This window comes from Exiguobacterium sp. s142, assembly GCF_018618455.1.
In the GTDB taxonomy this organism is placed as follows: domain Bacteria; phylum Bacillota; class Bacilli; order Exiguobacteriales; family Exiguobacteriaceae; genus Exiguobacterium; species Exiguobacterium aurantiacum_A.
The window spans coordinates 1-107,009 of sequence record NZ_JACSMB010000010.1; the positions used below are offsets into that span (position 1 = coordinate 1).

General features: G+C 51.3%; 101 protein-coding genes. 45 read left to right on the forward strand and 56 right to left on the reverse strand.

All coding sequences use genetic code 11. From position 1 onward, the window contains the following. Nucleotides 1-139 precede the first annotated feature (139 nt). The 7 genes from KNP77_RS09995 to guaC all read left to right on the forward strand — a co-directional run bounded on the left by KNP77_RS09995 (nt 140) and on the right by guaC (nt 11,153). Nucleotides 140-790 carry a hypothetical protein gene (locus KNP77_RS09995; protein ID WP_131441279.1) on the forward strand — a complete coding sequence of 217 codons (651 nt, stop codon included), beginning with the start codon at nt 140-142 and terminating at the stop codon, nt 788-790. Between the two features lie 102 nt (nt 791-892). Then, nucleotides 893-2,977, forward strand: a complete 2,085-nt coding sequence (locus KNP77_RS10000; protein WP_214890540.1) for a heparinase II/III family protein — start codon at nt 893-895, stop codon at nt 2,975-2,977. Between the two features lie 112 nt (nt 2,978-3,089). Next, a complete protein-coding gene (locus KNP77_RS10005) occupies nt 3,090-5,099 on the forward strand; it encodes a catalase (RefSeq protein ID WP_214890543.1) in 2,010 nt (669 codons plus the stop codon). A gap of 126 nt (nt 5,100-5,225) precedes the next feature. Further along, nucleotides 5,226-6,482 carry an MFS transporter gene (locus KNP77_RS10010; protein ID WP_214890547.1) on the forward strand — a complete coding sequence of 419 codons (1,257 nt, stop codon included), beginning with the start codon at nt 5,226-5,228 and terminating at the stop codon, nt 6,480-6,482. Nucleotides 6,483-6,622: 140 nt separating this feature from the next. Then, a complete protein-coding gene (locus KNP77_RS10015) occupies nt 6,623-7,807 on the forward strand; it encodes an MFS transporter (protein ID WP_070328032.1) in 1,185 nt (394 codons plus the stop codon). Nucleotides 7,808-7,900: 93 nt separating this feature from the next. Further along, nucleotides 7,901-9,967 carry a PAS domain S-box protein gene (locus KNP77_RS10020; RefSeq protein WP_251139023.1) on the forward strand — a complete coding sequence of 689 codons (2,067 nt, stop codon included), beginning with the start codon at nt 7,901-7,903 and terminating at the stop codon, nt 9,965-9,967. A gap of 202 nt (nt 9,968-10,169) precedes the next feature. Continuing rightward, on the forward strand, nt 10,170-11,153 hold the full coding sequence (guaC, locus tag KNP77_RS10025; protein ID WP_070328030.1) for a GMP reductase: 984 nt from the start codon (nt 10,170-10,172) through the stop codon (nt 11,151-11,153). A 28-nt stretch (nt 11,154-11,181) separates the two neighbouring features. Here the strand turns inward: guaC and KNP77_RS10030 are convergent, their stop codons facing one another. The 3 genes from KNP77_RS10030 to KNP77_RS10040 are packed head-to-tail and all read right to left on the reverse strand — an operon-like array spanning nt 11,182 to nt 15,691. After that, nucleotides 11,182-11,619, reverse strand: coding sequence for a GNAT family N-acetyltransferase (locus tag KNP77_RS10030; protein WP_251139024.1), 438 nt, complete (start codon nt 11,617-11,619; stop codon nt 11,182-11,184). Further along, nucleotides 11,619-12,479 (reverse strand): MBL fold metallo-hydrolase, encoded by an 861-nt coding sequence (locus KNP77_RS10035; RefSeq protein WP_214890551.1) that lies wholly within the window; start codon nt 12,477-12,479, stop codon nt 11,619-11,621. Before KNP77_RS10035 ends, KNP77_RS10030 begins: the two co-directional genes overlap by 1 nt. A gap of 17 nt (nt 12,480-12,496) precedes the next feature. Next, nucleotides 12,497-15,691, reverse strand: a complete 3,195-nt coding sequence (locus KNP77_RS10040) for an EAL domain-containing protein (protein WP_214890553.1) — start codon at nt 15,689-15,691, stop codon at nt 12,497-12,499. Between the two features lie 155 nt (nt 15,692-15,846). On the opposite strand from KNP77_RS10040, the gene KNP77_RS10045 reads away from it, so the two are divergent. After that, nucleotides 15,847-16,158 carry a hypothetical protein gene (locus tag KNP77_RS10045; RefSeq protein ID WP_070328026.1) on the forward strand — a complete coding sequence of 104 codons (312 nt, stop codon included), beginning with the start codon at nt 15,847-15,849 and terminating at the stop codon, nt 16,156-16,158. 39 nt (nt 16,159-16,197) lie between these two features. Here the strand turns inward: KNP77_RS10045 and KNP77_RS10050 are convergent, their stop codons facing one another. Next, complete coding sequence (locus KNP77_RS10050) at nt 16,198-17,190, reverse strand: MsnO8 family LLM class oxidoreductase (protein ID WP_131457876.1); 993 nt, start codon at nt 17,188-17,190, stop codon at nt 16,198-16,200. 275 nt (nt 17,191-17,465) lie between these two features. Between KNP77_RS10050 and KNP77_RS10055 the strand changes: the two genes are divergently transcribed. The 3 genes from KNP77_RS10055 (at nt 17,466) to rluF (ending at nt 20,335) form a co-directional block, all read left to right on the forward strand. Beyond that, a complete protein-coding gene (locus KNP77_RS10055) occupies nt 17,466-18,842 on the forward strand; it encodes a YjiH family protein (protein ID WP_131466085.1) in 1,377 nt (458 codons plus the stop codon). A gap of 75 nt (nt 18,843-18,917) precedes the next feature. Further along, entirely contained in the window at nt 18,918-19,565 is a 648-nt protein-coding gene (locus KNP77_RS10060) for a C39 family peptidase (protein ID WP_214890555.1), read from the forward strand. A 59-nt stretch (nt 19,566-19,624) separates the two neighbouring features. Next, nucleotides 19,625-20,335 carry a 23S rRNA pseudouridine(2604) synthase RluF gene (gene rluF / locus KNP77_RS10065; protein WP_131444006.1) on the forward strand — a complete coding sequence of 237 codons (711 nt, stop codon included), beginning with the start codon at nt 19,625-19,627 and terminating at the stop codon, nt 20,333-20,335. A 30-nt stretch (nt 20,336-20,365) separates the two neighbouring features. Here rluF and KNP77_RS10070 read toward each other — a convergent pair whose 3' ends face one another. Beyond that, nucleotides 20,366-20,800, reverse strand: a complete 435-nt coding sequence (locus KNP77_RS10070; RefSeq protein ID WP_214890557.1) for a hypothetical protein — start codon at nt 20,798-20,800, stop codon at nt 20,366-20,368. Between the two features lie 20 nt (nt 20,801-20,820). Then, nucleotides 20,821-21,234 (reverse strand): hypothetical protein, encoded by a 414-nt coding sequence (locus KNP77_RS10075; RefSeq protein ID WP_131441294.1) that lies wholly within the window; start codon nt 21,232-21,234, stop codon nt 20,821-20,823. 118 nt (nt 21,235-21,352) lie between these two features. Between KNP77_RS10075 and KNP77_RS10080 the strand changes: the two genes are divergently transcribed. After that, a complete protein-coding gene (locus KNP77_RS10080; protein ID WP_131441295.1) occupies nt 21,353-21,679 on the forward strand; it encodes a hypothetical protein in 327 nt (108 codons plus the stop codon). A 33-nt stretch (nt 21,680-21,712) separates the two neighbouring features. On the opposite strand, the gene KNP77_RS10085 is transcribed toward KNP77_RS10080, so the two are convergent. Beyond that, nucleotides 21,713-22,462, reverse strand: a complete 750-nt coding sequence (locus KNP77_RS10085; protein ID WP_214890559.1) for an SDR family NAD(P)-dependent oxidoreductase — start codon at nt 22,460-22,462, stop codon at nt 21,713-21,715. Between the two features lie 122 nt (nt 22,463-22,584). On the opposite strand from KNP77_RS10085, the gene KNP77_RS10090 reads away from it, so the two are divergent. Both KNP77_RS10090 and htpG read left to right on the forward strand, forming a co-directional pair. Further along, nucleotides 22,585-23,211, forward strand: a complete 627-nt coding sequence (locus tag KNP77_RS10090) for a TetR/AcrR family transcriptional regulator (RefSeq protein WP_214890561.1) — start codon at nt 22,585-22,587, stop codon at nt 23,209-23,211. A 301-nt stretch (nt 23,212-23,512) separates the two neighbouring features. After that, the gene (gene htpG / locus KNP77_RS10095; RefSeq protein WP_214890564.1) at nt 23,513-25,381 is read left to right on the forward strand and encodes a molecular chaperone HtpG; all 1,869 of its coding nucleotides are present in this window, start codon (nt 23,513-23,515) and stop codon (nt 25,379-25,381) included. 31 nt (nt 25,382-25,412) lie between these two features. Here htpG and mgtA read toward each other — a convergent pair whose 3' ends face one another. Together mgtA and KNP77_RS10105 are read right to left on the reverse strand one after the other, a co-directional pair. Further along, nucleotides 25,413-27,482: a magnesium-translocating P-type ATPase gene (gene mgtA / locus KNP77_RS10100; protein WP_214890567.1), complete on the reverse strand. Its 2,070-nt coding sequence runs from the start codon at nt 27,480-27,482 to the stop codon at nt 25,413-25,415. Beyond that, a complete protein-coding gene (locus tag KNP77_RS10105; RefSeq protein ID WP_214890570.1) occupies nt 27,472-27,933 on the reverse strand; it encodes a cation-transporting P-type ATPase in 462 nt (153 codons plus the stop codon). Before KNP77_RS10105 ends, mgtA begins: the two co-directional genes overlap by 11 nt. Nucleotides 27,934-28,108: 175 nt before the next feature. Between KNP77_RS10105 and KNP77_RS10110 the strand changes: the two genes are divergently transcribed. From KNP77_RS10110 to ahpF, 3 genes are all read left to right on the forward strand, one after another. Then, complete coding sequence (locus KNP77_RS10110; protein WP_214890573.1) at nt 28,109-28,903, forward strand: SRA domain-containing endonuclease; 795 nt, start codon at nt 28,109-28,111, stop codon at nt 28,901-28,903. Between the two features lie 340 nt (nt 28,904-29,243). Further along, nucleotides 29,244-29,807 carry an alkyl hydroperoxide reductase subunit C gene (gene ahpC / locus KNP77_RS10115; RefSeq protein ID WP_016510347.1) on the forward strand — a complete coding sequence of 188 codons (564 nt, stop codon included), beginning with the start codon at nt 29,244-29,246 and terminating at the stop codon, nt 29,805-29,807. Between the two features lie 12 nt (nt 29,808-29,819). Beyond that, entirely contained in the window at nt 29,820-31,343 is a 1,524-nt protein-coding gene (gene ahpF, locus KNP77_RS10120; protein ID WP_214890576.1) for an alkyl hydroperoxide reductase subunit F, read from the forward strand. Between the two features lie 35 nt (nt 31,344-31,378). Here the strand turns inward: ahpF and KNP77_RS10125 are convergent, their stop codons facing one another. Further along, nucleotides 31,379-31,780, reverse strand: a complete 402-nt coding sequence (locus tag KNP77_RS10125; protein ID WP_214890580.1) for a hypothetical protein — start codon at nt 31,778-31,780, stop codon at nt 31,379-31,381. Nucleotides 31,781-31,923: 143 nt separating this feature from the next. On the opposite strand from KNP77_RS10125, the gene KNP77_RS10130 reads away from it, so the two are divergent. The 3 genes from KNP77_RS10130 to KNP77_RS10140 all read left to right on the forward strand — a co-directional run bounded on the left by KNP77_RS10130 (nt 31,924) and on the right by KNP77_RS10140 (nt 34,147). Next, nucleotides 31,924-32,271 (forward strand): PadR family transcriptional regulator, encoded by a 348-nt coding sequence (locus KNP77_RS10130; RefSeq protein ID WP_035386661.1) that lies wholly within the window; start codon nt 31,924-31,926, stop codon nt 32,269-32,271. Further along, nucleotides 32,258-33,220: an HAAS signaling domain-containing protein gene (locus KNP77_RS10135; protein WP_131441314.1), complete on the forward strand. Its 963-nt coding sequence runs from the start codon at nt 32,258-32,260 to the stop codon at nt 33,218-33,220. Before KNP77_RS10130 ends, KNP77_RS10135 begins: the two co-directional genes overlap by 14 nt. Nucleotides 33,221-33,310: 90 nt before the next feature. Next, nucleotides 33,311-34,147 (forward strand): aldo/keto reductase, encoded by an 837-nt coding sequence (locus KNP77_RS10140; protein WP_214890583.1) that lies wholly within the window; start codon nt 33,311-33,313, stop codon nt 34,145-34,147. A gap of 33 nt (nt 34,148-34,180) precedes the next feature. Here KNP77_RS10140 and KNP77_RS10145 read toward each other — a convergent pair whose 3' ends face one another. From KNP77_RS10145 to KNP77_RS10155, 3 genes are read right to left on the reverse strand one after another with little or no spacing between them, the layout of a single operon-like run. Continuing rightward, nucleotides 34,181-34,996: a MetQ/NlpA family ABC transporter substrate-binding protein gene (locus KNP77_RS10145; protein ID WP_214890586.1), complete on the reverse strand. Its 816-nt coding sequence runs from the start codon at nt 34,994-34,996 to the stop codon at nt 34,181-34,183. A gap of 25 nt (nt 34,997-35,021) precedes the next feature. Beyond that, nucleotides 35,022-35,684 carry a methionine ABC transporter permease gene (locus tag KNP77_RS10150; RefSeq protein WP_214890589.1) on the reverse strand — a complete coding sequence of 221 codons (663 nt, stop codon included), beginning with the start codon at nt 35,682-35,684 and terminating at the stop codon, nt 35,022-35,024. Beyond that, nucleotides 35,677-36,423, reverse strand: coding sequence for a methionine ABC transporter ATP-binding protein (locus KNP77_RS10155; RefSeq protein WP_131490505.1), 747 nt, complete (start codon nt 36,421-36,423; stop codon nt 35,677-35,679). The genes KNP77_RS10150 and KNP77_RS10155 overlap by 8 nt, the downstream gene beginning before the upstream one ends. 190 nt (nt 36,424-36,613) lie before the next feature. On the opposite strand from KNP77_RS10155, the gene KNP77_RS10160 reads away from it, so the two are divergent. Then, nucleotides 36,614-38,398 (forward strand): SLC13 family permease, encoded by a 1,785-nt coding sequence (locus KNP77_RS10160; RefSeq protein WP_214890591.1) that lies wholly within the window; start codon nt 36,614-36,616, stop codon nt 38,396-38,398. Nucleotides 38,399-38,446: 48 nt separating this feature from the next. Here KNP77_RS10160 and KNP77_RS10165 read toward each other — a convergent pair whose 3' ends face one another. Continuing rightward, nucleotides 38,447-39,190: a hypothetical protein gene (locus tag KNP77_RS10165; protein WP_214890593.1), complete on the reverse strand. Its 744-nt coding sequence runs from the start codon at nt 39,188-39,190 to the stop codon at nt 38,447-38,449. A 192-nt stretch (nt 39,191-39,382) separates the two neighbouring features. Between KNP77_RS10165 and adhP the strand changes: the two genes are divergently transcribed. The 3 genes from adhP (at nt 39,383) to KNP77_RS10180 (ending at nt 41,638) form a co-directional block, all read left to right on the forward strand. After that, nucleotides 39,383-40,414: an alcohol dehydrogenase AdhP gene (gene adhP, locus KNP77_RS10170; protein ID WP_070328005.1), complete on the forward strand. Its 1,032-nt coding sequence runs from the start codon at nt 39,383-39,385 to the stop codon at nt 40,412-40,414. Between the two features lie 160 nt (nt 40,415-40,574). Further along, nucleotides 40,575-41,009 (forward strand): MarR family winged helix-turn-helix transcriptional regulator, encoded by a 435-nt coding sequence (locus KNP77_RS10175; protein WP_251139027.1) that lies wholly within the window; start codon nt 40,575-40,577, stop codon nt 41,007-41,009. 104 nt (nt 41,010-41,113) lie between these two features. Further along, nucleotides 41,114-41,638 (forward strand): CarD family transcriptional regulator, encoded by a 525-nt coding sequence (locus KNP77_RS10180; protein WP_016510581.1) that lies wholly within the window; start codon nt 41,114-41,116, stop codon nt 41,636-41,638. 30 nt (nt 41,639-41,668) lie between these two features. On the opposite strand, the gene KNP77_RS10185 is transcribed toward KNP77_RS10180, so the two are convergent. From KNP77_RS10185 to mqo, 3 genes are all read right to left on the reverse strand, one after another. Continuing rightward, the gene (locus KNP77_RS10185) at nt 41,669-42,364 is read right to left on the reverse strand and encodes a uracil-DNA glycosylase family protein (RefSeq protein WP_214890595.1); all 696 of its coding nucleotides are present in this window, start codon (nt 42,362-42,364) and stop codon (nt 41,669-41,671) included. A gap of 14 nt (nt 42,365-42,378) precedes the next feature. Further along, nucleotides 42,379-42,867 (reverse strand): hypothetical protein, encoded by a 489-nt coding sequence (locus KNP77_RS10190; protein WP_131441321.1) that lies wholly within the window; start codon nt 42,865-42,867, stop codon nt 42,379-42,381. A gap of 114 nt (nt 42,868-42,981) precedes the next feature. Further along, entirely contained in the window at nt 42,982-44,481 is a 1,500-nt protein-coding gene (gene mqo, locus KNP77_RS10195) for a malate dehydrogenase (quinone) (protein WP_214890597.1), read from the reverse strand. Between the two features lie 242 nt (nt 44,482-44,723). Here mqo and KNP77_RS10200 point away from each other — a divergent pair, with 242 nt between their 5' ends. Further along, nucleotides 44,724-45,137 carry a (deoxy)nucleoside triphosphate pyrophosphohydrolase gene (locus KNP77_RS10200; protein ID WP_070328000.1) on the forward strand — a complete coding sequence of 138 codons (414 nt, stop codon included), beginning with the start codon at nt 44,724-44,726 and terminating at the stop codon, nt 45,135-45,137. A 20-nt stretch (nt 45,138-45,157) separates the two neighbouring features. On the opposite strand, the gene KNP77_RS10205 is transcribed toward KNP77_RS10200, so the two are convergent. After that, the gene (locus KNP77_RS10205; RefSeq protein ID WP_214890600.1) at nt 45,158-48,037 is read right to left on the reverse strand and encodes a DEAD/DEAH box helicase; all 2,880 of its coding nucleotides are present in this window, start codon (nt 48,035-48,037) and stop codon (nt 45,158-45,160) included. A gap of 112 nt (nt 48,038-48,149) precedes the next feature. Between KNP77_RS10205 and KNP77_RS10210 the strand changes: the two genes are divergently transcribed. Further along, the gene (locus KNP77_RS10210) at nt 48,150-48,692 is read left to right on the forward strand and encodes a histidine phosphatase family protein (RefSeq protein WP_214890603.1); all 543 of its coding nucleotides are present in this window, start codon (nt 48,150-48,152) and stop codon (nt 48,690-48,692) included. Nucleotides 48,693-48,739: 47 nt separating this feature from the next. Here the strand turns inward: KNP77_RS10210 and KNP77_RS10215 are convergent, their stop codons facing one another. Then, nucleotides 48,740-49,603: a DegV family protein gene (locus KNP77_RS10215; protein ID WP_214890605.1), complete on the reverse strand. Its 864-nt coding sequence runs from the start codon at nt 49,601-49,603 to the stop codon at nt 48,740-48,742. 259 nt (nt 49,604-49,862) lie between these two features. Here KNP77_RS10215 and mprF point away from each other — a divergent pair, with 259 nt between their 5' ends. Next, entirely contained in the window at nt 49,863-52,361 is a 2,499-nt protein-coding gene (mprF, locus tag KNP77_RS10220) for a bifunctional lysylphosphatidylglycerol flippase/synthetase MprF (RefSeq protein ID WP_251139028.1), read from the forward strand. Between the two features lie 47 nt (nt 52,362-52,408). Here the strand turns inward: mprF and KNP77_RS10225 are convergent, their stop codons facing one another. The 4 genes from KNP77_RS10225 to KNP77_RS10240 all read right to left on the reverse strand — a co-directional run bounded on the left by KNP77_RS10225 (nt 52,409) and on the right by KNP77_RS10240 (nt 56,592). Then, nucleotides 52,409-54,799 carry a carbohydrate binding domain-containing protein gene (locus tag KNP77_RS10225; RefSeq protein ID WP_214890609.1) on the reverse strand — a complete coding sequence of 797 codons (2,391 nt, stop codon included), beginning with the start codon at nt 54,797-54,799 and terminating at the stop codon, nt 52,409-52,411. Nucleotides 54,800-55,000: 201 nt separating this feature from the next. Beyond that, on the reverse strand, nt 55,001-55,573 hold the full coding sequence (locus KNP77_RS10230; RefSeq protein WP_131466066.1) for a DUF1349 domain-containing protein: 573 nt from the start codon (nt 55,571-55,573) through the stop codon (nt 55,001-55,003). After that, on the reverse strand, nt 55,545-56,087 hold the full coding sequence (locus tag KNP77_RS10235; RefSeq protein ID WP_131508010.1) for an NUDIX hydrolase: 543 nt from the start codon (nt 56,085-56,087) through the stop codon (nt 55,545-55,547). The genes KNP77_RS10230 and KNP77_RS10235 overlap by 29 nt, the downstream gene beginning before the upstream one ends. Before the next feature lie 13 nt (nt 56,088-56,100). Further along, nucleotides 56,101-56,592: an LURP-one-related/scramblase family protein gene (locus KNP77_RS10240; RefSeq protein WP_070327992.1), complete on the reverse strand. Its 492-nt coding sequence runs from the start codon at nt 56,590-56,592 to the stop codon at nt 56,101-56,103. A 129-nt stretch (nt 56,593-56,721) separates the two neighbouring features. Here KNP77_RS10240 and mntA point away from each other — a divergent pair, with 129 nt between their 5' ends. From mntA to KNP77_RS16005, 3 genes are all read left to right on the forward strand, one after another. Beyond that, nucleotides 56,722-57,129, forward strand: a complete 408-nt coding sequence (gene mntA / locus KNP77_RS10245) for a type VII toxin-antitoxin system MntA family adenylyltransferase antitoxin (protein ID WP_070327991.1) — start codon at nt 56,722-56,724, stop codon at nt 57,127-57,129. Beyond that, complete coding sequence (hepT, locus tag KNP77_RS10250) at nt 57,122-57,529, forward strand: type VII toxin-antitoxin system HepT family RNase toxin (RefSeq protein ID WP_070327990.1); 408 nt, start codon at nt 57,122-57,124, stop codon at nt 57,527-57,529. The genes mntA and hepT overlap by 8 nt, the downstream gene beginning before the upstream one ends. Nucleotides 57,530-57,744: 215 nt before the next feature. Continuing rightward, entirely contained in the window at nt 57,745-57,978 is a 234-nt protein-coding gene (locus tag KNP77_RS16005) for a hypothetical protein (RefSeq protein WP_233589705.1), read from the forward strand. Between the two features lie 36 nt (nt 57,979-58,014). On the opposite strand, the gene KNP77_RS10260 is transcribed toward KNP77_RS16005, so the two are convergent. Together KNP77_RS10260 and KNP77_RS10265 are read right to left on the reverse strand one after the other, a co-directional pair. Next, a complete protein-coding gene (locus tag KNP77_RS10260; RefSeq protein ID WP_214890611.1) occupies nt 58,015-60,792 on the reverse strand; it encodes a glycoside hydrolase family 3 C-terminal domain-containing protein in 2,778 nt (925 codons plus the stop codon). Next, on the reverse strand, nt 60,789-61,871 hold the full coding sequence (locus KNP77_RS10265) for an alpha/beta hydrolase (RefSeq protein ID WP_251139029.1): 1,083 nt from the start codon (nt 61,869-61,871) through the stop codon (nt 60,789-60,791). Before KNP77_RS10265 ends, KNP77_RS10260 begins: the two co-directional genes overlap by 4 nt. A 290-nt stretch (nt 61,872-62,161) precedes the next feature. On the opposite strand from KNP77_RS10265, the gene KNP77_RS10270 reads away from it, so the two are divergent. Further along, a complete protein-coding gene (locus tag KNP77_RS10270; RefSeq protein WP_214890613.1) occupies nt 62,162-63,607 on the forward strand; it encodes a DEAD/DEAH box helicase in 1,446 nt (481 codons plus the stop codon). Nucleotides 63,608-64,015: 408 nt separating this feature from the next. Here the strand turns inward: KNP77_RS10270 and KNP77_RS10275 are convergent, their stop codons facing one another. After that, nucleotides 64,016-65,209: a DUF4317 domain-containing protein gene (locus KNP77_RS10275; protein ID WP_131457794.1), complete on the reverse strand. Its 1,194-nt coding sequence runs from the start codon at nt 65,207-65,209 to the stop codon at nt 64,016-64,018. Between the two features lie 255 nt (nt 65,210-65,464). On the opposite strand from KNP77_RS10275, the gene KNP77_RS10280 reads away from it, so the two are divergent. Next, nucleotides 65,465-66,097 carry an HNH endonuclease family protein gene (locus KNP77_RS10280; protein WP_214890616.1) on the forward strand — a complete coding sequence of 211 codons (633 nt, stop codon included), beginning with the start codon at nt 65,465-65,467 and terminating at the stop codon, nt 66,095-66,097. Between the two features lie 18 nt (nt 66,098-66,115). After that, nucleotides 66,116-66,358 carry a hypothetical protein gene (locus KNP77_RS10285; protein ID WP_214890618.1) on the forward strand — a complete coding sequence of 81 codons (243 nt, stop codon included), beginning with the start codon at nt 66,116-66,118 and terminating at the stop codon, nt 66,356-66,358. Between the two features lie 33 nt (nt 66,359-66,391). On the opposite strand, the gene KNP77_RS10290 is transcribed toward KNP77_RS10285, so the two are convergent. After that, complete coding sequence (locus KNP77_RS10290) at nt 66,392-66,862, reverse strand: peptide-methionine (S)-S-oxide reductase (protein WP_070329359.1); 471 nt, start codon at nt 66,860-66,862, stop codon at nt 66,392-66,394. Between the two features lie 117 nt (nt 66,863-66,979). Here KNP77_RS10290 and KNP77_RS10295 point away from each other — a divergent pair, with 117 nt between their 5' ends. Together KNP77_RS10295 and KNP77_RS10300 are read left to right on the forward strand one after the other, a co-directional pair. Next, nucleotides 66,980-67,486, forward strand: a complete 507-nt coding sequence (locus KNP77_RS10295; RefSeq protein ID WP_251139030.1) for a hypothetical protein — start codon at nt 66,980-66,982, stop codon at nt 67,484-67,486. A gap of 1 nt (nt 67,487) precedes the next feature. Next, nucleotides 67,488-67,742, forward strand: a complete 255-nt coding sequence (locus KNP77_RS10300) for a hypothetical protein (RefSeq protein ID WP_070329358.1) — start codon at nt 67,488-67,490, stop codon at nt 67,740-67,742. Between the two features lie 217 nt (nt 67,743-67,959). Here the strand turns inward: KNP77_RS10300 and KNP77_RS10305 are convergent, their stop codons facing one another. The 20 genes from KNP77_RS10305 to KNP77_RS10400 form a co-directional block, all read right to left on the reverse strand. Then, nucleotides 67,960-68,859: a coiled-coil domain-containing protein gene (locus tag KNP77_RS10305; protein ID WP_214890621.1), complete on the reverse strand. Its 900-nt coding sequence runs from the start codon at nt 68,857-68,859 to the stop codon at nt 67,960-67,962. A gap of 296 nt (nt 68,860-69,155) precedes the next feature. Continuing rightward, a complete protein-coding gene (locus KNP77_RS10310; protein WP_070329356.1) occupies nt 69,156-69,494 on the reverse strand; it encodes a hypothetical protein in 339 nt (112 codons plus the stop codon). Between the two features lie 119 nt (nt 69,495-69,613). After that, nucleotides 69,614-70,093: a 23S rRNA (pseudouridine(1915)-N(3))-methyltransferase RlmH gene (gene rlmH / locus KNP77_RS10315; protein ID WP_016509065.1), complete on the reverse strand. Its 480-nt coding sequence runs from the start codon at nt 70,091-70,093 to the stop codon at nt 69,614-69,616. Nucleotides 70,094-70,176: 83 nt separating this feature from the next. Continuing rightward, nucleotides 70,177-70,338 (reverse strand): CxxH/CxxC protein, encoded by a 162-nt coding sequence (locus tag KNP77_RS10320; protein WP_071398695.1) that lies wholly within the window; start codon nt 70,336-70,338, stop codon nt 70,177-70,179. A 37-nt stretch (nt 70,339-70,375) separates the two neighbouring features. Beyond that, complete coding sequence (locus tag KNP77_RS10325; RefSeq protein WP_070329352.1) at nt 70,376-71,644, reverse strand: S1C family serine protease; 1,269 nt, start codon at nt 71,642-71,644, stop codon at nt 70,376-70,378. 49 nt (nt 71,645-71,693) lie between these two features. Beyond that, nucleotides 71,694-72,485 carry an MBL fold metallo-hydrolase gene (locus KNP77_RS10330; RefSeq protein ID WP_070329351.1) on the reverse strand — a complete coding sequence of 264 codons (792 nt, stop codon included), beginning with the start codon at nt 72,483-72,485 and terminating at the stop codon, nt 71,694-71,696. Between the two features lie 13 nt (nt 72,486-72,498). Continuing rightward, nucleotides 72,499-73,323 carry a two-component system regulatory protein YycI gene (locus KNP77_RS10335; protein WP_214890624.1) on the reverse strand — a complete coding sequence of 275 codons (825 nt, stop codon included), beginning with the start codon at nt 73,321-73,323 and terminating at the stop codon, nt 72,499-72,501. Further along, nucleotides 73,310-74,695, reverse strand: a complete 1,386-nt coding sequence (gene yycH / locus KNP77_RS10340; RefSeq protein ID WP_070329349.1) for a two-component system activity regulator YycH — start codon at nt 74,693-74,695, stop codon at nt 73,310-73,312. Before yycH ends, KNP77_RS10335 begins: the two co-directional genes overlap by 14 nt. Beyond that, the gene (gene walK, locus KNP77_RS10345; RefSeq protein ID WP_070329348.1) at nt 74,695-76,536 is read right to left on the reverse strand and encodes a cell wall metabolism sensor histidine kinase WalK; all 1,842 of its coding nucleotides are present in this window, start codon (nt 76,534-76,536) and stop codon (nt 74,695-74,697) included. Before walK ends, yycH begins: the two co-directional genes overlap by 1 nt. Before the next feature lie 3 nt (nt 76,537-76,539). Further along, entirely contained in the window at nt 76,540-77,250 is a 711-nt protein-coding gene (gene yycF / locus KNP77_RS10350) for a response regulator YycF (RefSeq protein WP_070329347.1), read from the reverse strand. A 118-nt stretch (nt 77,251-77,368) separates the two neighbouring features. Next, nucleotides 77,369-78,658: an adenylosuccinate synthase gene (locus KNP77_RS10355; RefSeq protein ID WP_070329346.1), complete on the reverse strand. Its 1,290-nt coding sequence runs from the start codon at nt 78,656-78,658 to the stop codon at nt 77,369-77,371. 173 nt (nt 78,659-78,831) lie between these two features. Further along, nucleotides 78,832-80,184, reverse strand: coding sequence for a replicative DNA helicase (dnaB, locus tag KNP77_RS10360; RefSeq protein ID WP_070329345.1), 1,353 nt, complete (start codon nt 80,182-80,184; stop codon nt 78,832-78,834). A 17-nt stretch (nt 80,185-80,201) separates the two neighbouring features. Next, nucleotides 80,202-80,645, reverse strand: coding sequence for a 50S ribosomal protein L9 (gene rplI / locus KNP77_RS10365; protein ID WP_070329344.1), 444 nt, complete (start codon nt 80,643-80,645; stop codon nt 80,202-80,204). Next, nucleotides 80,642-82,633: a DHH family phosphoesterase gene (locus tag KNP77_RS10370; protein ID WP_070329343.1), complete on the reverse strand. Its 1,992-nt coding sequence runs from the start codon at nt 82,631-82,633 to the stop codon at nt 80,642-80,644. Before KNP77_RS10370 ends, rplI begins: the two co-directional genes overlap by 4 nt. A 150-nt stretch (nt 82,634-82,783) precedes the next feature. After that, nucleotides 82,784-83,014 carry a 30S ribosomal protein S18 gene (gene rpsR / locus KNP77_RS10375; protein WP_015880232.1) on the reverse strand — a complete coding sequence of 77 codons (231 nt, stop codon included), beginning with the start codon at nt 83,012-83,014 and terminating at the stop codon, nt 82,784-82,786. Between the two features lie 41 nt (nt 83,015-83,055). Then, nucleotides 83,056-83,583, reverse strand: a complete 528-nt coding sequence (gene ssb / locus KNP77_RS10380) for a single-stranded DNA-binding protein (RefSeq protein WP_070329342.1) — start codon at nt 83,581-83,583, stop codon at nt 83,056-83,058. A 37-nt stretch (nt 83,584-83,620) separates the two neighbouring features. Next, nucleotides 83,621-83,908 carry a 30S ribosomal protein S6 gene (gene rpsF, locus KNP77_RS10385; RefSeq protein ID WP_016509090.1) on the reverse strand — a complete coding sequence of 96 codons (288 nt, stop codon included), beginning with the start codon at nt 83,906-83,908 and terminating at the stop codon, nt 83,621-83,623. Nucleotides 83,909-84,038: 130 nt separating this feature from the next. Beyond that, nucleotides 84,039-85,139, reverse strand: a complete 1,101-nt coding sequence (ychF, locus tag KNP77_RS10390; RefSeq protein ID WP_131466044.1) for a redox-regulated ATPase YchF — start codon at nt 85,137-85,139, stop codon at nt 84,039-84,041. Nucleotides 85,140-85,292: 153 nt separating this feature from the next. Beyond that, on the reverse strand, nt 85,293-85,496 hold the full coding sequence (locus KNP77_RS10395) for a DUF951 domain-containing protein (protein ID WP_016509068.1): 204 nt from the start codon (nt 85,494-85,496) through the stop codon (nt 85,293-85,295). Beyond that, nucleotides 85,486-86,424, reverse strand: coding sequence for a mechanosensitive ion channel family protein (locus KNP77_RS10400; RefSeq protein WP_131466042.1), 939 nt, complete (start codon nt 86,422-86,424; stop codon nt 85,486-85,488). The genes KNP77_RS10395 and KNP77_RS10400 overlap by 11 nt, the downstream gene beginning before the upstream one ends. Before the next feature lie 170 nt (nt 86,425-86,594). Between KNP77_RS10400 and yyaC the strand changes: the two genes are divergently transcribed. Continuing rightward, nucleotides 86,595-87,221 carry a spore protease YyaC gene (gene yyaC / locus KNP77_RS10405; RefSeq protein ID WP_070329339.1) on the forward strand — a complete coding sequence of 209 codons (627 nt, stop codon included), beginning with the start codon at nt 86,595-86,597 and terminating at the stop codon, nt 87,219-87,221. On the opposite strand, the gene KNP77_RS10410 is transcribed toward yyaC, so the two are convergent. The 5 genes from KNP77_RS10410 to mnmE all read right to left on the reverse strand — a co-directional run bounded on the left by KNP77_RS10410 (nt 87,194) and on the right by mnmE (nt 92,979). Further along, entirely contained in the window at nt 87,194-87,976 is a 783-nt protein-coding gene (locus KNP77_RS10410) for a ParB/RepB/Spo0J family partition protein (RefSeq protein ID WP_131490462.1), read from the reverse strand. The two genes, yyaC and KNP77_RS10410, sit on opposite strands and share 28 nt — an antisense overlap. Before the next feature lie 42 nt (nt 87,977-88,018). Then, the gene (gene noc, locus KNP77_RS10415; RefSeq protein WP_070329337.1) at nt 88,019-88,897 is read right to left on the reverse strand and encodes a nucleoid occlusion protein; all 879 of its coding nucleotides are present in this window, start codon (nt 88,895-88,897) and stop codon (nt 88,019-88,021) included. Between the two features lie 79 nt (nt 88,898-88,976). Next, a complete protein-coding gene (gene rsmG, locus KNP77_RS10420; RefSeq protein ID WP_070329336.1) occupies nt 88,977-89,693 on the reverse strand; it encodes a 16S rRNA (guanine(527)-N(7))-methyltransferase RsmG in 717 nt (238 codons plus the stop codon). 4 nt (nt 89,694-89,697) lie between these two features. Next, a complete protein-coding gene (mnmG, locus tag KNP77_RS10425) occupies nt 89,698-91,584 on the reverse strand; it encodes a tRNA uridine-5-carboxymethylaminomethyl(34) synthesis enzyme MnmG (protein WP_016509084.1) in 1,887 nt (628 codons plus the stop codon). 15 nt (nt 91,585-91,599) lie between these two features. After that, nucleotides 91,600-92,979, reverse strand: a complete 1,380-nt coding sequence (gene mnmE, locus KNP77_RS10430) for a tRNA uridine-5-carboxymethylaminomethyl(34) synthesis GTPase MnmE (RefSeq protein ID WP_214890626.1) — start codon at nt 92,977-92,979, stop codon at nt 91,600-91,602. Nucleotides 92,980-93,149: 170 nt separating this feature from the next. Between mnmE and KNP77_RS10435 the strand changes: the two genes are divergently transcribed. Then, nucleotides 93,150-93,320, forward strand: coding sequence for a nucleotidyltransferase domain-containing protein (locus KNP77_RS10435; RefSeq protein WP_214890628.1), 171 nt, complete (start codon nt 93,150-93,152; stop codon nt 93,318-93,320). A gap of 12 nt (nt 93,321-93,332) precedes the next feature. After that, nucleotides 93,333-93,902, forward strand: coding sequence for a nucleotidyltransferase domain-containing protein (locus KNP77_RS10440; protein WP_214890631.1), 570 nt, complete (start codon nt 93,333-93,335; stop codon nt 93,900-93,902). Between the two features lie 18 nt (nt 93,903-93,920). On the opposite strand, the gene KNP77_RS10445 is transcribed toward KNP77_RS10440, so the two are convergent. The 4 genes from KNP77_RS10445 to rpmH all read right to left on the reverse strand — a co-directional run bounded on the left by KNP77_RS10445 (nt 93,921) and on the right by rpmH (nt 96,193). Next, nucleotides 93,921-94,463, reverse strand: coding sequence for an HdeD family acid-resistance protein (locus tag KNP77_RS10445; RefSeq protein ID WP_214890634.1), 543 nt, complete (start codon nt 94,461-94,463; stop codon nt 93,921-93,923). Between the two features lie 119 nt (nt 94,464-94,582). Continuing rightward, nucleotides 94,583-95,443, reverse strand: a complete 861-nt coding sequence (gene yidC / locus KNP77_RS10450; RefSeq protein ID WP_070329332.1) for a membrane protein insertase YidC — start codon at nt 95,441-95,443, stop codon at nt 94,583-94,585. Between the two features lie 103 nt (nt 95,444-95,546). Further along, a complete protein-coding gene (gene rnpA / locus KNP77_RS10455) occupies nt 95,547-95,900 on the reverse strand; it encodes a ribonuclease P protein component (RefSeq protein WP_070329331.1) in 354 nt (117 codons plus the stop codon). Between the two features lie 158 nt (nt 95,901-96,058). Continuing rightward, nucleotides 96,059-96,193, reverse strand: a complete 135-nt coding sequence (gene rpmH, locus KNP77_RS10460) for a 50S ribosomal protein L34 (RefSeq protein WP_083274156.1) — start codon at nt 96,191-96,193, stop codon at nt 96,059-96,061. A 778-nt stretch (nt 96,194-96,971) separates the two neighbouring features. Here rpmH and dnaA point away from each other — a divergent pair. The 7 genes from dnaA (at nt 96,972) to KNP77_RS10495 (ending at nt 106,794) form a co-directional block, all read left to right on the forward strand. Beyond that, nucleotides 96,972-98,345, forward strand: coding sequence for a chromosomal replication initiator protein DnaA (dnaA, locus tag KNP77_RS10465; protein ID WP_070329330.1), 1,374 nt, complete (start codon nt 96,972-96,974; stop codon nt 98,343-98,345). Nucleotides 98,346-98,542: 197 nt separating this feature from the next. Next, on the forward strand, nt 98,543-99,682 hold the full coding sequence (gene dnaN / locus KNP77_RS10470; protein WP_070329329.1) for a DNA polymerase III subunit beta: 1,140 nt from the start codon (nt 98,543-98,545) through the stop codon (nt 99,680-99,682). A gap of 134 nt (nt 99,683-99,816) precedes the next feature. Next, nucleotides 99,817-100,032: a S4 domain-containing protein YaaA gene (gene yaaA / locus KNP77_RS10475; protein ID WP_070329328.1), complete on the forward strand. Its 216-nt coding sequence runs from the start codon at nt 99,817-99,819 to the stop codon at nt 100,030-100,032. A gap of 1 nt (nt 100,033) precedes the next feature. After that, nucleotides 100,034-101,152 (forward strand): DNA replication/repair protein RecF, encoded by a 1,119-nt coding sequence (recF, locus tag KNP77_RS10480; protein ID WP_214890637.1) that lies wholly within the window; start codon nt 100,034-100,036, stop codon nt 101,150-101,152. A gap of 54 nt (nt 101,153-101,206) precedes the next feature. Beyond that, nucleotides 101,207-103,135, forward strand: coding sequence for a DNA topoisomerase (ATP-hydrolyzing) subunit B (gene gyrB, locus KNP77_RS10485; protein WP_070329326.1), 1,929 nt, complete (start codon nt 101,207-101,209; stop codon nt 103,133-103,135). Nucleotides 103,136-103,157: 22 nt separating this feature from the next. Beyond that, complete coding sequence (gyrA, locus tag KNP77_RS10490; RefSeq protein ID WP_214890640.1) at nt 103,158-105,743, forward strand: DNA gyrase subunit A; 2,586 nt, start codon at nt 103,158-103,160, stop codon at nt 105,741-105,743. A 61-nt stretch (nt 105,744-105,804) separates the two neighbouring features. Beyond that, on the forward strand, nt 105,805-106,794 hold the full coding sequence (locus tag KNP77_RS10495) for an HD-GYP domain-containing protein (RefSeq protein WP_214890643.1): 990 nt from the start codon (nt 105,805-105,807) through the stop codon (nt 106,792-106,794). Nucleotides 106,795-107,009 lie beyond the last annotated feature (215 nt).

The following is a 107,009-nucleotide window of genomic DNA, read 5'->3' on the forward strand; positions in this document are numbered from 1 at the left end:
TGACCCCGGAACAATATCGGGGCCATCTGATCGCCGCATAGAACACGTGGGCTTTTTATTAAACTGTCCATTTTACGGGGCTCAGTTCACCCCTGGCGATCAGGGGATTTTTTCATACATAAGATTGGAAGTGATAACCATGAAATCGAAACGAAAACCGAAGTGGGTATATCGTCTGAGACGAGCACTGCTGCTCGTCCCGGCCATCGCGTTCACCGCTTACGTGTGGCCGAATGACCCGCCGAAACAGAAAGACAAAACCGAGCAGATGTCTCAGCACGAAGCAACTTATACGATTGAAGCGAGCAAACCGATACATGAAGATGACGCGGTCCGCTATGAATACGATGTCGTCGTCCACGGACGTCCTGACGTCGAGACGCTCCAGTCCATCAGCCATGACGTCATGCGTGAGGTGACCGAACGAGACACGTTCCAAGCCGCATTGATCCGTTTTTATGATCACGAGGCGTATATTGGCACGGACTCTCCCCTCGGTCAGGCCGTCTACGCGCCAGGAGGCGACTGGTCGCTCGCCGAGACGGTCGAGGCCGGCGACTACGACGACATGGTGTTCGGTTGGCAACTTCGCGAGAAGGAATGGACCGGCCAACTATCTGAAGGCGAGGTACGTGTCTGGGAAGAGTGGAACAAGATTTACGAGGCGAAACAATCCAACGACCCTGATTTGAAAGCAAAAGTGACCCGGACCATCTCGACGAAATACGATCTCGAGCCTGAAAAAGTGCAGCATATCGTCTTGAAGCAGAGCGTTTGGGCAGCGTTGTGACACCTTTCGTTCACTGAACAAGCAGGACTTCCCTCCCCCAACGGCTAACTGTATGGGGCAGGGATTTTTTGCTGAATCGTGCTCCAGAAAGGACGACACTTTATGAGACGCTCCGTTATCGTCTTGGTTTTATTGCTCCTGATCAACATTAGTATTTCACCCGAAAACGTCGAAGCTGCGACACCAGCCCCATATCAAGTAAGCGTCTCCGCCGGCACCATACTTTATCAATTTTCAGGCAAGACACTCATCCCGAAGACGACGCTAAAAAGCACGAAAATATTTCGAGCCGTCACGACATCGGGTGTCTACTATCGCCTCGTTGACGGAAGAACGACCTGGTACGTAAGGAAGCAAGATGGACGACTGATTTCGACGAACCTATCGTTAACCGCGATTGCGGACTCGGCAAACACACGGCTTATTCACGAATACATGAGGACGCTGACGCGCGGAAACATCCCCTACTATTACGACGAGCTTAAAGACTCGACTGCCATCGCCCGAGCCGACGCCGCCATAAAGGGGAATTGGTATATCCCATCACCACCCTATCAGTTGCGCGTCCCAAATATTGATACATATCGATTCGACAAGTACGTCCCAAACGTCGATTCAAACTCATTCAAGTTTCAAATTCACTATTTCACGACACTTAACCAACTGACGCAAGCTTACTCCGCCACCGGACAAGATGAGTATCTCCGTTACGGGAAGCGAATCATCTCGAGCTGGACGAAGCAATATCCGATTTCAGCCTATATGCGCCACCCATGGCCTTACCATGACCACGGTACCGCGATCCGTACGTTCCATTTGCTCAATTTTTGGAACGTATTCAGGACATCGCGCGTCAATACTGACCCGGTGTTCTCACAACTGTTTGCGAAAACACTTTATGAACACGCGACGCTCTTGGCGAAGACGAGCTTTTATAAACCGAATAACAACCACGGTATCTTTCAAGACATGGCGCTCTCGGCCGTTGCCGAGACGCATCGATCCTTTGACCGCTCTGCGGCTTGGCGAGGGCTCGCCACGACCCGCCTGACGAGACAACTGAACCATAGTTTAAGTGCGGACGGCGTCCATCTCGAACACTCACCCTACTATCAAATCTATCTATATGACACACTCGCCCGCTTCAATGATTGGGCGTCGGCGAACCGCTTTGCGCTGTCGAGTCGAATGCGTGACGTGAAAGACATGCCGGTGGCGCTCACGTATATGCTCAAACCGAACGGCACGTTGCCGATGTTCGGCGACACACCGTCCATCACCCACCGGACGAACGCCATCCCTTACATTGAACGGTATCCCCACCTCCTCCATGCGATGACGGGAGGCAAGGCCGGAGTGCAGCCTACGGTCAAGGCGGGCCGACTGTCCAACCAATACGCATTCTTCAGGCAACATTGGGGAGGACGCTCCGGACCGTTCCAAGACGCCGTCCAAGTGACGATGACGGCTGGTTACCATAGCAACATCCATAAACATGCTGACGACCTGTCCATCGACTTATACGGTTACGGCCGCGATTTCCTAGTCGAGAGCGGACGTTATGCGTACACGAAGCGTCCTGAACGGAACGTCGTGCTCCAAGCCGCTGCTCACAATACGGTTCACGTTGCCGGGCAAAGCTTCCGATTGATCCCGAGCAACTTGCGACGAAGCCAGATCACGTCGGTCGGGACCTCCTCGATTCAGTGGACGGCTTCCGGGACGAGCCAATTGATCGGGAACGGCATGTCGCACACTCGGCGTCTCGCCTATGACCGTGACGGGACGGTGCTCGTCTATGACCGGGTCACGAGTCCGGTGACCGAATCGTTCGTCCAGCGGTTCCATCTCGGTGTCGGATTGCACCGGGTGGCGAGTGGCAGTCGATACGCTTACTTCAAAGACGCGGCTGGCCGCTCGCTCCATCTCCTGCAACTTGAGGTCGGCTCGATTCCAAAACTCGCCGTCGGGTCGAGCCACGTCTCGTACCGCGATTACGATTGGCAACAACGGAATCAAGTCGCGACAACGAAGCGCGGGAAAGGTGTGACGTACTTGACACTCCTTCACATCGGGGAAAAACCGACGAAAATCAGTTCCTACAAGATGGAGACGACCTCCCGCCACTATATCGTCCGATACACCTTATCAGATGGAACGACGAAGACGTTGTCGATGCTGCGCTAACCGACCCCCATTTTAAAATGGGGGTTTCTTCTCGTAGCGTTAGGGAAAAACCGTAAAGTAGGTCAATCACGGCTTACGTCGGGAGAGCATATACTTATGGGGAGGCAACATGATGGGGAATAAAAAAGAAGAACAGTTGAAACAACATACGATCGACAATGAACAAACAGCAGGACTGACGACGAACCAAGGACTGAAGATGGCGGAGGATGAGTTCTCGCTCAAAGCGGGGCTTCGGGGACCGACGCTCATCGAAGATTTCCACTTCCGTGAAAAAATGACGCACTTTGACCATGAACGGATTCCTGAACGAATCGTTCACGCCCGCGGCGTCGGTGCCCACGGAGAATTTCAAGTATACGAGTCACTTGCCGACTATACGAAAGCGGATTTCCTGAACGATTCTGCGAAAGTGACGCCTGTCTTCGTCCGCTTCTCGACGGTTCAAGGTTCGCGTGGGTCCGGGGACACGGTCCGTGACGTCCGTGGATTTGCGACGAAGTTTTATACGGACGAAGGCAACTATGACCTCGTCGGAAACAATATGCCGGTCTTCTTCATCCAAGACGCCATCAAATTCCCGGACCTCGTCCACGCGGTGAAACCTGAACCGCACACGGAAGTGCCGCAAGGCGGGAGTGCCCACGACACGTTCTGGGATTTCGTCGGCCAAAACCATGAGGCGGCTCACCACGTGATGTGGGCGATGAGCGACCGCGGCATCCCGCGCAGCCTGCGCATGATGGAAGGGTTCGGCGTTCACACGTTCCGACTCGTCAACAAGGAAGGGAAAGCCCATTTCGTCAAGTTCCATTGGAAACCGAAGCTCGGTGTCCACTCGCAAGTGTGGGACGAGGCGCAAAAGGCCGTCGGGAAAAACGCCGACTTCCACCGCGTCGACTTGTATGAGGCGATCGATAAAGGCGACTACCCGGAATGGGAACTCGGACTGCAGATGATCCCAGTCGAAGACGAGTTCAAGTTCGACTTCGATATCCTCGATCCGACCAAACTGTGGCCGGAAGAAGAGATCCCGGTCAAACTTGTCGGGAAGATGACGCTCAACCGGAACGTCGATAACTTCTTCGCCGAGACCGAACAGGTCGCATTCCATCCAGGGCACATCGTTCCCGGCATCGACTTCTCGAACGACCCGCTCCTGCAAGGGCGCTTGTTCTCATACACAGATACACAGCTGTCACGTCTCGGCGGACCGAACTTCCATCAGATCCCGATCAACAAACCGGTCTGTCCGTTCCATAACAATCAACGCGACGGCATGCATCAAATGTCGGTCCATAAAGGCCAGACGAGCTACCATAAAAACGCGCTCAACAACAATCAGCCGGCACCTGTGCCGGTCGACCAAGGTGGATTTGAGCATTACCAAGAGAAAGTCGATGGTCACAAAGTCCGTGGCCGCAGCGACAGCTTCCTCGACTTCTACTCACAAGCCAAAATGTTCTACAACAGCATGACCCCGGTCGAACAGAAGCACATTCAAGACGCCTACAGCTTCGAGCTCGGCAAATGCGAGTCGGACATGGTGAAAGAAAATGCCGTCGACTTGTTGAACCGCATCGACCGTCACCTCGCCTCGGTCGTCGCCGACAACTTAGGCGTCGCACTGCCTGCCGAGAACAACGAAGTCGTCTCGGACAAAACATCGCCTGCCCTCAGCATGGCGGACACGATCTCGAAACCGGATACGAAGAGCGTCGCCGTCCTTCTCGCCGGTGATGTCGATGCCGCGCAAGTGAAGGCGTGGGTCCAAGCGCTCGCCGACAAAAAAGTGAACTATAGCCTCGTCGGGAAGAAATCGTACACGCTCGGTGACCTCAAAGTGAAAGAGACGTACGATACGGTCGACTCGAGCCTGTTCGACGCCGCTTTCCTCGTCAGCGCCGCGACTTCGGTCGAAGACGACGTCCTCGAGTTTATCGAGAACACGTATAAACACTTCAAGCCGCTCGCTTTGCACTTACACGATGATTCAGTGCTCGATCAGTGCCGCGTCAAGACGGACCAACCTGGCGTCTACACGTTCAAACAGCACAGTCTCGACGGATTCGACACGTTTATCGACGGGATTGCCAAAGCTCGGTTCTGGGACCGCGCTTGACGATTCACGAGCGGAAGGACTCAACTCGGTATTTTCGAGTCGAGTCCTTTTTTGTCCACCCTTCTTTTCCACGCCTGCAGACGTTATACTAGGTGGGGTATAAGTTGATGGAGGAGGAATCGTGTCATGCGAAATAAGATTGATTCATATGTGACCGACACCGAGCAACAACGCCGTCTGTATAAACGGACGTTGTTCGTCGTCGTGCTGTCTCAAATTTTCGGGGGTGCCGGCCTCGCCGCAGGCATAACCGTCGGGGCGCTCCTCGCCCGCGACCTGCTCGGGACCGATGCGTATGCGGGTGTCCCGACGGCGCTGTTCACGCTCGGCTCTGCCGGCGCCGCGTTTCTGATCGGGATGATATCGCAACGGGTCGGACGCCGGTTCGGACTCGCGACCGGGTTCTTGACGGGATCCCTCGGTGCGTTCGGTGTCATCTTTGCCGCCGCGTTCGAGAGCGTACCGCTCTTGTTCGTGTCGCTCCTTATTTACGGGGCCGGGACGGCGAGTAACCTCCAGGCCCGTTACGCCGGAACGGATTTGGCGAATGCGACCGAACGGGCGACCGCGGTCAGTATCGCCATGGTATCGACGACGTTCGGTGCCGTCGCCGGACCGAACTTGGTCGAACCGATGGGGCGGGTTGCTGACGCCATCGGCATCCCGACGCTTTCTGGTCCGTTTTTACTCGCGGGAGCCGCCTACTTCGTGGCCGGTCTCATCTTGATTGTGTTTTTGAACCCTGACCCGCTCCTCGTAGCCCGAGCCATCGAATCGAAACGGAAGCAATCGGCAGACGCGACGCAACATCAACCCGAAGAAGTCCACTCTCGCCTTGGCGTGTACGTCGGTGCTTTCGTCATGGTGCTCAGCCAAATCGTCATGGTCGCCATCATGACGATGACACCTGTCCACATGCGGCAGCACGGCCATGAACTGAGCGCGGTCGGTCTCGTCATCGGCTTCCATATCGGCGCGATGTATTTACCCTCGCTCGTGACCGGCGTGCTCGTCGACAAAGTCGGCCGTGAAATCATGGCCATCGCTTCCGGGGTGACGTTATTCTTCGCAGGCGTCGTCGCGGCGTTCGCACCGGCCGACTCGCTGTTCTTGTTGATCGTCGGTCTCGTCTTGCTCGGTGTCGGTTGGAACTTTGGGCTCATCAGTGGGACGGCCATCTTGGTCGATGCGACGACACCCGAGACGAGAGCGAAGACGCAAGGATCGGTCGACGTCTGGATCGCCTTGTCCGGCGCCTCGGGCGGCATGCTGTCCGGTATCATCGCCTCCCAGTCGAGCTATTTGACGCTATCACTGCTCGGTGGGATCGTTTCACTCGTTCTCGTACCGATCGTCCTCTGGTACCGCCGCCACTTGATCTAATGAAAAACCGATCCGCTCACGCGAATCGGTTTTTCGTGCACAATGCGTCGTCTCTGACAAGCTCTCATCAATTTGCTATACTCCTTTAGTTATGTTTACTAACTATTTAGGTTCAAACAAATAAGGAGGCATCATCGCCGATGCAATTGACCGCACAAAAATTATGGACGAAAGACTTCCTCATCATCTCGCTCGTCAACTTCTTCTTGACGCTCATCTTTTTCTTGCTCATGGTAACGATCGGTGTCCACGCCGTTGCGACGTACGGCGCGACGACAAGTGAGGCCGGTCTCGTGACCGGGATCTTCATCATCGGTACGCTCGTCGGCCGGCTGTTCATCGGACGCTTGATCGATTCAATCGGACGGCGCAAGACGCTGTTGATCGGGCTGACCTTCTTCACGGCCACGATCCTGCTCTATTTCGTCGACCTCGGCGTCGGCTTCCTACTGTTCACCCGCTTCGTGCACGGTCTCGGCATGGGTTTATCGAGCACAGCGACCGGCACGATCGTCGCACAGATCATTCCCGGAGCGAGGAAAGGTGAAGGTATCGGGTACTACAGCATGAGCTCGACGCTCGCCACCGCCATCGGCCCGTTCGTCGGCTTGCTGATGAGCCAATATACGAGTTTCTCGACCATCTTTATCGCTTGTCTCGTCGTCGGCGTCGTCAGTTTAGTGAGCGCCTTGTTCGTCACCGTTCCCGAGGCCGACAATCCGGAAATCGTTCGCGGATTGTCACTTAAGGCGTTCGTCGAGCCGAAGGCGTTACCGATCGCGCTCATCATCGTGATCGCCGCGCTCAGTTTTTCGAGCGTCTTGTCTTACATCAACTTTTACGCGACTGAACTCGACCTCGTCGAAGCGGCGAGCGTCTTCTTCCTCGTCTATTCGATTTCCGTCCTGTTGTCGCGCCCGATCACGGGACGGCTCATGGACGCGCGTGGCGCCAACGTCGTCATGTATCCGGCCATCTTCATCTTCGCGGTCGGGCTGCTCGTCCTTAGCCAAGCGACGAGCGCTTTGGGCCTTTTACTCGCCGGCGCGTTGATCGGGCTCGGCTTCGGCAATATTCAGTCCGGTACACAGGCCATCGCCGTCAAGGCGGCCTCACCTGGACGGATGGGGATGGCGACGTCGACGTTCTTCATCGCCCTCGACGCCGGGCTCGGCTTCGGTCCCTACTTCATCGGGCTACTCATCCCGCTGACCGGTTTCTCTACCATCTATCTGTTGCTCGCCGGGGTCGTCGCCTTCACGATTTTCTTGTATTACGTGATGAACGGCCGTCAAGAACGGGACCGTCTCAAACAAGCTGCCTGACAGGACTTTCACAGTCCTGTCTTTTTTGGAATGTTCACACATCTTTTTATGAATGTTGTAATATAAGAATGACGTGTCAAAAATTCGACTGAAATGAGGGACATTATGCGCGCCGACCAGACGATCCAACACCATTCTTCCATCCTGCTCCAGACGTTCGACAAAATCTCGGATTTTGTGTTCTTCATGGAAGTGGACGGTTCGACCTATCGCTATGTATTTGTGAACGAGCCGGGGAAGCAGGCCATCGGTTGGACAGACGCTGACGTCGGAAAGTGTGTCGGCGACATGGTTCTGGCCGAGACGGCCGCACTCATCACCCACCATTATGACGAGGCGATTCGCGCACGAAAGAGCATCGTCTATGAAGACTGCCGCCTCGCTGATTCGTTCTACTCAGAAACACTCGAGTACCAAGATGTGATCTTGTTGCCGCTTCATTATTTCGAGTCGGAAGTGACGCCGGTATTTGACGAATCCGGTGCCTGCACCCACGTCATCTCGGTCGTTCGGGAAGTGACGGAGCGGAAACGGCGTGAGCTCGAGCTATCGATTTTACGTGACCAGCATGAGTCGTTGCGCCGCTACTCGCCCCACGGCATTTTCGTGCTCGACCCCGAACTTCGGGTCAAGTCGATCAATCCTGCCGTCACAAACATCACCGGCTATTGCGAGGCCAACTTCATCAACCGTTCGTTCCTCGACTGGCTGCCGGACTCGGAACAACCGCTCGTCCGCGAGGGACTCCAGTTCGCCTTATCCGGAAAGCCCCACAAGTACGGGGTCACGGCGCATGATAAGACGGGTGAAGCGCTCGACCTCGCCGTCTTGAACATCCCGATCGAGATCGGCGGCAACATCACCGGCCTGTTCGCCATCATCATCGATCATACGCCGGAGAAGACCGCCGAACGAGCTTTACAAGAGAGCGAGCGACGCTATCGCCAGCTCATCGAGACGATTCCAGAAGGGATCATCGTCCATAAAGACGGCCTAATTTTATATGCGAACGCCGTGGCGTTAGAGACGATCGGGGAGACGTATATCGAGAGCGAATCCATCTTTACATATATCGCTGCCGAATACCATGAGGTGACGAGGAAACGCCTTTCTGCCTTGCAGCTCGGTGATCCTGTCCAAGACACGGAAATCGTCCTTGTCACGCCGTCCGGTCAGCACTTACACGTAGATATCGGCAGTCTATTGATTGATTATGAAGGGGCGACCGCCGTGATGACCGTCCTGCGTGATGTGACCGAGAAACGAGAGATGGAACGGGCGTTACGCCAAAGTGAGACGCAGTACCGACTGATCACGGAAAACATGAGCGACCTCGTCTGCATCCTCGAGCGCGACGGCCGTGTCCGCTACGCCTCGCCGTCCCACCAGAGCGTCCTCGGCTATGCGCCTGCGGTTTACGAAGGCAAGAATACGCTCGACTTCATCCACCCGGAAGACGTCACGCCGACGAGACAACAGCTCAAAGCGATGACGGCCGGCAGTGAGCCGCTCACGCTCGAGTTTCGTCACCTCCACCACGATGGCAGATGGATTTGGCTCGAGACGAAGATTCAGGCTATCTATGAAGAAGCGACGTTGCTGCACTATTTAACGGTCACCCGTGAGATCATGCAACGTAAAGTACTCGAGAAACAACTGAAACACTTAGCTTACCACGATACGCTGACCGAGCTCCCGAACCGCCGTTACTTCTTGGCTTACTTAGAAGAGGCACTCTCGAGGGTCGAAGAGGACGGCGAGGAGCTGGCCATCCTCTCGCTCGATATCGATCATTTCAAACAGATCAACGACACGTTCGGACATGACGTCGGTGACGAGCTGCTGCGACAGTTCTCACTCCGTCTCACCCAGGCGCTGCGCAAGCAAGACGTGATCGCCCGCTTCGGCGGCGACGAGTTCTCTGTATTGATCCGCTATACCGATTTGTCAGCACCTGACCGGGTCGCAGACAAGCTGATTGCTTCGCTCCAGCACCCGTGGCAGATCGAAGGGCATACGTTCGTCACGACATCGAGTATCGGTGTCGCTCGTTACCAATCAGGCATGACAAAGAAACGATTGCTCAAGCAAGCCGATCTCGCACTTTATGAAGCCAAGTCGAACGGCCGCAACCGATATGTGATGTTTCAAGACCGCTGACTAGCGGTCTTTTTTCACGTGAAACATTAACGTAGTTAGCCTAAACACGAACATTAAGAATATAAATAACGTTATTGTATTGAAAATATACATTTTTTCGATACATCCCTTTGACTTTCATCAAAAAATGCGTTACATTACCGAATGGGCGAAGTATTTCTAGACAACTCAATTAAAATGTTCGTAAATAGGGGTGCAAACGATGGATAAAGTGTTTGATTATGAAGATATTCAATTGATTCCGGCAAAATGTGTCGTCGATAGTCGTTCGGAATGTGACGCGAGCGTCACACTCGGCGGCCTCACGTTCCGCCTTCCGGTCGTTCCGGCGAATATGCAGACGATCATCGATGAGAACGTGGCGCTCTCGCTCGCTGAGAACGGCTATTTCTACATCATGCATCGGTTCAATCCGGAAACGCGGCTACGGTTCATCGAAGACATGCACGGACGTGGCCTGTACGCGTCAATCAGTGTCGGCGTGAAAGAAGACGAGTATCGGTTCGTCGAACAGCTCGCCGAAGCGGGACATACACCAGAATTCATCACAATCGATATCGCACACGGCCATTCGAACGCGGTCATCCGGATGATCCAACACATCAAACAGCATCTTCCGAGCTCGTTCGTCATCGCCGGGAACGTCGGGACACCGGAAGCGGTCCGTGAGCTCGAGCATGCCGGGGCGGACGCGACGAAAGTCGGCATCGGACCGGGCAAAGTGTGCATCACGAAAATCAAGACCGGCTTCGGGACAGGCGGTTGGCAACTCGCCGCGCTCCGCTGGTGTGCCAAGGCGGCGACGAAACCGATCATAGCGGATGGGGGCATCCGCACGCACGGCGACATCGCCAAATCGGTCCGCTTCGGGGCGTCGATGGTCATGATCGGCTCACTGTTCGCCGGTCACGACGAGTCTCCGGGGGAGACGTTCGAGCAGGACGGGAAACTGCTCAAAGAATACTTCGGGTCGGCTTCTGAATTCCAAAAAGGGGAACGGAAAAACGTCGAAGGCAAGAAAGTGTTCGTCGAGCACAAAGGGGCGCTTCAAGACACGTTGACCGAGATGGAGCAAGACCTCCAGTCGGCCATCTCATACTCGGGTGGGAACAATCTCGACGCGTTACGTACCGTCGATTACGTCATGGTGAAAAACTCAATCTTCAACGGGGATAAAGTGTACTGAAAAAGGCGACTCGCGCGAGTCGCCTTTTTCATGCATCGATCAAACGTTTCGTCATCATGTAGTAGTCAGAGCCCGGGGGATAGTCGCGGAGGACGCCGGCCACCTCGTAGCCGAAACGTTCATAAAACGCTTTCGCCTGAAACGAAAATGTCGTCAGCTTTACTTGCGTGGCTCCGAGTGCGCGGGCATGACGCTCACCTTCCTCAAGGAGTCGTGTCCCAATCCGCTCACCGGCATGGTTGGAATCAACCCATAACCGGTCAAGGTCGAACCAGCCCCAGTAGACGCTACCGAACAGTCCGGCTATCACTTGACCGTCACGCTCCACTTTCAACTGAACGACTGGGACGTCGGCATTGCGGATTGCTCGGTGATGCGCTGAATGAACATCGTTGAACGCACGCAACCGACTCGTCAAAAACTGTTGGAACGCCTCGTCGTCTTCACGGATGTGGATGATGTCCATCACGCTTTACCACCTGACCCGTTCACAAAAAACGTGATCAGTTCTTGCTCTTCTTCGTCAACCAGACGACCGGTCAAGCGTTCGTATTGAGCCGTTATCAACTTTTTATTTCCCGGGAAATCGAGACTGATTTGCGCTAGAATCCGTAACGTATCACGGTCTTTCTCATACTCTGCCCGCGTCGCCACTTGACCGTGCGACCAGACGTACGCCTCGGCTTCGAACGTGTCAAGGACGCTCAACAACCGTAGCGTCTCCCCGGCCGTCATCCGCCAAGACGGGGCATACAAGTTCGCATATAAGGCGTCCCCTAAAAACAGCACTTTCTCTTCCGGGATATAGGCGACGACCGCGTCGGCCGTATGATCGCCCCCGACGTGTTTCAACAAGACGTGGACGCCACCGAGGTCGAGCGTCAATGTGTCGTCGAACGTCACGGTCGGTAGGACGACTTGCATCGAGCGGCTGTCCCCGAACTCGAGCCGGATCGCCTCCGCACAAAAAGCGATCTCGATGCCGCTCTCGACGCGTTCATCGAGCGACTCGTCGTCCCAGTTGTATGGCATGAGACGCTCCATCCGCGCTTTCGTCGCCCCGCTTGCGACCGAGACGGTGTCTGGTAACGCCGACAGACCGAAGATGTGGTCCCAGTGCCAGTGTGTCAACGCGACGAGCGACGGACGGCTGATCCCCCGCTCGGCCAAGGCGTCTAAAAATAAGTTCGCGTGGGCCTCGGAATTGCCCGCATCGATCATGAGCGTATGGGTGTCCCCGACGACCGCGCCGATGATCGGCCGGTCCGTCTCACTAACGGGCGTCATATACCAAAAGCGTTCTGAGTAGCGTTTTAACGTCTGCATGAGCCCCCTCCTTTCTTTCACTTGTTTTCTTGATACGAATCATAAATATAGTAGCCGTCCCCGCCACTGTTTTTAGCGATATACATCGCCGCATCCGAGTGATGGATGAGCGTGTCGAGGGAAGACAAACTAGCGTCAGAATATGCGACACCAATACTGGCCGAGAGATGTAGCGCCAATCCGCCCCCGACCGTTATTTCCCGGGAAATCACGGTCGATAGTTGGTCAAAAACGGCTTCTTCAAGCGATTCCGAACCTGTCTCGATGACAATCAAAAACTCATCCCCGGCAAACCGGTACGCTTTCCCTGCATGCATGTGACTGAACGATCCGATCCGTTTCGCCACTTCGACGAGCACTTCATCGCCGACGAGATGACCGTGCGTATCGTTGATTCGCTTGAAATCATCCAAATCGATGAACAGGAGCGCCACCGGCCGTTTCCGATTCATCGTCTGTCTCAAGTCCGTCATGAGCGAGTGACGGTTCGGCAATTTAGTCAGCCCGTCTTTTGTGATGAGCTCGATCACTTCCTGATGTTTACGTTCTCGGCGAATCTCGTTCTCCATCCAACGGGTCACGAGTAAGATCGTGTCCGTCATCTCGTGGATTGCCACCGCATCGGCGACATCGTTTAAACTGCCCTGCTCCGCTAGGAAGACGACCCATCCGAACGTCTTGCCTTCGTTTGATAACGGCAAGCTGATCATCGATGCGAATTCGACCCCTTCGAGGACGAGCTCCGAACGTTTCAATTTTTGATGCCCGACCGTCGCCAGCGCATGAACGTGCTGCAGTCGCTCGTCCGTCCAATCGATCCAGGCATCCCCATCGGCGGACAGGACGCGCTGGCGTGATTCTGTCGAGAAGATGACGGCATGCGAATAACCGATCCACTCCCTGAGCACTTCTTGGATTCGCTTCAGCTTGTCAGCAAACGGGGCTTGGATGGCCGTCACCTCGTACAGCGACTCGAGTGTCTGTTGACGCCGCTCTTGGGCACGTGCCTGTTCGGTCAATTCAATTTCGGCCATCACCCAACGCGCAAAATCTTCAAGCGTCTGCACCGCCTCATGCTCGAACGAGCGGGGCACTCCGTCGGTGACGCAGAGCGTTCCGATGACGTGTCCGCTTCTCGTCATAAGCGGCACACCCGCATAAAAGCCGATCCCTTCGAGCAACGGATTCTCACTCAACGCCTCCGCGGTTTTGACGTCTTCGATCACGAGGGATCCCTGACCGGTCACGACGCGGTCACATAGCGTCCACTTCCGATCGATGTGGGGTGGACTTTCGAAATTAGTACCTTGGCACGATTTGATCCACTGCCGGTCCGTTGTCAGGATCGAGATGAGCGCGATCGGCATCTCGAGCGTCTTCGCGACGAGTCGGCTGATGCGATCGTACCGTTCTTCCCGCGGGGTATCTAAAATTTCGAGCCGAAGGATTGTTTTCAATCGTTCGGCCTCTGTCTCATCGAACCGTGCCGCTAACTTGGACCGGTCCGAGCCGTCTAACCGCAGCGCCTCGTATTGACAGACGATTGTCTCAAGTGCCGGCTCGAGGTTAGAGAGCGAGAGCGGCCGGCTGAAGAAATAGCCTTGCACGTCGTCGCATCCGAGCCGCTGGATTGCACGGTACTGTGCTTCCGTCTCGACACCTTCCGCCGTGACTGCTAAGTTCAGTTTTTTAGCGAGTGCGACAATCAGTTTGACGATCTCATATTCTTTTAATCCGTTGTCTTTATCGAGCTGACTAATGAACGACCGGTCGATCTTGATGCCGTCGATGTCGAACATCTTCAAATAGTTGAGTGACGAATAGCTGACGCCGAAGTCATCAATCAAGATGCGGAATCCCGCCGCCTTCAAGTAGTCGACTGTCTGGATCCCGATGAGCGGTTCCTGCATGAGCGTATGTTCCGTGATCTCGAACTCGAACTGATCAGCTGAGAGGCCATACGTTTTAAGAAGCGGGATCAGGTTGCTTTGGACGTAGTCTTGACGGAACAAGACCGGGGACAAGTTGACCGCGACACGGCGGCCGTTGAACAGCCCGGGTCGTTCGCTCAAGTCGCGGCAGACGCGTTCGAACACGAACTCAGTGATGTCCTCGATCAACAGTGACTGCTCCGCAATTTTGATGAATGTTTCAGGCGAAATGTTTCCGATCACGGTGTTCTTCCAGCGGACGAGCGCCTCGAAATGGACGGCGCCATTCCGACAGTCTACTTTCGGCTGATAGACGACGCCGAGTTCGCCTGCCTTCAATCCTTTATGAAGTTCCATCTCAATCGTCATCTCGTCGATGTAATGCTGCATATAATCGTCTTTCTCATACACTTTAATCATCTGTTTACCGGCTTGCCTTGCTTCTAGCAATGCCGTCGACGCGTTCATGATCACTTGGTCGGCGTCTTCACTGCCAGAACTGATACCGAGACAGCCGGACAGGGTGAACTCGGTCTCGGCAACATGGTACGTGTAATCCGCGATTGTCGCCAGTAAACGTTCCCCGTGCATGTATGCTGTCTCGATCGAGGTATGCGGCAGTACAGCGATGAAATCTTCCCCGTCGACGCGGCCGATAATCGAGCCCTTGGGCAGCAAGTCAGATAAGTGACGGGTCATCTCTTTGATTAAACGTTGCGATCGCTCCACCCCTTGGAGCGACAGGATGATCTTAAAACGGTTGATATGGAAGCGCATGACGCTCGTCGCTTCCTCACGCTCTCGTGTGGCGAACAGTTTTTCAAGCTCGAGCTTCACTTTCATCAAGTTCGGCATGCCCGTCAAATAATCGATGTTCTCGATGCTGCTGAGTAGCTTCATCTCCGCATCTTCCGACAAATCGGTCGTCAAACCGAGAACGTAGCGCACTTCTCCAGTGGCGTCCTCGAGCGGCATGAGCATGGATGAGGCGAAGCGTGCGGTGTTAGTTTCTATATTCATCTTTGACATGAAATAGACCGGCTCACGAGACGAAACGACCACATCATAGTGCAAAATCAACTCGTTCGCGACGTCCGGCGCATACATCTCGTGCAAATAGCGACCGCTCACATCGTCCGGAAGCGACGACGCGCGCTTCCCTTGCTCACTGACACGGACGTAACGATACCCTTTCGGCGTCACTTCCATCAAAAAGACCATTCGATACAAGCGAACGAATACATCAAACAAATAATGTGGATCGGCCTTCATCTGTTGCATACTTTACCTCCATACAATCTCCATTTCTTTTAGTTTAGAACTTTTACGCTGACTTGTTCATAAAACCGTTCAAAAAAAGGAAAAGTATTTTTGGAAATAGCTAAAAAAATCGGGTATAGGTAAATGAGTTTAGATGAAAAGTGAGGTGAACCGTCATGCTCAGTCGGAACGTCTATCCACAGACGCGACCAGGGAAATGGTCCGTTGTCCTGTTGCTCGCCGTCTTTCTGCTCTTAGTCGTCTCTGCTCTCATCGTCCAGTCGGGTCAACCGTTCAACTTCGACACCTTGTTCGATAACACATGGGGTGTCGTCTTCTCGATGTCAGCCATCGCCGCTGCCCTCGGTGCGTTCGTCGTCGGTCTATACACCATCCTCCGCAACCACGAACGCTCGGTCGCCGTCTTCTTTACTGTCTCTCTCGGCGGACTCGTCGCCTTGTTCGTGCTTATGCAACTGTTCCGCTAATCTAAAACGCTCCTTCCCGATATGAGAAGGAGCGTTTCGTTAGAGGAGTTCTTTCGCGAGCAGACGGTAGACGTTCAACCGCTGTGCTTGTGTATGTTGGATACTGCAAATCATCGCCTCGTCAAAGCCATACTGCACGGACTCGTCCTGCAATTGCGCCGCAATCTGTTTTGGCGTCCCGACGAGATGGATGGCCCGGTTGTTGGCGATGTGAATCTTGTCGACTTCGGTGAGCGGGTAATCGTTGGCCGCTTCCGGGCTGAGCAATTGACGCAGCTGCCCTCTCATCAGGAATAGGCGTGACAAGTCGGACGGACGCGCCAAATATTCCGCCTCTTCCTCCGTTTCGGCCGTCGTCACGAGATACGTGACATTGATTTCAGGCTTCTCCATGAACGCTGACGGTGTGAAGTGATGCCGGTACGTGTCGAGCGTGTCTTTGCTCAGTTCCCCGTTAAAAAATTGGGCGAACGAGTAGCCGACGCCCATGCGGCCGGCTTGGACGGCGCTGTTTCCGCTTGACCCGAGCAGCCAAGCCTCAGGGAGCGTCACCCCGGTCGGTGCGGCCGGCGTCGTTTTGTACCACCGTTCTTCCGGCGTCTCATCGTTGATCAGCTGGAGTGTCGTCTGTAATTTCTCATACAGTCCGTCCATCATCGGCTTCTGTCCTTGCGACATCGCGTAGATGGCGTTGGCGTCGCCACCCGGGGCCCGGCCGACCCCAAAGTCGATTCGACCTGGTGCGAGTGCGCTCAGCGTCTTGAACACTTCGGCCATCTTGAGCGGCGAATAGTGCATCATCATGATGCCGCCCGACCCAAGACGAATTCGTTCCGTCTTCGCAGCGATATAGGCCGCGATGACTTCCGGGGCCGAACTCGCGAACGACATTCCACCGTGGTGTTCAGCCATCCACATCCGGTAATACCCTAGCTCTTCTGCCACTTGGGCGAGTTCGACGGCGCTCTGTAATGCATGTTCTGACGTATGGCCGGACGTCACCGGCGCTTGATCGAGGACGCTTAATCTCATCGTTATCATCCACTCCTTATAGTATATATGTTGAACATCTCGATTTTGTAAGACTCGCCGTCATCATACTAAAGTCGACTTGACAATACGAATAGTCCGCTCATCGTGACGCTGTCTTTTTTCAGAAAATTACAACGGATTGTTGCTAGGCACGTAACCCCTTCTTTATAATGAACGAGAAGATGCGATTCCTTCATAGCAAATCACGAAACGCATGATGGGGACATGCGGGTGATATGCGCCAACTACTATTTCGGGGAAATGGGGTAACTAACATGAATCAGACACCAAACAAGCCTGGCCAAGACGGGACATCGTTCACGACCAACGACTTTTTGAAATTTTTGATTCCTTCTTTAATCGGTCTCATGTTTTTCATCGTGCCGATCCCGACCGATGACGGATTCACCATCCCGGTCGCTCTCTTGTCAAACCAGTTGATCGGTTTGATCGGTGATGTCGTTCCGACACTCGCCGTCATCATGATGGGCATTTCCGTGCTCGGTTCGCTTTGGACGTACATGGCCAAACCGGCGTTCGTCCTTGAGCGGCCACACTTCAATTCACTGTTCAACGTCACGCCGTTCTGGTTCGGGATGCGGGTCGTCGGTCTGATTGCCGGGGTGATGACGCTGCTCGTGATCGGGCCGGAGATGATCACCTCCGAGTTCACGGGTGGCCTGTTGCTGTATGATTTGATCCCGATTTTGTTCGCGACGTTCTTATTTGCCGGCATGTTGCTGCCGCTCCTATTGAACTTCGGCCTGCTCGAGTTCGTCGGGACGATGCTCATCAAAGTGATGCGCCCGCTCTTCAAACTGCCGGGCCGGGCCTCGCTCGACTCGCTCGCATCTTGGGTCGGTGACGCGACGATCGGGATTCTGTTGACGACGAAACAATATGAGAACGGCTACTACACGAAACGGGAGGCCGCCGTCATCGCCACGACGTTCTCGGTCGTCTCGATCACGTTCACAATCGTCATCTTGTCGTATATGGAGCTCGATGCTTACTTCTTACAATATTACGGCGCCATCGTCGTGTCAGGTATCGTCGCAGCACTCATCATGCCACGAATTTATCCGTTGTCGAAAAAAGCCGACACCCCATATGAAGAGACCGAGTTGAAACCGGAAGAGCCGGTACCGGCCAACGTCTCGATGCCGAAATGGGCACTCCGTCAAGCGTTGCTCAAGTCACGCTCAAGCAAGAGCTTCGTCGCCACGTTGAAAGACGGTTTCCAAAACGTGCTCGACATGTGGCTCGGTATTTTGCCGATCGTCATGGCCGTCGGGACGATCGCGCTCATCACTGCTGAGTACACGCCGCTATTTACGATTCTCGGCAAACCGTTCGAACCGATTCTGATGCTGTTGCAAGTGCCGGAGGCGGAAGCCGCCGCTCAGACGATGGTCGTCGGTTTCGCCGACATGTTCTTGCCAGCCGTGCTCGGCAGCGGTATCGAGAGCGAGATGACACGGTTCATCATCGCCACTGTATCGGTCACGCAGCTCATCTTCATGTCGGAAGTCGGGGGACTGCTCCTCGGGTCGAAACTTCCGATTTCATTCTTCGACCTCGTCCTCATCTTCTTGCTCCGGACGTTCATCACGCTCCCGATCGTCGTCGGGATCGCCCACTTGGTATTTTGACGACAGAACGCCTCTTCTCATATTTCCCTGAGAAGAGGCGTTGTTTGTATAATAGAGAAAAGGGAGGGGTGCGCCATGGAACATCATTACGCCGGACAGCTCGAGATTGCGAAAAAAAGCTATGCCGGCATCATCGACCCGGAAGCGTATGTGAACGACCGCTATCATGGACATTGGACGGTGAAATCTAAGCAACGGGTCGACGGGGTCCCGGCGTTGCTTCAAAAAGCGTTCAACGGTGGGAAGAATAATTGTACCCTCACATCGATGACGGCCATTTTCCGTTATTACCATGACCACGGCTATCCCAACATCCCTGACGACGTGTTTCAACTCCAACAAGACGCGCGCGAGATCGCCCTCGCCCATCAGTTCAAAGACGAGAAAGGGACACCGCCGACACGAATCAGTGCGATCATCACAAAACTCTGGTCCCGTTATGGCTATGCTGGGCACGGGAGTTCCCGCTATTTATGGAAGTGGTCGACGTTCGAACGGGAACTGGCCGCCGGTCGACCGTTCATTTTGAACATGGCGAACGGATTTTATAAAAATCATTCCGTTACGGGAATCGGCTATATGATCTTTAAAAAGCCCGGCTTCCCGGACGTCGTCTTGCTCGAGGTGCTCGACAATCACTCACAGAATATCCGTTATATCGACTTCAACGAGTTCAACTTTTGGGGCAGCATCACCCGCGTCCTTCCTCCTAGCGGACAGTAATTGTGATCCCCCCTCTAAATGCGGTATAGTGAAGTATCATTTCATAAGGACGTGTAACCATGCGTATTAACAAATTTATTAGTGAATCCGGCAAGGCGTCCCGCCGCCAAGCCGATCGTCTCGTCGAAGAAGGACGGGTCACGATCAACGGGAAGAAAGCGAAAATCGGGGACCAAGTAAACCCAGGTGACGAAGTACTCGTCAACGGTTCGGCCGCCCGCGTCGCCCGCAACAACGTCTACATCGCTGTTCACAAACCGGTCGGCGTCACGAGCACGACGGAGAAGAAAGTCAAAGGCAACCTCGTCGACCTCGTCAACCACCCGCTCCGCATCTTCAACATCGGCCGGCTCGATAAAGACTCAGAAGGGCTCATCTTGATGACGAACGATGGCGACATCGTCAACGAAATTCTTCGCGCCGAGGGCGAGCACGAGAAGGAATACATCGTCTCGGTCGACAAGCCGATCACACCAGAGTTCGTCGAACAGATGGAAGCGGGCGTCAAAATCCTCGGCCAGAAGACGTTACCGTGTAAAGTTCATCCGCTGTCGAAGTTCGACTTCAACATCACGCTCACGCAAGGACTCAACCGCCAGATCCGCCGTATGTGTGAAGTCCTCGGTTACGAGGTATACCGCCTTCAACGCGTGCGCGTCATGAACATCACGCTTGGCAAGCTCCCGCCCGGACAATGGCGCGACCTATCGAAAAAAGAGCGCGAGCAGTTGTTCCGCGAATTGAATTACGAACCGAAAGAATGGTACTGAAACAAGCCCAGACGCTTTTGTCTGGGCTTGTTAGCGTTCATAGAGCGATGAGACATGGTCGGTCTCACGACGGATAAAATGTTTCAGTTGGGCGCTCAAGTCATCGAGTTGCCCCATCGTCGTCCTGAACTTGAAGGCCGCATGGAAATGGTCAAACGGGTCATGGTCCCATTTGTCGTCAATCCAGACGTCGACTTGGATCGTTCCCGTCCGATCAATCAACGTGAACGTAAGGCTGATTTTTTGATCATCCGCATCCGAGTCGAACAACCGCCAAATCAATGGCTCTTTCCCCCAGGCGTTGTTGAATTGAGCCACCAAGTCGATCAGTTCTTGCAGTATCTCATCTTGCATATATACGTTTTGATTGCTCGAACAGACGGGTGAGCGGAGCTGAAGTTTTACCTGGTAGAACAACTCCGTCTCATCTATCCAAATTCGTTCCATCTCGAATTGAGTTTTCATCCCATACACCTGCTATCGCTTTATTCTGGTCGAAGTGATTCGACCAAATCCCTCTCTCGTGCTAAAAACGCCGATAATTGGTGACGCAGATCATCGAGTTGTCCCATTGTCGTCTCGAACGAAAAAGCAGCGTTCATGTCTCCGCCATCGCCTTTCATTTGCTCGACTACGGATTTGACTTGAACGGTCCCTCTCGCATTCGCCAGTTCGAACGTCATCGCGGTGTGGACGAGCGGGATATCGAGTGTCCACGTCTTGGGCGACTTTCCATTGCATGTATTAAACGCTTGTAACGCGGAAACGAGCGCCTCGATATCGGCTACTGTGACGTATTCGTTCACCGTGACCTCGCACCACTTTGCTTTTAACGTCAATACTACATCTATCTCGAGCGCATCTTCCCATATCCGTTTCAATTCCAACTGATGCATCATACCTTCACCTCTTTTTTCTGACTATACCATGACAATTCATTGCATCCACTAATCGTTTCAGTCAAAAACGGGAATAGTTCTATACAGATGATGTTGCAACGAAAAGAGGTGATTCGTCGTGAATGGCGCCTTGTTCCCCCGCACCTCGGTCGGCAAGTGGTCGATTATTTTAATCGGGCTATTCCTTGCCATGTACGTGCCGTTCTTGTTGCTCGACAGCTTTGATACGACGTTTACGTCAACACTTTGGAGCGACAACGCCGCACACATGCTTCGACTTAGCTATATGACCACGTTCTTCGCACTCGGACTCGGAGCGTTCGTGACCGGCTGGTGGGCCATCTTGAAACAAAAAGAGTACGCCGTCCTCGTCTTCTTCGCCGCCGTCCTCGGTTCAGGATTGTTCGTCCTGCTCGTCATGGAACTCGTTGGGATTTTGGAGTAGCGAAAAAGTAGGGCCTCAAATGAGACCCTACTTTTATTTAGCCGTGACGCCCCCATCGACCGGGAGTTCGATGCCGGTGATATGGTTCGCCTCGTCTGACGCGAGGAACAAGACGGCTGCCGCCACCTCATGTGCCGTCCCTAAATTCGGCAAGGCGACTTGATTCAAGAAATGCTGTTTATAGTCCGGATGCTCCATGTGCGGCGCGCTCATCGGCGTGACGATATAGCCCGGGTGGACCGAGTTGACGCGAATGTTTTGTTTGCCGTAATCGACGGCTGCTGCTTTCGTGAGCGAGCGGACCGCACCTTTCGATGCCGTATACGCTCCTGCTCCGGCCATTCCAGTTAGCGCTGAGATGGACGAGATGTTGACAATCGAACCGCCGTAATTCTTCTCCATGAGCGGGATCGCGTATTGCGTTCCGAGCATGACGCCATCGATGTTGATGCGATACGTCCGCGCCCAGTCGTCTTCTGTCTGCTGTAAAAATGGTTTAGCGAGCGCGATGCCAGCGTTGTTGACGAGAATGTCGAGCTTGCCGCACGTTGCTTGGACTTCTGCGTAAACCTTCTCCCAATCTGTACGTGATGTCACATCGTGTTGAATCGACAGCGCCTCCCCGTCCTGCGCTCGAATCGCCTCGACAACGCTCGTTACTGCTTCAAGATTGATGTCGGTCGCGACGACCGTCGCCCCTTCTTTTGCGAACAATTTCGCCGTCGCTTCTCCCATACCACTGCCTGCACCTGTGATGACCGCAACTTTCCCCTTTAACCGCATTAAATTCTCTCCATTCTTAAAATATGATAGTCTAACTATCATAATAATAGACGAGGCACATTTGATTCTCAACGAAACTGCCTGAACACGTTATAATGACGAGACAACAAAGAGGTGATTAGATGAACAAACGACAACAAAATAAAGAAGAGCGCTTGAATCACATCATCGATCAAGCTGAGACACTTTTTTTAAAAGACGGGTTTGAGCGCGTCCAAATGCAGGACATCGCCGACGCTGCAAACATCGGGGTGGCGACGCTGTTCCGCTATTTCCCGAAAAAAGACCAACTAATCGTCGCGGCCGCCATCCATAACTTGACACCGACGCTGCATGTCTTCAAGGAATTGACGGCGCGTCCCGGAGACGCCTACTCAAGACTAGAAGCAATACTCGATTATTTGCTTGGGCAACAGCTGCGTCAGACGAGCCACTCCCGATTCCGCGAAGCGTTCGAGAGCTACGCCTCGTTCGTCGCCTCCGCGCTTCCGGGAATCGACGGCTATATCGAACTGCAGCGTCAGATCATGGCGACGCTCGAGCCGCTCATCCAAGACGGGCGGACGGACGGGTCGTTCCGTCACGATATCGACGTGAAAGAGACGGTCATCACCGTCATCAACGCGTTCGGAACGTTCGGTAACAACATCATCTTGAAGTCGCACATCAGCTATTTAGAGAAAGATATCGACCCGACGATCCAACAGCGCGTCTTGAAAGAGATGCTGCTCGCTTACGTGCGGGCATGACAAAAGCCCCTTCGCAGTTGAAGGGGCTTGATGTTTAGGCAAAAAAAATGAGCACCTCTCTAAAGAGGTGCTCTCGAAAAGTCTACCGCGTCGAACCACGCTCCACAACGTGCTCCCGAAGGAATGTCCGCCGTCTTACATAGACCAGCTCATCGCATGTACTCAACAATACTCGAATGATGCTTCGTCGTCAATCTTTTGTTTTCATCTACCTTGACATCTCTCCAAAAATTAGGATAATGAAGAGTGTTAGCACTCTTATGTACAGAGTGCCAAAATCGAACGACAAAGGAGAACGGTCATGACAAAGAAACAGTTTCAAGCCGAATCGAAACGAATTTTAGAGTTGATGGTCCACTCAATCTATACACATAAGGACATCTTCCTGCGTGAGCTCATCTCGAACGCGAGTGACGCCATCGACAAGATGTATTACCGCGCCCTCTCGGACGAGGCGATCGACTTCAACAAGGACGACTATTTCGTCAAAGTCGAACTCGACAAAGACGCACGCACAGTCACAATCCGTGACACCGGGATTGGGATGACGGAAGACGAACTTGAATCGAACCTCGGGATCATCGCCAAGAGCGGTTCGCTCGCAATGAAGCAGGCGACGAAGATGGAAGAAGACCACAGCCTGATCGGTCAATTCGGCGTCGGTTTCTACTCGGCGTTCATGGTCGCTGACCGTGTGACGGTCCGGACCCGTTCCGTCGACAGTGACCAAGGGTATCTTTGGGAGTCAGACGGCATCGATGGCTATACGATCGAGCCGACGTCTAAACAAGAGATCGGAACTGAGATCGTCTTGCACTTGAAAGCCGACACCGAAGACGATACGTATTCTTCGTTCTTAGAGGAATATGAGATCCGCTCGCTCATCAAGAAGCATTCGGACTTCATCCGCTACCCGATCAAACTCGACGTGACGAAACACCGTCCAAAAGACGACTCGGAAGAATTCGAGGACTATGTCGAAGAAGAGACGATCAACAGTATGGTCCCGATTTGGCGCAAGCGGAAGAGTGAGCTCTCGGACGAGGACTACACGGCTTTCTACCACGAGAAGCGCTACGGTTTCGACGAGCCGCTCAAACATCTCCACTTGAACGTCGACGGTTCGATCCGCTATCAATCGATCCTCTATATCCCATCGACGGTCCCGTACGACTACTACACGAAAGAGTTCGAGAAAGGGCTCGAGCTCTACTCGAACGGCGTCTTGATCATGGAGAAATCGCCTGACTTATTGCCGGACTATTTCGGTTTCGTCAAAGGAATGGTCGACTCGGAGGACCTATCGCTCAACATTTCCCGGGAGATGTTGCAGCAGGACCGCCAACTGCGCGTCATCGCTAAGAACGTCAAGTCGAAAATTAAAGGCATGCTCGAGAAGATGCTTCAGAATGAGCGCGAGGACTACGAGAAGTTCTTCGACGCGTTCGGCCGCCAAATCAAGTTCGGCGTCTACGACCAGTTCGGCGCCGCGAAGGATGAGTTGAAGGACTTGCTCTTGTTCCACTCGTCGAACGAGAAAAAGCTCGTCTCGCTGAAAGAATACGTCGAGCGTATGAAAGAGGACCAGAAGTACATCTATTACGCGACGGGCGAATCGATCCATCGTATCGATCTTCTCCCGCAAACGGAGCGTTTGAAAGAAGAAGGCTTCGAGATCCTCTACTTCACAGAAGAGATCGACGAGTTCGCTATCAAAGTGCTCCAGTCTTATGAAGACAAAGAGTTCAAGTCGGTCGCGAGCGGTGACCTCGGTCTCGATGATGAGGCGGCGAATTCGCTCAATGAAGACAATAAAGACTTGTTCGCCTTCATGAAGACCGAGCTTGGCGATCGTGTCAAAGAAGTGCGCGCGTCAACTCGTCTCAAGTCGCATCCGGTATGCTTGACGGTCGCAGGTGACGTCTCGATTGAGATGGAGAAGATTATGAACACGATGCCGAACGGCGGCGGCATGAAAGCAGAAAAAGTGCTCGAAGTGAACGCCGACCACGCTATCTTCCAGACGTTGCAACGCGTCTACACGGAAGACGAGGCGAAAGCGAAACAATATACCGATCTTCTTTACCAGCAAGCACTCCTCATCGAAGGGTTACCGCTTGAAGATCCGGTAGCGTATTCGAATGCAGTATGTGCGTTGATGGCAGAGTGATGAATCAAGGCAGAGGGCGACCTCTGTCTTTTTATTTTTCCCGATAAAACCAGCGTTTCACCGCTTCGTTGAGCAAGACATAGCCAATCAGCAGCCCGAGTAACGTGAATAGAATCGGGAACGGCAACGGATAGAGGCCGAGCAGCGACGCGTTTGGCAAATAAGGCACGACGATCGCGACCGCACCGACAAGGATCGACGCGAATAAGAGGATCGGGGCCGGACGACTGTGATACAGGATCCGGCGTGTCCGCATGATCATCAAGATGAGCAGCTCGGTCAAAATCGAGAAGACGAACCAAGCGCTTTGAAACACGGACTCGTTCGCATTGAATAAGACGATCAACACTAAAAACACCGTGTAGTCGAATAAGGAACTAACGAGTCCGAAGACGATCATGAAGCGACGCACTTCTTTCAAATCCCATCGTCTGGGCACACGTACATCCTCGGTGTCGACTCTATCTTGCGAAATGGCCAGGGCCGGGAAGTCGCTCAAGAAGTTGATCATGAGAATCTGTTTCGGTAACAGCGGCAAAAACGGTAAGAACAACGAGGCCCCGGCCATGCTGAACATGTTCCCGAAGTTGGCGCTCGTCGTCACCATAATGTATTTGAGCGTGTTCGCAAACGTCGTCCGGCCGAGGACGATACCACGCAGCAAGACGCGCAGGCTCTTTCGAACGAGTACCAAATCAGCCGACTCTTTGGCGATATCGACCGCATTCTCGACCGTCAGACTGACGTCGGCCGCATGGAGCGCCGGTACGTCATTGATTCCGTCACCCATGTACCCGACGACGTGCCCGTTTTTCTTGAGCGCCAAAATAATCCGTTCTTTTTGGTTCGGGTCGACCTCGGCAAAGAGTGTCGTCGTCTCGATTTTTTGCCACAATGCCTCGTCCGACATTCGAACCAAGTCTTTCCCGGTCAGGATACCGGTGACTTGCAGACCGACGGCTTCAGCGGTGTGCAGCGCGATCGAAGCGTTATCGCCTGTGATGATCCGGAGGTCGACACCATGTGAGGCAAGTTGACGGATCGTTTCGGCGACATCAGCTTTCGGATGGTCGAATATGAGCAAGAAACCGATGAACGTCATACCGGTCTCATCGTCGACACTGTACTCGTCACGAATCGTCACTCGTTTTTCCGCAACACCGAGCACCCGGATTCCCTGGGCGCTCCAGTTTTCAAATTGAACTTCTAGCTCCATTCGCGCGAACGAGTCGAGCGGGTGTCTCGTCGCGTGCTTCCATACATGGTCGCACGTATCAAGCACACTATGGAAGGCACCTTTCGCCAGCATGCGAACGTCCTGCCCGTCTTGCACGATAACGCTCAAGCGCTCTCGCATGAAGTCGAACGGGACTTCCCCGAGACGCGTCACTGCCGCCACGTCGATCTGGCGGTGACGGCGAATCATATCGTCTAAGTCGTTCTTCATTCCCGTCTGGAGCGTGGCGTTCAAATATGTGGCTCGGAATACCTCGTCCGAGGAGACACCGCTCGCATCGACTGCATCGTCGATTCGAATTTGTCCTTCCGTCAGCGTCCCCGTCTTGTCCGTACATAGTACGTCCATGCCCCCAAAGTTCTCGATGGCGGTCAATTTGCGAACGATGACCCCTTCTTGTGCCATTGCTCGTGACCCTTGGGATAGTGTGATACTGATGATGGCACTGAGAAGTTGCGGTGTGATCCCTACCGCAAGCGCCACAGCAAACAAGAGCGAGTCGATGACATCCCGCTCGAACCAAACGTTGATGGCGAAGACGACAAGTGTCAGCACGAGCATGATGCGCGTCAACAGATAACCGAAATGACGGATTCCTCGTTCGAACTCCGTCTCCGGAGGACGGAGCGTCAACCGCTTCGCGATTTCACCGTATTCGGTCGTCCGTCCCGTGTGAACAACGAGCATCGCCGCGTTCCCGCTTTGGATGCTTGTTCCCATATAGACGCAGTTGAAGCGTTGTTCTAACGACTGGTCAGGCGCCGTCACGCCGACTTGTTTTTTGACCGCACCCGACTCCCCGGTCAGCATCGACTGATTGACGAAACAATGCTCACTCGTCAGAAGAATCCCATCAGCCGGCACCAAGCTCCCTGCTGACAGTTCGACGACGTCGCCTGGGCACTAATTCAATGGCAGGCACGTCGATCAAGTTGCCGTCGCGCCAAACTAAGACGTGGACTTTCACTTTGTCACGCAATTCTTCAACCGCTTTGCTCGCATGAAATTCTTGAAAATAACTGAGGACGGCACTCGCCAAGATGATAGTTAGAATGATGCCCGCATCGACATAGTCACCCGTCAGTGCCGAGATGAGCGTCGCACCGAGCAGAATGAGGATGATCGGACTTTTAAATTGTCCAAGCAATAACGCAAGCCGGGTAAAGCGGCGTTCTTTGGCGAGCGCATTTAATCCAAATTCGACTTGACGACGCTTGGCCTCAGTAGAACTGAGACCGTGAGTTGATGAGTCGAGTGCTTGGATTAAGTCAATAGAAGGACGGGACCAATATTCATCTGTCTGGATATCTCTCATGACCGTTGCCTTCTTTCATAATGAAAATGAATATGGATGTGGCTACATGAGTTGTATTCCCGTTTTTAGATGAGATGCTTGATTTGTTTTCGTTTATCCTACAAACAGGATCACAAATAGACATGATACAATTGAGCAGGATAATTGTAGAACAACTAAACAAACGAGGTGACATATGCTGTTCGAAAAAAACAAACTATACAAACGCTCTGTCCTTCACGATCAATACGGCGGGAGTCGTCAACGTGGAATTAGTACTCCGAACAAACACAAGCTAATCTTTATTTTTGATAGCGGGATGGATGAAGAGTTTGGATACAAGAATGGCTGGAGTGAAGACGACGGTTTATATTATTACAGCGGTGAGGGTCAAGAAGGGAACCAATCTTTTTCTTTTGGAAACAAAGCTCTTCTAAACCATATCGAAAATGGAGAAGACGTCTATCTCTTCGAATCACTTGGAAAAGGTAATTATCGCTTCGTGGATCAACTTATTTTAATCGGTTACGACATTCAATTCGGAATTGATAAACACCATAACCAGCGCGAAGTAATCGTTTTTGCATTCGAACCGCTACATGTTGTTCAAGAAGAAGCCCATCATTTTGCATCAACCATGCGCTATAAAACCGTTGAAGAGTTAAATGAAATTGCTTTACGTGATCCGAAACGAGCTACTGGTTTAAGTATGCCAGCTCGAAAATTACAAGTTCGCGAACAAACAGCAGCTCTTTATTACGCTGTGCTGGCTCGGGCAAATAATTGCTGTGAAGCTTGTGGAAACCAAGCCCCGTTTGAAACAGAAGAAGGTCCTTATCTCGAACTCCATTCTTTATATAAAGAATCAGATGATGGATTATCACGTCCCGATCAAGTGGCTGCATTATGCCCAAATTGCCACGCTCGCATGCACAAAGGGAAAGACGGAGCGGACTATAATAAACAACTGATTCATAAGTTAACAACTTGACGAACCTTAATCCAATATGGATAAGGTTTTTTTGTATGCAATTGATAAAATGTTGATTATTTACGAGAATGAAGCGCTTAATCTCTTCTTTACTCTTTTAACCAATAACTGTTCTACCCATTTTATATGAGTTTAAAAAAACAAATTATCAGTTTTCATGTAACCGTTTTCTTTACTGTTATGATGCGATTTTACATAAACACCTTGATAGATCAACCTTTTAGGCAGCATGCATACGTCTTGACAATTTCGCCTAGTTATATGAAATTAGTATTACATTATAATTATTCTAGTAGAGATACAATTCCGCTAGAGTAAAAACCCAAGGAGGACATACCCCATGTCATTAATCGGCAAAGAAATCTTACCATTCACAGCACAAGCGTTCCAAACAGGAGAATTCCTCGAAGTATCAGACAACAACCTTAAAGGTCAATGGAGCGTCGTTTGCTTCTACCCGGCTGACTTCACATTCGTCTGCCCGACTGAACTTGAAGACCTTCAAAACGAATACGCGACATTGAAAGACCTCGGCGTCGAAGTCTACTCAGTGTCTACAGACACACACTTCACACATAAAGCTTGGCACGAAACGTCAGAGAAAATCGGCAAGATCGAATACATCATGATCGGCGACCCGTCACACACGATCTCACGCAACTTTGACGTCTTGAACGAAGAAGATGGCCTTGCTGACCGCGGTACGTTCATCATCGACCCAGACGGCGTCATCCAAACTGTTGAAATCAACGCAGGCGGCATCGGCCGTGACGCGAGCACGCTCGTAAACAAAGTCAAAGCAGCACAATACGTCCGCAACAACCCAGGCGAAGTTTGCCCAGCGAAATGGGAAGAAGGCTCAGCGACACTTCGTCCAAGCCTCGATCTCGTTGGCAAGTTGTAAGGAGCGGATTCCATGTTAGAAGCAGATATTAAACAACAACTGGATCAATACTTGCAGCTCATGGAGGGCGATGTCGTCCTCCGTGTGAGCGCTGGCGACGACGCGGTCTCTAAAGAGATGCTCGACCTCGTCAATGAGCTCGCAAGCATGTCATCACGTATCTCCGTCGAAAACGTCACGCTCGAACGCACACCGAGCTTCAGCGTGAACCGTCCGTCTGAAGAGACGGGCATCGTCTTCGCCGGAATCCCGCTCGGTCATGAGTTCACGTCACTCGTCCTCGCGTTGCTCCAAGTGAGCGGCCGAGCGCCGAAAGTCGACGCAGATGCGATCAAGCAAATCCAAAACATCCAAGGCACGTACCACTTCGAGTCGTACATCAGCCTCAGCTGCCATAACTGTCCGGACGTCGTCCAAGCACTTAACGTCATGAGCGTGCTCAACCCGAACATCTCACACACGATGATCGACGGCGGCGCGTTCAAGGCAGAAGTCGAAGCGAAAGAAATCATGGCCGTCCCGACCGTCTTCTTGAACGGAGAAGCGTTCGGTAACGGACGGATGTCACTCGAAGAGATCTTGGCGAAACTCGGCACAGGTCCTGACGCTTCGGCGTTCGAAGACAAAGAGGCGTATGACGTCCTCGTCATCGGTGGTGGTCCGGCTGGTGCAAGTGCGGCCGTTTATGCGGCCCGTAAAGGCATTCGTACCGGCATCGTCGCTGAACGCTTCGGTGGTCAAGTGATGGACACGATGGGCATCGAAAACTTCATCGGCACGTCGTACACAGAAGGTCCAAAACTCGTCGCGAGCTTAGAGGAACACGTGAAAGCATACGGCGTCGACGTCATGAATCTTCAACGTGCGAAGCGCCTTGAGAAGAAAGACCTCGTCGAAGTCGAACTTGAAAACGGCGCGATTCTGAAGAGTAAGAGTGTCATCTTGTCGACAGGGGCACGCTGGCGCAACGTCAACGTCCCAGGCGAAGCCGAGTTTAAAAACAAAGGTGTCGCCTACTGCCCACACTGTGACGGTCCACTCTTCGAAGGCAAACGTGTCGCGGTCATCGGCGGCGGTAACTCTGGGATTGAAGCGGCCATCGACCTCGCCGGCATCGTCAAGCACGTCACGGTACTCGAGTTCGCATCTGAACTGAAGGCCGACCAAGTACTTCAAAACCGTCTTCACAGTCTCCCGAACGTGACCGTCGTCACGAACGCCCAGACGACTGAAATCACAGGTACGGACAAAGTGAACGGGATCTCGTACATGTCTCGTGAGACGAACGAAACGCATCACGTCGAACTTGAAGGCGTCTTCGTCCAGATCGGCCTCGTCCCGAACACGGACTGGCTCGATACGGTCGAACGCAACAACTTCGGAGAGGTTATCGTCGACCATCATGGTTCGACGAACATCTCAGGCGTGTTTGCGGCAGGCGACTGCACGAACAGCGCCTACAAACAGATCATCATCTCGATGGGCTCTGGTGCGACAGCCGCACTCGGTGCTTTCGACTACATGATTCGCAACTAACGAAAAACTCGTCCTCCACGTGGGGACGAGTTTTTTTATAGTTCAAACGACTTCCCTGAGTCCGGGATGAACAGGATCGAATCCCCCGTTTCCGTTTCAAATACATAAGCGACAGTTGGGACGAACGGATTCCATTCGTCCCCGTTCGTTCGCACACTTTCCGTATAAGTGACACTCCCGTACGTTGTGAACAGTTCTTGTTCCGCGGCAGCGACCGAGTAAGTCGGAATCGAAAGTACGATCGTAGTGCCGACTAAAAACACACTCACAAATGCGGACCATACTTTACGTCTCGGATACGTGAGCTTCACTACAATCAATATTGAAATCATCCAACCGATCGGCACCCCGAATGTCGCCGCACCTCCGTACCACGCGTCGTTCACGTAAAGTAACGTCACCGCCACTATCAAACCGATTGTCCACCACCATTTCATCCTGATCACCTCATTCTAATTATCCCAAAAACAGGAAAATAGGCAACTGAATTCCGGTTTCCTAATACTTTTATTCATAATTGTTGTACATCACACTATAGTGTATAATATACAGTATAAAAAGAATCGAAGGAGGCAAAGAGATGTCTGATGTAAAAGCCTCATTGATGACCGAGTTACGACGAGGCACCTTGACGATTGCAGTCTTGAGTCAACTGAAGACACCACAGTACGGGTATTCACTCGTTCAGGCGCTTCTCGATGCCGATGTCAGCATCGATCAAAGCACGCTCTATCCGCTCTTAAGGCGGCTTGAAAAGCAAGGGCTCGTGACAAGCTCGTGGGATACGACTGAGAGCCGGCCTCGCAAATATTACGTCCTCAGCGCAGAGGGAACGGATATGTTGCAGGAGTTGTATGCAGAATGGAATAAGATGTCGCTCACATTAAACCGTTTGATAGAAGGAGGAAACGACCATGAACCTTCGTGATGTGTATATTGCAGAAGTGACGTCTCGAATCCCTGAGTCGATGCGAGAAGATGTTGCGCTTGAACTCGAGTCCACGATTGATGATATGACGGGAGACGACCCGTCCGAGAAAGCTCTCTTGGAGGCCCTCCGTCAGTTAGGTGACCCGAGCATACTGGCCGCACGGTATGCCAATCGCCCGCTCCATTTAATTGGTCCAGCCCTATTCCCAGGCTATGTGAGTATTTTGAAGACCGTCTTGCCAATTGCTATCACACTCTCGATTATTCTCGCAACTATCGCTTATCTTGCTGATGCGAATGTTGAATCATCATGGGTACAATTCATCATCCAAGGACTGGTTCAAATCAGCTCTGCAATCTTCGAAGTCGTGATTCAGACTTTCTTCTGGATTACGCTTGTCTTCTTTATCATCGAGCGGGCTTCCCCAGAAGGAGATGTCCCTTTATCGAAATGGTCACCAGAAAAATTAAAGAACGTAAAACCACGTACAAAGTTCATCCCCCTCAGTTCAATCGTATTTGATTTTGTTATGGTCGTTGTCTTGCTGATGCTCTATGTGAACACTGATCAATGGATCCGCTTATCAATTGACGGAGAGACATTCCCCCTCATTAACCCAGAAATATTGGATCGATTTTTCCCGTTCGTAATTGCGCTAGCCGTCTTTGACATCGGAATTGGAGTTTATAAGTGGATTGTGCGCTATTGGACGAAACCGCTCGCCCTATGGAATGTGGCCTTGAACGTTCTATGGATTGGAGTGACGGCACTGATTCTGCTGCAACCAGAGCTCATTTCATCGGAAGCTCTCGCTCTCCTAGCCGAACGAACCAGCGTCGCTCTCACGACACTCACACAATGGGGTGTATGGAGCATAGTGCTGACTGTCGTCGTCGTCTGTCTCATCGATTTGATTGAAGGATGTTATAAAGCGTTTCGTCCTTAATTGAAATACTCATCTCGCATTCAAACGTTTCATTCCCCAGGAAAGTGGAATAGCCGAGAAGAGAACGTATTTCCACGGAGGAGGCATTTTATGAACATTCCGACCATCAAACTACACGACGGTTACGAGATTCCAGCTATCGGACTCGGCACCGTCTTCTTACGAGGCGAGACCGGTGTCGACGCCATCACGAGCGCGATCCGTAACGGTTATCGTCTCATCGACTCAGCGATTCGCTACGACAACGAAGGCGCGCTCGGGGAAGCAGTCCGCCAGTCCGGTATCCCGCGTGAGCAGTTATTTTTGACGTCGAAACTGCGTGGTCAATATTTCGATTATGATGAGGCCCTCAATATGATTCAAGAGTCGCTCTACCGGGCCAACCTCGACTATTGGGACTTATTTTTACTCCACTGGCCGAACCCGAAGCAAGATAAATACGTCGATGCATGGCGCGCGCTCATCCAAGCGAAAAAGAACGGATGGATCCGCTCAATCGGCGTCTCGAACTTTATGCCCGAGCATCTCGACCGCTTAATCGAAGAGACGGGTGAGACACCAGTCATCAACCAAATCGAGCTCCATCCCTACTTCTCCCAAGTCGAGCAACGTCAAGCCGACAAAGAGCGTGGCATCATCACCGAGGCGTGGAGTCCGCTCAGCCGGGCCCGGACCGTCATCCATGACGAGACGATCACCGAGCTCGCCAACCAAAAAGGTAAGACGGTGTCGCAAGTCATCCTGCGTTGGCACATCCAGCTTGGCGTCATCCCGCTCCCGCGTTCGTCGAGTGAGCTGCACCAACAAGAAAATCTCGCCATCTTCAACTTCGAGTTGACCGAGGACGAGATGGAGACCATCAATACGTTGACGAAACCGGATGGCCGCATCGACAATCAAGACCCGAGAGAATATGAAGAATTCTAAAAAAAAATGAGCCGCATGGGCTCATTTTTTTCGTTAAAACGCCGGGATCGCCGTTTCGTCATAATTCTCTTCTAAGAACGCACGGACTTCGTCGCTCGTGAGCGCTTCACCGAGTTTCTGGATTGCTTCGTCGTCCTTATTGTCTTCACGGGCGACGAGCGTGATGGCGAAGTCGTTCTCGACCCCTTCCGTCAAGAGCGCGTCGCTCTTCGGTGTAAGGTTGAGCGGTGCCGCGTACGCCGGCGTCATGAGGACCGCGTCGACGTCGTCATAGGCACGCGCGAGCATGAGTAGATCGACTTCTTCGAACTTAACGTTTTTCGGGTTGTCCGTGATGTCTGCTTGCGTGTAATACGAACCGGTCTTCTCCCCAAGTTTGATCACGTCGTGCTGCGCGAGCAGCGAGAGTGACCGGTCGATGTTCGAGACGTCGTTCGCGATTGCGATCGTCGCGCCTTCTGGGATGTCGTCGATGTTGTCGTACTCTTTCGAGTAGACGCCGTAGTTGGCGAAATAGATCGGTTCGATCGGGACGAGGTTGGCGTCATTGCTGCGGTTGAACTCTTCCATGTACGGGACGTGCTGGAAGAAGTTCGCATCGACTTCTTTCGCCGCGAGCGCCGTGTTCGGTTGCACGTTGTCGCCGAGGACGACGATTTCGAGTTCGATGTTGTCTTCTGCGAGCTGGTCTTTTGCGATCTCGAGCATGTCGGTCATCGGTGGGATGAGCGAGGCGACTTTGAGCGTCTGCGGCTCGTTTGACGGTGTTTCCGTCGTTGTTTCGTTGTCAGTTCCACACGCCGCGAGGACGAGAGTGAGTGAGGCGAAGAGTGCCATCAATTTTTTCATGGATTTTCCTTCTTTCTATAGATGATTAGCGTTTGTCGATGACCCGGGCCACAGTCGTACCGGTGAACTGGATCAGCTGGACGAAGACGAGCATGATGAAGATCATGTACAGCATCAGCTCCGTCTTGAACTGTTGATAGCCGTAGCGGATGGCGAAGTCGCCGATGCCGCCGCCCCCGACCACCCCCATGATGGTCGAGTACGAGATGAAGCTGATGATCGACGTCGTCAGCCCGAGGACGAGTCCGGACCGGGCCTCGACGTATAGAAACTTGAAGATGACGTCTTTGATCGACGCCCCCATCGATACGGCCGCATCGACGACGCCGCGCGGGACGTCTAGGAGCGACTGTTCGACGAGACGAGAGTAGTGGGCGATGGCGATGATCGCGAGTGGCACGGTCGCTGCCGCCGTCCCGAGCGCCGTTCCGATGATGAGCCGCGTAAATGGAATCAAAAACACGACGAGGAGCAGGAACGGGAACGAGCGGACGATGTTGACGACCAAGTTGAGCACCGAGAAGACGGCCCGATTCTCGAGCAACTGCCCTTTCCGGGACAAGTAGAGCCACGTTCCGAGCGGTAAGCCGACGAGGACGGCGGCGAGGATCGAGACGCCGACCATGATGAACGTCTCACCGATCGAGCGCCAAATCTCGGTCTGATATTGAACGAGCACGTCAGGCATCCGGCTCACCCACCTTTCGCAACTCGTTGACGAACCAGGCCGGATTGTTGTCGATTTCCGGGACACCACGCGGGACGAGACCGAGCGTCTCATACACCGATCCATCCGCCATGACGGTCACGCGGTCACACACTTGCTTGATGACGTCCATCTCGTGGGTGACGATGACGATCGTGACACCGAGCGCCTCGTTGATCGACTTCAGCACGCCGAGGATCTCGGCCGTCGTATTCGGGTCGAGCGACGAAGTCGGCTCGTCACATAACAAGACGTGCGGTTCGTTCGCGAGCGCCCGGGCGATGGCGACGCGTTGCTTTTGCCCGCCACTCAGCTGGGCCGGGTACTTGTCCTTGAACGACTCGAGCCCGACGAAGCGGAGGCATTCGAGCACCCGTTCCTCGTGCTGCGCTTTTGGTCGCCCGGCCAGTTTGAGCGGGGCGACCACGTTGTCATATACCGTCTTGTTGCCGACGAGGTTGAACTGTTGAAAGATCATCCCGATGACGTGTCGCTGTTCGCGGAGTTGCCGGCTCGATAGACTCGTCAGTTCGTTCCCATCGACCGTGACCGTCCCTGCGTCCGGCGTCTCGAGCAAGTTCATCAGGCGCAGCAGCGTCGACTTGCCGGCACCGCTCGCACCGATGATACCGTATACCTCGCCTCGTTCAATCTGAAGCGAGACGTCACGGACCGCCTCGTCACGACCAAACTGTTTGCTTACATTCGTTAACGTGATCATAGACCGTCCCTTTCTTTCATACTGGAAAAGTGGAATGATAACCGTTCTCCATTTTAGCGAACTAAAGGACGATTGTCAGTTGAGGCGGCTCGTCATAATGGTTCGGTCTGAGCTTGAAGTACGTTTTACTTCACTTTCCGCCTTCTAGACACTTATAATAAAATTAATAAATACCATAGGGGGTATATGAATGACTGCCGAAATATTATTGACCTTCGCTGTCTTGGCGCTAGCGATCGTCTTATTCGTCACCGATAAACTCCGGACCGACCTCGTCGCCGTCTTGATCATGGTCATCTTGCCATGGACCGGGGTCATCACGGCTAATGAGGCATTTTCTGGATTCGCGTCAAACGCTGTCATTTCTGTCATCGGGGTTATGTTGATCGGTTACGGTGTCGAACGTTCCGGCATCATGACCGTCGTCGCAGAATTTATCACGAAACGAGTCGGGGGCAAAGAAAAGAACGTCATGGCAACGACATCGACAACCGTAGGACTCATCTCGGCGTTCATGCAAAACATCGGTGCGGCCGCCTTATTTTTACCGGCCTTGAAGCGGATCAGTAAAAATGCCAACATCCCGGCTTCCAAGCTGATCATGCCGATGGGGTTTGCCGCCATTCTCGGGGGCACACTGACGATGGTCGCTTCGGGCCCGCTCATCATCTTGAACGACTTGTTGACCGAGTCCGGGTTTGACGCTTTAAACTTGTTCGCTGTCACACCAATCGGTCTCGTTTTGCTCGCGACCGGCATCCTCTACTTCTACTTCGCGGGCGGCCTCGTCTTGCCGAAAGCGTCCGGGGAAACGCAGACGACGAGCGCTTCTTTCATGGAAGAAACGCATCAATTGACGACCGACATCCATGAGCTCGACGTCAACGCTCGCCTTGCCGGACAAACGATTGAACAACTCGATATTTGGTCGACGTATGGGATCAACATTCTCGCACTTCGCGAAGGTGAGAGCCACGTCTATGGCCCTTGGCGCAAGACTCGCCTCGCCATCGGGCAGACGCTCGCCATCCTCGGAACGGACGAGGCGATCAATCGCTTCGCGGCCGATTATGAACTGACCATCAAACCTGAACTTGAATACTTCGCTTCGCTTGAAAATGAAGACGAGAGCGGGTTCGCTGAGATCATCATCCCGCCGACGTCGCCGTTTATCGGGAAGACGCTCCGCGATATTGGCTTCAGAAAAAATTTCCGACTTGAGCCGCTTGCCATCGTCGGAAGCGACGGTACGCAGACAAAACTGGAAAACGTCCCGTTCGAAGCCGGCATGCAACTCGTCGTCTACGGCAGCTGGAAAGATTTGATCAATTTGCGGAACGGTCGCGAAGTCGCGATTTTAAGCGATGTGAAAGCACCCGAACTCACTCCGCAGCAGAACAAGAAAAAGCCAGCCTTGTTTTCAATCATCGTCGCCCTCGGTCTCGTCTTTCTCGGCTTTCCACTGTCGCTCAGCTTCTTTACGGGAGCCCTGCTGATGATTTTACTCGGTGTCATCCCGAAAGATGAGATTTACCCAGCCATTGACTGGAAGACCGTGTTCTTACTAGCCGGGCTCATCCCGCTCGGTATAGCCTTTGAAAAGAGTGGCGCTGCCGCTTATACGGCGGATGCCATCGTCAATCTCGTTGGCGGGTGGAGCACGCTCGCAATTCTATTCATCATCGGGATCATCACGATGTTCTTCTCACTCTTCATGTCAAACGTGGCAGCGACCGTCTTGCTCGTCCCGCTCGTTCTGATGATGGCCGATACGTTCAACATCGATCCGATCGGTCTTGCGCTACTTGTCGCGGTATCAGCTTCGAACTCGTTCATTTTACCGACCCATCAAGTCAACGCCTTCATCATGGGACCGGGTGGTTACCGCAACGCGGACTATATGAAGGCCGGAGGAGTCATGAGCCTCCTCTTCCTTGTTGTCTCGGTTATGATGATTTACGTATTATATATGTAACATTCAAAAAGGCAGAAAGCGCAATCACGCTTTCTGCCTTTTGTGCATTTAAATCGGGTGCCGCTTGAAATGGTCGGCGATATGAGACCGCATCGCATCACGGTTCTCAGCGAAGATACGATGTCGGTGTCCGTTTCCGCCTGACGGATGCGGAAACCCGCTCACGACACGTTCTGGTGCGATGAGCCCTCGGGCGACGAGCGTCTCGACGGCCCGACGCACGTTGACACCCATCGGTAAAATGAGCGCATCTTCGAGGACGGCCATCTCGTCGGCGAAACTTCCTTCGACGTATGAACGGAACAGCTCCGTTCTTAACATGTCCGGACTCGAACCGTTATAGTTCTTTCCTTTATAAAAAACCGGATAAGGCAACACAGCGGTGTTCTGCACGAGATGGTTCGCCTCACCGAACAAGTCGAGCGTCGACTCGATCTGGAGATGGTGATGCAAGTCCAAGTCGTCGAGCATAGTCACCAAGTTCTTGCGGATCGGCCCTGAGAAGCTGCCGCGCTGTTTGACGGCCTGGAGCGCTGCTTCATCCGAAGCGTCAGCCAAGTCGCGGATCGCCTCGAACGACTGTCGCATTTGATAGAGACCCGGCGTGATGCCAGCAATGACGACTTTAGCGTTCGGATTGATGTATTCGAACGGGGCATAATAAATGGTCAATTGCTTCTCCGGGTCTTCCTCAAGAAGGAACATCTCGCTCTTCAACGTCGTTTCGTCCATGTCAGGAAGCTCAATGATTTTCTGTTTATAGGCTTGAAACAGGTCGGTTCGTGTCGGCACGATTCATCCTCCTTTCGTGTTCTGTCTTATCCTGTTCCCCAAAATCATTATGTGAAAAAAGTTCATGAAAGCGACAAGACTTCGCCTTTAGTTAAGCGTTTTCATTCCCTTTTTTATGCTATTCTTTTCTTGTCAGTTTGGTAATTACATATCTTTAATTACCTATAATTAGGATAGGGAGCGTGGGATAAAGTGAAAGCAGTCGTAGTCAATTCATCTAACAAAGCGAATATCGAAGTGGTTGAAAAGGAGTTGCGCCCACTAAATTCTGGAGAGGCGCTTGTCGACGTCGAGTATTGTGGCGTATGTCACACAGACCTACACGTTGCCGCGGGAGATTTCGGTGATGTCCAAGGCCGCGTACTCGGACACGAAGGCATCGGGATCGTTTCAAAAATTGCTGACGACGTAACGAGTTTGAAAGTCGGAGACCGCGTCAGTATCGCCTGGATGTATCATGCCTGCGGGCGTTGTGAGTACTGTACGACTGGACGCGAAACGTTCTGCCGCCACGTACAAAACGCTGGATATAGCGTTGATGGCGGGATGGCCGAGCAAAGTATCGTAATGGCCGATTTCACTGTCAAAGTACCAGACGGACTCGATCCGGCACAAGCTTCGAGTATCACGTGTGCCGGTGTCACGACGTATAAAGCCATTAAAGTGGCTGATGTGAAGCCAGGTCAAATCGTTGTTATCTACGGATGCGGTGGTCTTGGTAACCTGGCAATTCAGTACGCCAAACACGTGTTCAATGCGTACGTCGTCGCAGTCGACATCAATGACGACAAACTCAAACTCGCTAAAGACAGCGGCGCCGATATGATCATCAATCCAGTGACAGAGGGCGCTGCGGACAAAATCATCCAAGAGCAACTCGGGGGCGCACATGCAGCGGTCGTCACGGCCGTTTCAAAAGTAGCCTTCAACTCTGCGGTCGACGCTGTAAGAGCGTGTGGAAAAGTTGTCGCGGTCGGACTTCCGTCTGAAACAATGGATTTGAATATCCCACGTCTCGTCCTCGATGGCATCGAAGTCGTCGGATCACTCGTCGGTACACGTAAAGACTTAGAAGAGGCTTTCCAATTCGGGGCCGAAGGAAAGGTCGTACCGGTCGTCCAGAAACGTTGCCTCCACGAAGTCCAAGATATTTTCGAAGAGATGGAACAAGGTAAAATTCAAGGACGAATGGTCATCGATTTCAAAAATAAAGAATGCCAGTAAAAAAACGAGGCCATTTGGTCTCGTTTTTTTACTGGCGTCTAAACCGGGTCATCGTATGACATGATCATCTGTTCAGTTGAACTTGAGATACTAGCGCATTGACGCGCCCTATCCGCTTTTGTATAGTTAGGAACGACAAAACAGAATAGGAGTGACCAATTTGACTCCATACGAACAACTTACGCCAACGCACCTTTTGGATTTGCTCGGTGAGCGCCACGATCAAATCCGACGCATTAGCGAACGGGCATGGAACGAACAACATGATATTTACATCTCCAACTCGGAATGGTACATCCTCGCCCGCATCTACCGAAAGAATCCGACCATCTCCGAAGTGACACGGAACGTCCATGTGTCACGCCAGGCGATCCATAAACTGATCAAGAACTTGAAGACAAAAGAGCTCGTCACGGTGACCGACCACCCGACGAGCCGAAAAGACAAATGCATTCAGCTGACCGACCTCGGTATCCGCTGTTATGAACAAAACGAGGCGCTAAAAGCCAATCTCGAACAAAAAATTGCCACGACACTTGGCGACGATGCGTTTAATCAGTTGCAGACGTTGCTCCAAACCGACTGGAAACTGTGATCTCTTCTCATAATAAGAAGAGGTTTTTTCCGTCTGTGCGGCCTTCAATGTCAACCGGGTTGACAATTTACATCAATTACCTCTATAATGGATATTAGGAAGAGGTGATCGATTTGTTCAAAATTGATGATTTAATCATCTATTCGACCCACGGAGTTTGTCGCATTGACGAAATTTCCGATATGACGGTCGCAGGTGAGACGAAGTCGTACTATACGCTCCATCCAATCAACAACGCGCAGAAGCTACAGATCAGTATTCCGGTCGATAGTGACAAAGTCATGATGTTGACACTCTTGGAAGCTAAAGAAGCAAAAGAGATCCTCGAATCGTTCCGCTCTCCTGGTGTCGAATGGAATCCCCATCCGAATAACCGGAACCGCGAATTCTTGCATGTCGTTCATTCGGGCAACCGTCACGATATCGCTCAAGTCATCAACACGCTTGCTCGGAGACAAACCGAAGCAGTTTCGTTGAACAAAAAGTTATATGAACAGGATCGTAAGATTTTAGAAAACGCTAAAACGATTCTTGTGAAAGAACTTTCACTCGCGCTTCATTTGTCGGAAGAAGTCATCGATCAACAGATTGCCGCTTATTTGAGCGCTGAACCTGTTGCCGCCACTTGATTGGACCCTTCTATATGAAGCGGTCTTTTTTTATTGTTTGAACGCCTGTAACACTTGTTCCTTCAACGGTTGGAAGCTCATCCCTAAGTTTCCGTGGTACATAAAATGCTTCGAGCATAGCACCGTCCCGATTCCACCGTCACGGTATGTAAATGGAATCGGGCCTTTTGCAATCCAGTCGCAGAGTCGAAGGTTTCGATTGAATGTCTGACGTGGAACCATGTGCTCCTCTTCAAGCAAACCGAGCAGTTCGCCGAGTGCCTGTTTGCTATGGACAATAATTACTTTCGGTCGATAGGTGAATAACAATTCTCGGAACACTCGATTCCCATACTGAATCAAGTCAGGATTTACGCTAAGCAAATCTTTCGCTCGTCTCGTCGGATAGGCGTTCATATTCGTCTCAATCACTTCAACTTCTCCATTCGCCCTCAGCTCTAAATCTTCGACAAATTTATTCAAGCCGATCCGCGTGCGTGATAAGTCCGTCTTCCCTTGCGAACGGCGAATCATCTTCACGCGCTCCAAAAACTGCTCTCGATGACAAAATGTATCGATATACTCTTCAGCACTTGCAAAGTCGTCCTTATGCATCGGCGTCGCTGGATTGATGCCAACGATGAAGACGTTGCCTTTTGAACTCGGGGATTTACTGACGAACGGTCGGAAATAGTAGGGATGGGGCGCACGTTCGACCCAACTTTTTAACACTTCAACTGAACACATGCCCCGGTCTCCTCTCAATCAGTCTGTAAAGTCACATCTTCAGCTAATCCCGTATTGTTAATCTTGTTGTACTGGTCATAAGCTTCCGTCACTTCGTTCAAGTCTTCTGGATCAATTAAAAATGTTTGAGTCCCTTTCTCAATCAGCAAAAGCGGCTGCCCTTTGAACTTTACTTCATCCAAGATCTCGGATGCGTCTCGAACGATCACTGTCTCCGTTGTTGGCGTGAGGCACCGGACTTCTGTGTGATCTAGCCACTCCAATATTTCTGTGACTTCCGACTCGACATCAAACAATATGGCGACCAAAACATAATGATCCCCTTGTTTCATCAGGACAGCATAGCAATCACCCATTTGGACGCATTCCGTCTTCGCCGTCTCCATATAGTCTTCGTAATGAGGGAGGACACAATACTCGTAACTGTCCGGATATTTTCGCAGGTGTTCGAGATAAGCACCATACTTTTTTCTTTCCCACTGTGTAAGCTTGATTTTATCCATCCTCTACCTCCTACATGATGGTATTCACCTTTTATTTATAACCAATATATGGTTTTTAATGTTGCAATTCAAAAGAAAAAGCGAGAATATTTTCGCATTCTCGCTTCAACCGATTCAATTGTGCACGACACCCTTTTCTTTCAAGCCGAGCGCCATTGCCGTCGATTCGTGGATCGTCTTGAACAGCTCAGGATGGTCTGAGAGCGAGACGCCGTACGATGGCACCATCGCCTTGATCTTCGGCTCCCATTCCGGCAACTGCTCAGGGAAGCACTGCTCGAGCACTTTCAACATGACGTGGACGGCAGTCGACGCACCGGGTGACGCACCGAGGAGCGCCGCGACCGAACCGTCTTCCGCACTGACGACTTCTGTCCCGAATTGGAGCGTGCCTTTGCCTGCTGGCGTGTCTTTAATGACTTGCACACGCTGACCGGCGACGACGATTTCCCAATCCTCGTTTTTCGCGGTCGGGATGAACTCACGGAGCTCGTCCATCCGCTTGTCGTGCGACAAGAGCACTTGCTCGATCAAATATTTCGTGAGCGGCATCTCTTTCGCCCCGGCCGCAAGCATCGTCACGACGTTGTACGGTTTGACCGATTGGATGAGGTCGAGGTTCGAGCCTGTCTTCAAGAACTTCGGCGTAAAGCCGGCGAACGGTCCGAACAAGAGCTCTTTCCGTCCATCGATGTAACGTGTATCAAGATGCGGCACCGACATCGGCGGCGCGCCGACTTTCGCCTTACCGTATACTTTGGCGTGGTGCTGCTCGATGACGTCACGGTTTTTACAGACGAGGAACAACCCGCTCACCGGGAATCCGCCGATATGCTTCGACTCCGGGATACCCGTCTTTTGCAACAGCGGCAAGCTGCCGCCACCGCCGCCGATAAAGAGGAACGGCGCCGTATGCGTCTCGATCGTATTCGCCTCGATGTCCTTCACTTTCACTTCCCATAGCCCGTCTGGCAACCGTGTCACGTCCTCGACGCTATGCTTGTAGTTGACCTCGACATCATGATTCGTCAAATGGTCAAACAGCACCCGCGTCAGCGCGCCAAAGTTGACGTCCGTCCCTGAGTCAATTTTCGTCGCGGCAATCGGCTCATCGATCGTGCGACCTTCCATGACGATCGGCATCCATTCGCGCAACTGCTCCAGATCGTCCGATAAGACCATACCATCGAACAACGGATTATTTGTTAGCGCTTCCAAACGTTTCTTCAAGAAGCGGATATCTTTCTCCCCTTGGACCATGCTCATATGTGGGATCGAGCGGATAAAGTCTTCCGGTTGTTGAATCAATCCTTTGTTCACCAGATGCGCCCAAAACTGGCGCGAGATTTGGAACTGCTCGTTGACGTTAATCGCTTTTGAGATGTCGAGCGTGCCGTCCGAATTCTCGGTCGTATAGTTCAACTCGCAGAGGGCGGCATGCCCCGTTCCTGCGTTATTCCATTCGTTCGAGCTTTCTTCCCCTGCGCTTGCGAGCTTCTCGAACACTTTGACTTCCCACTCCGGTACGAGCTCTTTAAAGAGCGACCCGAGCGTCGCGCTCATAATTCCCGCACCAATCAAAATGACGTCTGTTCTCTTCTGGACACTGCTCATGAAAACCCCATCCTTCTCCCCTGAATTTGTGTATGAAACGACTCAGTAAATCCCCATTCGCCGATCGTTTCTTTGTAATCGTTATACTGATTATAACGCTTTTGTGATGAAAGATAAGGGTTAAGTAGTGAAAATAGAGATGAAACTTTTTATCGAGTTTACACTTCGGAAATCGCCGACGTCACACTTTGTTTCGAATGGTATGATGAAGGCAACTAAACGAACAGAGCGAGGTCAGAAGTATGAAAAAAAAAGTAAAAGTTGTAGCAGCTGTAATCGAAAATGAGAACCAAGAGATTTTGTGCGCACTTCGCTCAACCGATATGCTTATCTCAAATATGTGGGAGTTTCCTGGTGGGAAAGTCGAAGCTGGTGAAAATCTACAAGAAGCACTTGAGCGAGAAATTCTTGAAGAGTTAAACTGTGAAATCACAGCACATGAAGTGATTAATGAACACGTTCATGAATATGAGACGTTTATCATTCAATTAATTTCACTGCGTGCTGAATTGAAGTCAGGCACTCCGGTTGCAACGGAACATGACGCTTTGATCTGGTTGAAACGAGAAAACTTACATTCCCTCGTCTGGGCGCCAGCAGATATCCCTGCCGTAAATGACGTCATCAATCAAACGACGAAAGCCGAGAACGTGTAAAAAACACGTCTCGGCTTTTTTCAATGCGTTTGTTCATGAAGGTAGTCGTAGATTTGTTGATCGACGCTTTCCTGTAAAAGTAAATTCATCGTTACTACGGGCAATTCCTGTCCATCTTGATTCAGCATTGTCGTATCTTGAACTGATTCCAGATCCGGGGTCACTTCTCCTAAGTAGTAGAAATCTCCACCTTCATCGTCATCTTTCTTCACAAACAGATGAACGTCGATGTCTCGCTGTTTCGAATTTACAATTTTAATAACTTCTTCTGACTTAGTTGTTCTGCGACTTCTCGTAAACCAATGGAATACTTCAGGATTGATAAATGTATCTCCATAGTTCACACTTGCTTCCACGTCTTCACCTTTATGATACGTTACAAAAATCGGACACGTTTGATGTTTAACTTTGTAGCCGTATATCGTTGATTGCTCTTCTTTATCCCAGTTCAAAAGCCGGCACGCATCTTTTCTCGTATATTTCTCAAGTCTTGTCAAAGGTTTAGTTTGATCGTAACGCTCACTTCTTGCGAGCGAAGACTGTAACACGTCGTTAAACAAGCGGTAGAACCATTCATTTGTTAATAGCGACTGTACGTGCGAAGACAACTGATACGCTTCATTTTCCAATGTAATGAGCGGGTGACCTCCGTATTTCAATTGATCTGCATCTTTGAAAAAGCCTAACGATAATACATTCTCTAAAGATTGCAACGTTGCTTCATCACAACGAACGCCTTGTTCAAGTAGCAAGTTCATAAACTCTTGTTTTGTCACTGTCTTCCGGTGTAGAAGTGCTTGTAACAACAAAACTTCATGAACTCGTTTCCCTGATAATAACTCTTGAGTCACCATCAATAATACTTGCGAATGAGAATGTGGAAGATTCGGAAGATCACGCTCTACTGTATTTAACAGTTCTCCATAGTGCCCCTTTTTCGTTCCCACGACAATTGGATCCATCGAATGATTTTCGATGAAATCAAGAAGCATTGGTGTACGGCCTAAACGGTTCTTTAAGTTTTGATAGGCTTCCTTCAATACTTTTAAATCCGTTAATCTTGCTTGGTTAATCGATTCATAAATACGTTCTTTTGCAATTGCTTCAAAATTGATTGTCGATGTTCCAGACATATAACTACGATCAATCACTTTCCGTCGAATCGAATCTTTATTTTGAGAATGGTCATCCGATAAAGCAACCGGAATTAAATAGTTATTTTTATAGTTTGCGATGAAATCGATTACTGTGACATACCGTTTCGAGTCATGTTTGCGCAATCCTCGTCCTAACTGTTGAACAAAAACAATACTCGACTCTGTCTGACGAAGCATAACGACTTGGTTAATACTTGGAATATCAATTCCTTCGTTGAAGATATCAACTGTCAGAATATAATCTAAGCGCCCTTCTTCAAGATTCGCAACTTCAAGTCGCCGTTTCTCTTGTGAATCATCTCCAGTTAATGCACAAGTTCTAAATCCACGCCGATTCAATTCTTCAGATAATCGTTTTGCCTCTCGTTTTGAACTACAAAACATCAATCCGCACAAACGTTCTCCAGAAAATCCGTAGTAATCAATTTTTTCCACAATTCGTGTAACTCGCTCTAATGAAACGAGTTGATTAAACATATCCATTTCAACTTGATTTCCACTCACCGCAAGGTCTGTCACCCCAAAATAATGAAACGGGCACAGCATATCTTCTTCAAGCGCTTCTTGTAATCGGATTTCATACGCAATGTTGTAGTCAAACAGTTTAAACAAGTCATATCCGTCCGAACGCTCAGGAGTTGCCGTCATACCAAGTAAAAATCGCGGTGTAAAATACTCAATCATTCGTTGATACGTATTCGCACCGGCGCGATGACTTTCATCAATCAAAATATAGTCAAACGTATCCGGGTCAAATTGATTCAACGTCTCTTGTTTTGAAATCGTTTGAATCGTTGCGAACATATATTTAGCATTCGTTGCTCGGCTTGAACCCGAAAGGATACCAAAGTCTTCGTCTTTCCCGCCAATTACTCTTTGAAAATCTGCTTTTGCTTTTTGAAGAATTTGCTCTCGGTGAACGACGAACAGCATTCTATTCGGATGATAACGGCGTACATCAAAAGCGGCTAAATATGTTTTTCCTGTACCTGTAGCGGAAACGACGAGGGCACGCTGATTTCCTTGGGCACGAACTGCTTCGATTCCGTTTAAGGCAGCGAGCTGCATCGAATTCGGCTCTACTCGTAACGCGTCTTCGATTCGATTCACATCATACCGACTTGGAAACTCGGCAACCCGATCACCGAAGATCGGACGATAGACTCGTTCATATGCCGTAATCCATTCTGCCGTCAGCGGAATTGACTCATTCCACATGTCCTCAAATTGTAGTAAAAAGTGTTCAACAATTTCCCCATTCTCATGAGATGTCAATTTTACATTCCATTCATAATTCGTTTTTAACGCTCCAGACGTCAGATTGGAACTTCCAACAATTAATGAGTAGTATTCATTATGCTGAAAAATGTAACCTTTTGAATGAAACGCCTCAACTTCGGCGATGCGGACGTCAACGTTTTGAAGCTTAAGTAGTTCTTTAAAGACTTTTGGTTGGTTGAAGAATTGATACGTCGAGGTCATGATTTTTCCGCGAATTCCTTTTTCATGTAAGTCGAAGAGCGTCGATTTTAGTGTCGCTAACCCCGATTCGGTGATGAATGCGACAGAAAATAAAAAGGACCGACATACTTTTAACTCATCCGTCAAAGAAGTTAAGACGTCTTGCCGCTTGCTCTTCTCATTGACGAGTAGCTCTGGTTTAAATGGGCTGATATGATGATGATTCTTATCAAGAAACCCTTTTTCCAATGAATTTTTTAATTGGTCTGTAAAATGGCTCATTTAATCCTCCATCTTGAATTATAATAAATTGAAATAATTCCTATTACATGAAATCGTTTTACATATATTTCATTATTATCTTCTCATCAAAAATGATCAAGGAGAATCCACCATGCCAACCATCTACCTCGTCCGTCACTGTTCGGCCACCGGTCAAGAGCCGGACGCTCCGCTCACGGAAGCCGGTGAACAGCAAGCGCTCGACCTTTCTGCTTTCTTTCAAGACGTCCCGATCGAGCGCATCATCTCGAGCGATTACACTCGGGCCGTCGCTTCAATCACACCTGTCGCTAACGAGCGGAACTTAACGATTGAACAGGAACCGAAGCTTCGTGAGCGCATCCTCTCGCTCGAACCACGGGCTGATTGGTTCGACCTACTCCGCCACTCGTTCGACGACCCTTCGTTCAAGTTACCCGAAGCTGAATCGGGCCTAGACGCAACTGCTCGGATTTTGGACGTCGTCACTCAAATAAACGGTCCGACGACTCTCGTGACACACGGCAATCTGCTCGCGCTCTTGTTACAACATGTGGATAACCAGTTTGATTTCGAGACGTGGCGGAATCTTAGTAATCCGGACGTCTATCAGTTGGAAATTGTGGATAACTTTTTTTCAGTCAAACGCGTCTGGTCGGACCCTGCCTGTGGATAACGTTATCCACAGAAAAAACCGTCTCATCACGAGACGGCTTCACTGCTTCACTTTTCCACAAAGAACATCGAGATGGCGCCTAGGCCGACGTGCGTCCCGACTGAGACACCCATCTGCATCAGATAAATCTCACCTTCGAAGTCCGATTCGGCTTGGATTTTCACTTTCAAGTTCTCAGCGATTTTCTGGTCCGATGTATAACCGATGATGATGAAGTTCGTGACGTCTTTGTCGTAGCGTTTAATGAACTCGTCCGTGTAGTGCTTGAGCACTTTCCGAGTTCCGCGTTCTTTGGCGACGATGGCACCTTTCCCGTTCTTCATGCTCATGATCGGCTTGACCATCAACAGCTTGCCGATGATCGCGCTCGCGTTCGAGATACGGCCACTCTTGATCAAATGATCCAAGTCGTCGACCGACAAGAAGTGTTTCACTTTCATCTTATACGCCTCATTGAAGTCGACGAGTTCCTCGAACGTCGCACCCGCTTCACGCATCTGCGCGCTCTTCATAAGTAACCAACCGCTGCCGTGGCTCATCGAACGGGAATCGACGATATGAATCTTCACCGTCGAATCCGGATGCGCCTCTTCAAAATATTCTTTGCCGAGCACGGCCGATTGATACGAACCACTCGTCCCACTCGACATGCAGATACATAAAATTTTGTGATGGCCGGCCGTGACGGCATCTTCCATCAGCTTCAAAAACGTCGCCGGGCTCGGCATCGCCGTCGTCGGAAATTCCGGTAGCGCTTCCAACATTCCGTAAAACTCATCGGGCTGAATATCGACGCGGTCTTCATACGACTTATTGTTCATCGTGATGATGAGCGGAGCTACACCGATATCATATTTTGCTAAAATGTCGTCTGATAAATCGCAAGTTGAGTCGGCTAGTAATTTAATCATAGTATCCTCCAAATTGTCTCCTAAGGTGACGGGAATCGTCCTAGTTCACTACGCCGATTAAGACGTCAAGACAGGACACCTTTAGTGTACCAAATATAGAGGGTTTGATGTTTTTTTACTAGGCTCAATGTGCGACTTATTCATGTTTTTGAATCGATGTGCGAATTCGGGTCGTATACACTACAGGATTCACTATTCCTCACATGCAAAACAGCATATAATGCTAACACTAAGCTTGTAGCCGTAAGGAGAAGACATGATGCAAAAACGACTTTCTTGGAAGCAGCTGAAATGGTTGGTTCCATTCCTATTGATTGGCTTGATTCTTTATCAGAGCGGGCAAGAACTACAAAACTTATCGCTCGCAGCCGCCTTCTCGGCGTTAGAAAAACTGACAGGATTCGAACAATCCAGCTTGATCCTTCTTGGCTTGCTCGCTGTCCTGACGATGACCGGATACGACTACTTTTTACTCCGCTCATTGAACGTTCATATCCCGGTCCATAAGCTGCTTCGTGCGGCTTGGATCACCAACTCGATGAACGGCATGCTCGGGTTCGGCGGCGTCATCGGCATCGCACTCAGGACCTCGCTGTATCGTCCGTACACGGATACATTGCGACTGCTCCGGGCTATCGGTTGGATGACACCGACGCTGATCAGCGGACTGTCTCTACTGTCGATCGGGGTCCTCTCCGGCCTATTTCCGGCTACAACGCTGATATCGACGAAGCAGTGGATTTGGCCCATATTGCTGGCAACGCTAGCCGTCTTGCCACTTTACATCTATATGACCCGCAAACGATCGAACTTGAGCTGGTCGACGTTACTCGGCTACATCGCCACATCATTCGCGGAATGGGTGACAGCAGGACTCGTCGCCTTGTACGCCTTGTATCTCCTCGGCGGGGACGCCCCGATTGCTAGTATGCTGGGCGTATTCATCGTCGCCACAATCGTTGGGGTCGTTTCACTCGTCCCAGGCGGAGCCGGCTCATTTGATCTATTGTATTTGGTCGGGATGACGCAGCTCGGCATCAACCAAGAGATTGTGTTGTCGTCCTTGATCGTCTATCGGTTCGTCTACTTCATCGTCCCGTTCATGATTGGTTTGTTTTTAGCCGCGATCGCCTTCGGGGACCAGGTCGTCAAACAAATCGAATACAAACCGATCATCGGCTCATCGTATGAAATCGGGACGGTCGTCTGGCGCACCGTGTTGCGGACACTCGCCAAGACCGGTCGGATCGCCGGCAGTCTGATCGCTTTGATGACGAGTCTCGTCCTCTGGTTTCAAACGCTGCTCCCGAGTGTGGCCCCGCTTTATGTGACAGCCCCTTGGATGCAATGGGTCGGGACGCTTTGTCTGTTCGTTGCCGGACTCCTGACGTTAGTGAGCACCTACGGCATGTATATCCGCACGAAACGGGTGCTGTGGATCACGGCTGTGTCGTTCTTCTTCGCGACGCTTGGTATATTCGCACGCGGGTTCAATTTGTTTGAAGCGTTGGTCGTGGTCGGATTTGCCTTGTTCGTTTGGCTGACCCGAAACCAGCACACGCGGTATCGCTCGATCCTGACCATCAGCCGCTTCTTCCGAAACGTGTTGTATGTCAGTCTATATGTCGGGACACATGCGATTTTGCTCCAGTCATTCAGTCAAAGCGACACGATTTTCTTTGAACCGGATCAAGCCGCCCTGTTAAGCGTGAGCGCTGTCATGATATCAGGCCTGCTATTGAGTGTCCTGTTTGTCTTGTTTAACCGTCTGAAACGTCCCCGTCTTGGTGAGGCGTTCGAACCGGTGCGCTTTGAACGGTTCCAGACGACGCATGCGACATCACACACGTTTGATTTGGCTTACATGAATGACAAGCGCGTCTATTATGGCCCTGATGACAACGCCTGCCTGCTGTTCGCGTTATCTGGTAATCACGCAATCGTTTTAGGAGACATACAAGGTGAGACGAGTGCCGCCTCCGAGCTGTTGATTCAGTTCATTGAGGCGACCGACCATCTCGGCTATGTCCCGTTGTTCTATCAAGCCACACCGAACTGGATGCCGCGCCTGCATGACGCTGGCTTCACGTTTTTCAAGCTTGGCGAAGAGGCGACGATCAATGTCGATACGTTCTCACTGACAGGTAAAAAGCGCGCGAACATGCGCTCCCTAAACAACCAGTTCATAAAAAAAGGCTTTACCGTGGACGTGATCACGCGACCGAACGAGGCGATCATCACCTCGTTAAAAGATATTTCCGAAGAATGGATCGGTAATCGCAGTGAGAAAGGCTTCTCGCTCGGATTTTTCAACGAGCAGTCCCTATCACATTATCCGACGGCGCTGCTGAAGGACGTCGATGGGCAAATTGTCGCCTTCATCACGCTGCTCCGCGGGCATGGTACCGTATCGATTGACTTAATGCGCTCGTGTTGTGACGCCCCGCCCGGCTCAATCGAAGTACTGATTCTTCACGTAATCGAGTGGGCGCGGGAGAATGAATATGCCGATGTCGGGCTCGGAGTCGCCCCACTCGCATCGGTCGGTGAGCATACGTTCGCTTACTGGCCCGAGCGGATCGCGGCGGACATCTTCGAGAACATCAGCTACATTTATCCGTTCAGTGGGTTAAGGCAATTTAAGAACAAGTTCAAACCGACGTGGGAAGGCCGCTACTTGGCGTTCCGGCAACGACGGACGCTCCTGCCTTCCTTGTTGCGCACGGCCCGGCTGATCAGTCGAAAAAACGTTCAATGACACGCGAAAGGAGCGCCTCGAAAATGTCGAGACGCTCCTTGTTTACATTATTTCGTTGTCACACTGACATTATCAATCGTCACATCGTGCGCACCGAGCGGTGAACCGTCCGTGCGTCCGAGCAAGAATTTCAATCCTGTCATATCGGTTTGACCCATCGTGAGCTCAAACTCATACGTTTTCGTCTCAGGTCCGACTTGAACGATTTGGCTCAAGTAACGCGTATACGCCGCGTTCTCGACCGTCACTTCCATGTTGCGCGCGACTGTCGAAGAAGCATCGAAACGGACGACGTACGTCTGTCCCTGGTGCAGTTCAAGACCGCCTTGCTCAAGCAAGACGCTCCAAGGTTCCTGTCCTTCTTGCCCGATCGAGATTTGAGCGGCTTCGTTCACCGCTTCAACCGCGGCTTGCGCATCGAAGTGCACGTAAGAGCCCCAATGTGTCAACCCGTCCGTGAACGATCCGTTCTTCAGCGGAGACGGGTCGATCGCGATCGGTGTCACATCGAACAGTTTGACGTCGTCAAGCTCAATTGAGCCTTTCGCCGAACCGAGTACGAACTGGAGCTGGCTCAACAGGTCCGTCGCTTGTCCCATCGTGAACGGGATCTCGATCGTTTCAAACTCGCGCGTCAACGCGACGTCTTGAAGCGGGAGATACGCGTTGCCGTCCGCTCCATTCAAACCGACTTGAAGTGCTTTGATGCGTTCCGCTCTCGCTTTAAAGCGCAACACGTAGTCATGACCTTCCGTCAGTTGAATCCCGTTTTGGACGAGCGTTGCCGGTTCGCCCTTTTTCGGGTTCGTCACGAACTTGAAGTGACGCAACTTCTCGTCAACTGTAGCCGTCCCTTTCGTTGCGCCCGGGTCGAACTGCCAGTATGTCAAGCGGTCCATCGCGCCTTGGTCAAACGTTCCGTTGTAGACCAAGTTCCCGTCGCCGAGCGCTGGTTTCGTCGCGTTCGGGTCAAGTGCTGCACGTTCGGCTTGTTCGACACGGACGTTCCCGATTTGAACGCCTGACGTGCTAAGTCCCATGTTGAACTCGAGACGCGCCGCGAGATCCGTGTCTTCCGTCATATCAAACGTCATCGAATATGTCTGTACGTCTGTCGTCAAATCGAATGAACCTTCATCCGAGTATTTCGCGTAACCGCGGTCTGGTCCGCCGCCGATTTTCACGGCGATCGAGCGGGCCGAATCGGCGCTCGCATCGAACGTCACTTTATAGTGTCCGCCTTTACCGAGCGAGACGTTTTGAATCAATTGGTGCGAATACGGCTGACTGCCGGCTTGAGTGATTGATACATCAGCAAAGCGTGAGCCTGCTTGTTCGATGACATCAACCGTCCCGACGCCGCCAAAGTCTGGCAAGGCCACATAGTTCCAGTACGTCGGGTTGAGCGCTTGCGAACCGTTCGTCACGGTCGTGATCGGCTCCGTGTAATCTTGGTCGTAGACGAGGTTTCCGTCTTCAGACGGTTGTTTCGCTCCGTCCGGCAATACGATTTCTTCGTCCGTATAGACTGGTTCGACTGCTTCACGGTAATCGCGGTTTTTCAAATCGAAGACACGAACGTAATCGACTTCCATCTCGGCCGGGAACGGTGTCGTCGCATCGACATCCCCGTCAAACCAACCGCCGACGGCCAAGTTCATCACGAGGTAGAAGTTTTGGTCAAACGGCGCTGGGTAGCTGTACTTCGTCGCCTGGTTCAACCCTTTCGAGTACCAGTCGTTTTGCGTCTGATAGAGCTCTCCATCAACGTACCAGCGCAACTCGCCAGGCTCCCACTCGACGGCATATGTATGCCATTGATTGATGCCGTCACCTTCTTCAAAGTGATAATCTTTGCCTGTATATTTGTTGTTCGGCCAGTTCTCGCCATAGTGAATCGTCCCAGCGACTTTGTCAGGCTGGCTGCCCCATGATTCCATGATGTCGATTTCGCCAGACGATGCCCAGGCACCGTACCGGTCTTGTTCCGGCAACATCCAAAACGCCGGCCACAAGCCTTTCCCTGTCGGTAGTTTTGCCCGCATCTCATAGCGACCGTATGTTTTACTGAACTTGCCTTTCGTCGTCAGCTTCGCCGACGTAAAGTCATACGTCCCGAGTTCATCCATCGTTTGTTCCCGTTTGGCGCGGATGACGAGCTTGCCGTCTTTTACGAAAGCGTTTTCGTTTTTGTCCGTATAAAATTGCTTCTCATTGTTTCCCCAACCCGGTGCGACCGGATTATCGTCGTTATCTTTCAACCAGTTCCCCGTATCGAAATTCCATTTTGCCTGGTCGATCTCTTTCTTGCTGAACTCATCCGCCCAGACGAGCTTCCATTTCGTATTGTCTTTTTTCTCTGGCTTTTCGGCAGATGCGCCTTGTGCGGCTGACAAGACAAGTCCGGTACCGAGAGCAAGTGCTACCCATTTCTTCATCAAAATCCCTCCTTTGACATAAATGAAGGCAGACACACGAAAACCGTCCCTGCCTCAACTCTAAAGCTACGCACCAAATTGAAAGCGTTTTCCGAAAGCGCTTTCGTTAGTTCTATTATATTTTTTTCGTCTACCTAGATTCAACCATTTTCTTGAAGTGAAATGAAAATGAAATAAAGAAAAAAAGAATCAACCTATGAATTAGGTCAATTCTTCGATGACTGTCCAATCTGAAATCGTGACTTTGAATCCAAGCGCCTCCGTATCCGGACTACAGGCGTACGGTCCGACGCGTAACGTCGACACGTCATGGAGATGGGCGATTCTTAGTTGTTCACGCCTGCCGTCCCCATATTCGAAGAACACCTCGACATCACCGTCTGTGTAGACGAGCTCGAACGTCAATGGTCCGTTCACTTCTTCGTTCGAAAAGTCCCGCGTCGACCAATCCGAGTAACCAAAGGACGTGACGACGGCCCCAAGGTGTGACGGTCCATCCGGGATATACTCGACCGACGTCTTGAGCCAATGGTCGTCATTCGCATACAACAAAATGCCGGCCTGGTCGTATGTATGGCTCGGCTTCATCTCAATCGTTGCCTGGCACGTGAAGCGCTTGGCCGATATGTCCTTCACCAAGGCGTGCGCCGTCATCCGGTTGAACCCATAATGGGTGTTCCGCCAAAAGTCGGTGTCGGCTTCTGTTTGGAAGGTGAGTCTCTCCTGTACGTCTGTTGCTCTCGGCTCATTGATCCACGTGTACTGCTGCCACATGATTGATCCCTCCCCATTGGCCTCGCATCGCGAACAGAAGTGGAATCATCGGTTCGTGATACGGAATAAATTCTCCTGACCGAATCATGTCGAGGATGGTCGTCTCGTCCGCCCACTGCACCGCCTGGACTTCTGATTCCTGGAGCGTCAAGCTATCGAGATCGACTTCCGTTTCGACGAGATAGATATCATCAAATCCTTCGTCGAAGTTGACCGTCAAATGCGGACGCGTGTTTGATAAGTCGAGTTTCAATCCAATCTCTTCTTCGAGTTCGCGCATCGCCGCCTGTTGACTCGTATCGCCAACCGTGGCACTGCCGCCGACCGTGATGTCCCACATGTTCGACCAGCCGTCTTTGAACGGTTGGCGCTGTTGAATCAACATCTGTCCTTGCTTGTTAAAGATACAGACGTGGATGACAAGATGGTAATCGCCATTCTCGAGACGATTGCCCCGCTGCCACGTCCGCCCTGTCTTTTCTCGGTCAACGTTATAGACGTCCCAAAACTCCATCGTTCCATCCCCTTTATGTGGCCGCACTCGCTGCCGCTTGATCTGATTTCACACAATCGATGGCGACGACGATCGAGATGAGCATGTGCTCCATCGTCTCATCGATCACTTGAATCTCATACGTGTCGCCCCATGACAACCATTTTTTCTGGACGCTGCCGATGACTTGCCCGTTCTGTGTCACCTCGAAGTCCATATCCCACCAGTCGCCATCGATTTCAATTCCTGCTGCGTCAATCGTATAACGCGGTTTGAAGAAGGTGAACTCTTTTGAGATCGTCATCGTCTCCTCACCCTCGACGTCGACGTAAAACTTCGGTAAGAAGCTGAATGTCTTTTTCGTAATGGTCGTGATCTCCCGCCCATCCTTGTCCGAGATGGTGAACGACTTCGGCAGCTTCATAAAGCTCCCTTCGACGAAATACATATCGTTTTCATCCGCGTCCTTGATCGTGAACCGTCCGCGCAAGCTGAAGACTTTCTGTTTCATGTAAAGCGTGTTCATCGTCATCCCTCCAATTTATGTCTGTTGTCCTCTATACGAGTATATACCCGACTATGGTTCATTTTTTCTGATGGAATGAATGTTCAGGCCGACACAACAGGGCGTATAATGAGATGAGGAGGTGAGAGATTGATTTCTGAAAAAGTAAAACAAGCTGTTGCTGAAACGATTCAACGTGAGACCGACGCTGATTTCATCTTGTTATTCGGGTCATTCGCCAAAGGAACAGATCGTGAGGATAGTGATGTCGATTTAGCATACTTCGGTCAGAAGCGACTCTCACCATATAATCGCTTTGCCTTGGCGAGCGAATTAGCGCTTCTATGCGGGCGAGACGTCGACTTGATCGATATCCGTGAAGTCGACACCGTCTTTGCCATGCAAATTTTCTCAGAGGGCGTTCCATTATCGATTCAAGATCAGAACGAATTTACGCGACAACAGATGAAAGCCTTTCGGATGTATGCCGAATTGAACGAACAACGAGACATCGTCTTGAAAGAAATCAAAGCTAGAGGAAGTGTATTCGATGAATGATGTTGTGTTGAACAAAGTGACGACAATCGAGCGCTGTCTTCAGCGAATCCATGACGTGTATGACGATAATCCAGATCACCTAAACGATTTCACGAAGCAAGACAGTATCATTCTCAACATCCAACGCGCCTGTGAAGCGAGTATCGATATCGCGATGTACCTAGTCAGTCAAAAGAAGTTGGGCGTACCCAAAGCGAGCCGGGACGGGTTCATCATGCTCGAGGAAGCAGGTATCATTGATAGTGCCTTAGCGAAGACGCTCATGAACATGGTCGGATTCCGTAATATCGCCGTCCACGACTACCAAGCACTCCAACTCGAAATTCTTGAAGCGATTCTCGAAAAGCACATCGATGATTTTAAAACGTTCACAAAAATCATTCTCCAATTAGATCTGTGACAGTCATGGGCGAACAAATCTCAATCGAACTAAATGTCGACTCTTTAACTTATGAAACTCAAATCGTCGGTGATATCTCCTTCATTATTGACTCTTATATATATTTCCCTGGCCAAGGATGGTCCGATTTTGTCGTCATCGTCTTGAAATGGTGGATTGACAGTTGTCGTGCCCTTTTATCCGCGCCACTACACGAAAAGTATTCATTCTCCTTTATGGACGGACGAGACGATGTGATTGCGAGAAAAGTGAACGCGACAGAGGCCGAACTCCTATACGTAGGCAGTGATACACGTCACGTGCTCATGGGAACTGTATTGATCGAAGAGCTGAAACAGGCCCTCATCAAAACGACATACCAGCTTCTCAACGCGATCGACCGGAACGGATGGGAGAATGAAGAGGCCGAGACGTTACGTCACGCCGTAAAATCACTTGAACGCATATAAAGAACGCCGCCTCGTTTCCGAGACGGCGTTTTTCAATTATCCATTCTTCATGCTGAACGAGTCAGCGAGCGTGAACGTGATGTCTTTCACGTCAAGGCCACCGAGTGCGAAATAGAGTTGCAAGTAGTTGTGTTGGTTCAAGAAGAACAGTTGCTTCGTCTGCGTCACCCATTCCCCGCCCGTTCCGTTAAACGTGAACGTCGGACCCGGGATGTTGTTCGCAAATAGCGTCACCGGCATCTGGGCGAGCTCTCCTGCTTCCGAACGGGCCGTGATTGTCACGTCGTACGTGCCCGTCTCATCGACCGATACGGCGAAGACGTGCGTGTTTCCCGTCGATGTGTCCGCATCAAGTAAGCTGACGCTCTCACCGTTCGCGAGATGCTGATACGTCACATCGAAATCAATCGCTTGTCCTGCTTCTTCGTTGAGTCCGATCACTTCGACTGAACCGTCATGAAGCCCTAGCAGACGCTCCATCGCCGGAGACTTAAAGACAAAGCGGCAAATGTTCGCCGCACTCCGCAACAGTTCCGCCCGCGTCAACGTACCGGCAGCGAGTGCCGCTCCCGTATTGTCGTCGAACGAGTTCGTATCCGGACGGTCGACGACCATGTACAAGTCGTTCTGCGACTGGACCATCGCCGCCGTGTTCTGACGGTTCGCCGGCTCATCTTCATGGTGGTTCACTTTCGCCCACCAGTCGGTCATGACGATGCCTTCAAAGCCCCACTCGTCGCGAAGGACACGTGTGTTCTGATCATATAGCCCGGCCGTCCAGACGCCGTTGACGGCACCGTACGTCGTCATGATCGACGTCGCCTTACCTTCTTTGACCGCCATCTCGAACCCTTTCAAATAAATCTCGCGCAACGCCCGTTCCGAGACGACCGAGTCGATGTCGTGGCGGTGCGCTTCTTGGTTGTTGGCGCTGAAGTGTTTGAGCGTACCGGTCACGCCGACGCGGTGCATCCCGTTCAACTGGGCGATCGCCATCTTGCCCGTCACGTGCGGATCTTCCGAGAAGTACTCGAAGTTCCGTCCGTTGAGCGGATTACGATGGATGTTCATCCCTGGTCCGAGCAACGTGTCGACGCGGTTTTTCCGCATCTCGAGTCCCGTCATCTCGAACAGGTCTTCGATCAACGCCACGTTGAAGCTTGACGCCAACAGCGTCCCGTTCGGCAACGCAAACGCCTTCGTGCCGATGTCCATCCGGATACCAGACGGACCGTCCGCGCAACAAGCGGCCGGAATGTCGAGCTCGTTCAAACGGTCCGACACGCCGCCGAACGCGGCGGCCGTCCCTGGTGTCACGCGGGGTGAGTTCATACCTTGTCCGCGGACGATGCAGGCGAGGTCCTCATCCGTCAACTGGTCGAGGAACGTCTCAAGCTCGGCTTTCCCGTGATAGACGTCCGTCAGCTTCAAGCCGTTGTCGCTTGTCTGATGGCGCTGCATCGGACGTTCGGCGAGATAACGTGCCTCAACGTCAACCTGGCGCAGCGGTGTTGCTTCGTAGCTGACTTCATATCCTTGGCCGCTTGCGACCGGCTTGATGCGGTCAAACGGTGTGACCGGCGCCATGTTCTCGCTGAGCGTCTCGACGACTTGTAGTTCGGCGAGCTCATAGTCGAAGACCGCGACGGCTGAACGTACGTCCGTCCCAGCATGAATCCGGTACGTCCCGGCTTCTAAGACAAAGCTCGATGCGTGTCCGGTGACGCTACGATCGTCATAGCTCGCAAAGTCCGTGACCGGGACGGAGAATTCGAGCGTTTGCCGCTCTCCTGGTGCAAGCAGACCTGTCTTATCGAACGCGACGAGGGCGCGCGCCGGGTTACCGAGGACGCCTTGCGGCTTCTCGACATACAACTGGACGACCTCTTTCCCTTCAACTGCCCCGGTGTTCGTCACCGCGACGTTGATCGTAATCAAACCGTTCTGTTCGCTCGCTTCAACGACTTCCGTGCTGAAACTTGTGTACGACAACCCGAAACCGAATGGATAGAGCACCTCGTCTTTCGCGAACGTCTCGAAATAGCGATAGCCGACATAAATATCTTCTTGATAAATTCCTTTGTCGGCGTGACCAAAGTTTTTCGTCGACGGATAGTCGTCAATCGACCGGGCGATCGTGTCTGTCAACTTGCCGGACGGACTGACTTTGCCTGTGAGTACATCGACGAGCCCGGTCCCACCTTCTAATCCCCCTTGCCATGCGTAAAGAATCGCGCTCGGCTCATAGTCCGTCGCCCACTTCATATCGATGATGTTGCCGACGTTCAAGACGACGGCCGTCTTCGTAAACGCCTTCGACACTTTCTCGATCAACTCGTTCTCGATCTCGGTCAACAAGTAGCTGCCCGGGTCGGCCGTGTTGTCACGGTCCTCACCCGCCGTACGCCCGATCATGATGAGCGCCATATCCGACTTGGCTGCCGCTTCCGCGACGAGCGCGTCCGTGACGGCCATCTCCGGCTGTGACCACGGTTCGCCGGCCCAGCCGACACCTTTGTCGAACGGGTTTTCTTCGACCCACGCCTCATACGTCTGAAGGAGCGACTCGTTCAGCTGGATGCCTTCACTCGCTTGGAGCGCCTCGAGCGGACTCGTCACGTGGGAGACGTTGACCATCCCTCCTGAGCCGGTCCCGCTCTTATAGTAGTTGAATTGGCTGCGACCGAACACGGACACGGTCGTCCCCGCCTGGATCGGCAGCGTCTGTTCGTTCTTTAAGAGGACAGCCCCTTCGGCGACCGCCGTTCGCGCCAGTTGTTTATACGTATCCCAGTTCAATGTGTAATGTTTCATGTGGTCAGCTCCTTCATTTCGTTTGCGATTTCGTTCATGCAGTCTTCAGCTTGCGGATAGTCCCCGATTTTATCGATGAAGGCGTGGTCCATCCCTCGGTATTGGATCAGTCTCGTCTTCACGCCGTCGCGCGCGAGTTTCCGCGCATACGCCTCGCCTTCTAAGCGCAAATAATCGTACTCCGCCGTCACGATAAGCGCGGGTGGGAGGTTCTTCAAGTCGTCCGCCAACAAGGGCGATACGAGCGGATGCGTCACGTCGGTCGCACCTTGTAAATAAATGTTGTTGAACATCGAATCCGAATCGCTGAGCGCTAGCACCATCCCGCGAACCAAGTCGTGATGATGTCGGATATCGTATTGTGCGATGTCCCATGCGTAATCATCTGTCGGAACCGAACCTAAATTGACGACCGGATAAATGAGCGCCTGGAAGCTGATCATGTTCGTCTGTTGGGCACGATCGAGTAAGCAACAGCCGGTCGCTAAATTTCCACCGGCGCTGTCGCCCGCGACCGCGATATTTTCGCGCGACACCCCGAGCGCATCGGCCTGGTCGTATACCCATTTGACCGCTTGAAAGCAATCATGTAAGCCAGCCGGGAACGGATGCTCCGGCGCGAGCCGATAGTCGACCGAGACGACGACCGCGTTCGCTTTCTCAGCGAGCGCTTTGCACGGGTTCTCGACCGTGTCGAGTGTCCCGCCGAAGAAGCCGCCGCCATGGAAGAACAGGACGGCCGGTAACGGCTCGTCTGACTCGGGCCGATAGAGCCGGGCCGGGATGTCGCCTTCAAGACTTGGAATCGTGATCGGTTCCTTCGTGATCGGACGTGTCGTCACGTCACGGTTCGGCCAGCCCATGCTCGCGCGGATGGCCTCAAGGTCAAACGGTGCCGGTGCCTCATCGCCTGTTACGTGTTGATTGTTGTTCGCCAACACGCGCGGGTCGAGGTCGCCTTGTTTGTTTAAGTCCGGGATCGGTTTGATCGTCGTCTCGACGCCATCAATCGTCTCTCGAATATGTACTGCACTTAACTCGTCAACTAACCGTTCGTACGGGTTACTTTGAGTCGACATGAACTGAATGCTCCTTTCTCAATCACCGCTACCTTGCTGATGACAGCTTTATCCGTTGACTTAAATCTTACTTGTTCAGACACGGCTTCAAATTCGGTCGTGTCATCGGTGAAGTGTTGACGCAACTAGCGTTAGACGGTAGAAGTCAGTTCGACCTCTCCCCCTTCGCACTCGCTCGATTTCACGGATGAACGACGAACTGCTCCCTTTCGTGTATAATGAGACGTAAACTAAATTGCTAATGAAAATTTCTACAACAGAAGTTTCTTACACGAAAACGAGGTAAACATATGAATCAACCAAACTTTGCGGACTACCGCTTAAGTGAAGACATCCAACGCGCACTCGGCATCATGAAATACGTGGCACCGACAGAAGTGCAACAGAAAGTCATCCCGCTCGCACTCGAGCACCAAGATCTAGTCGTCAAAGCACAGACCGGAAGCGGCAAGACGGCCGCATTCGGCATTCCTATCACTGAAATGATCGAGTGGGAAGAAAACAAACCACAAGTGTTAATTCTCACACCGACACGCGAGCTCGCCGTCCAAGTCCGGGAAGACATGACGAACATCGGCCGCTTCAAACGAATCAAGGCGACTGCCGTTTACGGGAAAGAACCGTTCTCGAAACAACGTGAAGACTTGAAACAGAAGACGCATATCGTCGTCGGGACACCGGGACGTGTCATGGACCATATCGAACGTGAAACGCTCGTCTTGGACCAAATCAAGTACTTGATCATCGATGAGGCGGACGAGATGTTGAACCGCGGTTTCCTCGCTGACGTCGAAGCCATCATTCAAAAGCTACCGACTGATCGCGTCACGATGGTGTTCTCGGCCACGTTCCCGAACGACATCGAGCGTCTGTGTAAACAACACATGAACGAGCCGACCCGCATCTCGATCGAGTCTGCTGGCGTCACGGCCTCGACGATCGAGCACGGCTTGATTGAAGTCCGCAATGAAGACAAGTTGTCGGTGTTACAAGACATCACGGTCGTTGAAAATCCTGACAGCTGCCTCATCTTCTGCCGGACGAAAGAACATGTCGACACCGTATACAGCGAGCTCGACAAAGCCGGCTATTCTTGCGAACGGCTCCATGGCGGACTCGAGCAAGAAGACCGGTTCGCCGTCATGGAAGGGTTCAAGACGGGCAACTTCCGTTATCTCGTCGCGACAGATGTCGCGGCACGCGGCATCGATATCGATAACGTCAATCTCGTCATCAACTATGACGTGCCGATGGAAAAAGAGAGCTACGTACACCGGACCGGACGGACAGGCCGCGCCGGTAACAAAGGGAAAGCCCTTACGCTCGCGACTCCTTATGAAGGTAAATTCGTTCGCGCCATCGAAGCGTTCATCAAGTTCGAGATCCCGACGCTGGACGCCCCGACCGAAGCACAAGTCGCTCGCGGCAAAGCGGCGTTCGAAGAGAAGTTGAGCGGTCGACGCGTCGTCCGTAACAACAAGACGGCCCGCATCAACCAAGACATCCTGAAGCTTCACTTCAGCGGCGGGAAGAAGAAAAAACTTCGTGCCATCGACTTCGTCGGTACGATCGCCAAAATCCCAGGTGTGACAGTCGAAGACATCGGCATCATCACGATCACCGATCAGATGACGTACGTCGACATCTTGAACGGGAAAGGCTCACTCGTCCTTCAGGCGATGGAGTCGACACCGATCAAAGGCAAAAAGCTAAAAGTGAGTAAAGCACATAAATAACCAATCCAGGTCTCGGAGAGTTTGATCTCTCCGAGCCTTTTTTGTGTTTTGACCACGTTATCGAAAGCGCTTTCGAAAAACCGTAAAAAAATAATGTTTTCGAGAGAACGCTTTCAACAGAATCATACCGATAACACGTCTTGAATTCAACCTTCCTCACCTGATTGTCAAAAAAAGGCTCAGGCAATGTCGCCTGAGCCTTCATCTCTCACTCTAAAAATTTCAACTCTGTATTGTTTCGCGCACGATATCCGGTCACTTCTACCTTGCATACAGAGCACAGCCAGCGTGCGAATCACCGTTCACCATTTCCCGTGAAATACATAACATCGTAAAGAGAACAATCGCTGCGAGAACATGCTCAATCAGCTCTGTCGGGTGCAACGGATTTCGTCCAGCCGAGATGAATTAGTCGAACAGTTCTTCCGAGATCAACTTGAATCCTTCGATTTCCGTATCCTCTTCCAATTCGATTAACAGACATCGTTTGCCTTTCACGTTCACTTGCTTCACGTATTTCAAATCTTGCGGGCTGATCGTGATATTCGCGACTTTCGTGTTGATTTTAATCGACTTCGACGTATACTTCGGGACGACGCTGCTCGCCTTCATCTCGTATTGCGTATCATCGACGACTTGTTTGAACGCCTGCTCGACTTTCTCCGTCGTCACGTCCTCGACGCCACTCGCTTTCAACACGACCTCGACCGCTCGTGCGTCAAGCATCGGGACCGTCTCGTCCTCGTCCTCACGCTCTTCTTCCGCGACGATCAAATAATTGATCTCTTCATAGACGGTGGCGAGCGTCGCCAAGTTGACTTCTTCCCCGATGACGGCTTTGACGACTTCTTCGAACATCGCTTTCTCTTCAACCGCCGTCACGATTTCTGTGCCATTCAACACGTGCTCGATAAAACCGAAGTCCGGTTGATGCGCCTTCTGGGCCGCATACAGGACATGGTTGACGTCGGCCGCGTTGTCCGTGAAACACGGGAACAAGAAGCCGCCGACGGGTGCGTCGAGTTTGATGACAGGATTGATGAAGACGTTCGATTTGTACTCACGCTCGATAAAGTCGAACACGAGCGACTGTTTCGGCAGTTCGGTCTGGTTGATGCTGCCGAGGATGAACCGTGACGTGTACACCTCGTCGCGCATATCGATTTCCGTCTCTTCAGAATGACGCCGCGTCGGTTTATTGTATTGGAAACGAATGAACGTGACGACGACATCTTTCTCGAACGGGGCGTCTTGAACCATCTTCAACGCGATTTTCTGCATCGAGGCGGCCCAGTCCTCTAAGTCTTCTGTCTGCAGTCCTTTGTACAATAGCGTCTGCGTATGGTCGGTCTGACCCGCTTCCGGGTGCTCGAACTTCACTTCAAACAGCTTCTCGTCGAGCTTGCCGCCGAGTACTTTCTTAAAACTCGTCAAAAATAGCTCTTGGTGCTCTTGCTCCAAAAACGGGAACGACCGCATCTCTTCGTGGAAGATCTCGTTGCTGTCTTGCCGGATGTAAATATTATAAATTTCAGCGATTTTGACCGCTTCCGCATTCAACTTGAAATGCTTGCGGATTGCCGCGATGTCTTTTTGATTCATCTGTTCCAACTCCTTCGTTCTTGACTACAAACCGACTTCATTATACCAATAGTTGTTGCTCACGCGTATGTCAGTAGTTCTAAAGCCGGGACGTCTGATGTCATGTCTCATGTCCCTGACCTCAACTTCTCTAATCTTTTGATTCATTTTCGTAAATTTCAATCTTTCAGCTGACTCTGCCGTGTATATTCGATGTGCATCCAGAAATTATAGATGCGAGTCGTTCAGTCGTCATACATAATAGGAGGCACAAACATGTTGAAAAAATGCATCAGTTCTTTGTTCGCCATCGTTTTAATCGTCACGTCGCTCCACTTAACCACTCCGACCGCTTCGGCGCTCCCACCTGGTATCCCGTCGAAATCGAGCGCCCTCACAAAGCTGAACGCGTTGACGGTCAAGACTGAAGGTGCGATGACCGGTTATAGCCGCGATTTGTTCCCGCATTGGAGCGGTCAAGGCAACGGTTGTGACACTCGTCAAATCGTCTTGAAACGCGACGCGGACTCATACGTCGGCGACTGCCCGGTCACGTCAGGGTCATGGTACAGTTACTACGATGGGCTCACATTCACGTCGCCATCTAGCCTCGACGTCGACCACGTCGTACCTTTGGCTGAAGCATGGCGTTCAGGCGCGAACAGTTGGACGACGACGAAACGTCAAAGTTTCGCCAACGATTTAACTGGCCCGCAACTGATTGCCGTCTCAGCTAGCTCGAACCGCTCAAAAGGTGACCAAGATCCGTCAACATGGCAACCGACACGGACCGGGGCACGCTGCGCTTATGCGAAGATGTGGGTCGAGACGAAGAGCCGTTGGGGACTTAGCCTCCAGTCATCGGAGAAAGCAGCCCTTCAAACCGCCATTAACGCTTGCATTTACTGATTCAGAAAGGAGTCCGCTATGCATCAACATTCCTCTACATTCAAAGCCTCACATGGCGTTATGACTGAAGAAGTCGGCGTCATTAGCGGAGAGCTCGAACTGAAGACGACGTGCCAAGAAGACGGCACGCTCGAACTCACCATCACTTACGTCGGGGCGGCTGAGTGGTATACACTGCCCGGACACGACTACAAGCTACATGATGTGCGCGACCATGAAGTCATACATCAACTGCTCGTGAACGTACTCACACGCGATTAACGAAACAGAGCCGACACAACGCTGTGTCGGCTCTTATTTGTATTTATCGAGCAACGTTTGCGGGATATGGCAATAATCGTCCGGACAGCGTTCTAACCGGTCTTGATGCTCGTCCGCACTCCGTACGTAGTTCGTGAGCGGCAACACCTCGAGCGCAATTCGATCGACATCACGCCGTCTGTGGATAAACGCACGGGCCGCATCCACATGCCGAAGATCCTCGCTATAGACACCGGTCCGATACTTCTCCCCGACGTCCTCGCCTTGACGATTGACGCTATACGGGTCGATGATCTCAAACAAGTAATCCATCAATTCATCCATCGTAACGACTTCTGGGTCAAACGTTGTTTTGACGCATTCGGCGTAGCCATCATAGTCCCCATCAAGCGTGTTCGTCGTCCCGTTCGCACGTCCAGCTTCCGTTTCAATGACACCAGGTAGCGTCTTGATGAACGCCTGGACGCCCCATAGGCAGCCACCTGCTATGTAGATTGTTTGCATCCGATCATCCCCTTTGAATTTTAGTAAATAAATCCCACAATTCGTAATAAATACGCTACGATAAAAGCAAATCTTTGATCAGTTCACAGATACGGGGGACCTCCTTTGAAAAAACTCATGTTGACCACATTTTGTACGATCACGCTCGTCTCAGGCGTCTACCACACGGCAACAGGAGAATCATTCGTCTCGATGAGCCAATCCGTTTCCGTTGATCAAAATGAGATCGAACGCTATTTGACGACAGAAGTGATGGAGCCAAACTTCGGCGGCGACGTATGGACGACGTATAAAATCCTCGACACGAATACAACGAAAAATGAGGTCTATGTTTGGGCGCTCATTCAAGAGTACATCCAAGAAGGAGACCGTTTTGAACAAGGCACGGGCATGTCGGTCCCACTTGTATTATACCTCGATGACAAAGACGAATCATTCACGATCCAAGGTCATCGGGTGCCTCGTGACGGTTCGTACTATCCGACCGATCTATGGACCATGTTCCCGGTCCACGTCCAAGTCGCGATTTCCCCACATCCGGATGGGACCGTCACCAAATTACATGCGCAAATGAAAGAAAAACTTTCACAAAGTCAGCAAGCGAAACACAGAAAGGGAGATTGAATTGAACATCACGAAACGCTCCATCCTTTTCTCGACCGCAATCCACCTCCTATACTTCGTCGGTACGTTCGGGATTGGCTTCATCCGAACACTCAACTATGAGCCAGACATAATCGCTGAGTCGAACAACGTCAAAACGCTTCAGAGCGAAGTAGCCATCGGCATGACTGGATCGCCATTCATCTACGTCTTCGGTCTCGCCATCGTTCTGGCGCTCGGAATGCTCACGGTTCAACGTATCCGTCAAACTCGTTAAACAGGGAATACATTCGCTACACTCGCTATAGATGCCAATGGAGAACCTTGAGACGCGGATGGCCTTCTTTAACGATTCCGAGAGCAACACGCATGCGTTGCTGAGTGAAGTTCATGCAAAGTAAAGTGAGTAAAAGATGGGTTACCGATATTCGGTGACCTGTCTTTTACTTTCGACTAGTTTTTAGCGACTTACTCAATCGCTCCTTTATCATTTTTTAGTCTGCTTGAATCATTTCAGCCAGTCTCACGACTTGAAGTTCCGTCTTCACTTCATTGATAGATGAGATCGTCCTCTTCGATCGCTCGGCCATTTCTTCGGGGAGATTTTTTAGACGCTCTCTTGAATCTGCAAGCTCTTTTTCAATTTGATCATACTTGTCCTGATCGATTTTGTTCTCGTTCTTTTCTTCTTTCCAAAATTGCAACGTCTCGATGGCTTTCCCGCTCGTGTTTTTGGCCTTTTGATAAGCAGAGATGGTATAGTTCGTTGCTACAATCACATCTGTAGATGATTCTAGGGCCTCCCTCGCTTCAATCGTTGAGGTTCGAACGTCTTCGATTTGATACACGAGTTCCGTATCCAATTCGTGCTCCATCTCTAAAAGTAATGCTGGATCATTCTCAGCTTGATAAGTCTCATACAATTGACTGACCCGTTCACGCGTCTCATCCATCTCTTGTTTGATACTCGATAAGTGATCTAATCGAAATAAAGCGGCGTCCACTTCATTTAACGTGCTGTTGGCAGAACTTAAATAAGAACTCACTTTTCCTAACATCGGACTGCTTATCACATTGTTGACTCCTGCAATAACGAACGTCGCTGAATCGATGTACTCCAACATCTCACGGACAGGTACCACATTTTTCTTTAACCAATCAATTTGTCGAACGAGTTGGGCTAAATCTTTATCGTATTCCTCTAACTCATGAATGATTTGTGGTATTTCTTTTTCAATAGTTGTGACAGACGTTTCCTGCATATCGTCGACGCGCGATTGCATTTCCGCTTGAGCAATAGACCTGTCTGCATCCCTATTTATATTGAAGTGGCTGACAAAGTACCCGACTGTGCCAGATACAATTACAGACGTAGCGATTGTGATTGGTATCAAATATGTTTGATAAAACGATGTTCGTCGGGTCGTTCGTTCTCTTTTCGATTCCATTGTGGAAGGCTCCTCTAATAGTACGATTTTTTATAAAAAATACCATTTTATGATGATTTTTATCTATATTTTAAATTTGAAACTAAATATCAACAATCCTTTTAAGATTGGATTCAATAAAAAAGAGACTAGATTGATGCTCTAGTCGCTGTCTGGAGATAACCTCATAAACAACTTTTACCTCGTATGTGGCTTTCACCAATTAGACGAACCGGTTTACGATGCCAGGTAATGTTACACTTTTAAAAAGACCATCTATGATGTTCTGGTAAACAGTCATCACATAGTAAATTCCCTTTAAAGGTCGCTCCATTCCCTAACTCTAACACCGGATCATTTTTTTCTCTGTCCGTTGTCCAGCGTCCACAAGCCGCACATTGTCCACAGTTCATCGACAGGGGGTCTAATAATACTGTGGAGCAACTCTGCCAATCCACATTCACTTCATTCGTGCCAATTTTGACTGCCTGATCATGGCATAACTCGTTCGTGACCTGATCAATCACTCCGAAATCTTTATGTATTTCCGCCTCCTCTACTTCCATCAAGAAAGCAACATTGATTAAAACGATTCTTTTCAAAAGCTCAATCTCCTTTCAATCCTTAATAAGACTACCATTCGTCAGCGAAGAAGATTCGCCTAAAAAAAACGTCAAAGACTAATGAATGCCTTTGACGCTTCAACCATCTTTTTATGTGGTCATTTGTGGTAAGGTTCATTCCGATTGATCCGATACGCCCGGTAAATCTGCTCACACAAGACGAGCTTCATCAATTGATGCGGGAACGTCATCTTCGAGAACGAGATCGTATCGTCCGACCGTTTCATGACGTCGTCGGATAAGCCAAGCGACCCACCGATGACGAAGGCGATTTTGCTCTTGCCGTACGTTGCCAACTTGTCGAGCTCACGGGCGAACTCTTCACTCGTCCGCTGCTTGGCATCGATGGCGAGAGCGATGACGTGCGTGTCCGGACTGATTTTCGCCAAAATCCGCTCGCCTTCTTTTTGTTTTACTAGAAACATGTCGGCTTCACTCAAATGTTCGGGCGCTTTCTCGTCCGCAACCTCGATTTCATGCACTTTCGCGTATGCCGACAGGCGCTTCGTGTACTCCGCAATTCCTAGTTTCAAATATTTTTCTTTTAATTTGCCGACCGTGATAATTGAAATATTCATCCAATTCTTCCTTTTTCCACAGTTTTTTCGGAGTTATCCATAGGGTTATCCACAGAGTTATCCACAAATCCACATGTTGACAATCATTTTTTGCTTGACACAACATATGTTGCGTCGGCGTCGCAGAACTCACATTTGACTTGTCCACTTGTGGATAGTTCTTCGAGTAACGGGTACTCCCCCGTCTCATCGACAATGATGTCTAAAGCGATTTCAACATGTTCCTTGCATACTTTTTTTTCCACAAATTTTCCTCCTTAAAAAAGAAGCGTCGCCGCTCCTTTACGTTGCTTCTGTTAATGTGGCCTCGGTCGTTTCTGCCTTGCCTCGTCGTGTATATTCGATGACGATGTTATCCCCGACCGCGGCGTCTCGGTACAAAGCGTCACGTAAATCGACGTAACGTTTAATCTCACGGTCGCCGATCTTCGTGATGACGTCCCCGACGCGAAGCCCCGCTTGTTCGGCCGGACTACCGGGTGTGATCGCTTCGACGAACACCCCGTCCTCTTTGTCAAAACTGATGCCGTATTCTTCCCGGACATTGCCCGGGACGGCGATGACTTCTTGGATCGTGACACCGAGCTGAGCCCGTGTCACCCGTCCGTCACGCTCGAGCATGTCGATGACCGGTAGCGCCACGTTGACCGGGATCGAGAAGCCGACCCCTTCGACGCTCGCTTCGGCGATCTTCATCGAGTTGATGCCGACGAGCTCACCGCGGATGTTGATGAGTGCCCCGCCCGAGTTGCCGGGATTGATGGCGGCGTCGGTCTGGATGACTTCGGCGTTATAGTCCATGAGACCGTCCGCGTTCGTATCGACCGGCACGGTCCGTTCGACACCACTGACGATACCACGCGTGACCGAGTTTGAAAAGACGCCGAGCGGGTTGCCGATCGCCATCACCGTCTCGCCGGCCTGTAGCACCGTCGAATCGCCGAGCACGATCGGATTGACGTCGATATTCTCCGGAAGTTTCACGGAGGCGACCGCCAAGTCGTTGAGCGGGTCTTCTCCTAAAATCGTGGCCGGGGCGACTTGCCCGTCGGCGAACGCGACGTTGATCTCGTCCGCTTCCTCGATGACGTGGAAGTTCGTGACGATGTACGCCGTGTCCCCGTCGACTTTATAAACGACACCAGAGCCCGCACCGGCCTCCCATTGCGAGTCCGAGGTGAAGGCGCGCTGGATGTTCGTGATGCTGACGACGGACGTCTTCGCGCCTGTGACGGCGGCCGTGATGTCCGACTCCGTGACGGTGACGGCTTGCTCGGTACGGACCAGCTCGTTTGTAACGAAACGAGAGGTCGGCGAATCCCAGAGCATCATCGCGAAAAAGAATAACGCCGCTCCTAAGAATCCGCCAACCCCTCCGAGTAATAACGGTTTTACATTCAGCCGTGGCTTATGGCGCACGTGTTCCTCTTGCTTCGGACGCCACTCGCTTCGGGATGGATAAGTCGATGGTGAATCGTTCATTGATGCTGCTTCGTGCTCTAAAGGTTCGACGTCTTGAGGTTCATACTCATGGTGTCTCTCTTCGTTCACGACGCGCCCCCCCTTCAGGACAGTGTTACCTGTCTTTTCCCAAGTTCGCTTATAAAGAAACGAGCGGACATGGGATTAATGGGTCGGTGTCATGCAATTTGATGCGTCCAAGATCGACGTCACGCATGCCGAGCGTCTGTGCGACGCTCATCTGCGCGAGTTCTTTCATATTGTTGTCTTTACTGAGGTGGGCCAAAAAGATCCGTTTCGTCCGCTCACCGATGACCTCGCTCATCGCGATGGCGGCGTCTTCGTTCGAGACGTGGCCATAGTCCCCGAGGATGCGCCGTTTGACGCTCCACGGGTACCGACCCATCTGTAGCATCGAGACATCATGGTTCGACTCAAAGATGAAGTCGTCCGCGCCGCGGATGAGCCCTTTCATCCGGTCCGAGACGTACCCGGTGTCGGTGATGTGGGCCAGCCGCTTGCCGTCATGGGCGAACTGATAAAACATCGGGTCGGCCGCATCGTGGCTGACGTTGAACGACTCGATCTCGATGTCCCCGAACTGTTTGACGTCACCGACCTCGAAATGAAACTTCAAGGCCGGATCGATCTTCCCGATTTTGTCTTCCATCGCTGCCCACGTCTTCGTGTTCGCGTAGATCGGCAAGTTGTACTTTCGGGCGAGGATCCCGACTCCTTTAATATGGTCGGAGTGCTCATGTGTGACGAGCAGTGCGTCGATACCCTCGAACGACTGGCCGATGTCTGTGATGCGTTGCTGCATCGCCTTGCCGGTCAATCCGGCGTCGACGAGCAATTTCGCCCGGTCCGTCTCAATATAGAGCGCGTTACCGGTCGAACCGCTCGCGAGCACACTGTAGCGTAAAGTCACTCGATCACTCCTTTCAGTCTTCTAAATTAAATTCGACCCGCTCGACCGTCCCATCGATGGCATTGACGAAATATACGTTGTCGTCGATAGCGATCGACCAGAGCGGCGGCATGATGATCAAACTGCCGGAACTATCGAGCGGTAAGCTATAAAACCCGGTGTTGATGGCGCGCATCTCTTGGTTCGGCTGGAAGTACTTCCGGGCCGCGAGTTGTGAGATCGCCTCGCTCGCCGTCAAGACGAGGTCGTCTTGCGATTTCGACGACAAGTTCGTCAAATGGCGCTGCTTGTAGTCCGTCACTTCGTAGTTTTCATTCAATTGAAGCAATAACAGGGACGGACCGATATATGTCTCCGTGTCCGCCTCGATTTCCGGGTTCGAGAAAATCTTATTGTTTTCATACGTCTGAACGAACGCGAGTTGGCGCGTCTCTTGGTCAAACCGCCAGTAGGCGTACTCTGACCCGAACGGCACGTAATCGGTGACGAATGTCGACGCCGTCGTCCGCAAGTCGTTCTCGTCGAGTGGGATGGCTTGTTTGAGCTCGACTTCAAGCTGCATGTTGTCGAGCGTCGTCGCTAATTGTACTTCACGATTTTTCGTGATCATCGACGCTGACATCTGCTCAGACGAGCCGGTCAAATAACCGATATCCCGTCCCATCCGTGGCAATTTCGATGCGTCGACGTCACGTTGGTCCAAGATTTGGGCGATTGACGTGTTATCGCTCGTCACAACTTCGGTCGCCCACGTTTCCGTCAAGAGCTGGAACAACAAGTAGATGTTCAGCGCGAGGAAGGCGAAGATTAAAATCGTTTTCGCTTTACTCCAATCCACGGTACATCATCCTCTCTGTCCAATCTTCCGGCTTGTCGTAAGGGATCCATCTCCCGGCTTCACGGACGAACCAGTTCGGGGAGAACGTGACGTAACGACTCGCGTCTTCATTGTATTCGATCTCATAACCGAGACGAATCTCAGTCACGTTTTCGAACCGGTCTGCGTTGACGAGCGTATCGATGACGTCTTGCCCGTCTGCAAGCTGTGTCGTCCCGACCGAGATCAACCGGTCGATTTCGAGATGATGACGCGTGATGGACCGGACTTGTGCCCCGTCGTTTTCAACGCGCAGTGTGGATAAGTCGATCGCATCGTTGTTGATAAACGCATCACGTTGGCTAAAGACAGGGTGCCCTTTCACGTGAAACCGAAACACGGTCGTCTCAAAGCCTTTGTTCGCTGGTGTGATCGCATCGAAACGAAGGGACAGACCTTGACTCTCTGATGTCTCATCGACCCAGCCGCCATGAAAGTTGACGAAGTCGACGATCGTATCAAGCCCGATCGCCGACTCGCGCTCGGTGCTATTGCGTGACAAGTTGCGATAGCGGCTCGCGTTCAACGTCGCGTCATACTCGGCGACGCTGATCCCGTTCGTGAGTGCGCCGACCGAACTCGCCGGATCGACTTCTTGAACGTTCGGGTCCCCGGGGAAGAACGTATCGCGCATCCAATCAAGGCGTGCCGAGATTTGGATTTGTGAGACGTCATACGCGAACAGCTCGTTCATCTCAGGCCCGACGACCGGGATATAGTTGACCCGCTCGTCCGTGTACGTGACCCGTTGCATCGCGCGGTTCGAATCTTTTAAGAACAAACTGTTGACGTCCCCTTGTCCGGCTTTAGAGAGCCGGCCTTCCCACAGCGACTGATCGCTCATGATCGCCCGGACTTTCCAGACGTTGTCGTCCATGAAGATGAGCGCCCGTTGCGGTACTTTCCCTGACAAGCTGTAAGACCCGGGCAAAATGTAACTGAGCGTGTCCGCATAGTATGGTTCCGGTAAAATCAGTTCAACTGCCTCGTTGACACCGGCATACAAGCTCGGTACGTTTTTGGCGGCGAGCGGTTTAAACTCGTTCGCCTCGAACGCATCGCGAATGACCCGAGCGATTTGCTTCGGCGTGTTCTTCGTCGCAAAGACAGCGTTGTTCTCGTGGACGACCGTCTGGGTTGGCACGATAATTTGCCTCGCCTGACGTTGCAGCGACTCGTCCACCGTCGCCACTTGGGTCTCGGATTGGACCGATTGATACTTCGGATGGTAATCCCAAAGGATGACCGTTTGGACGATGGACGTGACGATCAAGGTAAGCAAGACGAGCGATTTCATCAGCTCTGGCTTCGCCCAGAAACGTTTTCGTCCCATCAGTCATTCACCTCCACGATCGTATCGAACGGGATGGTGAAGTAAATCGTCGTGCCACGTCCAAACTCGCTCTCAGCCCAAATGTCGCCACCGTGGGCTGAAACGACTTCCTTGGCAATCGACAGACCGAGTCCGGTCCCGCCGATATTTCGCGCTCGGGCCTTGTCGACCCGATAGAACCGTTCAAAGATTTTCTTCAAGTTCGACTTCGGAATCCCGACACCTTCATCTTTGATACCGATGACGAGACGTTTCGCCCGCAGCATCGTCCGGAACGTGATCGTCCCGCCTTCTGGCGAGAACTTGACCGCGTTCGTGATGATGTTGTCGATCACTTGCGTCATCTTATCTTGATCGGCGTGCACGTAGACGCGACGCTTCATGAGCTTCCGGCGGAACTGGATCGTTTCGCCTTTCGTCATCTCATGGCGCTCGATGATATCGTTGAAAAATTGGATGAAGTCAAACTTCACTTTTTGCATCGTATACTCTTTACTGTCCATCTTCGAGAGCTGGAGTAAATCGTTGACGAGACGAATCATCCGTTCGGTTTCGTTTTGAGTCGTCTCAAGGAACCGCGGTGCGAGCTCATCATCTTTGTACGCGCCTTCGGCGAGCACTTCGAGATAGCTCCGCATCGTCGTGAGCGGCGTCCGCAGCTCGTGGCTGACGTTGGCGACGAACTCACGGCGGTCTTGTTCGACTTGCTCTTGCTCGGTCACGTCGTGCAAGACGACGATGAGACCGGTGATCGGACCGCTATGCTTTTGAATTGGTGAGAAGTAGGCGCGGACGAGGAACAGTTCTTCGTCCGTACTGAGATCGATCAATTTCGCCGGCATCGTCCCGTCTTCCGGGATGACGATCTCATCATCAAACTCGAGCAGGCTCTGCAGATTCGCCCCCATCGCCTCTTCTTCGGCGACACCGATCATATCGCGGGCCTGGTCGTTCATGAGGATGACCCGGAGCGAACGATCGGTCGCGACAACACCGTCCGACATGTTCTCTAACACGCTCGTCAAGCGCCGTCGTTCCGCCTCGGTCGTCGCGTTCGCTTCCATCAGTTCATCGGTCAGTTCGTTAAAGGCGTAAGCGAGTTGCCCGACCTCATCGTCGGAATAGACTTTAACTTTCCGCGAGAAGTTCCCTTTTCGCATCTCGACGGCTTGACGACGCATGTCCGCAATCGGACGCGTGATCGTCCGTGACAGCAAAATTCCGAGGATGGACGTGATAATCAAGGCGATGAGCGTACCGGTCGCAAGGATCCTCGTCACTTGCTCCATCTGGTTGTAAATCGATTGCATCGACGCCTCGATATAAATCATCCCGGTCGTCGTCCCATCGACCTCGGATTTGATCGGGACGGCGACGACGCGCATCCGCTCGTTCGAGTCCTCATAGACGAGCGTCTCTTGCGCACCGCTTGTCGCGAACGATTTTTGAATGAATGAACTCGCCGTCCGTTGTCCGACGAGGCTTTGGTTGTTTTGGTTCGAAGTCGCCCGGACGACACTGTTCGTGTCGATAATTTGGACTTCGCGAATATCGTCAGCTAGCGTCGTGCTCTCCGTAAACTCAGACAGCAGTTGATCCAGTACCTGGTTCAACTGCTGATCAGTAGTCGAGTCACCGCCGTTCGATGCGATCCCTTCACTGACGTTGTAGCTCAGAAGGTTGGCCCGATCGACGAGCGACTGCGAGAAGTTGTTGATGTATTGTCGTTCGAGGGAGCGTACGAAGTACACTCCGATGACTTGCATCGCAACAAGGATGAGCAGCGCATAGATGACGACGAGCTTCCACTGGATAGATTTAAAGAAGTTCGTCCGTTTCATCGTTTAGTCTTCTTCTCCCGCTTTTAAATAGTACCCGACACCGCGGCGCGTAATAATATACGTCGGCGTGCTCGGGCTGTCTTCGACCTTCTCCCGCAAACGGCGGACCGTAACGTCGACCGTACGCACGTCTCCGAAGTAGTCGTAACCCCACACCGTCTGAAGCAAATGCTCGCGCGTCATCACTTGGCCGATGTTTTGGGCCAGGTAATGGATGAGCTCGAATTCACGGTGTGTCAGTTCAATCTTCTCTTCACGTTTCGTGACCATGTATGAATCCGGATGAATCGTCAAGTCACCGATCACGATATCGTTCGCGTTGGCGCCTTTCGCTTCGACAGCCGGTGCCGTCGCGTGACGACGCATGTTCGCTTTGACGCGGGCTAAGAGCTCGCGTGAGCTGAACGGCTTCGTGACGTAGTCGTCGGCGCCGAGTTCGAGGCCGAGTACTTTGTCGATCTCCGAGTCTTTCGCCGTCAACATGATGATCGGCATATCATACTTCTTACGCACTTCACGACACACTTCCATGCCGTCTTTGAGCGGGAGCATGATGTCGAGCAAGATCAAATCAGGTTTGACCTCCTCGACTTTCACGAGTGCCTCTTCCCCGTCATAAGCGACGTGGACGACATAGCCCTCTTTTTCAAGTTTAAACTTCAATATATCAGCGATTGGTTGTTCGTCATCTACCACTAAAATCGTACGATCCATTCAGTGAGTCCTCCTCTATCGTTAAACGTACACGTCCTATTGTAACTCTTTTTCAATGGGTTAGAAAGCGTGGTCCATTTCCACGGAAATGAAAAAAGAGCCGCGAGGGCTCTTAGTCTTATGCTTCGTAGATGTCACGCAAGATGACTGTCTGTTCACGCGCCGGTCCGACCGAGAACGTCAACAGTTCGATGCCCGTCAACGCTTCGATGCGCTTGACATAGCGCTGTGCGTTCACCGGCAAGTCTTCGAACTTGCGGACCCCTGTGATGTCTTCCGTCCAGCCCGGGAGCTCTTCAAACACCGGCTCACACTTCTCGAGGACGCGGAAGTTAGGCGGGTACTCATCGAGGAGCTTGCCTTCGTACTCGTACGCCGTACAAATTTTAAGCGTCTCAAGACCTGTCAACACGTCGATCGAGTTGAGGCATAGGTCAGTGATGCCGCTGACACGACGCGAGTGGCGGACGACGACCGAGTCGAACCAACCGACACGGCGCGGACGCCCTGTCGTCGTACCGTACTCCTTACCGACTTCACGGATCATGTGACCGATCTCGTCATCGAGCTGGGTCGGGAACGGGCCGTCTCCGACGCGCGACGTGTACGCTTTACAGACGCCGACGACGTGGTCGATCTTCGAAGGTCCGATTCCGGCACCGCTCGATACCCCGCCTGACGCCGCGTTCGACGATGTGACGAACGGGTACGTCCCGTGATCGATGTCTAACAGCACACCTTGTGCGCCTTCAAATAGGATTTTCTGTTCTTCGTCGAGCGCATCGTTCAACACGACCGATGTATCACACACGTACTTGGCAAACTGTTGGCCGTACGCATAGTATTCTTCAAAGATATCATCGAACTCGACCGCGTCGACTTCATACATCTTGACGAACATCCGGTTTTTAATTGCGAGGACCGTCTTCAGTTTCTCGGCGAACACTTCCTTGTCGAGCAGGTCAGCGATCCGGATCCCGATCCGTGCCGCTTTGTCCATGTAACAAGGGCCGATCCCTTTGAGTGTCGTCCCGACTTTCGCGTCACCTTTCGCATCTTCTTCAAGCTTGTCTTGAAGCTGGTGATACGGCAAGATGACGTGGGCCCGGTTTGAGATGCGGAGGTTGTCCGTGCTCACCCCGCGCTCATGTAAGTATGCAAGCTCTGTAATGAGTGACTTCGGGTTGACGACCATTCCGTTCCCGATGACACATGTCTTGTCCGAATAGAAGATCCCCGATGGAATCAAGTGAAGTTTATACTTCGTATCATTGAAGACGATCGTATGACCAGCGTTGTCTCCCCCTTGATAACGCGCGACGACGTCGGCTTGTTTAGACAAGAAATCGGTGATCTTCCCTTTTCCTTCATCGCCCCACTGCGTTCCCACTACGACTACTGATGACATAATGAATCCTCCTTGTAGATAAACGTTCTGTTCAAACCATTGGTAAGTGTACACTTGCCACTTCAGAAAGTCAACCTAATACCGAACGATAATTTTATGTATTACCCTTTCGTTCGTTATTGACTCGCATTCAATTACTATTTCCCCGATTCTACAAAAAAACACCACCGATCTCACATCGGTGGTGCGAAGGCTTGCGTCTCCATGTTGACGAACTTGTTGTACTCTTTCCGGAACGAGAGTTTGACCGTCCCGGTCGGACCGTTACGCTGTTTGGCGATGATGATCTCGATCGTGTTGGCATCTTCACTCTCTTTATCGTAATAGTCGTCCCGGTACAAGAAGGCGACGATATCGGCATCTTGCTCGATCGCTCCGGATTCCCGGATATCCGACATCATCGGCCGTTTGTCTTGACGGCTCTCTACGCCACGCGAGAGCTGCGACAAGGCGATGACCGGTACTTGGAGTTCCCGGGCGATCGCTTTGAGCGTACGCGAGATCTCAGAGACTTCTTGTTGCCGGTTCTCGCCCGGCTTGCCGGTCCCGACAATGAGCTGCAAGTAGTCGATCATGATCATGCCGAGACCGTACTCTTGCTTCAAGCGGCGGCATTTGGCCCGAATCTCGTTGACGCGAAGACCTGGTGTATCGTCGATAAAGATACCGGCCTGTGATAACGACGACATCGCGAGCGATAGCCGTCCCCAGTCCTCAGACTCGAGTCGCCCGGTCCGCAGACGCTGCGCGTCGATATTGCCTTCCGCACAGAGCATCCGCATGACGAGTTGTTCAGCACCCATCTCAAGACTAAAGATGGCGACGTTCTCGCCCGTACGAACCGCGACGTTTTGCGAGATGTTGAGGGCGAAGGCCGTCTTCCCGACAGAAGGACGGGCAGCCACGATGATGAGGTCGTTACGCTGGAACCCGGCCGTCATCTTGTCGAGGTCACTAAAGCCGGTCGCGATCCCCGTGATCTCACCGCTCGATTGATGCAGCTTCTCAATCGTCGAATAGGCATCCGACAAAACCGAACCGATCGAATGGAAACTCGATTGGCCTTTCCGTTGCGAAACTTTTAAAATGTTTCGCTCGGCATCAGATAGGACCGCATCGACTTCGTCTTGACGCTCGTATCCGTCCGAGACGATATTCGTCGCCGTCCGGATGAGACGCCGGAGCGCCGCCTTTTGATCGACGACGTTCAAATAGTACCCGATGTTCCCGATGGCAGGAACCGCCTCGGCGATTTCGGCCAAGTAGTTCAATCCACCGATCTCATCGAGGATTCCTTGTGATTGGAGCTCCGAACTGAGCGTGACTAAGTCGACGAGTTCCCCGCGGTCGTTGATCTTCAGCATCGCTTCGAAGATCCGTTGATGGCTGACACGATAAAAGTCGTCCGGGTCGACTCGTTCCGAGGCCGTGATCAGCCGGTCAGAATCGAGAATAACTGCCCCAAGGACGGCTTGTTCCGCCTCAACGCTATGTGGCGGAGTATTGACTTGAATCGCATCACTCATTCGTTTCTACCTCGCCTTCAAGCTTCTTGAACATGTACGTTTAACAGTGCCGTGACGTCATGGTGCAACTTCACGGGCACTTTTGTGAAACCGAGCGCTTTGATTGGATGTTCAAGTTCGATTTTACGCTTATCGATCTTGTAGCCCATCCCTTTGAGCGCTTCACCGATCTGTTTGCTCGTTACCGAGCCGAAGACACGGCCGCCTTCGCCTGATTTCGTCTTGACGACGATTGTCTCTTTTTCAAGCTTGTCTTTCAACTGTTGCGCGGCTTTCAGCTCTTCTTCGGCTGCTTCCTCGGCACGGCGTTCTTTCGCTTGAAACGCCTTCAAGTTGCCTGGTGTCGCCTCGACTGCCAAGTTTTGCTTGAAGAGTACGTTTTTTGCGTAAGCATCGGCGACGTTTTTCACGTCCCCTGCCTGTCCTTGACCTTTAACATCTACTTTTAAAATGACTTTCATTCCGATTCCTCTCCCTCGTTTTCATCTGTCGTGTAATGATCGATCGCTTCTTTTAAAAGCTGCTTCGCCTCGTCGCGACCCACGTTCAACTGCGTGGCCGCGTTCGTCAAGTGGCCGCCTCCGTCGAGCATCTCCATGATGACTTGAACGTTGACGTCACCGAGCGAACGGGCACTGATTCCGGTCCGACCGTCTGGCAAGATGGCGATGACGAACGACGCCTTGACGCCTTCCATGTTCAGGAGTTGGTCCGCCGATTGGGCGATCAACACTTGATGATGGGCCTCGTCGTCTGAAGCGACCGCGATTGCCATACCGCCTGCATAAATGTCGGTATTCTCTAGAATATGCGACTGTTCGATATAAGAATCGAGGTCTTGCCGCATGAAATGTTGGACGAGCACGGTGTCCGCTCCTTGAATCCGGAGGAATGAAGCGGCATCAAACGTCCGCGACCCGGTCCGGAGCGTGAACCCTTTCGTATCGACCATGATTCCGGCAAGGAGCGACGTCGCCTCTAAAATCGACAGTTTGCGGGTACCCGCTTGATATTCAATCAACTCTGTCACGAGTTCACACGTCGACGACGCGTAAGGTTCCATGTAGACGAGCACCGGGTCCTCGATAAACTCTTCGCCACGACGATGATGGTCGATGACGACGACTCGTTCGGCCCGGTCTAAAAGATCCCGTGAGATGACGAGTGAGGGACGATGCGTGTCGACGATGACGAGAAGTGTCTGGTCATCGATGAGCGGTTGCGCCTCAAACTCCGTCAAAAAGCGGCTGTACAAGTCTTCATCATTCTCGACTTCATGGACGAGCCGTTGAATCCCGACACTCGTCTCGCCGGCCGGGATGACGACGTACGCCTCACGACCGACAAACTCAGCGAGCTTCATGATTCCAATCGATGCGCCGAGCGAATCCATATCCGGGTTTTTATGTCCCATGATGAGGACACGGCTCGACTCTCGAATCAAATCACGCATCGAGTTCGAGATGACGCGGGCACGTACCCGCGTCCGTTTCTCGGTCGGATTCGTCTTGCCGCCGAAGAAGCGGACTTTTCCGTTATGACGTTTGACGACGACTTGGTCACCGCCGCGTCCGAGCCCTAAATCGAGGCTCGATTGGGACAAGTTGCCGAGTTCGGTCAGCGTCGTCTCGCCGCAGCCGATACCGATCGAGAGCGTGAGCGGAATTTTATGTTCCTTCGTCGCTTCCCGTACCTCATCAAGAATCGAGAAGCGATTGTTCTCGAGTTCCGAGAGCGTTCGTTCGTTCATGACGAGGAAAAACCGGTCGGCAGCCGTCCGCCGCATATAAATGTGATATTTTTGCGCCCACTGGTTCAAGAGAACGGTCACACGGCGGTTGATTTCGCTGCGGACCTGTTCATCGACGGCAGTCGACATCTCATCGTAGTTGTCTAAGTAGAGGACGCCGATCACTGTCTGCGTTTCAGAGTACTTCTGTTCAATCTCCGCCTCGTCCGTCATATCGAACAAGTACAGCGTTTGATATTCCTTATTGTACAGGACACGGTATACACGGTCCCCGACTTCAATCGTCGCCTCGTCCTCTTCCTCCTCGATCAACTCCGTAAAGGCCGAATGAATCGAGTCGATCGAGATGCCCAGTTCCATCTCAAGTTCAAAGATGAGTCGGGACTGTTCATTGAACCAACTGATGCGCCGGGTCTCATCGAATATTAGAATCCCGATCGGCATACTCGTGAGCGCTTCTTTGCCGACATCCTCAATCCGATGTGAGAGCGAGTGGACATAACGTTCCCACGCTTTGCGTTCTCGCCGGATCGTCACTTGCTGATACGTGAAGAAGATCAGCGTGCCCACGAACAGGGTGATTGCCGCCACAATGCTGTAGAACGCCAATCCTAACGAAACGAGCATTCCAATCACATACGGAATCGCGTAACGTGCGTATTGGTTCTTCACTGATGTTATTGCTTCACCACTGTGCATGTGTGCCTCCTAAAATGAGTGCCGAGCACTCATGATGTCTAAATGGTTTCTGCTCTATCATACCATATCTGCCGGTTTCACTTACACTCCTACGTGGAGACAGAAAACAAAAAAACGACTTACCCCAAAGGATAAGCCGTGTGTCAAACATTACTCTGCAACGTATGGAAGCAAAGCCATTTGACGTGAACGCTTGATAGCGACAGTAAGTGGACGTTGGTATTTCGCTGAAGTACCAGTCACACGACGTGGAAGAATTTTCCCACGCTCTGAAACGAAGCGCTTGAGCAATTCTACGTCTTTATAATCGATATGAGTGATGTTGTTCGACGTAAAGAAACATACTTTACGACGACGACGACCTCCTGGACGACGTGCCATGTGAAGACCTCCTTTATTAGTTTAGTTTCGAATCGACGCGATCAAAATGGTAGATCGTCATCCGATAAGTCGATTTTGCCGCCACCCGAGAACGGATCTGCTTCAAAACCTTTGTTTGAAGATTGGTTTGAAGATTGGTTTGAGGACTGAGATGAAGTCGAAGAAGCGGCTGCGCCCCATCCTGATCCACTTGACTCACCACCACCGAAAACATCTCCCGCTGGTGCTGTATCACGTTGCGCTGAGGCACCGCGTGGTTCAAGGAAGCGTACGCTATCTGCTACGACTTCTGCCCGGTAACGACGTTGGCCATCTTGACCCTCGTAACTACTGATTTGAAGGCGACCGTCTACGCCGGCCATGCTGCCTTTTTTCAAATATTGCGCCACGTTCTCTGCTTGTTTGCGCCAAACGACACAATCAATAAAGTCCGCCTCACGCTTCCCATCTTGTCCAGTAAATGGACGATCGCAAGCGAGAGTGAAGCGAGTTACGGCGATTCCGCTCTGCGTATAACGCATTTCTGGATCGCGTGTCAATCGACCAACTAACACAACTCGGTTAATCATCTCAAAGCTCCCCTTTCACAATATGAAGCGTCAAGAATCAACGCTCATCTTTAGTTGTCATTTGACGGACAACGTCATCAGAGATCTTCATGAGACGCTCTGTTTCTTGGATCGCTTTAGGTTCAGCAGTGATGCTAAGAAGAACATAGTATCCTTCGCGCATTTTGTTGATCTCGTAAGCGAAACGACGTTTACCCATATCTGTTGTTTTTTCAACAGTACCTCCGTTTTCAGTGATGACGTTGTTAAAACGTTCAACCAACGCTTTTTTAGCTTCCTCATCAACTGATGGACGGATAATGTAAAGTAGTTCATATTTACGCATTATCTTTCACCTCCTCTTGGACTAGCGGCTCCTACCGGTTGCAGGAGCAAGGAGCAAACAATTGTTTTACTCACGTCATAATATACTATCAAACTTATTTGCATTTTACAATACGTTTCAAGGAAATGTCTTAAACATTGAAGCGGAACGTGACTACGTCGCCATCTTCGAACACATATTCTTTACCTTCTGAACGCAACTTGCCTTGCTCTTTGACGAGTGCCATGTTGCCGGCAGCCGACAAGTCTTCGTACGAGACGACTTCTGCCCGGATGAATCCGCGCTCAAAATCCGAATGGATGACGCCGGCACACTGAGGAGCCTTCATCCCTTGTTTGAACGTCCAAGCACGGACTTCTTTCTCGCCTGCCGTGAAGTATGTGGCGAGACCTAGCGTCGAGTACGCGGCATGAATCAGCTGATCGAGGCCAGACTCTTCAATCCCGAGGTCTTGTAAGAACTCAAGGCGCTCTTCTGGCTCAAGCTCAGAAATTTCTTCCTCGATGCGCGCGCAGATGACGATCACTTTCGCATCTTCCGTCGCGGCGTGTTCACGTACGGCTTGCACGTACTTGTTGTTGTCCGAGTCTGCGACTTCGTCTTCGCTCACGTTCGCGACGTAAAGCATCGGTTTCATCGTCAACAGTTGGAAGTGTTTGACGATCGCGAGTTGGTCTTCCGTCAATTCGGCTACACGGGCCGGGCGCTCTGATTCGAGGACCGCTTGGACAATCTCGAGTGCTTCAAGTTCTTGGGCGGCCCCTTTATCTTTTGACTTCACCATTTTTTGAACGCGCGTGATGCGCTTGTCGACAAGTTCGAGGTCCGCCAAGATGAGCTCGAGGTTGATTGTCGTGATGTCATCGATCGGCGATACTTTACCGGCGACGTGGGTGATGTTGTCATCTTCAAAACAACGGACGACTTGGCAAATCGCGTCCACTTCACGGATGTTGGCTAGGAACTTGTTCCCGAGCCCTTCTCCTTTTGATGCTCCTTTGACGATTCCAGCGATATCTGTAAATTCGAACGCTGTCGGTACCGTCTTCTTCGGTTTGACGAGTTCCGTCAACCGGTCCAGACGTGTGTCCGGTACTTCGACGACTCCGACGTTCGGGTCGATTGTAGCAAACGGATAGTTGGCCGCTTCTACACCTGCTTGCGTGATAGCGTTAAATAATGTCGATTTCCCGACGTTCGGTAACCCGACGATTCCTGCTGTTAATCCCACTTATATTTCCTCCTCATCCGGCGTTTCCCGGGAAATGTTGATCCGTCTGTGGAGTGGGTACGTTCAGTACACCACACCGTCACATCCTTCACAATTATAGATAGTCCTCGATTAAACCGCAACTCACGGTTGCAACATAGAGAAGAACGCCACTTATTCAGCGGCGTTCTCTTGTTTAAGCACTTTTTTCAAACGTTTGTCAAAGTCACGTCGCGGCATTAAGACGCTCGCTCCGCAGCCTTGACATTTGATTCTGATGTCCATCCCGACCCGTGTGACTTGCCAACGGTTCGTCTGACAAGCGTGTGGTTTCTTCATCTCTACAAAATCGTTTAACTCATACGATTTAGCCTGCATTTTCGGGCGCTCCTTTAGTCGAAGTGGTTGGAGGCATCATGACCGTGCGTGGATATGGAATTTCAATCCCGCGCTCATCAAGTCCGGCCTTCAACTCTTTATGCAAAATCCGGCCTGCCGCGAAATGTTGCGTCGGCGGCACTTCGGCCATGAGACGGTACACGACTTCCGACGGTCCGAGCGACTGCACGCCTGCGAGTGTGATCGGTTCGATGAACAGATCGTAATACTTTTCCTCGACCGCTTTCGCGATTTCTTTCAGCGCTTTTTCGACCCCTTCTACCTCTTCCTCATAAGCGACCCCGATATCGACGACAGCGACGCTGTTCTCAAGCGAGTAGTTCGTCACTTGCATGATTTGACCGTTCGGAATGATCGTCACTTGTCCGTTCAATCCTCTAAGTTTCGTCGTCCGGATGCCGACTTCAATGACGGTCCCGTCGACTTGTTGGTTCAAGTTCACATAGTCCCCGTTCTTGTACTGGTTCTCAAAAATAATGAACGCGCCTGTGATGACGTCTTTGACCAAGTTTTGGGCACCGAACGAGATGGCGAGACCCGCGACCCCGGCCGATGCGATCAAACCAGCGATATTGACCCCGAATTGACCGAGTACGGTCAAAATCATAATGAGCCCGATCACATAACGGATCGTGTTTTGCGCCAGTTTCAAAAGCGTTTCATTTTGTCGTTGCGCCACGATGTTATCTTCATGGATTTTACGTAACGTGAAAACGCGCTGGACCATCGACGTCAATATTCTTGTCGCCGCATACAACGCCACGATGATGAGCACGACCCCGGTCAGCTTAATCCCAAGGGCGATCCACATCTCTGTATCTTGAAAATACGCGACGAAGCGGTTGACGTTATTAATCGTCTCGTCGGCCACCGTACTTAAATCTGTTTCTGTATTCTGTGAAGCCATGTTGTCACCTCTAAAGTCATATATTCTAACCCATCAAACCACAATTGATGACTTTTCTCAAACCCTACATCCGGACGTTATAAGTTTCCTTGTTCCGGGAATGGGTTAATACGATATCCTTCCGCAAATGCAACTAGATCACAAACAGCTTAGAAGAGAGGATGAGATTCATGCCGTTTCGCCTAAAACCTCATAAACCATACTCTTTCTTCATCGAACATACTGAACGGAGTGGATCCAAACTTTTTGCTGACCAGCTTCACGAACAGTTGGCGAGCGAGACACACCGTCCGATCGTTCTCGTCTGCATCGGATCCGACCGTTCGACCGGAGATTCGCTCGGTCCCCTCGTCGGTACGTTTCTCGAGGAAAAAATGGTTCGGAACTTGCACGTCTACGGGACACTCACGAAACCGGTCCACGCATTAAACCTAGTAGAAACACTCCATGAGATTCAGACACGCTTTCACCGTCCGCTCATCATCGCCATCGATGCCTGCCTCGGCCGCTTATCGAGCGTAGGTTACGTCTTCTTCTCGGAAGGCCCGCTCGCACCGGGCGCTGGCGTTCAAAAAGAACTCCCCTCGGTCGGCGAATACAACATCAAGGCGGTCGTCAACGTGAGCGGCTTCATGGAGATGATGATTCTACAAAACACGCGTCTCCACCTCGTTTACGAACTGGCGCGCTTCGTCACCGCCGGATTCGTCGAATTCGATTCGCGAATCGGAAACATCCACCATGAAGAGGCTGCGTTCACAAGACTTCGTCAATCACGTGACGAATCAAAATCTTGAGGTGACAACAGCGTCAACAAATGTTCCAAGTCTTCCTGCGAAAAATATTTCAACTCGAGGACGCCGCCTTTTCGACGTGACCGAATCGAGACATCCATTTGAAGACGTTCCGCAAGCACGGCCTCGACGGCTTCGACGTCTGAGTCTGAGCGTTTGAGCGTCTTTTTTTCTGTACGCTCTTTTTGCAAATGGCGCTCGAGCCGGCGGACCGTCCACTGCTCAGCAATGACACGTCGCGCGATTTGTTCCATCGCCGCCTCCGACTTCATGCCGGTGATGGCACGGGCATGACCCATCGTCAGTTCTCCGACCATGACCGCGTGTTGGACCGCGCTCGGCAGTCTCAGGAGCCGGAGGCTGTTCGTCACATGGCTCCGGCTCTTCCCGACACGTGCGGCGAGCTGTTGTTGCGTCAGCCCTAATGTCTGCATGAGTTGCTCATAGGCGAGCGCTTCTTCGATCGCGTTCAAATCAGCCCGTTGGATGTTCTCGATTAGCGCGAGCTCCATGACCCGATCCGAGTCGGCCGTAACGACGAGCGCCGGAATGTCTTCCTTCCCGGCAAGCCGCGCCGCCTGATAGCGCCGCTCCCCAGCGATGATCTCATAATAGCCGCTCGCCTTACGGACGACGATGGGCTGTAAGACACCGTACCGTTCAATCGATTGTCGCAACTCTTCTAGCTTCTCGGCTTCGAATTGCTTCCTTGGTTGGTTCGGGTTGGGACGGATAAATTTGAGCGCTAACTTTTCCATCGTGACGCCTCCTTGTTCATGATTTATAAAAAAAGCACGAGCTCACTTTTGTGGCCGCGCTTTTGGGATTCGGATTCGAATTTCAACAAACTCTTCTTCATCGACTTCTTCGGTTTGAACTTCGATACCGGTTTTCCCGATCAAATCAATCGAGTCACGGATCGTGTTGATCGCGATTCGAGTGTCTCGGGCAAAACTTTTCGTCCGCCGGCGTTGCTTCTTCGGTTTCCGTTTTTCTTCTTCGATCGGTGTCGTCAAGAACGCGACACGCTGTTCCGTCTCTTTGACGTTATAGTCTTCTTCAAGGATCTCCGTGAGTACTTGAATTTGCAGCAACTCTTCTTTGAGCGGCAAGAGCGCCCGGGCATGTCGTTCGTTGATTTGACGGTCACGTAAACATTGTTTGACGTCGTTCGGAAGCTTCAAGAGGCGTAACTTGTTCGCGATTGTCGACTGGCTCTTACCAAGGCTCTTCGCGAGCGCGTCTTGCGTCAACTGTTTCATCGACAACAACCGGTCATACGCTTCCGCTTCTTCAATCGGGCTAAGCTGTTCGCGTTGTAAGTTTTCGATGAGCGCCAAGGCGGCCGTTGTATCGTCATCCATGTCACGGACGATAGCCGGAATGACGGACCATCCTAACGATTTGACCGCACGAAAACGACGCTCCCCAGCGATGATCTCATAGCGGTCCCCTTCCGCCTTACGAACAACGATCGGCTGAAGCAATCCGTGCTCTTCGATCGTGACGGCCAACTCTTCAATCTTAGCCGGTTCAAATACTTTACGCGGTTGATAACGGTTTGGAAGAAGTAATGCTAAAGCGATTTCTTGGACCGTGTCGTTCGGTTTAACTTGCGTCATTTCCGTGACGGCCACTTCTTGACGACTTCCGAACAGTTTAGCAAATGTTTTCTTCAACGTCGGCACCCCTTTATGTAAAAAATAAGCAGATTCCACCACTGGAATCTGCTTTTAGTTTCACGTGAAACAAGAATACTCAGATTAGCGGCTCTTTCGCCGGCGTTCCCGCTTTACGCGGATATTTCCCGGGCGTTTTACGTAATTTATCTACAATTACGATATTACGCTCACTCATCTCTCCTGGCAATAGGAACTGGTGTGTCGCTTTTACTTTCCCACCGAGCACCGCCAAGGCATTCTTCGCGTCCACAAGTTCGTCGGAAACTTTCGCGGCCTTGAGCGCCACGAACGTTCCGCCGACTTTTGCGAGCGGTAGACAGTACTCGGCGAGCACCGTCATCCGCGCGACGGCACGGGCCGTCACGACATCAAATTGCTCACGGAATTTTTTATTTTTCCCGAACTCTTCGGCGCGTCCGTGGTGGAACGCGACGCCATCTAGCTCGAGAGCGAGGGCGAGTTCGTTCAAGAACGTGATGCGCTTGTTGAGCGAATCGACAATCGTCACATGTAAGTGCGGGAACAAGATTTTGAGCGGTAAGCTCGGGAATCCTGCCCCGGCGCCGACGTCACATACCGTCTCGACGGCCGTGAAGTCGAAATGAAACGCAGCGCTCAGCGAATCGTAGAAATGCTTCAAATAGACTTCTTCTTTATCCGTGATTGCCGTCAAATTCATCTTCTCGTTCCATTCGACGAGCATCTCGAAATACCGTTCGAACTGGGCGAGTTGTTTCTCGCTCAGTTCGAACCCTTCTGCCTGTAAGGCTTCAATAAATTGGGATTGATTCATCGTTTCACTCCACCGTTGCGTATTGTCCCTGCTCGATATAGACAAGAAGAATCGATACGTCGGCCGGGTTCACCCCAGAAATACGTGACGCTTGTCCAATCGAGAGCGGACGAACTTGTTTCAATTTTTGTTGCGCTTCCGTCGCAAGACCACTGATCGCGTCATAGTCGAGCTTCTCAGGGATGCGCTTCTCTTCCATACGACGCATTTTTTCGACTTGCTCGAGCTGTTTCGAGATGTAGCCTTCATATTTCACTTGAATCTCGACTTGTTCAGCCACTTCGAACGGCACTTCGACCGGAGCCGGTGCAAACCGCGTCAGCGTCGCGTACGTCACTTCGGGCCGCTTCAACAAGATGTTGGCATGTGCTGCTTCTTTGAGCGGGTTCGCCCCGACTTCTTCCAAAATCGCATTCACTTCAGCAGACGGTTTGATCACGAGCGACTGGAGCCGCTTCACTTCCGCAGCGATGGCTGTACGTTTGTCTTCAAGATTTGCATGGCGCTCAGCCGACAACAAACCGACTTCGTGTCCGATGTCGCTGAGGCGAAGATCGGCGTTATCGTGGCGAAGGAGCAAGCGATATTCGGCACGTGACGTCAGCAGACGATACGGCTCGTTAGTCCCTTTCGTCACAAGGTCGTCGATCAAGACACCGATATACGCTTGCGACCGGTCCAAAATGACCGGGTCTTTCCCGAGCACTTTGCAGGCGGCGTTCATACCGGCCATGATACCTTGCCCGGCTGCCTCCTCGTATCCGCTCGTCCCGTTGATCTGCCCAGCCGTGAACAGACCGCTGACCGTCTTCGTCTCGAGTGTCGGCCAAAGTTGCGTCGGTACGACCGCGTCGTATTCGATCGCGTAACCGGGGCGCATCATCTCTGAGTTCTCAAGACCCGGGATTGTCCGGAGCATCTGGTGCTGAACGTCTTCCGGCATGCTCGTCGAGAAGCCTTGGACGTAGATTTCTTCCGTGTCGCGGCCTTCTGGCTCGAGGAAGATTTGATGACGCGGCTTGTCGTTGAAACGAACGACTTTATCTTCAATCGACGGACAGTAGCGTGGCCCTGTCCCTTTGATCGCGCCCGAATACATCGGCGAACGATGCAAGTTCTCGTCGATCAACTGGTGCGTCCGCTCGCTCGTATACGTGAGCCAGCATGGGATCTGTTCGATCGGATTGAGATCGGTCGACGTGTAAGAGAAGAGCGACGGGTTCTCGTCCCCCGGCTGAATCTCCGTTTTTGAATAATCGATCGTCTTCCCGTCGATTCGCGGCGGCGTACCCGTCTTGAAACGAACAAGTTCAAGCCCGAGTTCTTCGAGATGCTTCGACAGCTCGACAGAAGGCATTTGGTTGTTCGGACCGCTCTCATAAGACAGTTCTCCGATGATGATCTGTCCGCGCATGAACGTACCGGTCGTGACGATGACCGCGTTCGCCCGATACTCCGAGCCTGTGTTCGTGATGACGCCTCGCACTTGCCCGTCTTCGACGATGAGACGCTCGACGAGTGCTTGACGAAGCAACAGGTTCGGCTCGTCTTCAAGTACTTTCTTCATGTGATTTTGATATTGGAATTTGTCCGCTTGCGCCCGTAACGCACGCACCGCTGGACCTTTTGATGTGTTGAGCATTTTCATTTGAATATATGTCGCGTCAATCGCTTTCGCCATCTCGCCTCCGAGGGCATCGATTTCACGAACGACGATCCCTTTAGCGGGACCTCCGATCGACGGATTGCAATACATAAACCCGACCATGTCCGGGTTCATCGTGAGCATCGCTGTCTTCGCGCCCATGCGCGCCGACGCAAGTGCCGCTTCGATCCCCGCGTGACCGGCTCCGATGACGATGACGTCAAACTCGCCTGCCGTGTAAGCCATAGTGTTTCCTCCTTCTTATTTCCCAAGACAAAACTGTGAAAACAGTTGATCAATCAAACTTTCCTGGACCGTGTCCCCATTGATTTCCCCGAGCGTATCCCACGACCGACGTAAATCAATTTGGACCATGTCAATCGGCATGTTCATGCCGGCGCTACCGAGCGCCTCATCGATTTGCTCGATCGTCCGTTTAATGAGTTGAATGTGTCGTGCGTTCGAGATATATGTCATATCTTGCGACTCGACGCCTTTGGCGAAGAACAAGTTCGAAATCGCCTTTTCAAGCGCATCGATCCCTTCTTCCAATAATAGCGATGTAGCCACAATCGGGCGCCCTGCCGCTAATTTCTCTAGCTTAGAAGAATCCATGTTTTGTGGCAAGTCCGTCTTGTTGATGATGATAATCGCATTCATGCCGGCAATCGCCTCGAATAGCGCCTCATCTTCGACCGTCAAGCCCTCATGACCGTTCAAGACGAGCAAGATGAGATCGGCGCCCGCAAGCGCCTTCCGCGATTTTTCAACACCGATCCGTTCGACGATGTCTTCCGTCTCGCGAATCCCGGCCGTATCGATCAGCTTGAGCGGAACGCCTTTGACGTTCACGTACTCTTCGATCGTGTCGCGCGTCGTTCCCGCGATTTCCGTGACGATCGCCTTCGTTTCCTGGACGAGCGTGTTCAACAGCGAGGACTTGCCGACGTTCGGCCGTCCGATGATCGCTGTCGCGAGACCTTCACGCAAAATTTTTCCTTGGCGAGCCGTTTCGAGCAGTTGTTCGAGCACACGTTTCACTTCGCCCGCCTTCTCTTCAACGATCGCTTGCGTCATCTCTTCAGCATCGTACTCTGGGTAATCGATATTGACCTCGACGGCTGCGATCGTTTCAAGCAACAGTTGACGCAAATCGCGGACGAGCCGCGACAAACGACCTTCCATCTGTGACATCGCCACGGTCATGGCGCGGTCGGTCTTCGCCCGAATCAAATCCATGACCGCTTCCGCTTGTGACAAGTCGATGCGGCCATTCAAAAAGGCGCGCTTCGTGAACTCGCCTGGTTCTGCCAATCGAATGTTCGGTTGTTCGAGGATCAGCTCGAGGACACGATTGACCGCGACGATTCCTCCGTGACAGTTGATTTCGACGACGTCTTCTCGCGTGAACGTCTTCGGCGCCCGCATGACGCTGACCATCACTTCATCGATGACCTCGTCTGTGCCAGGCCGTTTCAGTTTTCCGTAATGAATCGTGTGCGAGTCCACTTCCGTCAAGTCTTTGCCCGCGAACACGTTCGCCGTCGTCTCGACAGCCTTATCACCGGACAAACGGACGATTCCGATTGCCCCTTCACCCATCGGCGTCGAAATGGCTGTAATCGTGTCAAACTCTAGCATAATCTTCCCCTCCCATACTTCAAACATCTTTATCTATCATATGCATAACGCACCTACTATACACGATATTTAGCTCGAACGAAAGGGTCCGACCTTTCCATCACGAGTTGCTTTTTCAGCTTTTACTTTTGTACAATAGCAGAATATATTTCCAAAGGAGGCACGACGGAATGAGACAACGTGAGGCCATTTCTAAACTGACGGACGTGTTACAGCAAGACGAAGCCGTTCAAGCGATTTTTCTTAAAGGATCGTTTGGACGCGGGGAAGGCGATGAGCATTCGGACGTCGACCTTTATGTCATGGTCGCCCCGGAGAAGGTCGCTGACTTTTTAAGCTGACGGCGCCAGCACTTGTCGGCGTACCGTCCAATCTTGCTCGAAGACGATATCTTCATCGTCGCCCCGCAACTGATTGTCGTCTACGATGACTTCTTACACGTCGACTTGTTCACCGTCACGTCGGAGACGTTGAACGGGCACGACGAAATTATGGTGCTGTTCGACCCCGGCAACCGGCTTGAACATCATCCCCGTTCGCTCACCTTGGCTACAGATGACTTATACGGGTACGCCTTCGATGCGATTTGGTTTTTCTTTCAATATACGAAAGCACGCGACCGCGGAAACGACATTTGGGCCGTCGAGATGTTGCGCCAAGGGATGAACCATTTCGCCTACGTCCTTGCAGCCCATTACGAGCCGCATCGTAGCGTCCTCGGGTTGAAAGACGTGGCTGCACGCGCCCGCATTGATTTGCGTGCGTGGTATGAGTCGTTGACCCCGACAAAACATGCCACGGCAGCGCGACTGTACGTCGCTCGCCTAGAGGAGGAACGTCAATTTTTGGAGACGATCGAAGGGTTCGCAACAATCCGACCGTTTCTCATAAATTTGCTGCAACGCGAAAAGAGCCGCCTGTGAAATCAGGCGGCTCTTCGTTCATCCATGCTGGCGTCTTGCAGACCGAAGCGTGAAATAGAGTACTACTTCGATGAGACCGACGGCAATTAAAAAGCCGCCGAACAATTGAAACAAGACGAGTAAGCTGTCGAACGGGTTCGCCAGCATGAGTAGCCCGATCCCGATCCACAACAAGCTGCTCAATAGAAAGAACATCCACCGACTCGCAATCGTCTTGCGAAAACCAACGGCTTGAATGAGCCGGATGAGCCCGCCAAACAAGAACAAGAAACCGATGAAGAGCGGCAAGAGGCTGGCTAACGTTTCAGCGAAGAAAAAGACGATCAAGGCAATCAAGATATAGACGATCCCCATAAAGAAGGATGGCGGCAACCCATCTTTTCGTTGGCGAAGACCTTGGAACAACACCCAAAGACCGAGTACAGCAAAATAACCGGCGACGAGATAAACGATGACGTCAAAGAAAAAGCGCGGATTAAATAAAATCAGTAACCCGATCAACAAATAAATACCGGCTTGGACTAACGTCGAACGCTCAAGCCGTTTGATCAGCGTCTCCATTAGGAATGCTCCCTTCTTGATTCAGATAATTGGTCCTTAATCCTATTCCCGCGTTTTATCCACAATACTTCTCTTGTCACAAAAAAAGGCTGTGGATCATTTATCCACAGCCTCAACGTTTATTTGCGTTTTTTCTTTTTGTTCTGTTTTTCTTCTTCTGCGAGTACCGCACGCTCTGCTTCTTTCGCAGCGATTTTCGCTTCAGCTTGAACTTTCATCTTCTCACGCATCGGCAACATGATCGCCATCGTCACGATGATTGAGATGATGTAACCGACGACCCAGTACATCGAGAGGGCTGCCGGGAGGGTGATCGACATGACGAAGATCATGACCGGGAAGATATAAAGCATCATCTTCAACTGCGGGTTTTGTTCTTGCCCCGCCATTGAGATTTTTTGTTGGGCGTACGTCAAGATCGCAGCAAGGATCGGCAAGATGAACGTCGGATCCGGCGCACCAAGGTCGAACCAAAGGAAACTTGCTTCAAAGATTTCAGGTGTCCGACGAATCGCATCATAGAATGCGAATAAGATCGGCATTTGAATCAAGATTGGCAAACACCCTGCGAGCGGGTTGATTTGGTAGTCTTGATACATCTTCATCATTTCTTCTTGCAGTTTACGCTGTGTCTCTTGGTCTTTCGAGCTATACTTCTCACGAAGCTTGAGCATTTCCGGTTGCAACACTTGCATCGCACCCATACTCTTCGTCTGCTTGATCATGAGCGGTAAGATCAAGAGTCGGACGATGATCGTCGCAACGATGATCGAATACCCGTACTGCCAAGTGCCGCCGATTAAATAAGCCGCTTCTTTTAACAACCATGCTAGTGGCCATACAAAGTATTGAGACCAGAAGCCTTCCGTTTCAGCCGTGATCGGCTCTCCTTGGATTGTCGATGGATCGACACATCCGGCCATCAACAAGATGACACCAGTCATGACGGCCAATAATCCTAATTTCAGGTTTTTGCTCATAATTCCTCCTACGCTTTCTGTATCGATTCTTTTAGTTGCGTCACACGTCTATCGGTCAATCCTAATTAGTTCGCGTTATATATGAAAGAACGAGCTCGGATTGTTATGATCGATCGACTTGTCTCTGTTGCCAAACTTTAGCTCGTTTGAACACATGTTTCAAACTCTCCGTCACTTCATCTTGCGAGAGCGACGTCGCCGGTTTACGAGCGATGATGACATAATTATGCGGAGCTACGTTCGGTTCGAGCAAGCGAAGCGATTCACGCATCAATCGTTTCATTCGGTTTCGTTCCACTGCGTTCCCTAACTTTTTGCTGACAGAAAGTCCAACCCGGAAATGCGCTTGATCCGCCTTTTGCGTGTAGACGACAAACTGACGATTAGCCACGGAGCGTCCTTCGCGAAACACCGCTTGGAACTCTTCATTCTTTTGGAGGCGGTATTCTTTTTTCAAAATTCTCACTCCATCCTTCGCTTCAAAAATCGTCACCTAACATCATATCATATCCCATTCATTTCAACGAGTGAGAATCGATTTTTTCCGTTCGATTCTGTGACGATAAAAAAAAGATTGCCCGAGGATCAGTTCCCCGGGCAATCTTTTGATCTTTATTAGACAGTCAAGGCTTTGCGGCCTTTACGACGACGAGCTGCAAGAATGTTGCGGCCGTTTTTAGTCGCCATACGCGAACGGAATCCGTGAACTTTTTTACGCTTACGGTTGTTAGGATTAAAAGTTGGTTTCATGGTTAAAGCACCTCCTCAAGGTTAACGCTCTATTAGCAAGTTATAGTTTCATTTAAGGCAGTCTTTAAGATTATATAAACTGTTCTACCGATTGTCAATGGCATTTCAAGAGGTTTTCGAATCGGGCACGAATAGTTGGCAGCGATGGACTTGATCTCCCCAGCTAGACGGATCAGGCTAGACATCGATAAAATAGGGGACTAAACGAGACGCAACCTTTACATTTGAGCCGTCATTCTTTTACAAATAGCTTAATAAAGCCGTTTTATCCACATATCCACCTAGTTATCCACACTTATATGTGTATAACTCCATATTTTTCAACAATTGTAACGTGCGGTTTCTTAAAATTCCACTTTCTTCTCTTACAAAAACAATACGATATTTTCCTTCTCCCTCTTTTGTGCATAACTTTTTCATGACGGCTCGTTCACTTTAAGTTTATCCACAACATATCCACAGCTTATCCACACTGTCCACAGCATGTGGATAAGTGCCTGTGGATTGTTTTTTAAATCTGTGGATAAATGTCAAAAACCGTTGCCACGTCTATTTTATTTTGCTAAACTAAATGTGCACAACTCGTGGATGATATTTCATCAATTCCGAGATATACACAGCCTGTGGATAACTGTTATCCCCATAGTTAACACCTTGTGGATAACGTTATCCACAGTTTTTGTTTCCTGGGGATAAGCCTAGTTTCTACTATAAGAATAGTGAATGTGTATATCATGTGAATAAGTTTCGCCAATATGTGAGTAAAGGAGGTCTTTCATTGAAAAATGCTCGCGAGATTTGGAGAAATGTTTTATCTCTAATCGACGAAGAAGAACGAACACCAAAAGCTAGCTTTGACATGTGGTTGAAGTCAACGGAAGGAATTTCATTGATGGGAACGACACTCGTCGTATCCGCCCCCGCTAGTTTCATTGTCACTTGGCTCGAACGTCAGTACTTGTCATTACTGCAAGATACGGTTGAGGAAGTGACGAACAATCGACTTGAGATTCATTTTATCGAGGAGTCGCAAGCGCACAAGTATGCTCCTGCAGAGGGATCAAAAGAAGCGATTGCCGCTACAGAAACGAGAGAGCAGCCGGTTCCAGTACGATCAAAAGAGGAAGGGAACCTCGGTCAATTAAACGATAAGTATATCTTTGAAACGTTCGTCATCGGTTCGGGCAACCGGTTTGCCCACGCTGCCTCACTGGCTGTGGCCGAAGCGCCTGCGAGAGCTTACAACCCGCTCTTCATCTATGGGGGAGTCGGACTTGGAAAGACACACTTGATGCATGCGATCGGTCATTACGTGAAAGGGCAGAAGCCAGGCGCACGAATCGCCTACGTTTCGTCGGAAAAGTTTACAAACGAGTTCATTAACTCAATCCGCGACAACAAGACAGAGGAGTTCCGTAACCGTTACCGGAACATCGATGTTCTATTAATAGATGACATTCAGTTCTTGGCCGGGAAAGAACAGACGCAAGAAGAGTTCTTCCACACGTTCAATGCGCTCCATAACGATCAAAAACAAATCGTCATCTCGAGCGATCGGCCGCCTAAAGAGATTCCGACGTTAGAAGATCGTCTCCGGTCTCGGTTCGAATGGGGACTGATCACGGATATCACGCCGCCTGACCTCGAGACGCGGATCGCGATTTTACGGAAGAAAGCGACAGCTGAAGGGCTTGATATCGCCAATGATGTCATGCTCTACATCGCGAATCAAATCGACACGAACATTCGTGAGCTTGAAGGCGCACTTACCCGCGTCGTCGCCTATGCGAAGCTCGTCGCCCGGCCGATTGACCCTGATGTCGCTGCCGAAGCGCTCCACAACATCATGCCGGTGCAAGAGGCGAAGAAGATTGTCATCCGTGACATCCAAGAGATCGTCGGTCATCACTTTAATATCGAGGTCGATGAGCTCAAAGCGAAAAAACGGACGAAGACGCTCGCTTTCCCGAGACAGATCGCGATGTATTTATCACGCGAGATGACCGAGAGCTCACTCCCTAAAATCGGAGAAGAGTTCGGTGGGCGGGATCACACGACAGTTATCCACGCGCATGAGAAGATTAGCACGTTACTCAAGCATGATCCGGAGATGCAAGAGACGATTAAAACATTGAAGAAGGCGTTGTCGTAACCGTCTCATTCCTCCTGTGGATATCCTGTGGATAAACAAGCCGAGTTATCCACATGTTATTCACAGGCAGATTGGCTCAACACCAGTTGTTCAAGTGAGTTATCCCCACTATCCACAGCCCTTATTACTATTATGACTTAAATAATACTATTATTATTAAACTATATGACTCATTTCACTTAGGAGGAATTATCCACATGCACTTAACGATTCAGCGCGATGTATTCATGCAAGCCGTACAAGATGTATCAAAAGCTGTTGCTTCTAGAACGACGATCCCAATTTTGACAGGATTAAAACTTGAAGCCCATGCGGATGGATTGACGCTCACAGGAAGTGATACGGAAATTTCGATCGAACGATTGATCCCGGTCGAAGAGGGTGGAATCGAACTCATCCAAATCCAACGTGCCGGTAGCGTCGTCTTGAACGCCCGTTTCCTTGGTGAAATCGTCAAGAAGCTCCCGACGAACGAAGTCACACTCGAAGTCTCACCAAACTTCATGACGCGTATCGAATCAGGTCAAGCGGAGTTCCATCTGAACGGACTCGACCCAGACGAGTATCCACGTCTCCCTGAACTAGCGAGCGACCGCCGGTTCTATCTTCCGGCCGATTTGTTGAAGACGATCATTCGCCAAACAAGCTTTGCCGTCTCGTCGCAAGAGACACGTCCAGTCCTGACAGGTGTGAATTTCTCAGCTGAAAAAGGATTTTTGACATGCGTCGCGACGGATAGCCATCGGTTGGCACTGCGCCGGGCCCGTTTTGAAACAGATGACGATTTGACGTTCCAAAACGTCGTCGTGCCGGGTCGTTCGCTCAATGAGCTCGCAAAATTACTTGACCGTGAAGAGTTGCCGATTGAAATCGTCTTGACGGACCAACAGATTCTATTCCGTCTGAAAAACATTTCGTTCTTTTCACGTCTTCTTGATGGAGCGTACCCAGATACGTCTCGCTTGATCCCAGAAGAATATCGGACTGCAGTTCGTTTGAATGCGAAAGATTTCTTACAGGCGATTGATCGTGCATCGCTGTTGGCACGTTCGGATCGCAACAATGTCATCAAGTTCGTGGCTGAAGAAGCGAACACTGTCGAAGTCTCTTCACACTCGCCTGAAGTCGGGAAAGTGTCCGAGCGGGTCAGCATCTTATCGCTCGAAGGTGAAGAACTCAAAATTTCGTTCAACTCGAAATTTGTCATGGATGCGCTTCGTGCGCTCGATGCGACGGAAATCGAGGTTCAATTCACAGGTTCGATGCGCCCGTTTATTTTGCGTCCGGTCGAACAAGATAGTGTCCTTCAGTTGATTTTGCCAGTCCGCACATCGTAATCAAGATGGAGCGAATCGGGGATGATGAGGTGTTTCACCTAATCATCCCTATTTTTGCCTTATTCGACGTTTTTCGATAAACTAATATGTATGGCGATTTTTTGTGAAAAGTATGAAGGAAAGGAAGTGACGACATGGAAAAAGTGTCGATTACGACCGAGTATGTAACACTCGGACAATTTTTAAAATTAGCTGATATTATTTCAAGCGGAGGCCAAGCGAAATTCTTTTTGGAAGACGTTGAGATCAAAGTGAACGGCGAGGTCGATCAACGCCGCGGCCGTAAACTCCGCGACGGAGACAAGATTGAAGTCGAGGGCTACGGGGACTTCCAAATCGAGGGGAACTAACGTGCACTTATTGTCGATTCGACTGCAAAACTACCGCAACTATGAAGCCCTTGAGCTAAATTTTTCAGAACAGACGAATGTTCTCATCGGTGAGAACGCCCAAGGCAAAACGAATCTGCTCGAATCGATTTACGTACTTGCGCTCGCAAAGTCGCATCGGACGACGCAAGACCGTGAACTGATCGGATGGGAAGCGGAAACGGCCGTCGTCGAGGGTCGGATCCATAAACGTACCGGTGAAACGGTACAGTCGCTGAGCTTTTCTCCGAAAGGGAAAAAAGCGAAACTGAACCACCTCGAGCAACGACGGCTCAGTGACTACGTCGGAGCGTTCAACGTCGTCTTGTTCGCGCCAGAAGATCTTGCGATTGTCAAAGGCAGCCCTCAAGGACGAAGACGTTTTTTAGATATGGAAATCGGACAAGTCAGTCCGATTTACTTGCATGACTTGAATCAGTATTTGAAAACACTGAAGCAACGGAATGCATTTTTAAAACAACTGTCGATCAAAGGTGGGGACGAGACATTGCTCGAAGTGCTCACCGACCAACTGATTGAGCTTGCCGTCAAAATCGTCTCCAGGCGCCACCATTTTATCGATCAACTCGAGAAATGGGCCGGACCGATCCATGCAGGAATCACTCGGAACTTAGAAACGTTGACGATTCAATACGTCTCGGACACGTTTCAAAAAGAACGTCACACGAAAGAACAGATGTTTGAAACGTATCGGCAAAAGTTTGATAAAATAAGAGAGAACGAACGAAGAAGAGGTGTGACCCTGTTCGGTCCCCATCGCGACGACTTCGAATTGTACGTCAATGATCGGAACGTCCAAACGTTCGGTTCACAGGGCCAGCAACGCACGGCGGCCTTGTCGTTAAAACTAGCGGAGATTGAACTGATCCACGAAGAGGTCGGGGAGTATCCGCTGCTGTTGTTAGACGACGTCTTATCTGAATTAGATGATCATCGCCAAACCCATCTGCTTGATACGATGGGGCAGAAAGTCCAAACGATTATTACGACGACCAATATCGATGGAATTGCTCACGAAACGATTCAACAAGCCAAGTTGTTTCACGTGAAACAAGGTAAAGTTGAGACGGAATCTGTCTAACGTACGACCAATCCTTATGAACACCAATTCATGTATAGTAGGTGAATGAAACCGATGAGTAACGAAAACGAAAAACAAATGCAAGATTATGGTGCCGATCAGATTCAAGTGCTTGAAGGGTTAGAAGCCGTTCGTAAACGCCCAGGGATGTATATCGGTTCGACGAGTTCACGCGGGCTCCACCACTTAGTGTGGGAAGTCGTCGACAACTCGATTGATGAAGCGCTCGCCGGTCATTGTGAAACGATTACCGTGACAATCGAACCAGGCAACTCTGTCGTGGTCGAAGATGATGGCCGGGGGATTCCGGTCGACATTCAGAAAAAGACAGGACGTCCTGCCGTCGAAGTCATCTTCACCGTTCTCCACGCCGGAGGTAAATTTGGCGGCGGTGGATATAAAGTGTCGGGTGGTTTGCACGGAGTCGGGGCGTCCGTCGTTAACGCCTTGTCGAAGAAACTCGAAGTGTTCGTACGCCGAAACGGTAACGTTTACTATCAATCGTTCAAACGCGGCGCACCTCAAGGTGAGCTCGAGATTGTCGGCACGACAGACACGACCGGTACGACGGTTCGTTTCTTCCCAGATGGAGACATCTTCGACGAAACACTCGAATACGATTTTGATCTTCTCGCAACGCGCTTGCGTGAACTTGCTTTCTTGAACAAAGGACTCCGTATCATCGCAAAAGATGAGCGGGGCGATGAAACGATTGAGCGCAATTATTATTACGAAGGCGGGATTAAGTCTTACGTCGAGCATTTGAACCGTTCGAAGTCCTCGATCCACGAGGAACCGGTTTATGTACACGGTACGAAAGACGGGATCGAAGTAGAGATTGCGCTGCAGTACAACGAAGGGTTCTCGAGCAATATTTACTCGTTCACAAACAATATCCCGACACACGAAGGCGGAACGCACGAGACCGGATTCAAAACGGCACTGACACGGGCGATCAACGATTACGCCAAACGCTTTGGATTGATGAAAGAGGCTGATGGCAGCCTTTCTGGCGACGACGTGCGTGAAGGGATGACCGCGATCGTCTCGGTCAAACACCCGTCACCGCAGTTCGAGGGACAGACGAAGACGAAGCTCGGTAACGCTGACGCCCGTACGGTGACAGATTCACTCTTTAGCGAGACGTTCGAACAGTTCTTGCTTGAGAACCCGTCGGTCGGCCGACTCATCGTCGATAAAGGGCTCATGGCAGCCCGTGCCCGCCTCGCGGCCAAACGCGCCCGTGAAATGACACGTCGTAAAGGCATCCTTGAAGTCAGCTCGTTGCCAGGTAAGCTGGCCGACTGTTCATCGAAGGACGCATCGAAATCTGAACTGTACATCGTCGAGGGTGACTCGGCCGGTGGATCAGCCAAGTCGGGACGCGACCGTCATTTCCAAGCGATTTTGCCAATCCGAGGTAAGATCATCAACGTCGAGAAAGCAAGACTCGATAAAATCTTAGCCAACCAGGAAGTCCGGACAATCATCACGGCACTTGGGACCGGGATCGCCGACGAATTCGATCTCGGCAAGGCGCGTTACCATAAGTTGATCATCATGACCGATGCCGACGTCGATGGTGCCCACATCCGGACACTGTTGCTGACGTTCTTCTATCGTTACATGCGGCCACTTATTGAGAGCGGCTACGTCTACATCGCCCAGCCGCCACTCTACGGTGTAAAACATGGTAAAGAGATTGTTTACGTCCAAAACGACCGCGAACTCCAAGAAGCAATCAAACGACTTCCTGAGAACGCGCGCTATAGTGTACAGCGCTACAAGGGTCTCGGTGAGATGGACCCGGAACAACTTTGGAGCACGACGATGAATCCAGAGTCTCGCTCGATGCTTCGTGTCGACCTTCAAGACGCCATCGAGGCAGATGAGGTCTTTGAGACGCTCATGGGCGACAATGTCGAGCCGCGCCGTGACTTCATCCAGTCACACGCACACTACGTGAAAAACCTCGATATTTAAAAAGAAGGGTAGGCAATAACGAATGGCAGAACAAGAAAATATCAAGGATATAAATATTAGCCAAGAGATGCGGACGTCGTTCATGGACTATGCGATGAGCGTCATCGTGTCGCGTGCCCTCCCGGACGTGCGAGACGGTCTCAAGCCGGTTCACCGCCGTATCCTTTATGCGATGAACGAGCTCGGGATTCGTGCCGACAAGCCCCATAAGAAGTCTGCCCGTGTCGTCGGTGACGTCATCGGTAAGTATCACCCACACGGTGATTCAGCCGTTTACGAGACGATGGTCCGGATGGCCCAAGATTTCAGTTATCGCTATGAACTCGTCGATGGCCACGGAAACTTCGGGTCCGTCGATGGAGACTCGGCAGCGGCAATGCGTTACACGGAAGCCCGTATGTCGAAAATCGCGATGGAACTCGTGCGCGATATCGGTAAAAACACGATCGACTATCAAGCAAACTTTGATGGTGAAGAGAAAGAACCAGTCGTTATGCCGGCCCGTTTCCCGAACTTCCTCGTCAATGGTACGAGCGGGATTGCGGTCGGGATGGCGACGAACGTACCGCCACATAACTTGAACGAAGTAATCGATGGCGTGCTTGCGCTCACGCACAATCCGGACATCACGATTTCAGAGCTCATGCAGTACATTCCGGGTCCGGACTTTCCGACGTCTGGTGAGATTTTAGGACGCAGCGGTATTCGCCGGGCGTATGAGACAGGTCGCGGATCGATCACGATGCGCGCGAAAGCCGAGATCCAAGTGTTGAAGAACGGCCGTGAACGCATCCTCGTCCATGAAATTCCGTATCAAGTGAACAAGGCACGTCTCGTTGAAAAGATTGCTGACCTAGTTCGCGATAAGAAAATCGAGGGCATCACAGACCTTCGTGACGAGTCGGACCGAAACGGAATGCGCGTCGTCATCGAGGTACGCCGCGATGCGAACGCAAGCGTCATTTTGAACAACTTGTATAAACAGACGCCGATGCAAACGACGTTCGGGGTGAACATGCTCGCGCTCGTCGGAGGACGTCCGAAGACGCTCAACTTGAAACAAGCGATCTATTATTACATCGAACACCAAAAAGAAGTCGTTCGGCGCCGGACACAATTCGACCTTGATAAGGCAGAGGCACGCGCTCATATTCTCGAAGGTCTCCGTGTCGCGCTCGACCATCTTGATGAAGTCATCGCCATCATCCGCAGCACGCGAACTGGTGACGAGGCCCGTGAGAAATTGATTGCTCGCTTCGGACTATCAACAGAGCAGACGCAAGCCATTCTCGATATGCGTCTTCAACGGTTGACTGGTCTTGAACGCGAGAAAATCGAAGGCGAGTATCGCGAGATCCGTACGTTGATTGAAGAATTGCGTGCGATTTTAGGGGATGAAGAACTCCTTCTCGACATCATTCGCAATGAACTGACTGAAATCAAAGAACGTTACGGCGATGCACGTCGTACCGTGATCCGTACCGACATCATCGAGCTTGAGGATGAGGATTTGATCCCGGTTCGTGACATGATGATCGCACTGACGAGCGAAGGTTACATCAAATCGATTCCGAGTGACTCGTATCGTACACAACGCCGTGGCGGTCGAGGGAAACAAGGAATGGGTACGAATGACGAAGACTTCGTATTGCGCCTCTTATCTGCTTCAACGCACGATACGATCTTGTTCTTCACGAACTTCGGTCGCGTGTTCCGCTTGAAAGGATATGAGATTCCTGAGATGAGCCGAACCGCGAAAGGGATGCCGATTATCAACTTGCTCCAAGTCGATAAGGGCGAGAAGGTCGAAACGATGATTCCGGTCGACTTTAATAGCTATTTGGCGGACAAAGCCATCGTTGAGGACGCTGGTGAAGGTTCAGAAGAAGAAGAAGTGGCTGATGAGCAATTGTCACTCGTGTTTATCACGAAGCACGGACTTGTTAAACGGTCACCGCTTTCTGCCTATGCTCGCATCAACAAAAACGGGTTGCGTGCCATCAGCTTAAATGATAGCGATGAGCTCGTTACCGTACGTCTCGCGAAGAGCGACGACGAGATGTTGATCGTGACACACGCAGGGATGTCGATTCGCTTCCCGCTCGAAGGTGAGGTCCGTTCGATGGGCCGTACCGCTCGCGGTGTACGTGCGATTCGACTGAAGAAAGATGATGATCGAGTCGTTTCGATGGAAATCGTACGCCCGACGCAAGACGTGCTCATCATCACGGAAAAAGGATATGGCAAACGCACGGCGATGGAACAATTCCGTACGCAAGGTCGAGGTGGTTCTGGAATTATCGGAATCAAGACAGACCGCGGAACTGTCGTCGGGATGCGCGTAGTCGATGAAGATGATGACATCATGCTCATGACCGAGCTCGGTGTCGCGATTCGAATCGATGCCCAAACAATTTCGCAAATGGGTCGTAGCACGCGCGGTGTCAAAGTCATGAATATCGAAGATGGCGATCGCTTGGCGACAATTGCTAAACTGAAAAAAGATGAATTAGAAGATGAATTAGAAGAGGAATCGACAGTTGATGTGGAGAATGGGTTTGTTGATGAAGCACCCGAAGTTGGCCCATCGTCTGAAGAGACTGAGTAAGACGAAAAGGTTGAACGGTGCTTCCGTTCGACCTTTTTTCATACAATCAGGAGGGATGAGCATGCGACTTGCCATTTCAAACGTTCACGTTGGAATGACGCTTTTGACGTCAGTTTCTTCGTTAGAGGCAGGAACGAAACTGACAAACGAACATTTACGATTGCTCCGTTTTTTAAAGGTGGGAGTCATTGATGTCGCTCCGGTCGAATGTCGCCATCTTACCCGCGACGAGGAAATCGATCTATGTGCAAAAGTGCTCCAATACGAACGGCATTACAATCAATGGGAAGAACGGATTGCCCCCAACCCTTACGAAGCGCTTGAATTCGTCCATCAACTGTTTAAACGTGAATATCCGCTATCGGCCATCGTCACGTTCTTTACGAATCAACCACTTCGAAAAAATCATGTGATTCATCATGCGATTTATCGAGCCTTAGTAGCCAAGACGCTATCGAAATACCGAGGAGATGAACACCGCATTCAATTCGATTATGGCGTTGCTTCCTATTTCGCAGATGCGAGCTACGCTAAAATACGAAAGTGGTCCCACATGCGCTATTTCACAAAAATGGAACGAGAGCTGTTGTATCAGCACCCGCTCGTCTCGTTTGCGATGTTACCGCAAGATCAGACACTTAGAGCCAGGGTCGGTAAATTGATTGCCGAACATCATGAACGCCTAGACGGATCAGGTTTTCCGAATCGGCTAGAAGAACGAGCCCTCCATCCTGCATCACCGTTGTTCATCGTCGCTGATCGGTTCTGCCAATTGACAGCCCCACGTACGTTCAGGGCAGCGTTGACAGCAGAAGAGGCCTATTTTTATATGTGGCAAAATGAGGCATACGATGGGGAAGCATTGACGTTTTTAGCTACACTGCTCGGCTTTTACGAAGTAGGACGGACTGTCTTACTGAGCAGTGGTGTGCGCGGAACGATTCAACGCTACACGCCGAGCGTGGAACAACCGGTCGTGATCGCTGAACCAACGCAAGAAACATACGATTTATCTCAACTTGATGAGGTACGAATCGTCGCTTTTCAGTAACCGTCTAGCGTGTTCCTTCTATATAGTGCCGTCGAAAGAATACGCTAGATATTATTCTTTTAAAATATTTTATTTTTATAGTTGACGAATATAATTACAGATGATACTATTAATGAGTCGTTAAGAGCGACAGACGAACTTTGAAAACTGAACGATGAGGCAAAAAAAGTTTTACAAGTTTTGATTGAAGCGCAAGCTTCGTCATTTTCAAGAGC

What these genes read in the sequence shown, in the direction of transcription:
- KNP77_RS09995 (WP_131441279.1), top strand. Translation starts at nt 140, where the DNA reads ATGAAATCGAAACGAAAACCGAAGTGGGTATATCGTCTGAGACGAGCA.
- KNP77_RS10000 (WP_214890540.1), top strand. Translation starts at nt 893, where the DNA reads ATGAGACGCTCCGTTATCGTCTTGGTTTTATTGCTCCTGATCAACATT.
- KNP77_RS10005 (WP_214890543.1), top strand. Translation starts at nt 3,090, where the DNA reads ATGGGGAATAAAAAAGAAGAACAGTTGAAACAACATACGATCGACAAT.
- KNP77_RS10010 (WP_214890547.1), top strand. Translation starts at nt 5,226, where the DNA reads ATGCGAAATAAGATTGATTCATATGTGACCGACACCGAGCAACAACGC.
- KNP77_RS10015 (WP_070328032.1), top strand. Translation starts at nt 6,623, where the DNA reads ATGCAATTGACCGCACAAAAATTATGGACGAAAGACTTCCTCATCATC.
- KNP77_RS10020 (WP_251139023.1), top strand. Translation starts at nt 7,901, where the DNA reads ATGAGGGACATTATGCGCGCCGACCAGACGATCCAACACCATTCTTCC.
- guaC (WP_070328030.1), top strand. Translation starts at nt 10,170, where the DNA reads ATGGATAAAGTGTTTGATTATGAAGATATTCAATTGATTCCGGCAAAA.
- KNP77_RS10030 (WP_251139024.1), bottom strand. Translation starts at nt 11,619, where the DNA reads ATGGACATCATCCACATCCGTGAAGACGACGAGGCGTTCCAACAGTTT.
- KNP77_RS10035 (WP_214890551.1), bottom strand. Translation starts at nt 12,479, where the DNA reads ATGCAGACGTTAAAACGCTACTCAGAACGCTTTTGGTATATGACGCCC.
- KNP77_RS10040 (WP_214890553.1), bottom strand. Translation starts at nt 15,691, where the DNA reads ATGCAACAGATGAAGGCCGATCCACATTATTTGTTTGATGTATTCGTT.
- KNP77_RS10045 (WP_070328026.1), top strand. Translation starts at nt 15,847, where the DNA reads ATGCTCAGTCGGAACGTCTATCCACAGACGCGACCAGGGAAATGGTCC.
- KNP77_RS10050 (WP_131457876.1), bottom strand. Translation starts at nt 17,190, where the DNA reads ATGAGATTAAGCGTCCTCGATCAAGCGCCGGTGACGTCCGGCCATACG.
- KNP77_RS10055 (WP_131466085.1), top strand. Translation starts at nt 17,466, where the DNA reads ATGAATCAGACACCAAACAAGCCTGGCCAAGACGGGACATCGTTCACG.
- KNP77_RS10060 (WP_214890555.1), top strand. Translation starts at nt 18,918, where the DNA reads ATGGAACATCATTACGCCGGACAGCTCGAGATTGCGAAAAAAAGCTAT.
- rluF (WP_131444006.1), top strand. Translation starts at nt 19,625, where the DNA reads ATGCGTATTAACAAATTTATTAGTGAATCCGGCAAGGCGTCCCGCCGC.
- KNP77_RS10070 (WP_214890557.1), bottom strand. Translation starts at nt 20,800, where the DNA reads ATGAAAACTCAATTCGAGATGGAACGAATTTGGATAGATGAGACGGAG.
- KNP77_RS10075 (WP_131441294.1), bottom strand. Translation starts at nt 21,234, where the DNA reads ATGATGCATCAGTTGGAATTGAAACGGATATGGGAAGATGCGCTCGAG.
- KNP77_RS10085 (WP_214890559.1), bottom strand. Translation starts at nt 22,462, where the DNA reads ATGCGGTTAAAGGGGAAAGTTGCGGTCATCACAGGTGCAGGCAGTGGT.
- KNP77_RS10090 (WP_214890561.1), top strand. Translation starts at nt 22,585, where the DNA reads ATGAACAAACGACAACAAAATAAAGAAGAGCGCTTGAATCACATCATC.
- htpG (WP_214890564.1), top strand. Translation starts at nt 23,513, where the DNA reads ATGACAAAGAAACAGTTTCAAGCCGAATCGAAACGAATTTTAGAGTTG.
- KNP77_RS10105 (WP_214890570.1), bottom strand. Translation starts at nt 27,933, where the DNA reads ATGAGAGATATCCAGACAGATGAATATTGGTCCCGTCCTTCTATTGAC.
- KNP77_RS10110 (WP_214890573.1), top strand. Translation starts at nt 28,109, where the DNA reads ATGCTGTTCGAAAAAAACAAACTATACAAACGCTCTGTCCTTCACGAT.
- ahpC (WP_016510347.1), top strand. Translation starts at nt 29,244, where the DNA reads ATGTCATTAATCGGCAAAGAAATCTTACCATTCACAGCACAAGCGTTC.
- ahpF (WP_214890576.1), top strand. Translation starts at nt 29,820, where the DNA reads ATGTTAGAAGCAGATATTAAACAACAACTGGATCAATACTTGCAGCTC.
- KNP77_RS10125 (WP_214890580.1), bottom strand. Translation starts at nt 31,780, where the DNA reads ATGAAATGGTGGTGGACAATCGGTTTGATAGTGGCGGTGACGTTACTT.
- KNP77_RS10130 (WP_035386661.1), top strand. Translation starts at nt 31,924, where the DNA reads ATGTCTGATGTAAAAGCCTCATTGATGACCGAGTTACGACGAGGCACC.
- KNP77_RS10135 (WP_131441314.1), top strand. Translation starts at nt 32,258, where the DNA reads ATGAACCTTCGTGATGTGTATATTGCAGAAGTGACGTCTCGAATCCCT.
- KNP77_RS10140 (WP_214890583.1), top strand. Translation starts at nt 33,311, where the DNA reads ATGAACATTCCGACCATCAAACTACACGACGGTTACGAGATTCCAGCT.
- KNP77_RS10145 (WP_214890586.1), bottom strand. Translation starts at nt 34,996, where the DNA reads ATGAAAAAATTGATGGCACTCTTCGCCTCACTCACTCTCGTCCTCGCG.
- KNP77_RS10150 (WP_214890589.1), bottom strand. Translation starts at nt 35,684, where the DNA reads ATGCCTGACGTGCTCGTTCAATATCAGACCGAGATTTGGCGCTCGATC.
- KNP77_RS10155 (WP_131490505.1), bottom strand. Translation starts at nt 36,423, where the DNA reads ATGATCACGTTAACGAATGTAAGCAAACAGTTTGGTCGTGACGAGGCG.
- KNP77_RS10160 (WP_214890591.1), top strand. Translation starts at nt 36,614, where the DNA reads ATGACTGCCGAAATATTATTGACCTTCGCTGTCTTGGCGCTAGCGATC.
- KNP77_RS10185 (WP_214890595.1), bottom strand. Translation starts at nt 42,364, where the DNA reads ATGTGTTCAGTTGAAGTGTTAAAAAGTTGGGTCGAACGTGCGCCCCAT.
- KNP77_RS10190 (WP_131441321.1), bottom strand. Translation starts at nt 42,867, where the DNA reads ATGGATAAAATCAAGCTTACACAGTGGGAAAGAAAAAAGTATGGTGCT.
- mqo (WP_214890597.1), bottom strand. Translation starts at nt 44,481, where the DNA reads ATGAGCAGTGTCCAGAAGAGAACAGACGTCATTTTGATTGGTGCGGGA.
- KNP77_RS10200 (WP_070328000.1), top strand. Translation starts at nt 44,724, where the DNA reads ATGAAAAAAAAAGTAAAAGTTGTAGCAGCTGTAATCGAAAATGAGAAC.
- KNP77_RS10205 (WP_214890600.1), bottom strand. Translation starts at nt 48,037, where the DNA reads ATGAGCCATTTTACAGACCAATTAAAAAATTCATTGGAAAAAGGGTTT.
- KNP77_RS10210 (WP_214890603.1), top strand. Translation starts at nt 48,150, where the DNA reads ATGCCAACCATCTACCTCGTCCGTCACTGTTCGGCCACCGGTCAAGAG.
- KNP77_RS10215 (WP_214890605.1), bottom strand. Translation starts at nt 49,603, where the DNA reads ATGATTAAATTACTAGCCGACTCAACTTGCGATTTATCAGACGACATT.
- mprF (WP_251139028.1), top strand. Translation starts at nt 49,863, where the DNA reads ATGCAAAAACGACTTTCTTGGAAGCAGCTGAAATGGTTGGTTCCATTC.
- KNP77_RS10225 (WP_214890609.1), bottom strand. Translation starts at nt 54,799, where the DNA reads ATGAAGAAATGGGTAGCACTTGCTCTCGGTACCGGACTTGTCTTGTCA.
- KNP77_RS10230 (WP_131466066.1), bottom strand. Translation starts at nt 55,573, where the DNA reads ATGTGGCAGCAGTACACGTGGATCAATGAGCCGAGAGCAACAGACGTA.
- KNP77_RS10235 (WP_131508010.1), bottom strand. Translation starts at nt 56,087, where the DNA reads ATGGAGTTTTGGGACGTCTATAACGTTGACCGAGAAAAGACAGGGCGG.
- KNP77_RS10240 (WP_070327992.1), bottom strand. Translation starts at nt 56,592, where the DNA reads ATGAACACGCTTTACATGAAACAGAAAGTCTTCAGCTTGCGCGGACGG.
- hepT (WP_070327990.1), top strand. Translation starts at nt 57,122, where the DNA reads ATGAATGATGTTGTGTTGAACAAAGTGACGACAATCGAGCGCTGTCTT.
- KNP77_RS16005 (WP_233589705.1), top strand. Translation starts at nt 57,745, where the DNA reads ATGGACGGACGAGACGATGTGATTGCGAGAAAAGTGAACGCGACAGAG.
- KNP77_RS10260 (WP_214890611.1), bottom strand. Translation starts at nt 60,792, where the DNA reads ATGAAACATTACACATTGAACTGGGATACGTATAAACAACTGGCGCGA.
- KNP77_RS10265 (WP_251139029.1), bottom strand. Translation starts at nt 61,871, where the DNA reads ATGTCGACTCAAAGTAACCCGTACGAACGGTTAGTTGACGAGTTAAGT.
- KNP77_RS10270 (WP_214890613.1), top strand. Translation starts at nt 62,162, where the DNA reads ATGAATCAACCAAACTTTGCGGACTACCGCTTAAGTGAAGACATCCAA.
- KNP77_RS10275 (WP_131457794.1), bottom strand. Translation starts at nt 65,209, where the DNA reads ATGAATCAAAAAGACATCGCGGCAATCCGCAAGCATTTCAAGTTGAAT.
- KNP77_RS10280 (WP_214890616.1), top strand. Translation starts at nt 65,465, where the DNA reads ATGTTGAAAAAATGCATCAGTTCTTTGTTCGCCATCGTTTTAATCGTC.
- KNP77_RS10285 (WP_214890618.1), top strand. Translation starts at nt 66,116, where the DNA reads ATGCATCAACATTCCTCTACATTCAAAGCCTCACATGGCGTTATGACT.
- KNP77_RS10290 (WP_070329359.1), bottom strand. Translation starts at nt 66,862, where the DNA reads ATGCAAACAATCTACATAGCAGGTGGCTGCCTATGGGGCGTCCAGGCG.
- KNP77_RS10295 (WP_251139030.1), top strand. Translation starts at nt 66,980, where the DNA reads ATGTTGACCACATTTTGTACGATCACGCTCGTCTCAGGCGTCTACCAC.
- rlmH (WP_016509065.1), bottom strand. Translation starts at nt 70,093, where the DNA reads ATGAATATTTCAATTATCACGGTCGGCAAATTAAAAGAAAAATATTTG.
- yycH (WP_070329349.1), bottom strand. Translation starts at nt 74,695, where the DNA reads ATGGGACGAAAACGTTTCTGGGCGAAGCCAGAGCTGATGAAATCGCTC.
- walK (WP_070329348.1), bottom strand. Translation starts at nt 76,536, where the DNA reads ATGAAACGGACGAACTTCTTTAAATCTATCCAGTGGAAGCTCGTCGTC.
- yycF (WP_070329347.1), bottom strand. Translation starts at nt 77,250, where the DNA reads ATGGATCGTACGATTTTAGTGGTAGATGACGAACAACCAATCGCTGAT.
- KNP77_RS10355 (WP_070329346.1), bottom strand. Translation starts at nt 78,658, where the DNA reads ATGTCATCAGTAGTCGTAGTGGGAACGCAGTGGGGCGATGAAGGAAAA.
- dnaB (WP_070329345.1), bottom strand. Translation starts at nt 80,184, where the DNA reads ATGAGTGATGCGATTCAAGTCAATACTCCGCCACATAGCGTTGAGGCG.
- rplI (WP_070329344.1), bottom strand. Translation starts at nt 80,645, where the DNA reads ATGAAAGTCATTTTAAAAGTAGATGTTAAAGGTCAAGGACAGGCAGGG.
- KNP77_RS10370 (WP_070329343.1), bottom strand. Translation starts at nt 82,633, where the DNA reads ATGCACAGTGGTGAAGCAATAACATCAGTGAAGAACCAATACGCACGT.
- rpsR (WP_015880232.1), bottom strand. Translation starts at nt 83,014, where the DNA reads ATGGCACGTCGTCCAGGAGGTCGTCGTCGTCGTAAAGTATGTTTCTTT.
- ssb (WP_070329342.1), bottom strand. Translation starts at nt 83,583, where the DNA reads ATGATTAACCGAGTTGTGTTAGTTGGTCGATTGACACGCGATCCAGAA.
- rpsF (WP_016509090.1), bottom strand. Translation starts at nt 83,908, where the DNA reads ATGCGTAAATATGAACTACTTTACATTATCCGTCCATCAGTTGATGAG.
- KNP77_RS10395 (WP_016509068.1), bottom strand. Translation starts at nt 85,496, where the DNA reads ATGCAGGCTAAATCGTATGAGTTAAACGATTTTGTAGAGATGAAGAAA.
- KNP77_RS10400 (WP_131466042.1), bottom strand. Translation starts at nt 86,424, where the DNA reads ATGGCTTCACAGAATACAGAAACAGATTTAAGTACGGTGGCCGACGAG.
- yyaC (WP_070329339.1), top strand. Translation starts at nt 86,595, where the DNA reads ATGCCGTTTCGCCTAAAACCTCATAAACCATACTCTTTCTTCATCGAA.
- KNP77_RS10410 (WP_131490462.1), bottom strand. Translation starts at nt 87,976, where the DNA reads ATGGAAAAGTTAGCGCTCAAATTTATCCGTCCCAACCCGAACCAACCA.
- rsmG (WP_070329336.1), bottom strand. Translation starts at nt 89,693, where the DNA reads ATGAATCAATCCCAATTTATTGAAGCCTTACAGGCAGAAGGGTTCGAA.
- mnmG (WP_016509084.1), bottom strand. Translation starts at nt 91,584, where the DNA reads ATGGCTTACACGGCAGGCGAGTTTGACGTCATCGTCATCGGAGCCGGT.
- mnmE (WP_214890626.1), bottom strand. Translation starts at nt 92,979, where the DNA reads ATGCTAGAGTTTGACACGATTACAGCCATTTCGACGCCGATGGGTGAA.
- KNP77_RS10435 (WP_214890628.1), top strand. Translation starts at nt 93,150, where the DNA reads ATGAGACAACGTGAGGCCATTTCTAAACTGACGGACGTGTTACAGCAA.
- KNP77_RS10445 (WP_214890634.1), bottom strand. Translation starts at nt 94,463, where the DNA reads ATGGAGACGCTGATCAAACGGCTTGAGCGTTCGACGTTAGTCCAAGCC.
- yidC (WP_070329332.1), bottom strand. Translation starts at nt 95,443, where the DNA reads ATGAGCAAAAACCTGAAATTAGGATTATTGGCCGTCATGACTGGTGTC.
- rpmH (WP_083274156.1), bottom strand. Translation starts at nt 96,193, where the DNA reads ATGAAACCAACTTTTAATCCTAACAACCGTAAGCGTAAAAAAGTTCAC.
- dnaN (WP_070329329.1), top strand. Translation starts at nt 98,543, where the DNA reads ATGCACTTAACGATTCAGCGCGATGTATTCATGCAAGCCGTACAAGAT.
- yaaA (WP_070329328.1), top strand. Translation starts at nt 99,817, where the DNA reads ATGGAAAAAGTGTCGATTACGACCGAGTATGTAACACTCGGACAATTT.
- gyrB (WP_070329326.1), top strand. Translation starts at nt 101,207, where the DNA reads ATGAGTAACGAAAACGAAAAACAAATGCAAGATTATGGTGCCGATCAG.
- gyrA (WP_214890640.1), top strand. Translation starts at nt 103,158, where the DNA reads ATGGCAGAACAAGAAAATATCAAGGATATAAATATTAGCCAAGAGATG.
- KNP77_RS10495 (WP_214890643.1), top strand. Translation starts at nt 105,805, where the DNA reads ATGCGACTTGCCATTTCAAACGTTCACGTTGGAATGACGCTTTTGACG.